Source organism: Pseudomonas sp. 478 (assembly GCF_003254125.1).
Taxonomy (GTDB): Bacteria; Pseudomonadota; Gammaproteobacteria; order Pseudomonadales; family Pseudomonadaceae; genus Aquipseudomonas.
Window position 1 is genome coordinate 1 of the sequence record NZ_QKZG01000003.1, and the last position, 115,343, is coordinate 115,343.

At 59.7% G+C, this 115,343-nt stretch carries 94 protein-coding genes and 1 pseudogene (1 of these 95 running past the window's edge); 54 read left to right on the forward strand and 41 right to left on the reverse strand.

The window, feature by feature from the left end; translation table 11 throughout:
• Positions 1 to 368: 368 nt before the first annotated feature.
• Both DFS28_RS06940 and DFS28_RS06945 read right to left on the reverse strand, forming a co-directional pair.
• The gene (locus DFS28_RS06940; protein ID WP_111449132.1) at positions 369 to 1,862 is read right to left on the reverse strand and encodes a CoA-acylating methylmalonate-semialdehyde dehydrogenase; all 1,494 of its coding nucleotides are present in this window, start codon (positions 1,860 to 1,862) and stop codon (positions 369 to 371) included.
• Between the two features lie 65 nt (positions 1,863 to 1,927).
• The gene (locus DFS28_RS06945; protein WP_111449133.1) at positions 1,928 to 3,277 is read right to left on the reverse strand and encodes an aspartate aminotransferase family protein; all 1,350 of its coding nucleotides are present in this window, start codon (positions 3,275 to 3,277) and stop codon (positions 1,928 to 1,930) included.
• Between the two features lie 139 nt (positions 3,278 to 3,416).
• Here DFS28_RS06945 and DFS28_RS06950 point away from each other — a divergent pair, with 139 nt between their 5' ends.
• From DFS28_RS06950 to DFS28_RS06975, 6 genes are all read left to right on the forward strand, one after another.
• A complete protein-coding gene (locus DFS28_RS06950; protein WP_111449134.1) occupies positions 3,417 to 4,337 on the forward strand; it encodes a LysR family transcriptional regulator in 921 nt (306 codons plus the stop codon).
• A 217-nt stretch (positions 4,338 to 4,554) separates the two neighbouring features.
• The gene (locus tag DFS28_RS06955) at positions 4,555 to 5,205 is read left to right on the forward strand and encodes a TetR/AcrR family transcriptional regulator (RefSeq protein WP_102615727.1); all 651 of its coding nucleotides are present in this window, start codon (positions 4,555 to 4,557) and stop codon (positions 5,203 to 5,205) included.
• Between the two features lie 7 nt (positions 5,206 to 5,212).
• The gene (locus tag DFS28_RS06960) at positions 5,213 to 5,794 is read left to right on the forward strand and encodes a YigZ family protein (protein WP_111449135.1); all 582 of its coding nucleotides are present in this window, start codon (positions 5,213 to 5,215) and stop codon (positions 5,792 to 5,794) included.
• A 530-nt stretch (positions 5,795 to 6,324) separates the two neighbouring features.
• Positions 6,325 to 7,890, forward strand: coding sequence for an ABC transporter ATP-binding protein (locus DFS28_RS06965; protein ID WP_111449136.1), 1,566 nt, complete (start codon positions 6,325 to 6,327; stop codon positions 7,888 to 7,890).
• A gap of 11 nt (positions 7,891 to 7,901) precedes the next feature.
• A complete protein-coding gene (locus DFS28_RS06970; RefSeq protein ID WP_111449137.1) occupies positions 7,902 to 9,008 on the forward strand; it encodes an ABC transporter permease in 1,107 nt (368 codons plus the stop codon).
• Positions 9,008 to 9,934, forward strand: coding sequence for an ABC transporter permease (locus DFS28_RS06975; protein ID WP_111449138.1), 927 nt, complete (start codon positions 9,008 to 9,010; stop codon positions 9,932 to 9,934). Before DFS28_RS06970 ends, DFS28_RS06975 begins: the two co-directional genes overlap by 1 nt.
• Positions 9,935 to 10,019: 85 nt before the next feature.
• Here the strand turns inward: DFS28_RS06975 and DFS28_RS06980 are convergent, their stop codons facing one another.
• Entirely contained in the window at positions 10,020 to 10,457 is a 438-nt protein-coding gene (locus DFS28_RS06980) for a hypothetical protein (protein ID WP_111449139.1), read from the reverse strand.
• 82 nt (positions 10,458 to 10,539) lie between these two features.
• On the opposite strand from DFS28_RS06980, the gene DFS28_RS06985 reads away from it, so the two are divergent.
• The 3 genes from DFS28_RS06985 (at position 10,540) to DFS28_RS07000 (ending at position 13,215) form a co-directional block, all read left to right on the forward strand.
• Entirely contained in the window at positions 10,540 to 10,890 is a 351-nt protein-coding gene (locus tag DFS28_RS06985) for a MerR family transcriptional regulator (RefSeq protein WP_046054540.1), read from the forward strand.
• Positions 10,891 to 10,915: 25 nt separating this feature from the next.
• The gene (locus tag DFS28_RS06990) at positions 10,916 to 11,602 is read left to right on the forward strand and encodes an SDR family oxidoreductase (protein WP_111449140.1); all 687 of its coding nucleotides are present in this window, start codon (positions 10,916 to 10,918) and stop codon (positions 11,600 to 11,602) included.
• A 254-nt stretch (positions 11,603 to 11,856) separates the two neighbouring features.
• Positions 11,857 to 13,215: an 8-oxoguanine deaminase gene (locus DFS28_RS07000; protein ID WP_111449141.1), complete on the forward strand. Its 1,359-nt coding sequence runs from the start codon at positions 11,857 to 11,859 to the stop codon at positions 13,213 to 13,215.
• A gap of 141 nt (positions 13,216 to 13,356) precedes the next feature.
• Here DFS28_RS07000 and DFS28_RS07005 read toward each other — a convergent pair whose 3' ends face one another.
• On the reverse strand, positions 13,357 to 14,445 hold the full coding sequence (locus DFS28_RS07005; protein WP_111449142.1) for a calcium:proton antiporter: 1,089 nt from the start codon (positions 14,443 to 14,445) through the stop codon (positions 13,357 to 13,359).
• Between the two features lie 297 nt (positions 14,446 to 14,742).
• On the opposite strand from DFS28_RS07005, the gene DFS28_RS07010 reads away from it, so the two are divergent.
• The 3 genes from DFS28_RS07010 (at position 14,743) to DFS28_RS07020 (ending at position 17,972) form a co-directional block, all read left to right on the forward strand.
• Entirely contained in the window at positions 14,743 to 15,825 is a 1,083-nt protein-coding gene (locus DFS28_RS07010) for a BMP family ABC transporter substrate-binding protein (protein WP_111449143.1), read from the forward strand.
• A gap of 145 nt (positions 15,826 to 15,970) precedes the next feature.
• Positions 15,971 to 16,936 (forward strand): 2-oxoglutarate and iron-dependent oxygenase domain-containing protein, encoded by a 966-nt coding sequence (locus tag DFS28_RS07015; RefSeq protein ID WP_111449144.1) that lies wholly within the window; start codon positions 15,971 to 15,973, stop codon positions 16,934 to 16,936.
• A gap of 82 nt (positions 16,937 to 17,018) precedes the next feature.
• Positions 17,019 to 17,972 (forward strand): adenosine deaminase, encoded by a 954-nt coding sequence (locus DFS28_RS07020; RefSeq protein WP_111449145.1) that lies wholly within the window; start codon positions 17,019 to 17,021, stop codon positions 17,970 to 17,972.
• 138 nt (positions 17,973 to 18,110) lie between these two features.
• On the opposite strand, the gene DFS28_RS07025 is transcribed toward DFS28_RS07020, so the two are convergent.
• From DFS28_RS07025 to DFS28_RS07035, 3 genes are all read right to left on the reverse strand, one after another.
• Positions 18,111 to 19,490 (reverse strand): MFS transporter, encoded by a 1,380-nt coding sequence (locus DFS28_RS07025; RefSeq protein ID WP_111449146.1) that lies wholly within the window; start codon positions 19,488 to 19,490, stop codon positions 18,111 to 18,113.
• Between the two features lie 127 nt (positions 19,491 to 19,617).
• The gene (locus DFS28_RS07030) at positions 19,618 to 20,352 is read right to left on the reverse strand and encodes a helix-turn-helix transcriptional regulator (RefSeq protein WP_111449147.1); all 735 of its coding nucleotides are present in this window, start codon (positions 20,350 to 20,352) and stop codon (positions 19,618 to 19,620) included.
• 315 nt (positions 20,353 to 20,667) lie between these two features.
• On the reverse strand, positions 20,668 to 21,597 hold the full coding sequence (locus DFS28_RS07035; RefSeq protein WP_111449148.1) for a LysR family transcriptional regulator: 930 nt from the start codon (positions 21,595 to 21,597) through the stop codon (positions 20,668 to 20,670).
• 119 nt (positions 21,598 to 21,716) lie between these two features.
• Here DFS28_RS07035 and DFS28_RS07040 point away from each other — a divergent pair, with 119 nt between their 5' ends.
• From DFS28_RS07040 to DFS28_RS30595, 3 genes are all read left to right on the forward strand, one after another.
• On the forward strand, positions 21,717 to 22,010 hold the full coding sequence (locus tag DFS28_RS07040) for a putative quinol monooxygenase (RefSeq protein WP_008156523.1): 294 nt from the start codon (positions 21,717 to 21,719) through the stop codon (positions 22,008 to 22,010).
• A gap of 35 nt (positions 22,011 to 22,045) precedes the next feature.
• On the forward strand, positions 22,046 to 23,059 hold the full coding sequence (locus DFS28_RS07045) for a zinc-binding alcohol dehydrogenase family protein (RefSeq protein WP_111449149.1): 1,014 nt from the start codon (positions 22,046 to 22,048) through the stop codon (positions 23,057 to 23,059).
• 149 nt (positions 23,060 to 23,208) lie between these two features.
• Positions 23,209 to 23,379 (forward strand): hypothetical protein, encoded by a 171-nt coding sequence (locus DFS28_RS30595; RefSeq protein WP_165353242.1) that lies wholly within the window; start codon positions 23,209 to 23,211, stop codon positions 23,377 to 23,379.
• A gap of 8 nt (positions 23,380 to 23,387) precedes the next feature.
• Here DFS28_RS30595 and DFS28_RS07050 read toward each other — a convergent pair whose 3' ends face one another.
• Both DFS28_RS07050 and DFS28_RS07055 read right to left on the reverse strand, forming a co-directional pair.
• Positions 23,388 to 24,584, reverse strand: coding sequence for a multidrug effflux MFS transporter (locus DFS28_RS07050; protein ID WP_111449150.1), 1,197 nt, complete (start codon positions 24,582 to 24,584; stop codon positions 23,388 to 23,390).
• Positions 24,585 to 24,816: 232 nt separating this feature from the next.
• Entirely contained in the window at positions 24,817 to 25,014 is a 198-nt protein-coding gene (locus DFS28_RS07055; protein WP_111449151.1) for a heavy-metal-associated domain-containing protein, read from the reverse strand.
• A gap of 147 nt (positions 25,015 to 25,161) precedes the next feature.
• Here DFS28_RS07055 and DFS28_RS07060 point away from each other — a divergent pair, with 147 nt between their 5' ends.
• The 3 genes from DFS28_RS07060 to cueR all read left to right on the forward strand — a co-directional run bounded on the left by DFS28_RS07060 (position 25,162) and on the right by cueR (position 28,584).
• Positions 25,162 to 25,545, forward strand: coding sequence for a hypothetical protein (locus DFS28_RS07060; protein ID WP_008156534.1), 384 nt, complete (start codon positions 25,162 to 25,164; stop codon positions 25,543 to 25,545).
• 235 nt (positions 25,546 to 25,780) lie between these two features.
• Positions 25,781 to 28,174, forward strand: a complete 2,394-nt coding sequence (locus tag DFS28_RS07065; protein WP_111449152.1) for a heavy metal translocating P-type ATPase — start codon at positions 25,781 to 25,783, stop codon at positions 28,172 to 28,174.
• Positions 28,171 to 28,584, forward strand: coding sequence for a Cu(I)-responsive transcriptional regulator (gene cueR, locus DFS28_RS07070; protein WP_111449153.1), 414 nt, complete (start codon positions 28,171 to 28,173; stop codon positions 28,582 to 28,584). The genes DFS28_RS07065 and cueR overlap by 4 nt, the downstream gene beginning before the upstream one ends.
• Here the strand turns inward: cueR and DFS28_RS07075 are convergent.
• Both DFS28_RS07075 and DFS28_RS07080 read right to left on the reverse strand, forming a co-directional pair.
• Positions 28,538 to 29,752 carry an MFS transporter gene (locus tag DFS28_RS07075; RefSeq protein WP_111449154.1) on the reverse strand — a complete coding sequence of 405 codons (1,215 nt, stop codon included), beginning with the start codon at positions 29,750 to 29,752 and terminating at the stop codon, positions 28,538 to 28,540. The two genes, cueR and DFS28_RS07075, sit on opposite strands and share 47 nt — an antisense overlap.
• Before the next feature lie 230 nt (positions 29,753 to 29,982).
• Positions 29,983 to 30,876 carry a PA4780 family RIO1-like protein kinase gene (locus DFS28_RS07080; protein ID WP_008156543.1) on the reverse strand — a complete coding sequence of 298 codons (894 nt, stop codon included), beginning with the start codon at positions 30,874 to 30,876 and terminating at the stop codon, positions 29,983 to 29,985.
• A 459-nt stretch (positions 30,877 to 31,335) separates the two neighbouring features.
• On the opposite strand from DFS28_RS07080, the pseudogene DFS28_RS31090 reads away from it, so the two are divergent.
• Positions 31,336 to 32,424: pseudogene (locus DFS28_RS31090) on the forward strand (cache domain-containing protein); the annotation flags it as partial.
• Positions 32,425 to 32,553: 129 nt separating this feature from the next.
• Positions 32,554 to 33,282, forward strand: a complete 729-nt coding sequence (locus tag DFS28_RS31095; protein WP_371917828.1) for a methyl-accepting chemotaxis protein — start codon at positions 32,554 to 32,556, stop codon at positions 33,280 to 33,282.
• Positions 33,283 to 33,408: 126 nt separating this feature from the next.
• Here DFS28_RS31095 and DFS28_RS07090 read toward each other — a convergent pair whose 3' ends face one another.
• Positions 33,409 to 34,200, reverse strand: coding sequence for a helix-turn-helix transcriptional regulator (locus DFS28_RS07090; RefSeq protein ID WP_111449156.1), 792 nt, complete (start codon positions 34,198 to 34,200; stop codon positions 33,409 to 33,411).
• Positions 34,201 to 34,284: 84 nt separating this feature from the next.
• On the opposite strand from DFS28_RS07090, the gene DFS28_RS07095 reads away from it, so the two are divergent.
• Positions 34,285 to 35,313, forward strand: coding sequence for a bile acid:sodium symporter family protein (locus DFS28_RS07095; RefSeq protein WP_111449558.1), 1,029 nt, complete (start codon positions 34,285 to 34,287; stop codon positions 35,311 to 35,313).
• Here DFS28_RS07095 and DFS28_RS07100 read toward each other — a convergent pair.
• Positions 35,300 to 36,577: an acetyl-CoA C-acetyltransferase gene (locus DFS28_RS07100; RefSeq protein ID WP_111449157.1), complete on the reverse strand. Its 1,278-nt coding sequence runs from the start codon at positions 36,575 to 36,577 to the stop codon at positions 35,300 to 35,302. The genes DFS28_RS07095 and DFS28_RS07100 overlap by 14 nt on opposite strands.
• Positions 36,578 to 36,798: 221 nt before the next feature.
• Here DFS28_RS07100 and DFS28_RS07105 point away from each other — a divergent pair, with 221 nt between their 5' ends.
• Together DFS28_RS07105 and DFS28_RS07110 are read left to right on the forward strand one after the other, a co-directional pair.
• The gene (locus DFS28_RS07105) at positions 36,799 to 38,151 is read left to right on the forward strand and encodes a 3-oxoacyl-ACP reductase (protein ID WP_111449158.1); all 1,353 of its coding nucleotides are present in this window, start codon (positions 36,799 to 36,801) and stop codon (positions 38,149 to 38,151) included.
• Between the two features lie 2 nt (positions 38,152 to 38,153).
• The gene (locus tag DFS28_RS07110; protein ID WP_111449159.1) at positions 38,154 to 39,008 is read left to right on the forward strand and encodes a MaoC family dehydratase; all 855 of its coding nucleotides are present in this window, start codon (positions 38,154 to 38,156) and stop codon (positions 39,006 to 39,008) included.
• A gap of 86 nt (positions 39,009 to 39,094) precedes the next feature.
• Here the strand turns inward: DFS28_RS07110 and DFS28_RS07115 are convergent, their stop codons facing one another.
• Positions 39,095 to 39,508 carry a response regulator gene (locus DFS28_RS07115; RefSeq protein WP_111449160.1) on the reverse strand — a complete coding sequence of 138 codons (414 nt, stop codon included), beginning with the start codon at positions 39,506 to 39,508 and terminating at the stop codon, positions 39,095 to 39,097.
• 84 nt (positions 39,509 to 39,592) lie between these two features.
• Positions 39,593 to 39,793, reverse strand: coding sequence for a Flp family type IVb pilin (locus DFS28_RS07120; protein WP_111449161.1), 201 nt, complete (start codon positions 39,791 to 39,793; stop codon positions 39,593 to 39,595).
• A 324-nt stretch (positions 39,794 to 40,117) separates the two neighbouring features.
• Here DFS28_RS07120 and cpaB point away from each other — a divergent pair, with 324 nt between their 5' ends.
• The 5 genes from cpaB to DFS28_RS07145 all read left to right on the forward strand — a co-directional run bounded on the left by cpaB (position 40,118) and on the right by DFS28_RS07145 (position 45,450).
• A complete protein-coding gene (gene cpaB / locus DFS28_RS07125; RefSeq protein WP_111449162.1) occupies positions 40,118 to 41,065 on the forward strand; it encodes a Flp pilus assembly protein CpaB in 948 nt (315 codons plus the stop codon).
• A gap of 129 nt (positions 41,066 to 41,194) precedes the next feature.
• Positions 41,195 to 42,391 (forward strand): pilus assembly protein, encoded by a 1,197-nt coding sequence (locus tag DFS28_RS07130; RefSeq protein WP_111449163.1) that lies wholly within the window; start codon positions 41,195 to 41,197, stop codon positions 42,389 to 42,391.
• Positions 42,388 to 43,668 carry a CpaF family protein gene (locus tag DFS28_RS07135; RefSeq protein ID WP_111449164.1) on the forward strand — a complete coding sequence of 427 codons (1,281 nt, stop codon included), beginning with the start codon at positions 42,388 to 42,390 and terminating at the stop codon, positions 43,666 to 43,668. The genes DFS28_RS07130 and DFS28_RS07135 overlap by 4 nt, the downstream gene beginning before the upstream one ends.
• A 10-nt stretch (positions 43,669 to 43,678) precedes the next feature.
• A complete protein-coding gene (locus tag DFS28_RS07140; protein WP_111449165.1) occupies positions 43,679 to 44,563 on the forward strand; it encodes a type II secretion system F family protein in 885 nt (294 codons plus the stop codon).
• Positions 44,560 to 45,450, forward strand: a complete 891-nt coding sequence (locus DFS28_RS07145) for a type II secretion system F family protein (protein WP_111449166.1) — start codon at positions 44,560 to 44,562, stop codon at positions 45,448 to 45,450. The genes DFS28_RS07140 and DFS28_RS07145 overlap by 4 nt, the downstream gene beginning before the upstream one ends.
• A 98-nt stretch (positions 45,451 to 45,548) precedes the next feature.
• Here the strand turns inward: DFS28_RS07145 and DFS28_RS07150 are convergent, their stop codons facing one another.
• On the reverse strand, positions 45,549 to 46,328 hold the full coding sequence (locus DFS28_RS07150) for a response regulator transcription factor (protein WP_111449167.1): 780 nt from the start codon (positions 46,326 to 46,328) through the stop codon (positions 45,549 to 45,551).
• A 113-nt stretch (positions 46,329 to 46,441) separates the two neighbouring features.
• On the reverse strand, positions 46,442 to 46,912 hold the full coding sequence (locus DFS28_RS07155) for a prepilin peptidase (RefSeq protein ID WP_111449168.1): 471 nt from the start codon (positions 46,910 to 46,912) through the stop codon (positions 46,442 to 46,444).
• Positions 46,913 to 46,987: 75 nt separating this feature from the next.
• Between DFS28_RS07155 and DFS28_RS07160 the strand changes: the two genes are divergently transcribed.
• Positions 46,988 to 47,428, forward strand: a complete 441-nt coding sequence (locus DFS28_RS07160; protein ID WP_111449169.1) for a TadE/TadG family type IV pilus assembly protein — start codon at positions 46,988 to 46,990, stop codon at positions 47,426 to 47,428.
• The gene (locus DFS28_RS07165) at positions 47,425 to 50,178 is read left to right on the forward strand and encodes a PAS domain-containing sensor histidine kinase (protein WP_111449170.1); all 2,754 of its coding nucleotides are present in this window, start codon (positions 47,425 to 47,427) and stop codon (positions 50,176 to 50,178) included. The genes DFS28_RS07160 and DFS28_RS07165 overlap by 4 nt, the downstream gene beginning before the upstream one ends.
• On the opposite strand, the gene DFS28_RS07170 is transcribed toward DFS28_RS07165, so the two are convergent.
• The 5 genes from DFS28_RS07170 to DFS28_RS07190 all read right to left on the reverse strand — a co-directional run bounded on the left by DFS28_RS07170 (position 50,148) and on the right by DFS28_RS07190 (position 54,614).
• Positions 50,148 to 52,130: a pilus assembly protein TadG-related protein gene (locus tag DFS28_RS07170; protein ID WP_111449171.1), complete on the reverse strand. Its 1,983-nt coding sequence runs from the start codon at positions 52,128 to 52,130 to the stop codon at positions 50,148 to 50,150. The genes DFS28_RS07165 and DFS28_RS07170 overlap by 31 nt on opposite strands.
• 193 nt (positions 52,131 to 52,323) lie before the next feature.
• Positions 52,324 to 52,881 (reverse strand): DUF4136 domain-containing protein, encoded by a 558-nt coding sequence (locus DFS28_RS07175; protein ID WP_111449172.1) that lies wholly within the window; start codon positions 52,879 to 52,881, stop codon positions 52,324 to 52,326.
• Positions 52,882 to 52,935: 54 nt separating this feature from the next.
• The gene (locus DFS28_RS07180) at positions 52,936 to 53,550 is read right to left on the reverse strand and encodes a DUF4136 domain-containing protein (RefSeq protein ID WP_111449173.1); all 615 of its coding nucleotides are present in this window, start codon (positions 53,548 to 53,550) and stop codon (positions 52,936 to 52,938) included.
• Between the two features lie 12 nt (positions 53,551 to 53,562).
• Positions 53,563 to 54,312 (reverse strand): methyltransferase, encoded by a 750-nt coding sequence (locus DFS28_RS07185; protein WP_008153735.1) that lies wholly within the window; start codon positions 54,310 to 54,312, stop codon positions 53,563 to 53,565.
• A complete protein-coding gene (locus DFS28_RS07190) occupies positions 54,312 to 54,614 on the reverse strand; it encodes a MazG-like family protein (RefSeq protein WP_111449174.1) in 303 nt (100 codons plus the stop codon). The genes DFS28_RS07185 and DFS28_RS07190 overlap by 1 nt, the downstream gene beginning before the upstream one ends.
• Positions 54,615 to 54,809: 195 nt before the next feature.
• Here DFS28_RS07190 and DFS28_RS07195 point away from each other — a divergent pair, with 195 nt between their 5' ends.
• Both DFS28_RS07195 and DFS28_RS07205 read left to right on the forward strand, forming a co-directional pair.
• A complete protein-coding gene (locus DFS28_RS07195; RefSeq protein ID WP_008153736.1) occupies positions 54,810 to 55,103 on the forward strand; it encodes a hypothetical protein in 294 nt (97 codons plus the stop codon).
• Between the two features lie 163 nt (positions 55,104 to 55,266).
• Entirely contained in the window at positions 55,267 to 56,616 is a 1,350-nt protein-coding gene (locus tag DFS28_RS07205; protein ID WP_111449175.1) for an MATE family efflux transporter, read from the forward strand.
• Between the two features lie 60 nt (positions 56,617 to 56,676).
• On the opposite strand, the gene DFS28_RS07210 is transcribed toward DFS28_RS07205, so the two are convergent.
• From DFS28_RS07210 to DFS28_RS07255, 10 genes are all read right to left on the reverse strand, one after another.
• A complete protein-coding gene (locus tag DFS28_RS07210) occupies positions 56,677 to 57,459 on the reverse strand; it encodes a DUF4123 domain-containing protein (protein ID WP_111449176.1) in 783 nt (260 codons plus the stop codon).
• A complete protein-coding gene (locus DFS28_RS07215; protein WP_111449177.1) occupies positions 57,456 to 58,784 on the reverse strand; it encodes a type VI secretion system Vgr family protein in 1,329 nt (442 codons plus the stop codon). Before DFS28_RS07215 ends, DFS28_RS07210 begins: the two co-directional genes overlap by 4 nt.
• Before the next feature lie 233 nt (positions 58,785 to 59,017).
• Complete coding sequence (gene speA, locus DFS28_RS07220; protein ID WP_111449178.1) at positions 59,018 to 60,931, reverse strand: arginine decarboxylase; 1,914 nt, start codon at positions 60,929 to 60,931, stop codon at positions 59,018 to 59,020.
• 214 nt (positions 60,932 to 61,145) lie between these two features.
• Positions 61,146 to 61,517 carry a translation initiation factor Sui1 gene (locus DFS28_RS07225; RefSeq protein WP_007907444.1) on the reverse strand — a complete coding sequence of 124 codons (372 nt, stop codon included), beginning with the start codon at positions 61,515 to 61,517 and terminating at the stop codon, positions 61,146 to 61,148.
• Positions 61,518 to 61,694: 177 nt separating this feature from the next.
• Positions 61,695 to 62,252 carry an NUDIX hydrolase gene (locus DFS28_RS07230; protein WP_111449179.1) on the reverse strand — a complete coding sequence of 186 codons (558 nt, stop codon included), beginning with the start codon at positions 62,250 to 62,252 and terminating at the stop codon, positions 61,695 to 61,697.
• 3 nt (positions 62,253 to 62,255) lie between these two features.
• Positions 62,256 to 63,323, reverse strand: coding sequence for a DUF2333 family protein (locus DFS28_RS07235; RefSeq protein WP_111449180.1), 1,068 nt, complete (start codon positions 63,321 to 63,323; stop codon positions 62,256 to 62,258).
• 154 nt (positions 63,324 to 63,477) lie between these two features.
• The gene (locus DFS28_RS07240) at positions 63,478 to 63,954 is read right to left on the reverse strand and encodes a hypothetical protein (protein WP_111449181.1); all 477 of its coding nucleotides are present in this window, start codon (positions 63,952 to 63,954) and stop codon (positions 63,478 to 63,480) included.
• The gene (locus DFS28_RS07245) at positions 63,951 to 64,457 is read right to left on the reverse strand and encodes an Hcp family type VI secretion system effector (protein WP_111449182.1); all 507 of its coding nucleotides are present in this window, start codon (positions 64,455 to 64,457) and stop codon (positions 63,951 to 63,953) included. Before DFS28_RS07245 ends, DFS28_RS07240 begins: the two co-directional genes overlap by 4 nt.
• 16 nt (positions 64,458 to 64,473) lie before the next feature.
• Positions 64,474 to 65,157 carry a hypothetical protein gene (locus tag DFS28_RS07250; RefSeq protein ID WP_111449183.1) on the reverse strand — a complete coding sequence of 228 codons (684 nt, stop codon included), beginning with the start codon at positions 65,155 to 65,157 and terminating at the stop codon, positions 64,474 to 64,476.
• Entirely contained in the window at positions 65,154 to 66,305 is a 1,152-nt protein-coding gene (locus tag DFS28_RS07255) for a DUF2515 family protein (protein ID WP_111449184.1), read from the reverse strand. The genes DFS28_RS07250 and DFS28_RS07255 overlap by 4 nt, the downstream gene beginning before the upstream one ends.
• A gap of 325 nt (positions 66,306 to 66,630) precedes the next feature.
• Between DFS28_RS07255 and gcbA the strand changes: the two genes are divergently transcribed.
• The 13 genes from gcbA to DFS28_RS07320 all read left to right on the forward strand — a co-directional run bounded on the left by gcbA (position 66,631) and on the right by DFS28_RS07320 (position 84,688).
• Positions 66,631 to 68,301: a diguanylate cyclase GcbA gene (gene gcbA / locus DFS28_RS07260; protein WP_111449185.1), complete on the forward strand. Its 1,671-nt coding sequence runs from the start codon at positions 66,631 to 66,633 to the stop codon at positions 68,299 to 68,301.
• A 955-nt stretch (positions 68,302 to 69,256) separates the two neighbouring features.
• Positions 69,257 to 70,300, forward strand: coding sequence for a methyl-accepting chemotaxis protein (locus DFS28_RS31100; RefSeq protein ID WP_371922127.1), 1,044 nt, complete (start codon positions 69,257 to 69,259; stop codon positions 70,298 to 70,300).
• A 191-nt stretch (positions 70,301 to 70,491) separates the two neighbouring features.
• Complete coding sequence (locus tag DFS28_RS07270) at positions 70,492 to 72,231, forward strand: protein-disulfide reductase DsbD (protein ID WP_111449187.1); 1,740 nt, start codon at positions 70,492 to 70,494, stop codon at positions 72,229 to 72,231.
• Between the two features lie 131 nt (positions 72,232 to 72,362).
• A complete protein-coding gene (gene aroQ, locus DFS28_RS07275) occupies positions 72,363 to 72,815 on the forward strand; it encodes a type II 3-dehydroquinate dehydratase (RefSeq protein ID WP_111449188.1) in 453 nt (150 codons plus the stop codon).
• Positions 72,816 to 72,863: 48 nt separating this feature from the next.
• On the forward strand, positions 72,864 to 73,325 hold the full coding sequence (gene accB / locus DFS28_RS07280) for an acetyl-CoA carboxylase biotin carboxyl carrier protein (RefSeq protein WP_008153753.1): 462 nt from the start codon (positions 72,864 to 72,866) through the stop codon (positions 73,323 to 73,325).
• A gap of 17 nt (positions 73,326 to 73,342) precedes the next feature.
• Entirely contained in the window at positions 73,343 to 74,701 is a 1,359-nt protein-coding gene (gene accC / locus DFS28_RS07285) for an acetyl-CoA carboxylase biotin carboxylase subunit (RefSeq protein ID WP_111449189.1), read from the forward strand.
• Between the two features lie 323 nt (positions 74,702 to 75,024).
• Positions 75,025 to 75,903: a 50S ribosomal protein L11 methyltransferase gene (gene prmA, locus DFS28_RS07290; RefSeq protein ID WP_111449190.1), complete on the forward strand. Its 879-nt coding sequence runs from the start codon at positions 75,025 to 75,027 to the stop codon at positions 75,901 to 75,903.
• A 30-nt stretch (positions 75,904 to 75,933) separates the two neighbouring features.
• Positions 75,934 to 77,142: a DUF3426 domain-containing protein gene (locus DFS28_RS07295; protein ID WP_111449191.1), complete on the forward strand. Its 1,209-nt coding sequence runs from the start codon at positions 75,934 to 75,936 to the stop codon at positions 77,140 to 77,142.
• A gap of 185 nt (positions 77,143 to 77,327) precedes the next feature.
• Positions 77,328 to 78,338 carry a tRNA dihydrouridine synthase DusB gene (gene dusB, locus DFS28_RS07300; protein WP_017336338.1) on the forward strand — a complete coding sequence of 337 codons (1,011 nt, stop codon included), beginning with the start codon at positions 77,328 to 77,330 and terminating at the stop codon, positions 78,336 to 78,338.
• Positions 78,335 to 78,655: a DNA-binding transcriptional regulator Fis gene (gene fis, locus DFS28_RS07305; RefSeq protein WP_030128251.1), complete on the forward strand. Its 321-nt coding sequence runs from the start codon at positions 78,335 to 78,337 to the stop codon at positions 78,653 to 78,655. The genes dusB and fis overlap by 4 nt, the downstream gene beginning before the upstream one ends.
• An 81-nt stretch (positions 78,656 to 78,736) precedes the next feature.
• A complete protein-coding gene (gene purH, locus DFS28_RS07310; RefSeq protein ID WP_111449192.1) occupies positions 78,737 to 80,344 on the forward strand; it encodes a bifunctional phosphoribosylaminoimidazolecarboxamide formyltransferase/IMP cyclohydrolase in 1,608 nt (535 codons plus the stop codon).
• A 163-nt stretch (positions 80,345 to 80,507) separates the two neighbouring features.
• Positions 80,508 to 81,803 (forward strand): phosphoribosylamine--glycine ligase, encoded by a 1,296-nt coding sequence (gene purD / locus DFS28_RS07315; protein WP_111449193.1) that lies wholly within the window; start codon positions 80,508 to 80,510, stop codon positions 81,801 to 81,803.
• 98 nt (positions 81,804 to 81,901) lie between these two features.
• Positions 81,902 to 84,688 (forward strand): hybrid sensor histidine kinase/response regulator, encoded by a 2,787-nt coding sequence (locus DFS28_RS07320; RefSeq protein WP_111449194.1) that lies wholly within the window; start codon positions 81,902 to 81,904, stop codon positions 84,686 to 84,688.
• A gap of 21 nt (positions 84,689 to 84,709) precedes the next feature.
• On the opposite strand, the gene DFS28_RS07325 is transcribed toward DFS28_RS07320, so the two are convergent.
• Together DFS28_RS07325 and DFS28_RS07330 are read right to left on the reverse strand one after the other, a co-directional pair.
• A complete protein-coding gene (locus tag DFS28_RS07325; protein WP_111449195.1) occupies positions 84,710 to 85,432 on the reverse strand; it encodes a hypothetical protein in 723 nt (240 codons plus the stop codon).
• A 56-nt stretch (positions 85,433 to 85,488) separates the two neighbouring features.
• Entirely contained in the window at positions 85,489 to 86,280 is a 792-nt protein-coding gene (locus tag DFS28_RS07330) for a hypothetical protein (protein WP_111449196.1), read from the reverse strand.
• Positions 86,281 to 86,537: 257 nt separating this feature from the next.
• On the opposite strand from DFS28_RS07330, the gene DFS28_RS07335 reads away from it, so the two are divergent.
• Positions 86,538 to 87,134, forward strand: a complete 597-nt coding sequence (locus tag DFS28_RS07335) for a MarC family protein (protein WP_007937197.1) — start codon at positions 86,538 to 86,540, stop codon at positions 87,132 to 87,134.
• Here the strand turns inward: DFS28_RS07335 and DFS28_RS07340 are convergent.
• The 7 genes from DFS28_RS07340 to DFS28_RS07370 all read right to left on the reverse strand — a co-directional run bounded on the left by DFS28_RS07340 (position 87,103) and on the right by DFS28_RS07370 (position 107,094).
• Positions 87,103 to 94,218, reverse strand: a complete 7,116-nt coding sequence (locus tag DFS28_RS07340) for a TcdA/TcdB pore-forming domain-containing protein (protein WP_146604225.1) — start codon at positions 94,216 to 94,218, stop codon at positions 87,103 to 87,105. The two genes, DFS28_RS07335 and DFS28_RS07340, sit on opposite strands and share 32 nt — an antisense overlap.
• A 42-nt stretch (positions 94,219 to 94,260) precedes the next feature.
• Positions 94,261 to 101,166 carry a TcdA/TcdB pore-forming domain-containing protein gene (locus DFS28_RS07345; protein WP_256596854.1) on the reverse strand — a complete coding sequence of 2,302 codons (6,906 nt, stop codon included), beginning with the start codon at positions 101,164 to 101,166 and terminating at the stop codon, positions 94,261 to 94,263.
• Between the two features lie 679 nt (positions 101,167 to 101,845).
• Positions 101,846 to 103,549 carry a precorrin-3B C(17)-methyltransferase gene (gene cobJ, locus DFS28_RS07350; RefSeq protein WP_111449199.1) on the reverse strand — a complete coding sequence of 568 codons (1,704 nt, stop codon included), beginning with the start codon at positions 103,547 to 103,549 and terminating at the stop codon, positions 101,846 to 101,848.
• A complete protein-coding gene (locus DFS28_RS07355) occupies positions 103,549 to 104,280 on the reverse strand; it encodes a precorrin-2 C(20)-methyltransferase (RefSeq protein ID WP_111449200.1) in 732 nt (243 codons plus the stop codon). Before DFS28_RS07355 ends, cobJ begins: the two co-directional genes overlap by 1 nt.
• Complete coding sequence (locus tag DFS28_RS07360; protein ID WP_111449201.1) at positions 104,280 to 104,906, reverse strand: precorrin-8X methylmutase; 627 nt, start codon at positions 104,904 to 104,906, stop codon at positions 104,280 to 104,282. Before DFS28_RS07360 ends, DFS28_RS07355 begins: the two co-directional genes overlap by 1 nt.
• A complete protein-coding gene (cobG, locus tag DFS28_RS07365; protein WP_111449202.1) occupies positions 104,899 to 106,200 on the reverse strand; it encodes a precorrin-3B synthase in 1,302 nt (433 codons plus the stop codon). Before cobG ends, DFS28_RS07360 begins: the two co-directional genes overlap by 8 nt.
• Before the next feature lie 246 nt (positions 106,201 to 106,446).
• Positions 106,447 to 107,094 (reverse strand): hypothetical protein, encoded by a 648-nt coding sequence (locus DFS28_RS07370; RefSeq protein ID WP_256596816.1) that lies wholly within the window; start codon positions 107,092 to 107,094, stop codon positions 106,447 to 106,449.
• A gap of 246 nt (positions 107,095 to 107,340) precedes the next feature.
• Between DFS28_RS07370 and cbiE the strand changes: the two genes are divergently transcribed.
• The 8 genes from cbiE to DFS28_RS07410 form a co-directional block, all read left to right on the forward strand.
• A complete protein-coding gene (gene cbiE / locus DFS28_RS07375) occupies positions 107,341 to 108,552 on the forward strand; it encodes a precorrin-6y C5,15-methyltransferase (decarboxylating) subunit CbiE (RefSeq protein WP_111449203.1) in 1,212 nt (403 codons plus the stop codon).
• On the forward strand, positions 108,545 to 109,642 hold the full coding sequence (locus tag DFS28_RS07380) for a cobalt-precorrin-5B (C(1))-methyltransferase (protein ID WP_111449204.1): 1,098 nt from the start codon (positions 108,545 to 108,547) through the stop codon (positions 109,640 to 109,642). Before cbiE ends, DFS28_RS07380 begins: the two co-directional genes overlap by 8 nt.
• Positions 109,639 to 110,373 carry a cobalt-precorrin-6A reductase gene (locus DFS28_RS07385; protein ID WP_111449205.1) on the forward strand — a complete coding sequence of 245 codons (735 nt, stop codon included), beginning with the start codon at positions 109,639 to 109,641 and terminating at the stop codon, positions 110,371 to 110,373. The genes DFS28_RS07380 and DFS28_RS07385 overlap by 4 nt, the downstream gene beginning before the upstream one ends.
• A gap of 328 nt (positions 110,374 to 110,701) precedes the next feature.
• A complete protein-coding gene (locus DFS28_RS07390) occupies positions 110,702 to 111,100 on the forward strand; it encodes a DUF2946 domain-containing protein (RefSeq protein WP_111449206.1) in 399 nt (132 codons plus the stop codon).
• A 48-nt stretch (positions 111,101 to 111,148) separates the two neighbouring features.
• A complete protein-coding gene (locus tag DFS28_RS07395; protein ID WP_111449207.1) occupies positions 111,149 to 111,628 on the forward strand; it encodes a copper chaperone PCu(A)C in 480 nt (159 codons plus the stop codon).
• 19 nt (positions 111,629 to 111,647) lie between these two features.
• Complete coding sequence (locus DFS28_RS07400) at positions 111,648 to 112,094, forward strand: DUF2946 domain-containing protein (protein WP_111449208.1); 447 nt, start codon at positions 111,648 to 111,650, stop codon at positions 112,092 to 112,094.
• Positions 112,095 to 112,283: 189 nt separating this feature from the next.
• The gene (locus DFS28_RS07405; RefSeq protein ID WP_111449209.1) at positions 112,284 to 114,401 is read left to right on the forward strand and encodes a TonB-dependent copper receptor; all 2,118 of its coding nucleotides are present in this window, start codon (positions 112,284 to 112,286) and stop codon (positions 114,399 to 114,401) included.
• Positions 114,402 to 114,626: 225 nt separating this feature from the next.
• Positions 114,627 to 115,343, forward strand: partial view of a PepSY domain-containing protein gene (locus DFS28_RS07410; RefSeq protein WP_111449210.1) — the 5' portion only. Its footprint extends 663 nt past the window's final position; 717 of the gene's 1,380 nt are visible here — the first part of the coding sequence; its start codon is at positions 114,627 to 114,629; the stop codon falls past the right edge of the window.

The window sequence follows — 115,343 nt, forward strand, 5'->3', positions numbered from 1 at the left end:
TGCAACTTCAACCACTTGCGCTTTCGATCTCTCGTTAGCGGGAGGCGAATTCTACAGCGTTACTCGCTGCTGTCAACACCTCTTTTACACCGCTGCCGACCGAGAAGACCGAATCGTCAATTAGGCAAAAACAGACTGCCTGATCAACTCCTTCTGGGCTTCGATGACCTGAAGCAACTCGCTGTCGAAAACTGCGTAACTCATTGTTTGCCAAGGAGTTTTCCGTTTCGACTGCGCCGGAAGTGGGGCGAATTATAGACTTCCAGAATCTGCCGTCAACACCTATCTTCACAATTCTGTCATATAGGTAAAAAAAGCCCCTTAAATGCAAAGGCCGGCCCCAAAGGGCCGGCCTTCTTCCCTTCTACTTACAAGCTAGGGAATGCGAACTGCGAAGCTTCATGGCTCGCTCGTTGTGGCCAGCGCTGGGTAATAGCCTTGCGACGGGTGTAGAAACGCACGCCATCCGGACCATACGCATGCAAGTCGCCGAACAGCGAGCGCTTCCAGCCGCCAAAGCTGTGATAAGCCACCGGTACCGGCAACGGTACGTTTACGCCGACCATACCGACTTCGATCTCGTCGCAGAACAACCGCGCCGCTTCCCCATCACGGGTAAAGATGCAGGTGCCGTTGCCATACTCGTGATCGTTGATCAGCTGCATCGCCTCTTCCAGGCTGTTAACCCGGACAACACACAGCACCGGCCCAAAGATCTCTTCTTTATAGATGCGCATTTCTGGCGTGACGTTGTCGAACAAGCAGCCACCCAGGAAGAAACCTTCCTCATGACCCGCCACGCTCAGACCACGACCATCGACCACCAAAGAAGCACCCGCCGAAACACCGTCTTCTATATAGCCACTGACTTTGTCGCGAGCCTGACCGGAAACCAGCGGCCCCATGTCCAGACCGCATGAAGTACCGGCACCGATTTTCAGCGCCTTGATTTGCGGTACCAACTTGGCCACCAGCGCATCCGCCACCTGGTCACCGACGCACACAGCCACCGAGATTGCCATGCAACGTTCACCGCAAGAACCATACGCCGCGCCCATCAATGCGCTGACCGCGTTATCCAGATCCGCATCCGGCATCAACACCGCATGGTTCTTCGCGCCACCCAGTGCCTGAACGCGTTTGCCGCGCTTGGTGCCTTCGGCGTAGATGTATTCGGCAATCGGCGTCGAACCAACGAAGCTCAACGCTTTGACTTCCGGCGCTTCGATCAGCGCGTCCACCGCAGCCTTGTCGCCGTGCACCACACTCAGCACACCTTTAGGCAGACCGGCCTCGATCAACAGTTGAGCAATCAACAGCGTCGAACTTGGGTCACGCTCGGAAGGCTTGAGGATGAAGCAGTTACCGCAGACGATCGCCAGCGGGTACATCCACAGCGGCACCATGGCAGGGAAGTTGAACGGCGTAATACCGGCCACCACACCCAACGGCTGGAAGTCCGACCAGGCATCAATGTTCGGGCCAACGTTACGGCTGTATTCGCCCTTGAGGATTTCCGGCGCTGCGCAAGCGAACTCGACGTTCTCGATTCCGCGTTTCAGTTCACCGGCAGCGTCTTCCAGGGTTTTGCCGTGTTCTTCGCTGATCAGCTGAGCGATCCGCGCTTCGTTCTGCTCCAGCAATTGCTTGAAGCGGAACATCACCTGCGCTCGCTTGGCCGGCGGAGTGTTACGCCAGGCCGGGAACGCTGCCTTGGCCGAGTCGATGGCTTTTTGAATGGTTTCGCGGCTGGCCAATGGCAGCTTGTGAATCGCCTGGCCGGTGGACGGGTTGAACACGTCGGCCGTACGACCGTCTTCGGTCACCAGTTCGCCATTGATCAAATGCGGAATAAGGCTCATGCGGGGCTCCAGAAAAGTTGTCCACAGGCGCCCGTCACCGGGCGCCTCTATGTAGAAGGGAAAAATCAGTCGATCTTGTTCAGCACTTCGCCGACCGCGTCGAACAGACGATCAACGTCTTGCGGCTTGCTGTTGAAGGTTGGGCCGAACTGCAGGGTGTCGCCGCCGAAGCGCACGTAGAACCCGGCTTTCCACAGCGCCATGCCGGCTTCGAACGGACGCACAATGGCGTCGCCGTCACGCGGTGCGATCTGGATCGCACCGGCCAGGCCGTAGTTACGAATATCGATGATGTTTTTCGAGCCCTTCAGACCGTGCAGCGCATTTTCGAAATGCGGTGCGACTTCGGCCACGCTCTGCACCAGGTTTTCCTTTTGCAGCAGATCGAGTGCTGCCAGGCCAGCAGCACAAGCCACCGGGTGCGCGGAATAGGTGTAGCCATGCGGGAATTCCACCGCGTACTCCGGCGTCGCCTGGTTCATGAAGGTCTGGTAGATCTCGGAGCTGGCAATCACCGCGCCCATCGGGATCGCGCCGTTGGTAACTTGCTTGGCGATGCACATCAGGTCCGGGGTTACGCCAAAGGTATCGGCACCGAACATTTTGCCGGTACGGCCGAAACCGGTGATCACTTCGTCGAACACCAGCAGAATATTGTGCTGATCGCAGATCTCACGCAGACGCTTGAGGTAACCCTGTGGCGGAACCAGTACGCCAGCGGAACCGGCCAATGGCTCGACGAACACGGCGGCGATGTTGGAGGCGTCATGCAGCTCGATCAACTTCAACAGTTCATCGGCCAGGGCGATACCGCCCTGCTCCGGCATGCCACGGGAATAGGCATTGCTCGCCAGCAAGGTGTGCGGCAGGTGATCGACGTCCATCATCGCCTGTCCGAACATTTTGCGGTTGCCGTTCACTCCACCGAGGCTGGTGCCGGCGATGTTCACGCCGTGATAACCACGTGCACGACCAATCATTTTGGTCTTGGTCGCCTGGCCTTTCAGACGCCAGTAAGCACGGACCATCTTCACTGCGGTGTCAGCGCACTCGGAACCCGAGTCAGTGAAGAACACGTGATTCAGATTGCCCGGGGTCAGGTCGGTGATTTTCTCAGCCAGCTGGAACGACAGAGGATGGCCGTACTGGAAGCCTGGTGAGTAATCGAGGGTGCCCAATTGCTTGGCGACCGCTTCCTGAATTTCCTTACGGGTATGCCCGGCGCCGCAAGTCCACAAACCGGAGAGCGAGTCGTAAACCTTGCGGCCCTTGTCATCGATCAGCCAACTGCCTTCAGCCGCCACGATCAGTCGCGGATCGCGCTGGAAATTACGGTTGGCGGTGTAGGGCATCCAGTGAGCATCGAGCTTGAGCTGGCTGGCCAGGGACGTCGGGTTGTTTTCAGGCAAGTTCATGGGCAAAACCTCGCAGGGCAATAAGCGGCATAGAGATCAAAAGCGTTCTTGCAGCTAAATTGCCACGGGGATAAAGTCGGTGAAATCTAACTCCTCTAACGTTCAGTCAGTCCATCACTAAACTTTGAGTATTTTGAGCATGAGCAGCCGCCGCCCCGATCCGCTGGCGCAAGTCAGTGACTTTGATATCCGCTTATTGAGGATCTTCCGCAGCGTCGTGGAGTGCGGCGGCTTCTCGGCAGCGGAATCGGTGCTGGGGATCGGCCGCTCGGCGATCAGCCAGCAAATGAGCGATCTGGAACAGCGCCTCGGTTTGCGCTTGTGCCAACGCGGTCGCGCCGGGTTTTCCCTGACCGAAGAAGGTCGCGAGGTCTATCACTCAGCCTTGCAGCTATTAAGTGCGCTGGAAAGTTTCCGCACCGAGGTCAACGGCCTGCACCAACATCTGCGCGGCGAATTGACCATCGGCCTGACCGACAACCTGGTCACCCTGCCCCACATGCGCATCACCCACGCCTTGGCGCAATTGAAGGAGCGCGGCCCCGACGTGCAGATTCAGATCCGCATGATCGCGCCCAATGAAGTCGAACAAGGCGTGCTCGATGGTCGATTGCATGTCGGCGTGGTGCCGCAGGCCAGCGCGCTGTCGGGGCTGGAATATCAACCGCTCTATAGCGAACGCTCGCTCCTGTATTGCGCGGTCGGTCATCCGTTGTTTTATGTCGACGATAAACAACTGGATGACGAGCGTCTCAATAGCCAGGATGCCATCGCGCCGACCTTCCGTTTGCCCGCGGAAATCCAGGCCCATTACCAGGCGCTCAATTGCACCGCCAGTGCCTCGGACCGCGAAGGCATGGCGTTCCTGATTCTGACCGGACGCTTCATCGGCTACCTGCCGGACCACTACGCCAGTCTCTGGGTGCAGCAAGGCCGGTTGCGTGCGCTGAAACCAAAGGTGCGGTTTTATGACCTGAGCCTCGCATCGGTCACGCGCAAGGGCCGTCGTCCGCATTTGGTGCTGGAAAGCTTCCTCGAAAGCCTGGCCGCCACACGCTAACCACCACAATCCCTGTAGGAGCAAAGCTTGCTCCGGGCGGCGTTCCGACGATGGCGGCGTAACATTCAACATTAGTGATGACTGGCCTGCCGTCATCGCGAGCAAGCTTTGCTCCTACAGAGATGGGGGTAGGTTTTATCGCATCAGGACTTGTCTGATGCCGGTGGGTGCGCTATCAACGCACTGGTAGCACCCACTCACTTGTTCGGAAGTGCCTATGACCTTTGAAGTCCCCGCTCACGGCGGCAAACCTGCCAGCCGCATTCGTCAGAAGAACGAAGAGACCATCATCAAAGCCGCCGAAGACGAGTTCGCCCGTCACGGGTTCAAAGGCACCAGCATGAACACCATCGCCCTGAATGCCGGATTGCCCAAGGCGAATCTGCATTACTACTTCACCAACAAACTCGGTTTGTACGTGGCGGTGTTGAGCAACATCCTCCAGCTGTGGGACAGCACCTTCAACACCCTCACTGCCGAAGATGACCCGGCCGAAGCGCTGACGCGTTACATCCGCGCCAAGATGGAATTCTCCCGTCGTCAGCCGCAAGCCTCGCGGATCTTCGCGATGGAAGTGATCAGCGGCGGCGAATGCCTGACCGAGTACTTCAACCAGGATTATCGCGCCTGGTTCCAGGGTCGGGCGGGCGTGTTCCAGGCCTGGATCGACGCCGGAAAAATGGACCCGGTCGACCCGGTGAACCTGATCTTCCTGTTGTGGGGCAGCACTCAGCATTACGCCGATTTCGCCACGCAGATCTGCCGTGTCACCGGTCGCACCAAGTTGACCAAGCAAGACATGGAAGACGCCGGCAACAACCTGATCCGCATCATTCTCAAGGGCTGCGGCCTGACGCCAACGATCTAAGACACTTATGCCTTTTACCCTCAGCGGTTTTTGCGAGTACCGCGAAGAGATTCGCAAAAGCCGCTTCATCACTTTCGCCGCACCGATCAGCAGCCCTGCTGAAGCCCAGGCGTTCATCGAACAGCACAGCGATTTGAATGCCTCGCACAATTGCTGGGCCTGGAAGCTTGGCGACCACTACCGCAGCACTGACGATGGCGAGCCCGGCGGCACCGCTGGCCGGCCGATTCTGGCGGCAATCGAAGCTCAGGATTGCGATCAGGTCGCGGTGCTGGTGATTCGTTGGTATGGCGGCATTCAACTCGGCACCGGGGGCCTCGCCCGGGCGTATGGCGGCGGCGCCAACAAGTGCCTGCAAGCGGCGGCAAAGGTTGAACTGATCAGTCGGGTGCCGGTGAGTTGTGCCTGTGCTTTTGCAGAGTTGCCGCTGGTGAAGCTTCGGGTGGCGGAACTGGGTGGACTGGTTGTGGAAGAAACGTTCACGGCCAACGGCGTAGACCTGCGATTGGCTATCGGCGAAAGCCAGATCGACACCCTGCAAACGCAGCTGGCAGGCTTGAGCCGTGGACGCATTTTGTTGCAGCACTAATCGCACCAACAACGTTCACCGCCCTTTCGTCGAACCGGTGCATTTGCCCACATCTGCTGTGCACCCGGCTGTGGATAACCTGAGCACACCCGGCTGTAACCCTTCTGTCACGCGGCTTTGCGGGCTTTGCTCACTTTTCGTCCAATCCGTCATCAAAAAAGATAAATCCACGTAAAAACAATCAGTTAAAGCGGTTTATCACCATTAGAAGAAAGCCACACAGTGCTTATGCCCGACCTTCGGGCTTGCGCACAAATACTGTGGAGCAATCTGTGGATAACCCGTTCATGGCTGTCGCCGCCCCATGTCCGGCATGGCTTGGCGCCGGTTGCTTGTTTTTTGACCAAATACCTTGTGCAAAACCGGAGCCTGATCAACGGCGCTGCCCTCAAGTGGTGCCGGGGTCGGATCGACATAGGGCGAGGCGCCGTCCTCAAAGCCTTTATCTGCAACGTATTTGATTTTTCCTGACTCAATGGCCAGGAAATTGCTTTGTCCACAGGCATCACTTCAATCGACCCGAGCCTGTCATGCCCAGCCCCGTGCCGATCTCCGATCCAACACCTCGCCTGCAACTGCGCAACATCAGCAAGCGCTACCCCGGTTGCCTGGCCAACGATGCCATCGACCTGAGCATTGCACCCGGCGAAATCCACGCCCTGCTCGGCGAAAACGGCGCGGGCAAAAGTACGCTGATGAAGATCATCTACGGCGTCACCCACGCGGACTCGGGCGAGATGATCTGGCAAGGGCAACGCGTGACCCTGCGCAACCCGGCTCAAGCTCGAGGGCTGGGAATCGGCATGGTGTTTCAGCATTTCTCGTTGTTCGAGACTTTGAGCGTGGCGCAGAACATTGCCTTGGCGATGGGCGCGGCGGCGGGTACACCGAAACAGCTTGAGCCCAAGATTCGTGAAGTCTCCCGGCGCTATGGCATGGCGTTGGAGCCGGAGCGACTTGTCCACAGCCTGTCGATCGGTGAACGCCAGCGGGTGGAAATCATTCGTTGCCTGATGCAGGACATCCGCCTGCTGATTCTCGATGAACCGACCTCAGTGCTGACTCCGCAGGAGGCCGACGATTTGTTCGTCACCTTGCGCCGACTCTCCGCCGAGGGCTGCAGCATTCTGTTTATCAGCCACAAACTCGGTGAAGTTCGCGCGTTGTGCCACAGCGCCACGGTGTTGCGTGGCGGTCGGGTGGCCGGGCATTGCGTGCCGGCCGAGTGTTCGGATCGGCAACTGGCGCAGTTGATGGTCGGTGACGCCGCTGCGCTGATTACGGATTATCCGAAAGTCACTGGCGCTAATGCGTTCCTGAATGTGACGGGATTGTCCTGGCACAACCCCGATCCGTTCGGCTGTTCGCTGAAGGACATCGAGCTTGAAGTACGCAGCGGCGAAATCGTCGGCATCGCCGGGGTCGCCGGCAATGGTCAGGATGAGTTGTTGGCCCTGCTCAGCGGCGAAGTACCGCTCAGCCGCAACGACGGCGCAACGATCAGTTTCGCCGGGCAACCGGTGGCGCACTTGCGGCCGGACGCACGGCGCAAACTGGGCCTGGCCTTCGTCCCCGCTGAACGTCTGGGCCATGGTGCGGTGCCGGACTTGAGCCTGGCGGACAACGCCCTGCTCACTGCCTTTCAACAAGGGCTGGTCAGTAATGGCCTGATCCAGCGCGGCAAGGTCGAAGCGCTGGCCGAAGAAATCATCCGCCGCTTCGGGGTCAAGACACCCGATAGCCAGACACCGGCCCGCAGCCTGTCTGGCGGCAACCTGCAGAAATTCATCCTCGGCCGCGAGATCCTCCAACAACCGAGACTGCTGGTGGCCGCGCACCCGACCTGGGGCGTGGACGTCGGCGCCGCCGCGACCATTCACCGGGCGCTGATTGCCTTGCGCGACGCCGGCGCGGCGATCCTGGTGATCTCCGAAGACCTCGACGAACTGTTCCAGATCAGCGACCGCCTCGGCGCGTTGTGCAGCGGTCGATTGTCGCCGCTCAAGGCCACGGTCGACACGCGCCTGATCGATGTCGGCGGCTGGATGGCCGGCCAGTTCGATGCCCCTCAATCACTCGCACCCGCAACGGTTTAACGGAGTTTCACATGCTGCTTTCTCTCGAACCCCGTGGCCAGCAATCGCGCCTGATGCTGTGGTGCTCGCCGTTGCTGGCGGCTGTCCTGACGTTGGGCTGTGGCTCACTGCTGTTTGTCGCACTGGGGCATGACCCGTTACTGACCTTGCACACGTTGCTCATCGCACCGATCAGCGACCTGTACGGCGTCTCCGAACTGCTGGTCAAAGCGCTGCCGATTTTGCTCTGCGCGTTGGGGCTGGCGGTGGCGTACCAAGCTCGAATCTGGAACATCGGCGCCGAAGGTCAGTTGCTGCTTGGCGCGCTGGCCGGCAGTGCATTGGCGGTGAACATCATCGACCTGCAAAGCCGCTGGGCACTGGTGCTGATCCTGCTCGTCGGTACCCTGGCCGGTGCCGCGTGGGCCGGGCTGACGGCGTGGTTGCGCACGCGTTTCAATGCCAATGAAATCCTCACCAGCATCATGCTCAATTACATCGCCCTGAACCTGTTGCTGTTTTGTGTGCATGGACCGTTGAAGGATCCGGCGGGGTTCAACTTTCCGGAGTCGGCGATGTTCGGTGATGCCAGTCGTTTGCCGCTGCTGATGGAGGATGGTCGGGTCCACGTGGGCGTGTATTTCGCCTTGCTCGCGTTGGTCGCGGTGTGGGTGTTGCTGCAGAAAAGCTTTATCGGGTTCCAGATCAAAGTGCTCGGGCTGGACAAGCGCGCAGCGGGGTTCGTCGGCTTTCGCGAGAAGCGGCTGATCTGGCTGGCGCTGTTGATCAGCGGAGGATTGGCGGGGCTGGCCGGTGTGTGCGAAGTCACCGGGCCGATCGGCCAATTGGTGCCGCAAGTCTCGCCCGGTTACGGCTATGCCGCGATCACTGTGGCGTTTCTCGGGCGACTCAATCCCATCGGTATTCTGTTTTCCAGCCTGCTGATGGCGTTGCTGTACATCGGCGGCGAGAGCGCGCAAATGAGCATGAATCTGCCGCAAGCGATCACGCAATTGTTCCAGGGCATGATGCTGTTTTTCCTGTTGGCCAGTGACGTGCTGATTCTCTACCGACCGCGTTTGAACCTGCGTTGGTCCCGTCGTGCACCAGCCACCGCCGTACACGCAGGAGCGCTGTGATGGATATCGATCTGCTGAGCAATATTTTCTACGCCATGGTCCGTTGCGGTACGCCGCTGCTGTTGGTGGCACTCGGTGAGTTGATCTGCGAGAAGAGCGGCGTTCTGAACCTCGGCCAGGAAGGGATGATGCTGTTTGGGGCGGTGATCGGTTTTATCGTCGCGTTGAGCAGCGGCAACCTGTGGCTCGGCGTATTGCTGGCGATGCTTGCCGGAATGCTGTTGTCGTCGTTGTTTGCGCTGGTGGCGCTGGTATTCAACGCCAATCAGGTGGCCACCGGGTTGGCGCTGACGATCTTCGGCGTGGGTCTGTCGACGTTTGTTGGCGCGGCGTGGGTCGGTAAACCGCTGGCCGGTTTTGAGCCGGTGGCGATTCCTTATTTGAGTGAAATCCCGCTGATCGGACGGATGCTGTTTGCACAGGATCAGCTGGTGTATGTGTCGTTCGCGCTGTTTGCGCTGGTGGCCTGGGTGCTGGTGAAAAGTCGCGTTGGGCTGATCATTCAGGCGGTCGGCGAAAATCCGGACGCGGCCAGTGCGATGGGTTTACCGGTGTTGGGCGTGCGCACGCTGGCGGTGCTGTTTGGCGGGGCGATGGCTGGATTGGCCGGGGCTTATTTGTCGCTGGCTTATACGCCGATGTGGGCGGAGAACATGAGCGCCGGGCGTGGCTGGATTGCCCTGGCACTGGTGGTGTTTGCCAGTTGGCGGGTGTGGCGATTGCTGCTGGGGGCGTATCTGTTCGGACTCGCCAGCATTCTGCATTTGGTGGCGCAGGGGTTGGGGCTGGCGATTCCGTCGAGTCTGCTGGCGATGCTGCCGTATGTCGCGACCATTGTGGTGTTGGTGCTGTTGTCCCGGGATGCGCTGCGTACGCGGTTGTATGCGCCGGTGTCGTTGGGGAAACCGTGGCAGGCCGGGCATTAGTAGTTGTCTGCACCGGCCTCTTCGCGAGCAAGCCCGCTCCCACACTTGGACCGAGTCGAGCCTGGTTTTTGTGATCAACCCACATCTACTGTGGGAGCGGCGGTGCGACGATTCGACTTGCTCGCGAAGGCGCCCTCACGGGCAACACCTGAACAACGCCCCACGCCAATTCAAAGATCAAGAAGATCACCAACAAAGAGCTCGCGCCATGGAGCAAGGCATAGAGCTGCCAAGCCGAAAACAGAAATCTACCGACGGCGTCATACCGCCCATACACCTGCTGCGGATCACGAATCCGCAGCACCGCCCACACGCAGACAATCGACCCCAACAGATTGGCCATCAGCAAGTGCATCGGCTCAAACGGCGGCAACTCGCCGGACAAATTGAACGCCTGACTCACACTCGACAAAACGGCATGCAACGCCGCAAAGCTCCACGGCGTGACAAACGCCGCCGTCACGATCAAGTCATACCAGGCACTACCCTTCACCAACCGGCGATATTGCGTTGAAGTCCACATCCGTTTTGCTCCATAAATTCAGGGAGCAACAAGGCTAAAGCCTGGAGTATGCTCCAGGGTCAAGCCCTCTCGAGAAGTCATGATGCGCATCGGTGAATTAGCCCAGGCCAGCGCCGTCAGCCGCGACACGCTGCGTTTCTACGAGCAGCGCGGATTGATTGCGGCGCAACGCAGCGCCAACGGTTATCGCGACTATCCGGCGGACATGGTGCAACTGGTGCTGTACATCAAGACCGCTCAGCGATTGGGCTTTACCCTCGGCGAGATCGGCAACAGCGTCGCCGCGTTATGGCAGTCGCCCGATCCGGACAGCGCCGTCACGCAATTGCTGCAAGACAAACTCAAACTGATCGAAACCCGAATCGACGAACTCGGCGCGCTGCGTCAGGAGTTGCAGCAACGGCTCGGTCAGCGTTGTCCATTGAATCCGTGATCCTCATTTTTCAAGGAAGCCACTTATGTCTACGGCAAAAACCGCACTCATCATCGGCGCCTCCCGAGGCCTGGGCCTCGGTCTGGTGAAAACCCTGCTGGCCGACGGTTGGCAGGTCACCGCCACCGTGCGCAACCCGCAGAACGCCGAAGCCTTGCAGGCCTTGGGCAAGGTGCGGATCGAAAAACTCGACATGGACGATCAGCAAGCGGTCATCGCTCTGAGCCAACAGCTCAAGGGCGAAGTGTTTGATCTGTTGTTCGTGAATGCCGGGGTTAAAGGCCCGGACGTTCAAACACCGGGCGGCGCGACGCTGGCCGAAGTCGGGCAACTGTTCTTCACCAATGCGGTGGCGCCAATCAATCTGGCTCAACGCTTTGTCGGGCAGATTCGTCCGGACAGCGGCGTGCTGGCGTTCATGAGTTCGGTGCTGGGCAGCGTGACCATGCCGGATGCGCCGGAGCTGGCGTTGTACAAGGCGAGCAAAGCGGCGCTGAACTCGATGACCAATAGCTTCGTCACTCAGTTGGGCGAGCAGAAACTCACCGTGCTGTCGCTGCATCCGGGTTGGGTGAAGACCGACATGGGCGGTGAAGGTGCCGACATTGATGTGGACACCAGCACGCGTGGGTTGGTCGATCAGGTGAATGCGTATACCGGCAAGGGCGGGCATCATTTTGTGAATTACCGGGGTGAAACCATTCCTTGGTAACCCATCGTCTACTGTGGGAGCGGGCTTGCTCGCGAAGAGGGAGTGTCAGTCGACATCAATGTTGCATGACGCACCGCATTCGCGAGCAAGCCCGCTCCCACAGGGGTTTTGCGTCGCCTGGTCGGGCCGGGCTTGCCCGCAGCGCGGTTTTGAATGAAACTCCGCACCTCGTCCCCGCGGCGACCCTGGATCAGCAGACAGGGTAATCACTGAGCTGGCTAACCTGAACCCCACTTTCAGAGGAGCCGGCCAACATGCCTGCGACCCGTACCTGGTTAAAAAATCCCCTTGCGATCTTCACTGCCAATGGCCTCGATGCCCGTGGCGGCCTGGTGCTGCAAGACGGTTTGATCGTCGAAGTGCTCGCCGCCGGCCAGCAACCTTCCGCGCCCTGTGGACAAGTCTTCGATGCCCGTGAGCATGTGATCTTGCCGGGACTGATCAACACCCATCACCACTTCTATCAAACCCTGACCCGCGCCTGGGCGCCGGTGGTCAATCAGCCGTTGTTCCCGTGGCTGAAAACTCTTTACCCGGTCTGGGCTCGCCTCACCCCTGAAAAACTCGCCCTCGCCAGCAAAGTCGCGTTGGCCGAATTGCTGCTGTCCGGCTGCACCACCGCAGCCGATCACCATTACCTGTTTCCGCAAGGCCTGGAAAATGCGATCGACGTGCAGGTCGAGAGCGTCCGCGAACTGGGCATGCGCGCCATGCTGACGCGCGGTTCCATGAGCCTTGGCGAAAAGGACGGCGGCCTGCCGCCGCAGCAGACCGTGCAGGAAGGCGAAGTGATCCTCGCCGACAGCCAACGCTTGATCGGCGAATACCACGAGCGTGGCGATGGCGCGCAAATCCAGATCGCCCTCGCCCCCTGCTCACCGTTCTCGGTGACCCCGCAAATCATGTCCGCCAGCGCCGAACTGGCGAACAAACTCGACGTGCGCCTGCACACCCATCTGGCCGAAACCCTCGACGAAGAAGATTTCTGCCTGCAGCGCTTCGGCCTGCGCACTGTGGATTACCTCGACAGCGTCGGCTGGCTTGGCCCGCGCACCTGGCTGGCTCACGGCATCCACTTCAACCCGGACGAAATCGCTCGCCTCGGCGCCGCCGGCACCGGCATTTGCCATTGCCCGAGTTCGAACATGCGTCTGGCTTCCGGCATCTGCCCGACGCTGGACCTGACCGCTGCGGGCGCCTTGCTGGGCTTGGGCGTGGACGGTTCGGCGTCCAACGATGCGTCGAACATGATGCTGGAAACCCGTCAGGCGCTGTACATTCAGCGGCTGCGTTATGGCGCCGAGAAGATCACGCCGGAATTGGTTTTGGGTTGGGCGACCAAGGGTTCGGCGAGTTTGCTCGGGCGTACTGATATCGGCGAACTGGCGGTGGGCAAGCAGGCGGACCTGGCGCTGTTCAAGCTCGATGAGCTGCGGTTTTCCGGCAGTCATGATCCGGTGTCGGCATTGCTGCTATGCGGCGCTGATCGGGCGGATCGGGTGATGGTTGGCGGCAAGTGGCGGGTGATTGATGGGCAGGTTGAAGGGCTGGACCTCAAAGGCCTGATTGCCGATCACAGCCAGGCGGCTCGGCAGTTGATTGCGGGCGTCTGATACAACCCCAACCAAAACCAGTGGGAGCGAGCCTGCTCCGGGCGGCGTTCCGACGATGACGGAGTGTCAGTCGACATCAATGGTGTCTGACACACCGCTATCGCGAGCAGGCTCGCTCCCACAATTGGTTTTGTGGTGTGTTTAGAGGCCGAGCAGCGACAACATGATGAATGTCGCAAACAGCACAAAGTGGGTCATGCCTTCGATGGCATTGGTTTCGCCATCGTTGAGGTTGATCGCGCTGACGATCAGGGTGAGGAAGACCATCACGGTCTGCACCGGGGTCATCGCCATCTGGAACGGCTGGCCGGTGTAGAGCGCCATCGCTTCCATCACCGGCACGGTCAGGATGACCGTCGACAGTGACGCGCCCATGGCGATGTTGACCACAGACTGCATGCGGTTGGCCAGTGCCGCCCGCAACGCGGTCAGAATTTCCGGCGCCGCCGAGATTGCCGCCACCAGGATCGCCGTGATCACCGGCGGTGCGCCCGTCCCTTCGAGGCCCAGATCGAGGGTCTTGGACATCACCTCGGCCAAGGCGCCGATCACCACCACGCCGAACACCAATGTCCCGATACTCAGCCCCAGATTGACCGGTTCAGGCTCCTCCTCCGGGACTTTCCTGCGACGTTTTTCCGGGTAGCTGTAGCTGAAAAAATAACTGTGCGGCCCGACCTGCATGCGCAGGAACAGGGTGTAAAGCACGACCATCGCACCAATGGTGAACGCCGAATAGAGTTTCCAGCTGCCCTCGGGGATGAACTCCGGCACCACCATGGAAACGCCCATGGCGGTGAGAATCATCACGCTGTAACTGCGGGCCGAATCGTCGTTGTAGGACTGTTCGCCGTGCTTGAGCCCGCCCATCAACGCAGCGAGGCCGAGGATGCCGTTGATGTCGAGCATCACCGCCGAATAAATCGTGTCGCGTACCAGGGTCGGCGAGGCTTCGTTGCTCATCATGATCGCCAGGATCACCACTTCTACCAGCACGGCGGCCAGGGTCAGGATCATCGTGCCGTAAGGGTCGCCGACTATTTCTGCGAGCAGTTCGGCGTGATGGGCGACGCGCATGGAGGCAACGACGATGAAGGCGATCAGTACGAGGCCGGCGGTCAACGCGATGGGTTGGCCGCTGTGCAGCATCCAGTGCTCCAGCGGGTAGGCGACGGCGGCGGCGATCACGGCCAGCAGCAGAAACTTTTCTTGCTTGAGGAGTGTGAGCATTGCGGGCCTTTTTGCCGTATGAAGCGAAACCGGGATGATGAGCTACTGACTGCGGGGCGGCGCTAACGTTTCGTTACACCTTAGCGCACCAGTGGATGGCAGCCGTGCCAGGCCATGCACTTTTATCGGCCTCAAGGGCCTCATCGCGAGCAAGCTCGGCTCCTACGGGTTTGCGGTGCACTTGTAGGAGCAAGGCTTGCCCGCGATGGCCGTTACGCGGTTTCAAGCCGTTTGTTGTCCTGTTGGTCAGCAATTTGCATTACCCCCTCCAACCTCAAAACAATAGGGAGTGGATTCATGCACAAACGTCCGTTGAAGAAGCTGCTTTGCGCCGTCGCCGCAGCCATCGGTCTGAGCGCAAGCCTGACTGCCAGTGCCGCCGACCCGCTGAAAGTCGGCTTCGTCTACATCGGTCCGATTGGCGATCACGGCTGGACGTATCAGCATGAACAAGGACGCAAGGCGCTGGCGGAAAAATTCGGCAACCAGATCACTACCAACTATGTGGAAAACGTCGCTGAAGGCGCCGATGCCGAGCGGGTGATCCGCAACATGGCCAAGGACAAGTACGACCTGATCTTCACCACGTCCTTCGGCTACATGAACCCGACCCTGAAAGTCGCCAAGCAATTTCCCACGGTGACCTTCGAACACGCCACCGGCTACAAGCAGGACAAGAACCTCGGCACCTACCTGGCGCGCACGTATGAAGGTCGCTACGTCGGCGGTTTCCTCGCGGCGAAGATGACCAAGACCAAGAAGATCGGTTACGTCGCGTCCTTCCCGATCCCGGAAGTGATCCGCGACATCAACGCCATTCAACTGGCCCTGAACAAATACAACCCGGGCACCGAGATCAAAGTGGTGTGGGTCAACTCCTGGTTCGATCCGGGCAAAGAGGCGGATGCCGCCAATGCGTTGATCGATCAGGGCGTGGACGTGGTGTTCCAGCACACCGACAGCCCGGCGCCGATCCAGGCCGCCGAGCGTCGCGGGGTGTATGCCGTCGGCTACGCTTCGGACATGGCGCACTTCGGGCCGAAAGCGGTGCTGACGTCCATCGTCAACGACTGGGGCCCGCACTACATTCAGGCGACCCAAAGCGTTCTCGACCACCTGTGGAAATCGCAGGATTACTGGGGTGGTTTGAAGGAAGGTACGGTTGAGTTGCCGATCAGCGATCTGGTGCCCGCACCGGTGAAAGCCGAGGCAGAGCAGATCATTGCCGACATCAAAAGCGGTGCTTTCCACCCATTCACCGGACCGATCAAGGATCAGGCAGGCGTCGAGAAGATTGCGGCGGGCGCGACGGCGAGCAATGCGGAGCTGGCATCGATGAACTACTACGTTGAAGGCATGAAGGCTGACATGCCTAAGTAACTTTCCGCACCCAACACAAAACCCTTGTGGGAGCGGGCTTGCTCGCTAAGGCGGTGTGTCAGCCAACATCAATGTTGAATGTTCTGCCGTCTTCGCGAGCAAGCCCGCTCCCACATTGGATTTCCAGCGTTCTATAGGACTGCGCATGAACCAGCTCCCGATCATCGACATCAGCCCGCTCTACAGCGAAGACGCAAGTGACTGGCAATCAATCGCCACGCAAATCGACCGCGCCTGCCGCGAGTGGGGCTTTTTCTACATCAAGGGCCACCCGATCAGTCGGTCGCGCATTAACGCCGTACTCGACAGTGCCCAACGTTTCTTCGCCCTGCCCTCCGCCGAAAAACTCAAGATCGACATCACCCAAACCCGTCACCACCGCGGTTATGGCGCCATCGCCACTGAACAACTCGACCCGGGCAAACCCAGCGACCTGAAAGAAACCTTCGACATGGGCCTGCACCTGCCGGCCGATCACCCTGACGTGTTGGCGGAAAAACCGCTGCGCGGCCCCAACCGTCATCCGTCGATGCCCGGCTGGGAATTGCTGATGGAGCAGCACTACGTCGACATGCAGGCCTTGGCCCTAACCCTGTTACGGGCCATAACCGTGGCGCTGGTCATCGAGCGCGACTTTTTCGACAGCCGCTTCGTTGAGCCGGTCAGCGTGCTACGGATGATTCATTACCCACCGCGCCACACCGCCAGCTCCGAAGAGCAACAAGGCGCCGGCGCCCATACCGATTACGGCTGCATCACCCTGCTGTATCAGGATGCCGCCGGCGGCCTGCAAGTGCGAAACGTTAAAGGCGAGTGGATCGATGCACCGCCGATCGACGGCACGTTCGTGGTCAACCTCGGCGACATGATGGCGCGCTGGAGCAACGACCGTTACCTGTCGACGCCGCATCGGGTGATCAGCCCGCTCGGCGTGGACCGTTACTCGATGCCGTTCTTCGCCGAGCCGCACCCCGACACGGTCATCGAATGCCTGCCCGGCTGTCAGGATGAACCGCACTCGGCAAAGTATCCGGCCACCACCTGCGCCGAATTCCTGCTCTCGCGGTTCGCCGATACCTACGCCTATCGACGGGAACAGGAAGCGCTGTGATGAACCGGCTGGTCAGGTTTTGCTAATTGTTTCCTCGGGCATCTGTAGAATGCTCGCCATCTGCACCTGATGAGAAAAGACTATGTACGACTGGCTGAACGCCCTGCCCAAGGCAGAACTGCACCTGCACCTTGAGGGTTCGCTGGAGCCTGAGTTGCTGTTCGCCCTGGCTGAACGCAACAAGATCGCCCTGCCGTGGAGCGACGTCGAAACCCTGCGCAAGGCCTACGCCTTCAACAACCTGCAAGAGTTTCTCGACCTGTATTACCAGGGCGCCGACGTGTTGCGCACCTCTCAGGATTTCTACGACCTGACCTGGGCTTACCTGTTGCGCTGCAAGGCGCAGAACGTGATTCACACCGAACCGTTCTTCGATCCGCAGACCCACACCGACCGTGGCGTGCCGTTCGAAGTGGTGCTCAATGGCATCGCCGCCGCGTTGAAGGATGGCGAGCAGCAACTGGGCATCACCAGCGGTTTGATCCTGAGCTTCCTGCGCCACTTGAGCGAAGAAGAAGCCCAGAAAACCCTCGACCAGGCACTGCCGTTCCGTGATGCGTTTGTCGCGGTTGGTCTGGACAGTTCGGAAATGGGTCACCCGCCGAGCAAGTTCCAGCGCGTGTTTGATCGTGCCCGTCACGAAGGTTTCCTGACCGTCGCCCACGCCGGTGAAGAAGGCCCGCCCGAGTACATCTGGGAAGCCCTCGATTTGCTGAAAGTCCAGCGCATCGACCATGGCGTGCGCGCCATCGAAGACGAGCGTTTGATGCAGCGGATCATCGACGAGCAAATCCCGTTGACCGTGTGCCCGTTGTCGAACACCAAGCTCTGCGTGTTCGATCACATGTCTCAGCACAACATTCTCGACATGCTGGAACGTGGCGTGAAAGTGACCGTGAACTCGGATGACCCGGCGTACTTCGGCGGTTATGTCACCGAGAACTTCCATGCGCTGTATACCCATTTGGGTATGACCCAGGATCAGGCCAAGCGGTTGGCGCAGAACAGCCTGGATGCACGGTTGGTGAAACCATAAGGTTCACCGCATAACTAATGTGGGAGCGGCGGTGCGACGATTCGACTTGCTCGCGAAGAGGGAGTGTCAGTCAACATTTGTGTAGCTGACACACCGCCTTCGCGAGCAAGTCGAATCGTCGCACCGCCGCTCCCACATTTAGATCGGGGTTGCTTCAGTCAACTCTTCCAGCGTCTTGCCCCGGGTCTCCATCCCGAACACCCATACCACCCCTGCCGCAATCGCAAAACACATCGCCCCCAGCGCAAACACCCCGCCCTGCCCGGTCATCGGGAACACCAGCCCGGTCACCATTGGCCCGAGCAACGAACCCACGCGGCCAATCGCCGAAGCAAAACCCGAGCCCGTGGCCCGCGCCGATGTCGGGTACAACTCTGGCGTGTAGGTGTAAAGCACCGCCCACATGCCGAACAGGAAGAACTGCATCAGCAGCCCCGACGCAATCAACAGGCTGACGTTGCCGCCAAACACCGCGCTCTGACCATACAGAAACGCCATCACCCCGCCGCCGAGCAACGTCACCACGCACACCGGTTTACGTCCCCAACGCTCCACCAGCCAGGCGGCCATCAAGAAACCGGGAATCCCGCCGAGGGAAATCAGCACCGTGTAATACACCGACTGAGTCACGGCAAAACCCGACTGCTGCAGCAAGGCACTGAGCCAGGACGTCAGGCCATAGAACCCCAGCAAGGCAAAGAACCAGACGCTCCAGATCATCATCGTGCGCTGGCGGTACAGCGGCGACCAGATTTGCTGCAATGCGGAAAAGAAATTGCCTGGCGTACTGGCCACTCTCGGCAGGCGGATCGGCTCAGGCAGCTCCGAACGCCCCAGAGATGTCCGGACCCGAGCTTCGATGCGCAGCAAGACCTTATCCGCCGCGTCATGATGCCCGGCCTGTTCCAGCCAGCGCGGTGATTCGGGAATGAAAAAGCGAATCGCCAGGACAAACACCGCCGGCACCGCCAACACCAGGAAGATGTCCCGCCAGCCAATCACCGGCAGCAGGAAGTACGACAGTACGCCGGCGGCGACGAAACCCAGCGGCCAGAAACCGTCCATCAACGCAATGTAGCGCCCCCGCCGTTTGGCCGGGATCAGCTCCGAGAGCATCGACTGAGCGATGGGAAACTCCATGCCCATGCCGATCCCCAACAGGATTCGAAACAACGTCAGCGTTTCGACGTTCTGCGCCGTGGAGCACAGATAACTGGCGATCCCCCACAGCACGATGCTCCACTGAAACACCGGTTTGCGCCCGAAACGGTCGGCCAGCATCCCGGACAGTGACGCCCCCACGACCATGCCGAAAAAGCTCGAACTGGCCAGCAACCCGGCCTGCGCCGTGCTCAGGCCAAACTCGGTTTTGATCGAGCCGAGCAGGAAGGTCATCATCGCCAGGTCCATGGAGTCGAAGAAAAACGCCAGGGCAATGATGATGAAAATGATCCGGTGATAACCGCTGATGGGCAGCCGTTCCAGTCGTTCTGCCGCGCTGAAGCCTCGTGTTTCCATGCCACATTCCCCCAATCCGAAAGTCCCCGGACGAGTGTGCGCGATAGCTGCTGGGGGTTACTGCTGGATACGACCTGTTCGCAGCTCTGAGCGACGCCCGACGCTTCGGACGTCGACCTCGATGCGTCTACAACGCCATTTCCAGCTCGGTCTCTTTGGCGAACCGATGGATTTCACGCTGCCCCGCGGCAGTGATCTGCAAGGCTCGAGACTCGTTGGGCAGGCTCAGCCAACCTGACTGCATGAACAATTGCAGCAACGCCGCACCCAGTGATCCGCCCATGTGCGGGCGTCTTTCGCTCCAGTCCGGACAAGCGCAGGCAACTCGGCTATTGCGATGAGCCAGCGCCTGGATGAACACACCCCGTGTCGCCAGCTGCGTGGCGCCCTTGTGGGTGATCATGACCCGCTGATCGAACTGTTCGATCCAGCCTGAATCCAGCAGACGCTGGTAAAGATCGGCGGCAAGGGTGCCGCCCAAATGGTCGTCGCAAAGCCTGGCGCGCAAGAGTGACGAAGGCGCCGCCTGAGGTTTGGCGATAGGTGTCGTGCGCTTGAAAACGTCCGGGATTTCCCGAGGCGTGCTGGCCAGGGTGGCGCTGGCCAGTGCCTCTATCGCGGCCCCCACTTCGGGTGCGGCAAGGCGGAAGAACCGCTTGCGGCCGCGGATTTCGACTTTCAACAGACCTCCGCCGGACAATCGCCCCAGATGCGCACTGGCCGAAGACGGTGACAAGCCGGCCAACAAGGCCAGCTCTTCGGTTTGCCGCGCCGAGCCGTCCATCAAGGCCCACATCATTGCGCTGCGCTTTGGGTCAGCCAGCAACGTGGCGATCTGGCTGATGCAAGGTGCATGTTCCATGTATTCACTCCCTGTTGAATCGTTTCGTCTACTGCTCAGAGACATCTTGACCAGTAATGTGTCGTCGGCCAAGGCGTTGAAACCGCCATAAACCGGGCAAAGCCGGCCAATCGCACAGGCCATGCTTGCAGGTTTCGCAAAGCCACGGCGATTGACCTTGGGGCCTGGCTGACTCGGATGTGGACTCGCCATTGCGAGATCGACGGTGCGTACATGAGGCGAGCGCTAGTATATGCGGGTTAACCGCCGGTTCCTGCCCTTGGGAAACCGTTGGTGGTGATAGTTCCTGAGTGAAATTTCGCTATTTGCCTGCGACTAATGATCGGCGTCCGATAACGTCGGAAATTGGCTACTCAAGCGGGCGCATCGGCTGGCAAGCATTTCCCGCAAAAGGTTCACCGGCTTACTCAATTGTGCGCGATGGGCGCACAGCAAATTCAGCGGTGCGCGCTCACAGAGCAGTTCCGGCATGAGCACTTTCAACCGACCGGCCAGCACATCGGCCGCGACATCGAGCCAGGATTTGTAGGCGATCCCGGCACCTGCCACGGCCCACAGCCGCACGACATCGGCATCATCGCTGAAACGATCGCCGCTGACGGTCAGGCTGACCTCGCGTTTGCCGTCGTGGAAACTCCAATGATCGTGGACCCGGCTACCGAGCATGAACAGCAGGCAGTTGTGCTGAGCCAATTGCTCCAGTTGCCGCGGCTCGCCATGCCGGGCCAGGTAACTCGGGGCGGCACAAAGGACGCGGCGGTTCTGCGGGGCGATGGGCAGCGCCACCAGGCTTGAGTCTTCCGGCTCGCCGTACCGCAGGGCAATGTCCACCGGTTGGCGGAACAGGTCGGCGATGCGGTCGCCCAACAGCAAACGCACCGTAAGCTTCGGATGCTCTCGCTGAAACTCGTCCAGCCAGGGCAGCAGCAGATTGCGGCCAAAGTCCGAAGGCGCCGACAGCTGCAAAATCCCGCTGACCTGGTCCTGACCGCTGGCCAACAAACGACGGCCCTCATCGAGATTGCTCAAGGCGGCCCGAGCGTATTCGAGAAACCCCTCGCCTTCAGCGGTCAGGCGCAGGCTACGGGTAGAACGGGCGAGCAACCGGGCGCCGAGTTGCTGTTCGATGCGTTTCAACGCCGCACTGGCCACCGCGGCCGACATGTCCATCCCGCGTGCCGCCGCTGACAGACTGCCCAGGTCCGCCGCCCGGACAAACAACTGCAAGTCATCGAAACGCAGCATCGTTCAGCCTCGATTATCAAAAAAATATTGAAAGAGACTGCTCTTTTAGCGGGTTTTATCTTGCAGAGAAATAGCCAATCATCCGTCCCATCGAATTCATCCCGTTCCCGGAGCCGAACATGTCCCAGCCTTTTACCGCTATCGCCACCCTCATCGCCAAAGCCGGGCAGCAAGACGCCCTCGAACAGCACCTGCGAGCGCTGCTGGAACCGACCCGCGCCGAGGCCGGTTGCGGTCAATACGACTTGCACCAGGACCTCGCCAATCCTCATGCCTTCTACATGATCGAAAAATGGAGCAGTGACGAAGCCCTGCAAGCCCATGACGACAGCGCGCATATCCAGAACTTCCGCGCCAAGGCTGGCGACTTTCTCGAACACTTCGACCTCAAGCGCCTGCGCTCCATCGTCTGATTGCTTCCTTCCTTATTGCTTTTTCAGGAGCCCCTATGAAAGCCATTGCCTATTACGCCTCGTTGCCAATCAGCGACTCAAACGCTCTGCAAGACATCGAACTGCCAGAACCGGTTGCCGGCCCGCGCGACTTGTTGGTGGAAGTCAAAGCCATCTCGGTCAACCCGGTGGACACCAAGGTCCGCCAGAACGTCCAGCCTGAAGCGGGCGCGCCGAAAGTGCTGGGCTGGGACGTGGCCGGTGTGGTCAAGGCCGTCGGCAGTGAAGTCACGCTGTTCAAGGCCGGCGACAAAGTGTTCTACGCCGGCTCCATCGCCCGTGCTGGCGGCAACAGCGAACTGCACGTGGTCGATGAGCGGATCGTCGGCCATATGCCGAAAACCCTTGGTTTCGCCGAAGCCGCCGCGCTGCCGCTGACCGCTCTCACCGCGTGGGAATTGCTCTTCGAACGCCTGCAAGTGCGTGAAGGCAAAACCGATGAAGGCCAGCGCCTTTTGATCGTCGGTGCCGCGGGCGGTGTGGGGTCGATCCTCACGCAACTGGCCAGCCAGCTCACCGGGCTGAAAGTCATCGGCACCGCTTCCCGCCCGCAAACCCAGAGCTGGGTTCGTGAGCTGGGTGCCGACCTGGTAATCGATCACAGCCAGCCATTGAGTGAAGAACTCAAACGCGCGGGCGTCGATCAGGTGACCCACGTCGCCAGCCTGACCCAGACCGATCATCACCTGGATCAGTTGGTCGAGGCTTTGGCGCCGCAAGGCAAACTGGCCCTGATCGATGATCCGAAGGCGCTGGACGTGACCAAACTCAAACGCAAGAGCCTGTCGCTGCACTGGGAGTTCATGTACACCCGCTCGCTGTTCGAAACCGCGGACATGATCGAGCAGCACAAATTGCTCAACCGCGTGGCTGAGCTGATCGACGCCGGGACGCTGAAGACCACGGTCGGCGAGCACTTCGGGACCATTAACGCGGCGAACCTGCGTCGCGCCCATGAGCTGCTGGAAAGCGGCAAGTCCAAGGGCAAGATTGTGCTCGAAGGGTTCTGAAACAAACTGACACAGTTGTCGCCCAGATGGGCGACACCGTCAGTCCGAGAGTTGACCCTTGTCACAATTGCGATCGTATTGAGGTCTACAATCGAGACTCTGCGGCACAGTCTTTTACGTAACATCTTTTACGAGAGGAGAGATCAGCAATGAAGATCCTGATAAAAGAATTGGCAAAATCCCAGTGGCAAGTCCGTCTGGACCAACACGCCGTGACATTCCGCAGCGAAGCCGAAGCCCGCGCCTTCACCCGCACTCTTGAAGCGCGACTACAAGCACCTCATCAAATTATTGACCGCCAGCAGCGTGCCGCTGGCTGAGTCAATCCTCAGACCTGGGCTTGCGCCAGCGCCCGGGCATTTTGCAAGCGCCGGGTGAGCATCGCCACGCTCACCACGAGAATTCCGCACAGGCTGATGACCATGGCCATCGGCATGGCGCTGCCGTCGTGTAAAACCCCCACCAGTGCGGCTGCCCCGGCGGCGACGCTGAATTGCAGGCAACCGAGCATCGCCGATGCACTGCCGGCCCGCGCGCCCTGCCCGTTCATGGCGCAGGCCGAGGCGTTGGGGAGGATGCAACCGAGGCTGGCGATGCAGACAAACAACGGAATCAGCAACGGCCATAGCTGCGCAGTGTGCAGCGAACTGACGGCCAGCAGCGCCAGACCGGCGCCAACGTAGATCCACACGGTGCGTGCCAGCAGAAACGCCGGGCCACGCTTGGCCAGCAATCGCGCGTTGAGTTGCGCGACCAGAATGAAACCCGCCGCGTTGGTACCGAACAGCCAACCGAAATGCTCGGCCGGCACGCCATACAGTTTGATGAAGACGAACGGTGAACCGGCGATGTAGGCAAACATCCCGGCGATGGCGATACCACCGGTCAGGGCGTGGCCGAGGAACACCCGGTCCGACAACAGTCGACCGTACTGACGCAACGCCCCGGACAATGGTTGACGCGGCACATGGGCCGGCAGACTTTCCGGCAATCCGAGCGCCACCGCCAACCCTGCCAGCGCACTGAAACCGGTCAGCACGAGAAAGATCGACTGCCAGCCTGTGGTGTTGACTAACAGCCCGCCCAGCATCGGCGCAAGAATCGGCGCCAGGCCCATCACCAGCATCAGCTGCGAAAAGACCTTCGCCGACCCCACTGCATCGCATTTATCGCTGACAATCGCGCGGGAGATCACCATCCCCGCACACCCGCCCAATGCCTGAACGAAACGTGCGCCCATCAACCATTCGAGGTTCGGCGCATAGGCGCAGGCCAGGGAGGCGGCGGTGAATAAGCCGACGCCGGTCAGCAAGGGAATGCGACGCCCGAAGCGATCCGCCACCGGGCCGTAAGCCAGTTGACCGATGGACAAGCCAAGGAAATACGCCGCCAGAGTCAGCTGAACGTGTTTTTCATCGGTGCCGAAGGCGAGCGCCATCGCCGGGAACGCCGGCAGATAGAAATCGATCGCCAGCGGACCGAAGGCGCTCAAGGCGCCAAGAATCAAAATGGTACGCAGGTTCATCAGGAATCCAGTTGGGCGTGAGTCGGCAGGCCGACAGTCTAGCCGCGCAGGGACGCCTTGAACATTCCGTTAGGTCGCTAACTATTAAAACCCCTCAGACAATTGATGCCTGTCAGTTAAAACACCGAACCTGTAGGAGCCGAGCTTGCTCGCGATAGCGATAGAACAGTCACAGAGATGTTGAATGCTCCACCGCTATCGCGAGCAAGCTCGGCTCCTACTAGGATGGGGCTCAGGCAACCTTTGCCTGGTAGCCTTCTTCGGTGATCACCGCGATCACCTGATCCGCCGACAAAGCGCTCTCGACGCCGACTTCTTTCGCGGCCAGATCGATCCGCACGCTGGCCGCAGGATCCTTGGCTTGCAGCGCCTGAGTGATGGCTTTGACGCAGTGACCGCAGGACATGCCTTGAACGTTGAACACTTGCATGGGATGACTCCTTTCGTGAAGTTGCGTGCAGTCTCGAGCTTGCCACCATGGCAAGGTCAAGTTCTGAAGTGCGCTGCCGGGCTGGCAATCAGCGCCGCGCTCGGCCAAGCTGCGTCCATCAATGACTCGACATCAGGAGATTCAGCCATGCGCTGGTCAGCTCTCAGCCTGTTTGGCTTTCTCAGCCTATTTGCCGCGACACCTTCGGTTCAAGCCGCCGGGGAGGACTATGGCGTACTGATCATTTCCCGCGAGCGCCTGGAAGTTGCGACCTCCTGCGAGATCGGCGTGTACATTCACGATCAGTTGTCGGCGCGGTTATTCCAGGAGCAAAGCACCTCGTTCAATCTGCCGCCGGGCAATGTGTCCTTGCGCCTGAAGCTGCTGCCGGGCCAGGCGTCGGGTTGCAACCCGGGCATGCTCGCCCCGGGTTCGCAGAACATCACGCTCAAGGCCGGTGACGTGCTGAAGTTCCGGATTGCGATGACGCAGGAAGGGATGTACTTGAAACCCACTGCCCTGGACTATTGACGTTCACATTTGTGTTCGCTGTGATGGCCTCTTCGCGAGCAAGCCCGCTCCCACATACGACCGTATTCTTCTAGGAGAACGCGGTTAAATGTGGGAGCGGGCTTGCTCGCGAAGGGCGCGACTCGCTCCCCCTGCCCGACCTGAACCCGGCCTGTGGCAATTTGTAGATTGGCGCTTGACCTTACCCGCATGGCAAGGTTGATCCTGTAGGTATCTTCTACAGGGAGCGTGACCGATGTCCGAATCCACCACTTTCAATCTGCCGATTGCCGGCATGACCTGCGCCAGTTGCGCCGGGCGTGTCGAGCGTGCCTTGAGCAAAGTCATCGGCGCCTCTGCCGTCAGTGTCAACCTGGCCACCGAACAGGCCCGGGTTCAAGCGCCCAGCGACAGCCTGCCGGCCTTGATGGACGCGGTGCAGCAGGCGGGTTACAGCGTGCCGCAGCACAGTCTGGAATTGAGCATCGACGGCATGACCTGCGCTTCCTGCGTCGGCCGGGTCGAACGAGCGCTGGCCAAGGTGCCGGGGGTCAAAAGCGTCAGCGTCAACCTGGCCAATGAACGCGCTCACCTTGAGCTGCTCGGCCAGATCGATCCGCAAACCTTGATCGCTGCCGTAACCAAGGCTGGCTACAGCGCCAGTGTCTGGGAAGTCGAACACCCGCAAACCGATGATCAACAACAACGCCTGCATCGCGAGCGTTGGGCCTTGATCATGGCGATCGTCCTCGCCACGCCGTTGGTGCTACCGATGTTGCTGCAACCATTCGGCGTGCACTGGATGCTCCCGGCCTGGGTGCAATTCGCGCTGGCCACACCAGTGCAATTCATCTTCGGTGCACGCTTTTACGTCGCAGCCTGGAAAGCCGTACGCGCCGGTGCCGGCAACATGGATTTGCTGGTCGCGTTGGGCACCAGCGCCGGTTATGGCTTGAGCCTTTATGAATGGGCCACCGCCGCCGGGCGCATGCCGCACCTGTATTTCGAAGCCTCGGCGGTGGTGATCGCCCTGGTGCTGCTGGGCAAATACCTGGAAAGCCGCGCCAAGCGCCAGACCGCCAGTGCCATTCGCGCACTCGAAGCCTTGCGCCCGGAGCGAGCGATTCAGGTGATCGATGGCCGCGAGCAGGATGTCGCGATCAGCACCTTGCGTCTGAATGATCTGGTGATGGTCAAGCCCGGCGAACGCTTCCCAGTGGACGGTGAAGTGGTCGAAGGCCAGAGCCACGCCGACGAAGCGCTGATCAGCGGCGAAAGCCTGCCGGTGCCCAAACAACCCGGCGACAAGGTCACCGGCGGCGCGATCAATGGTGAAGGCCGGTTGCTCGTTCGCACCCTGGCCTTGGGCGCGGAAACCGTGCTCGCCCGCATCATCCGCCTGGTGGAAGACGCTCAAGCGGCGAAGGCTCCGATTCAGAAACTGGTGGATAAAGTCAGCCAGGTGTTCGTGCCAACGGTTCTGCTGATTGCGCTGGCAACCTTGATCGGTTGGTGGTTGTACGGCGCGCCGATGGAAACGGCGCTGATCAATGCCGTGGCGGTATTGGTGATCGCTTGCCCGTGCGCCCTGGGGTTGGCCACACCAACGGCAATCATGGCCGGGACTGGGGTGGCGGCGCGCCACGGGATTCTGATCAAGGACGCCGAAGCATTGGAACGTGCCCATGAAGTCAGTGCGGTGGTCTTCGACAAAACTGGCACGCTGACGTCGGGTACTCCGCGAATCGCTCATTTGAGCGCAATTAACCATGACGAAGCGGCCCTGCTGCAAATGGCTGGCGCCCTGCAACGCGGCAGCGAACACCCACTGGCCAAGGCGGTTCTGGACGCTTGCGCCGAACGCGGCTTGACCGTGGCCGATGTCAGCGACAGCCAGTCCCTGACCGGCCGTGGCATCGCGGGCACTCTGGACGGTCGTCGATTGGCGCTGGGCAATCGTCGTCTCCTGGAAGAGAGCGGCTTGAGCACCGGTGAATGGGCGGACTCTGCTGCCGCGTGGGAAACCGAAGGCCGGACCCTGTCCTGGCTGATCGAGCAAAGCCCCGAACTTCGGGTGCTGGGCCTCTTCGCTTTCGGCGACACTCTCAAACCCGGCGCGCTGCAAGCCGTGCAACAACTCAACGCCCGCCACATCAGCAGCCACCTGCTGACCGGCGACAATCGCGGCAGCGCCAAAGTGGTTGCCGAGGCGCTGGGCATCACGGATGTTCACGCTGAAGTACTGCCGGCGGACAAAGCCGCCACCGTCGCCGACCTGAAAAAAACCGGCGTGGTAGCGATGGTCGGCGACGGCATCAACGACGCACCCGCCCTGGCCGCCGCCGACATCGGTATCGCCATGGGCGGCGGCACCGACGTTGCGATGCACGCGGCCGGGATCACCCTGATGCGCGGCGACCCAAGGCTGGTGCCGGCGGCGCTGGAGATCAGCCGCAAAACCTACGCGAAGATTCGTCAGAACCTGTTCTGGGCCTTCGTCTACAACCTGATCGGCATTCCGCTGGCAGCGTTCGGCTTCCTCAACCCGGTGCTGGCCGGTGCGGCCATGGCGTTGTCGAGCGTCAGTGTGGTGAGCAATGCGTTACTGTTGAAAACCTGGAAACCCAAGGATCCGGAGGACAACCGATGAACATCGGCCAAGCGGCCCGCCAAAGCGGCCTGAGCGCGAAGATGATCCGTTATTACGAATCCATCGGCTTGCTCAAGGCCGCCCATCGTACCGACAGCGGCTATCGGGTGTACGGCGACGATGACCTGCATACCCTGGCGTTCATCAAGCGCTCCCGCGACCTGGGATTCTCACTGGAAGAGGTTGGCAAACTGCTGACCCTCTGGCAGGACCGCCAAAGAGCCAGCGCCGACGTGAAGGCCCTGGCCCGTCAGCACATCGACGAACTGAACCAGAAAATCCGCGAACTCGGCCAACTGCGCGACACCCTGCAGGACCTGGTCGAACACTGCCACGGCGATCACCGTCCCGACTGCCCGATCCTCAAGAACCTGGAGTCGGGCTGTTGCGCACCACCCGCTCGCCCCTGATCGCCAGCCCCTTCACCGCTAACAAGGAGGTGAGGGGAATGCCGTGGAACAACAGCACCACGGCACCCGGCGTCCACCACGAATAAAACGGCGCGGCGATCAGCATGCCGACGCCGAACCCGGTCATTTGCAACAGCGTCAGGAAGCTGAAAATCGGCAGGCGCAGGCTGTCCTGTTCACGTTGCAGGCGCGACATCAGGCCGACTTCCGAGAAACCGTCGCCCAACCCCGCCGGCAGCGAAAACAAAAGCAGTCCGTAAAGGGTCTGCTGCTGAAACATCAGGATGAAGCCGCAGGACATCAGCAACACACCAAAGAAGAATCGCCGCTCCAGGTTCACGTTATCCGAGCCTTTCAGCCGGCTGGCGATGCGTGCACCGATGAGTTTTCCACTGGCCCAGACCGCCAGCATCAGGCCCAGCGTGGTGCTGGCCGACTCGGGCGTCAGCAGTTTGGAAATAATCGGAAAACCCACGTTGTGCGCGGCACTGCCAAGGGTGTCGGCCATCGCCACGGCGAGCATCGCCGCCACCACCGGTGTGCTGCGCAGCCCCTGGAGCAGGGCCGCCCACTCACCCCGTTCGTGAATCGGTTCGTCACCGGGCGCAGGGTGTGAAAAACGCAGCGGCAAGATGAACAGCGCGGCCAACAGATAAGTGACCACGTTCAATGCAAACACTGTTTCAAAGCCGAATGCTGCCACCAACAGCCCTGACACCAGACTTCCGCCGACCATGGCTGCCGACGACGCCGAGGTGATCCAGGCGTTGGTCTTGAGCAAATGCTCAGCCTCGATCAAGTGCGGCAACTGACTGTTGAGGCCGATGGCGAACATTGAGTTGCCGAACCCCAGACCGAAAGCGATCACCGGTAACAGCAGCATCTGCTGGGCGACCGGCAGCACCAGCAGCAGGCCCAGCAGCCCGGCGCGTAACAGGTCGAAGGCAACCAGCGGCAGGCGCCCGGCCCAGCGGCGATAAAACCTGGTGCCGATGAGACTGGCGAATATCCCGCCGGCCACACGGCTGGCGAGGAAGATGCCGACGCTCATGGCGCTGTTGCTGAGCAGGTAGACGTAGGTGGCCAGGGCGACCATGTTGAGGAAGGCGCCGAAGTCAGAGATCAGGCGGGCGGTGATGATCAGTTGGGCGTTGCGGGTGGAGTTCACATTCAGTCCTTGAGTGTGGGGAGCAGCAGGGAGAACACAAAACTCTGTTACACCAAGAATCCAATGTGGGAGCGGGCTTGCTCGCGAATGCGGTGTGTCTCCAACATCAATGTCGACTGATCTACCGCATTCGCGAGCAAGCCCGCTCCCACATTGGTTCTTCAGCGTTTGGGGATGAGTGGCAGGCATCTACAAAAAACCCGGCCGAAGCCGGGTTTTTCGTTAGCCGATCACTGCATCCAGGGCGGAGGCGGTTCTTCGGCTTTGCTCGGTGGCGCGTCGTCAGCAGCGCGGATCGCTTGCTTGCGCTCTTCATCAAGGCGTGCCGCCTCGATCTCGCGCATGATCCCGCCCACATCGGCCAACTCTTCCGGCTCATCGAACTCGCCGGTCAAGATGCTGGCCGGGTGCAAGGTGCCGGCTTCGAACAGGGCCCACATTTCCTTGGCGTACTTGGTCTTTTTCAACTCCGGCGCAAACCGCCCGAAGTAGGACGCCATGTTGCCCACATCCCGCTCCAGCATGCTGAACGCGTGGTTGTTGCCAGCCGCGTCGACCGCTTGCGGCAGGTCGATGATCACCGGGCCGGTCGGGGTCAACAGTACGTTGAACTCCGACAGGTCACCGTGCACCAGACCGGTACACAACATCAGCACGATCTGCGAAATCAGGAACGCGTGATACTCGCGAGCCTGATCCGGTTCCAGCACCACGTCGTTCAGACGCGGCGCGGCATCACCGTACTCATCGGCCACCAGTTCCATCAGCAGCACGCCTTCAAGGAAGTCGTACGGCTGAGGAACCCGGACGCCAGCACCGGCCAGACGGAACAACGCCGCCACTTCGGCATTCTGCCAGGCATCTTCGGTTTCTTTCTTGCCGAACTTGGAGCCCTTGGCCATCGCTCGAGCCTGACGGCTGTTGCGTACCTTGCGGCCTTCCTGATACTCGGCCGCCTGACGGAAACTGCGTTTATTCGCCTCCTTGTAGACCTTCGCGCAACGTAACTCGTTGCCGCAGCGCACCACATAAACAGCTGCTTCTTTACCACTCATGAGTGGGCGCAGCACCTCGTCGACCAGACCGTCCTCGATCAGGGGTTCAATGCGTTTTGGAGTCTTCATCAGCTTTTATTGGGGGTCCTTTATTACCAAACACGCGAAAGTCATTCGTTATACGGCAATCCACCCATTCGGGGGAGGGGTTGCCGACCTATGAACCTTCCAGTAACCGTCAACAAGCACACAATGTGCCGGATTAATCGGTCAACAACCGCCGGTCGTCATCGGCCGCCACAGATCATAGCTGACCCTGCGTCACTTGTTGCTGAAGGGCTAAGCGGGTATTTGCGACAGAAGCTGACATCTCGATTCATACCCTTCGTAGGATTTTTCTTAACAGGCCTCAATTTCCGCCTCTATCAGCCGAAGTCATCATAGACAAAGTGATTTGTCCGACAATCGTTTCGACTACAACAACGATGGCGCACTCACGGAACCGGGTCGATCAAGAACGTTTACGGCTGCCAATAATCCGCGAGTCATCTGCACTGCGTGGGCCTACAAGAAAAATCTGGAGCGCGGATGAACATCAAACAGAAGTTGACCTGGGCGTTTGCAATCATCGCCTGCTTGCCGGTGGTGCTGGTCGCTACCCTGGTTGTGCTGAACTTGCGCAGTGATGCCAAGGACAGTTTCGTTGACGGCAGTGGCCGCGAGATTCGTCAGGTCAGCAACGCCATGCAACTGTTCTTTGACGGCATCAGCCAGAACGTGGATTACCTGGCGACCCAACCGCTGATCAAGAACTCCGACGACAGCCTCAAGACGTACATGAGCGCCAACGCTGAGAGCATTCCTCAAGGTGAGATGGACAAAAAGGTCTTCGGCCTCCTTCAGGACCTGGGTAACAGTCACCCGTCCTACGCCTACGCCATTCTCGGCACTGCGGCGGGCGGTTATGTGTCCTGGCCGGACGATGCGAAGCTGAGCAATTACGACCCGCGCCAGCGCCCCTGGTACAAGGCTGCCCAGGCCAAACCGGGCAAACCGTTGCGCACTGAGGCCTATTACTGGGCCCAGGACGACGCGACGTACGTCAGTACCGTGCGCACCATCGACAACAAGTTGGGTACCAATGGCGGCGTGGTCAGCATCGACGTGACGCTCAAGCAGCTCACCGAAATCGTCAAGCAGATCAAGCTCGGTGAAACCGGCTACCTGATGCTGCTGGAAAACACCGGCACCGTGCTGGTCGATCCGAAGCAACCGGAACACAACTTTAAAGCGCTGAGCAGCCTCGGCGACGGCTACGCACAACTGGCCAAGGCTGGCAAGGGGCTGGTGGAAGTTGAGCTGAACGGCGAACGCTACATGGCCAACGTCTGGCCGTCGGAGCAGCTGGGCTGGACCTTTATCGGTCTGATCAAGCAGACCGACGTGATGAGTTCGGCCACCCAGTTGACCTGGTTGATCGCGATCATCGCCGCCGTGCTGGCCGTGTTCTTCGCCATCGTCGGCGCCAGTTTCGCCAGCCTCATCGTGCGGCCGATCCGCAGCGTGGCCAGCGGTCTGGAAGGCATTGCCCAAGGTGAAGGCGACCTGACCAAGAACCTGCAAATCCGTGGCAGCGACGAAACCGCGCAACTGGCCAACTGGTTCAACCAGTTTTTGGCGGCGATTCGCAACCTGATCCAGAGCATTGGCGGCGCCGCGACCAAGATCCTCGCCACCTCCAAGAGTTCGACCCAGGTCTCCAGCGACATGGCCGAAGCGGCCGGGCGTCAGCGTGAAGCGGTGGACATGGTGTCCACGGCGTTCCACGAAATGGTCGCCACCGCCAACGAAGTCGCGCGCTCTTGCAGCCAGGCGGCGGAATCGGCCGACAGCGGCCAGCGTCAGGCACGTGAAGGTCAGCAGCAAATTGATGCGGCCGTGACCAGCGTCGATCGCTTGAGCCAGGAAATCGAACAGTCGGCCCAGTCGATGCAACAGCTTGAACGCGACAGCAATGACATTCAGTCAATCCTCGGGACCATTCGCTCGATTGCCGAACAGACCAACCTGCTGGCGCTGAACGCGGCCATTGAAGCGGCGCGGGCCGGTGAACAGGGTCGTGGGTTTGCGGTGGTGGCCGATGAAGTTCGGGCGCTGGCCAAACGCACGGCGGACTCCACGGCGGAAATCGACGGTTTGCTGGGCAACCTCGCCAAACGTACCAGTCAGGTGACTCAGCAAATGCATGCGAGCCTGGAAGTGTCCCAGCAATCGGTGACGCGGATCGGTGAAGCACGCAGCAGTTTCGGGCTGATTCGTGAGTCGGTCGACGTGATCCGCGACATGAACACCCAGATCGCTACTGCGGCGGAAGAACAGCATCAGGTGGCTGAAGACATCAATCGGCACATCAGCCAGATTCATGGTGATGCGCAGTTGGTGGCGGAACTGGCGAACTCGGCGCGGCTGGATTCGCAGAGTCTGGCCGGGTTGTCGAATGAGCTGGATGGGTTGGTTCGGCGCTTCAGAACCTGATTCAGAACTCCGGTGGCCGCTGCGCGGCCAATCGCGGGCAAGCCTTGCTCCTACAAGTTCGCGTCAGTACCGAAATTGGGCACGACATAACACCTGTAGGAGCAAGGCTTGCCCGCGATGGGGCCGTTACTGCTTGAACAGTTCACCGGGGGTAAACCCGAACAGGCCTTTGAACGCCGCAATAAACGCCGACGTCGAGTCATACCCGCAAGACAGCGCGGCATTCGTCACGCTGTCCCCCTCCTCCAGCAAACTCAATGACGACAGCAACCGCATCCGCTGGCGCCACCCTCGAAAGCTCAACCCGGTTTCCCGCTGGAACAACCGCATCAAGGTCTTCTCCGACGTCCCCAATCGCTCGGCCCACGCCTGCAACGTCACATTGCGCTCAGGGCTTTCGATCAGCTCGTTGCACAGCCCCAGCAACCGCTCATGGCGCGGTAACGGTAGCGAGAAGCCGACCTCCGGCAGATGCGCCAACTGATCCAGCAGCACACTCACCAACCGCGATTCCTGGCTGTCGCCCTGTGGATATTCCACCGGCAGCAAACAAAAGCTCTTGATCAGCTCTCGGGCCAACGGCGTCACTTCCAGCACCCGGCAACGCCCGTCCGCCCATTCACAATCCTCGCGGCGCACATAGAGGCTGCGCATTTCGGCGCGCATTGAAGTCACCACCTGGTGTTCGAGATCCGCCGGAATCCAGATGCCCCACTGCGGCGGCGCAAAGAAACTGCCTTCGGCGGTGTGCACGCCGAGAACGCCGCTGATCGCGTAGGAAAACTGCACCCAATCGTGCCGATGGGGCGGCGTCCATGAACCGGCGTTGAGACTTTCCGCACGGGCATACAGCGGACGCGGCAGCGCCGTCAGCGTCGGAATCGTCCGCTCGAGGGAAAGTTGTCCGTTAGTCGGCATTGATTGGCCTTATGTCGCAAGACGGCTGATAGAGCCGACGTTAGGCTAAGTCACCAATTCTTACAAATGTATTCGGTGCCTGTTATGCATGCCTTCAAACACCTCAAACGCGTGGTCACCGACTGGTTCTTGTGCGGCATGTTGATTGCCACGCTGCTGGCGTATTTCTTCCCGACCTTTGGTGCCACCGGCGGCGGAATGCATGCTGAATACGTGATCAACATCGGCGTGTTCCTGGTGTTCTTCCTGCACGGAGTCAACCTGTCCAGCGAGCAGATCACTCACGGTCTGAAAAACTGGAAGCTGCACGTGATGGTTCAGGGTTTCACCTTCGCGGTGTTTCCGCTGATCTGGCTGCTGAGCGACACGCTGTTGGGTTCGCACATTCCGTCGCTGTTGATGCTGGGTTTCCTGTACCTCTGTGCCCTGCCCTCGACCATCTCCTCGTCCGTGGCCCTGACCGGCAGCGCGGGCGGCAACGTACCGGCGGCGATTCTCAACGCGAGCCTGTCCAGCGTGCTGGGGATTTTCCTGACGCCGTTGCTGGTGAGTTTTGTGGTCGGCAGCGGCGCGGGCGGCATCGATCTGGGCTCAACCCTGCTCGACCTTTGCGCCATGTTGCTGTTGCCACTGGTACTCGGCCAATTGGTTCGGCCATTCCTCGGCAAGTTCTTCGCCCGCCACAAGCGCTACACCAATATCGCCGACAAACTGGTGATTCTGTTGCTGGTCTACGCGGCGTTCTGCAATTCGATGGTCTCGGGGATGTGGCAAAAGCAGGGCAACAGCGTGATCCTCACGGCGCTGATCGGCAGTGCGATCCTGCTGGCGATCATCCTGTGGATGACCACCCGCACCGCTCGCGCATTGAAATTCAGCCCGGCCGATGAAATCGCCGCGGTCTTTTGCGCCAGCAAGAAATCCCTGGCCGCCGGTGCGCCGATGGCAGCGCTGATCTTCGGCGCCAACCCAGGCCTTGGGCTGATCCTTCTGCCGATCATGATCTACCACCCGTTGCAGCTGATCGTCTGCTCAGTGATGGCCGAGGGTTACGCCAACCGCAATCGGCAGTTGGCCCAACAGCAAAGCGCCCCAGCCCTCAGCGCTCGATAATCGCTGTCACACCCTGGCCACCGGCGGCGCAGATCGAGATCAACCCTCGGCCCTTGCCCGCCGCATCCAGCAACTTCGCCAGGCTCGCGACGATGCGTGCGCCAGTTGCGGCAAACGGATGCCCCACCGCCAGTGAACTGCCTTTGACGTTGAGGCGGCTGCGGTCGATCGAGCCCAGTGGCGCATCGAGACCGAGGCGGGTTTTGCAATACTCCGGATCCTCCCAGGCCTTCAGCGTGCAGAGCACCTGCGCGGCGAAGGCTTCGTGGATTTCGTAGTAATCGAAGTCCTGCAAGGTCAGGCCGTTGCGCGCCAGCAAACGCGGCACCGCGTACACCGGTGCCATCAACAATCCTTCCGCGCCGTTGACGAAATCCACCGCCGCCGTCTCGCCGTCACGCCAATAGGCGAGGATCGGCAAGCCGCGCTCCTTGGCCCATTCTTCACTGCCCAGCAGCACCACCGACGCACCATCGGTGAGTGGCGTGGAATTGCCCGCGGTCAGGGTACCTTTGGCGCTTTTCTCGAAGGCCGGTTTCAGTGAGGCCAGTTTTTCCAGGGTCAGGTCCGGGCGCAGGTTGTTGTCCCGGGTCAGGCCGAGGAACGGGGTCATCAAATCGTTGTGCCAGCCTTCGGCGTAGGACGCAGCCAGTTTCTGATGACTTTCCTGGGTCAACTGATCCTGTTCGTCACGCGGGATGCTCCAGGTCTGGGCCATCAGTTCACAGTGTTCGCCCATCGACCGGCCGGTGCGCGGCTCGCCGATACTTGGAAAGTAGGGCACCAAATGGCGGGGACGCAGTTGCAGGAAGGTTTTCAGTTTGTCGGCGGTGCTTCGGGCCCGGTTGGCCTGCAGGAGGATCTTGCGCAGGCCTTCGTTAACACCGATCGGCACGTCCGAGGCGGTGTCGACGCCACCGGCAATGCCACATTCGATCTGACCCAGGGCGATTTTGTTCGCCACCAACAATGTTGCCTCCAGCCCCGTGCCGCAGGCTTGCTGGATGTCGAAGGCCGGCGTCATCGGCGACAACCGCGAGCCCAGCACGCATTCGCGGATCAGGCCGGAATCGCGCAAATACTTGACCAGCGCACCCGCTGCCACTTCGCCCATGCGCACACCGTGAAGGTTATAGCGCTCGATCAGGCCTTCCAGCGCTGCGGTGAACATCGCCTGGTTACTGGCAGTGGCGTACGGCCCGTTGGACCGGGCAAAGGGGATACGGTTACCACCAATAATCGCAACGCGGCGCAGTTGAGTCATGAAAAGCTCCTGATATATCCAAATTGAGAACCAACCCCCCTGTAGGCGCTGAGCTCGCTCGCGATGGCGGTGGGTCAGCTACATTGATGTCAACTGACACACTGTCCATCGCTAGCAAGCTCAACTCCTACAATAGCCAAGCGTAGGCCTTATCTCGTGGATCGAACGACTGATTGCCATTCATGGTCCACACTTTGAACCCCAGCTGCTGGAGCGCGTCCATGTCTGACCGTTATATCGACTTCGCCAATTCGTCCATCGGCCATCGTGTGGTCGGTGCCCTGGGTCTGCCGTCGCCGGTTCGGCTGGAGCGCTGGCAAGCCGGCCGGCTGCGGCCTGTCGAGGGGGCGCTGTTGATAGGCGGTGGCCCGTTGACGGAGAAAATCAGCACCTTTGCCAACCGCCTCACCGACGCGATTTACAGCTACGGTACCGAGCCTTCGCTGGCCACCGCGTGGATTCCCGGCCACGGCCCCAAACTCAAAGCCGTGGTGTTCGACGCCAGCGACCTGGTGCAGACCGATCAACTCAAACAGCTGCGCGAGTTCTTCCAGCCGCTGATAAAAAATCTCGATCACAGCGCGCACCTGGTGATTCTGGGGCGCGCGCCGGAGACTTTGAGCGATCCGTTCGCCGCCAGTGCCCAGCGAGCGCTGGAAGGCTTCAGCCGTTCGCTGGCCAAGGAGCTGCGCAGCGGCGGCACCTTGCAGCTGATTTATGTCGGCGCAGGTGCAGAGGATCAACTGGAAGGCCCACTGAGGTTTTTTCTCTCGCCCAAAAGTGCGTTCGTTTCCGGGCAAGTGATTCGCTTGAATGCCTGCGACGCGCAGGTGACGGACTGGACTCGCCCATTGGCCGGCCGCAAGGCGTTGGTCACTGGCGCGGCACGCGGCATCGGCGCCTCCATCGCCGAAACCCTGGCCCGCGACGGGGCGGACGTGATCCTGCTCGACGTAGCACCGGCCAAGACTGACCTCGAAGCCCTCGCCGCACGCCTCGGCGGGCGCAGCATCACCCTGGACATTTGCGCCGACGATGCCGCCGCGCAGTTGGTCGAGCATCTGCCCGACGGCATCGACATCGTGGTCCACAACGCCGGAATCACCCGGGATAAAACCCTGGCCAACATGACCCCGGAATTCTGGGACGCGGTGCTGGCGGTCAACCTCAATGCGCCGCAAGTGCTGACCAAGGCATTGCTCGACAGCGGCACCCTGCACGACAACGGCCGGGTGATCCTGCTGGCGTCCATCAGCGGCATCGCCGGCAATCGCGGGCAAACCAATTACGCCGCGAGCAAGGCCGGGCTGATCGGTCTGGCCCAGGCCTGGGCGCCGACGCTCAATGAACGCGGCATCAGCATCAATGCGGTAGCACCCGGTTTCATCGAAACCCAGATGACCGCGCATCTTCCGTTCGGCGTGCGTGAGGCCGGGCGGCGCATGAGTTCGCTGGGCCAGGGCGGCCTGCCGCAAGACGTCGCCGAAGCGGTGGCGTGGCTGGCTCAACCGGGCACCGGCGCGTTCACCGGGCAAGCGCTGCGAGTGTGCGGACAAAGTGTTTTGGGGGCTTAGGCATGATCATCGATTGGCACACACTCAACCGCGAACCAAGCCTGTCGGGACTGTATGTGCGGGCTGCGACGCGGCGCAAAATCACCGGCACCACCCTGCCCGACTCGGGTTTGCGCTGCTGGATCAATGTCGACCCGGAGCACCTGGCGGACTATCGCAAAGTCTGCGGTTTTGCCGAGAACGGTTTGTTGCCGCCCACCTACCCACACATCCTCGCGTTCGCCTTGCAGATGCAATTGCTGACGGCCAAGGAGTTTCCGTTCCCGCTGCTGGGGTTGATTCACCTGAGCAACCGCATTCGCATCTTTCGCCCAATGGGCGGCGTGAATCGTGTGCGGGTCAGCGTTCAGGTGCAAAACCTCCAGCCCCATGAAAAAGGCGCGACGTTCGACCTGGTGACGACACTCAACGATCAGCTGGGGGCGTTGTGGGAAGCTGAAAGCCAGATGTTGTGTCGCGGGGTCAAACTCGCAGGCGAGCCCGCCGAAGAAGTGTTGGCATCGACACTGGAAATGTCGCAAGTGGCCCGCTGGAAAGCGCCGTCGGACATTGGGCGGCAGTACGCCAAGGTGTCCGGTGACTACAACCCGATTCACCTGAGTGCCATCAGCGCCAAACTCTTCGGTTTCCCGAGGGCCATCGCCCATGGCTTGTGGATCAAGGCGCGAACCCTGGCGGCGCTTGCCGATCATCTGCCGGCTGCGAATGTCGAGATTGCGGTGCAATTTCGCAAACCGGTGCGATTGCCCAGTGAGGTGACATTGCTGGCCAGTGCGGCAGGGTCGAGCGGGGATTTGCTATTGGTGGGTGCGGGGGATCTTGAGCATATGGCGGGGCATTGGCGGCCGGTTGCCTGACCAGGACGGTCCTACGCTCTGTGTTCGACTCTTGGGACGCAGAGCGTCCCTGGCTGCATTCCCACGCAGAGCGTGGGAACGATCAATTACTGACTCACTAAATCCAGGCGAGGCTGCGGGAACAAATTATTCAACGTCTCTAACAACCGCACGTGATAAATCGGCTTGCGAAACAGGTCGAGCACCTGCAACCGCAACATGTCGCTGACATCCTCCATGTCCGCATGCCCCGACGTCACAATCACCGGCAAATGCTGGCGGGACGTATGCTCGCGCAACCGCTTGATCAACGACATGCCGCTCTCCTCCGGCATCCGCAAATCAGTAATTACCAACGCAATATCAGGGTGGCGCGTCAGATGATTCAGCGCGAGCTTGACCGAGGTGGCGGTAAAGCAATTAAAGCCCTCGCCCTCCAGCAACTCCGCCAACTCCAGTAACGCATCCTCCTCATCATCGACCAGAAGTAGCTGTTGGCGTGGAAATGAGGGAGCGTTCATGGGCAACACCTGCAATGGACTAAGCGCTGACGTTAGAAGCCCTTTGGAGCATTAGCAAGTTGCCGGCAAGAACTCGCCTCGCCGTCATAATAAAGCGTTCTGGATAGTGGTAAACATGGCGGTGACAGCGTTGGAGATCGGCGTCACAAACGCCGCAAGAGCGACTGCCACCATGCCCGCAATAATGGCGTACTCAATACCCGAAGCCCCCTCGGTATCTTTGGCCAGGCCCTTGTAAAAAGCGATTTCGGATTTGATCTTCTGAGCAATCTTGGAAAAGGACATGGCAGCTCTCCTGAAAGACGACGGGTGTTGCACGGTCGCAACATGATTCCCCTATGCCAGCATCAGCATTGTCGGCATTCCCCGTACCCACAACTGTAAGAACGAATTATCACTAAAGTATTAATCGCGTCGTTGACGCCAAAAAAGTCACGTTTTCGCCCTAGCTACTTACTTTTGTTAGTTATTTTCAGTCTCGTAATGGCTTTTTGCTCTAGCTGAGCTACCGTCAAATAGCGAAATAGTTCCATGTTCATAGCTGCCTGATTGCGAAGTTTTCTCGTTGGGTGCGACGAGGTCTCAAGCAGCAGGAAAGGGAGAGCCGTCATGAACAGTCGTGTCACTCTAGGCTTGGCTGGCTTGTTTCTGGTGGGCGCTATTATTGCCGGTTACTGGGGCCTTACGCTGAGCCGCCAACCCGTTCCCGAGGCGGCCGTGCAAGCCGGCAATGTTACGCCGGCCCCCAGCGCCCAGACACCTGCCCCCGTGGACGACCCCACCCGCCAACCGGTGGTGGTGCTGCTGCATGATGTGCCACCGTTCGTACCGATCAGCGCCGCCGACGTGACCCTGGAAAAACTCCGTACCGCCCCGGCCGGCAGCCTGAGTCGCCTCGATCAAGCCATTGGCCGAACACCTTGGCGCGCCCTCAGTGCCGGCACCTGGCTCAATGATGAAAGTTTCGAAGCCGGCGGCAGACTGGCGCGGATGATTCGTCCCGATGAACGCGCCCTCGCCGTCGCGGTGGATGAAGTGATCAATGCCGGCGGGCAACTGACACCGGGGGACTACGTCGATGTGCTGCTGTTTCTGCGCATGGACAACAACAACCTTCAGTCGTCGGCGCAACTGGTGGTGCCGGCCTTGCGGGTGCTGGGGGTAGGCGAACAGATGGGGTTGACCAACGACGGTCAACCTGCAAGCCCGGCCCGCAGTAACGAAGAAAAACTCAGGCAGGAACAAACGCGCACCAGCGCCCACAGCGTCTTGCTTGCCGTCCCCGAACAACTACTGAGTCGGTTGATGCTCGCGGCCCAGGCCGGCGTGTTGCGCCTGGCCGTACGCAGCGCCGATGAAAAACGTCTGGCTCGTTACTGGGCCGGCGAAAGCTATTCATCGGCCAACCTTGCCAGTACCAACCGCGACTTGATCCAGTTCAACCAACTGGCCATGACGCCCCCACCCAAACCTGTCGTCACCCACGGCGGCACAGCACCGCGCAAGCCGAGCGTGGAAGTCATCCGCGGCAACGAAATCACCCAACAAACCCCCTGAATCGAGCAAGGACGAATCTAAATGCCCAGTCGTTGCATGGCCTTGTTTCAAGCGCAACGATGACCCGAACTGGTATCACCTGAACTTCCTCGAAAACTGCAACTTCGATAAACGCGGCGGATTATCGCAATGAGCCAGAGCCAGAACCTGAGCCAGACCTTCCTCGCGATCACGCGCAACAGCACCGACCTTGAGTGGCTGCAAGGTGCCCTCGCCCCGTTGGGCCAAGTGGTCAGCGCCGGCAGTGGCAGCCTCGACGAATTGCTGGCGCTGGTGGACGTGACCTTCGCCAGCCTGGTGTTCATCGGCCTGGACCGCGAACACGTGGTGGCCCAAAGCGCACTGATCGAAGGTGCCCTGGAAGCCAAACCGATGCTGGCGATCGTCGCGCTGGGCGATGGCATGGACAACCAACTCGTGCTCAATGCCATGCGCGCCGGTGCACGGGATTTCGTGGCCTATGGTTCGCGTTCCAGTGAAGTCGCGGGGTTGGTGCGACGGCTGGGCAAACGCTTGCCGCCCGTGGCCCCGAATACCCAACTGGGCAGCCTGACGGTGCTCTACGGTGTGCAGATCAACGCCGACGGTGCGCTGCTCGCCACGCACCTGGCGCAAGTGGTGCAAAAGAGCGGGCAGCAAACGTTGTTGCTGGACCTGGGCCTGCCACGCGGTGACAGCCTGGCCTTGCTCGGGCTGGAGAGTTCGTTCCACTTCGGCGATGCACTCAGGCACTTGCGGCGCCTCGACGCGACGCTGATCGACAGCGCGTTCACCACCTGCGCCGCCGGGTTGCGGATCCTCGCCTACGCCAGCCACGATATGGCGCTGGAACACACCAGCACCGCCGAGTTGTACATGCTGCTCAGCGCCCTGCGCCAACACTTCCAGCACATTGTGGTGAACCTGACTGGCCAGCCGGACAGCGAAGCGCTACGCACCTTCGTCACCCATTGCGACAAGTTGCTGTGGTACACCGATCAGAACGTCCTCGACTGCCGCCGCAACCTGGCGGTACTCAACCTGTGGCGTGAAAAAGGCATGAAGCTCGATCACGCCAGACTGCTGGTGGATCGCTACCTGCGCAATGTCGCTCCGGACTCCGAGACCCTGAGCAAAAGCTTCGGCATGGAGATCATCGCGACCCTCGTCTACAGTCCGGAAGTGCGGCTCAACGCCAAGAACCAAGGTGTGACGCTGTTTGAACTGGCCCCCCGCGAAGGCCTGACTCAAAGCCTGCGCGCCCTCGGCGATCAGTTGGCCAAGCGTTCCGAGGGCCTGGCCAAGCCCAAGTCTGGCTGGTTCAACCGGTTGAGGGGTGCGCAATGAGCGGTGAAAAACTCTTCGGTGCCCCTGTACGCACCACCACTGGCAACACTGACCACGAAGGTCTGAAACTGGTGCTGCACCGCTACATCATCGACGCCATCGAGGAGTCCGGCAAAAACCTGCTGGAGGGTTCGCGGCAGGTGCTCTCACAGTTCGTCATCGACAAGGTTGCCGAGTACATCGCCCGGCTGCACCTGGCGATTTCCCGCTATGAAATGGAGCGTCTGGCCGAAGAAATCGTCGACGAACTCACCGGTTTCGGCCCCTTGGAAGTGCTGCTGCGGGACCCGGCGGTGACGGAGATTCTGGTCAACGGCCCGCACCGGGTGTTCATTGAGCGCGACGGCATACTGCATCTAAGCGACCTGCGCTTCATCGATGCGCATCACGTCGAACGGGTTATGCAACGGATCCTCGCGCCCCTCGGCCGACGGCTCGACGAGTCGTCGCCAATGGTCGACGCACGACTGCCCGACGGTAGCCGGGTCAACGCGATCATTCCACCGATTGCGCTCGATGGCCCCTGCCTGTCGATACGTAAATTTCGCAAGGACATGCTCAAAAGCTCGGACTTGATGGCGATGCAAACCATCGATCAGCCGATCTTCGACTTTATTCAGGAGGCCGTGGGCAAGCGCTGCAACATCCTGATCAGCGGCGGCACCGGCACCGGCAAAACCACGCTGCTGAACATTCTCAGCCAGTTGATCAACCCTCATGAGCGACTCGTCACCATCGAAGACGTCGCCGAACTGCAACTGGGCCACCCTCACGTGGTGCGCCTGGAAACCCGACCGCCGAATGCCGAGGGCCACGGCGAAGTGAAGGCCAGTGACCTGATTCGCAACGCCCTGCGGATGCGCCCGGACCGAATCATCCTCGGCGAGATTCGTGGCGTCGAAGTGCTGGACGTACTCACCGCCATGAACACCGGCCACGACGGTTCCATGAGTACCGTGCACGCCAACAACGCCCAGGATGCGCTGTTGCGCCTGGAGACATTGGTGGGCCTGACGGGCCGTACCATCGCCGAACGGACCTTGCGGCAAATGATCTGCGCCGCACTGGACGTCGTGATCCAGCTCACGCGCCTGCCCGACGGCCGCCGCTGCGTCAGCGAAGTGGTGGAGGTGGTTGGCTTGCGTGAGGACGTGTATGTCACCAACACGTTGTTCCGGTTCGACCGGCGCAGCGGGTTCGGATTCATGCGTGAGGCGGCCAACCCCGCTGGCGACAAACTGCGCCGTGAGTTGGCGCTCTCTCCCTCTGCGTACTGAAGGCCACGGCATGCTCAAACCGGTGCTGCTCATCCTCGTTTCCCTGGTCTTGCTCGGACTGTCGATCCGCCTGTTTTATCGCGGTTTGCGCCAGACCGGCGCCGAGCGGGTACTGGGACGCCTGACCGAGGGGCAACTGCAGCCGGTGCCGACGAAAACCTCCTGGGTCGGTCTGGATCGGGCCTTTCTGCGGGCCGGCCTTGGGCGTCCCTCCAAGCGTCTGGGGGGGTGGCTGCTGCTCTGGGCCTTTGGCATCTTGCTCGGATTTGCTACCGGTGGCTGGTTCGGCTTGCTGGTTCTGTTACTGCTGCCGCCGCTGATTCTGCGTCTGTATGTCAATTGGCGTTATCAGCGCCGACTCCAGCGCATGATCGAACAACTGCCACAAATGCTCGATCACACCGTGCGCAGTCTGAAGTCCGGGCGCACTCTGGCCGATGCGGTGCTGGGCGCCATCGACACCGCTGAAGACCCGCTGAAAAACGCCATGGGGCGGATTCAGCGCAACGTGGTGTTGGGGGTCAGCCTGCCGGATGCCGCGGCGGACTTTGCCGAGCTGTATGAGAAAGACGAACTTCGCCTGTTCGCGCTCGGGTTAAAGGTCAATCACCGCTATGGCGGCAACGCCAGCGAACTGCTGGAAAACCTGATCAAGATGATCCGCGAGCGCGAGCAGGCTGCGCGCCAGCTCAGGGCCATGACCGGTGAAACCCGGGTGACCGCGTGGGTCCTGGGCTGTTTGCCGATTGGCCTGGCCGGCTATTTCCTCGCGACCAACCCTCATTACTTGCTCGCCATGTGGCACGACGGCTCGGGGCAAATCATGCTCGCGTCCGCGTTCGGCTTGCAGGTGGTCGGCAGCCTGGCGCTCTGGCATATGTTGCGCAGCGTATGAAAGTGCCCTTGCTGATCTGCGCATTGCTGTTTCTGGGGGCAACATTATTGCTGCTCAGCGGTTTGCTGGAGCACCGTCGGCGGGTTCGCCAGGTGGCGCAACGGCTCGACGGCAAACTGGCGAGCGACAACCGGGTAAATCAGTGGCTTGAGCTGCTGGGCAGTAGCCGGATCGGTCAGCGCTCGGTCAACCTGGATAACGAAACCCAGGCATTGCTTAACCGTCTCGGCTGGCGCAGTGCCCGGCGACGTTCACTGTTCGCGGCGTTCCAGGTAGGCGCTCCGGTGCTGGCGCTGGCCCTGACCTTGCTGATCCAGGCCGTGTTCTTCCCTCACACAAACAATCACTGGATGGCCCCGGCGTTCGCCACCTGCCTCGGCTATCTATTGCCCAAACGGTTGCTGGCCGCTGCCGCGCAGCGTCGGCAAAAACAACTGGCGATCGAAATTTCCACCTTCATTCCGCTGCTGCGCATCCTGTTCGAATCGGGCATGGCGGTGGAGCAGTCGTTGCGAGTGTTGAGCAATGAAGGCAAACAATTATTGCCGGCCCTGACCCATGAATTGCACTTGGTATTGGCCCGGGTCGATTCCGGCCTGGAACTGGGCGAAGAACTGCACAAAACCACCCTATTGCTGGCCGTCGACGAGTTCACCGACACCTGCGTCATCCTTGAGCAGTTGATCCATCAGGGGGGCGGCGCGATGAAATCCCTGCTGACCCTCAAGCAATTGCTCGATGACCGGCGCCTGACGCGCCTGCAGGAATACATCTCCAAGCTGTCCGCCAAAATGTCCATCGTGATGATGCTGTTTCTCTTCCCGGCGTTATTGATCGTACTGGCCGGCCCGGGCTTCACCGCCCTGTCCCGTGCCTTTGGTCATTAGAGGGATCGTGATGAAAGCAATAATTGCCGGTTTGAATCGGCTGTTGTCAGGCCGTTGCGCGAGCATTGGTGCGGGCACTTGGTAAAAAAGACAAAAACCTAATGCGCCGTCACCCCCTGACGCAATCCATGACCGGGTAACAACGCCAGCGCCAACTGCGTCCGGTTATGCATATGCGTCAACCGCAAAACCTGCGACACATAAAGCTTCACCGTGTTCTCGGTAATCCCCAGCTCACAGGCAATCTGATAATTCGTCTGCCCCTTCCCCACCAACCGCGCCACCTCCAACTGCCTAGGCGACAGGTGATTGAAAATCGCCGGAATCTCAAGCCGATCCACAGCGATGACAGCCTCATCAGTGGAAACCGATAACCGCGGCCCCCGCCGAACCTTATCCAGATCCTGATACAGATCATCGATCGACTCGGCAAGGTACTGCAGCTTCTGATCCAGATGCCCGAGCTGCAGACTCTTCTGCCGCTCCTGCAAAACCACTGCCTGACGCGCAATCCCTTCGAGCAACTCACCCGGATTAATCGGCTTCTGGTAGTAATCGGCAAACCCGGCCCGCAACGCCTTGATCACATCCTGCTTGTCCGCACGTCCAGTGAGCATGATGGCTTCAAACACTCGGTGCTTGCCGGATAACCGTTGCAGCTCCTGAACCAGTTGAATCCCGTCCAGACCGGGCATGTGCAAATCGCAAAGCACCAGGCTGATCGCTTCGTCTTCATTGAAACGTTCGACGGCCTGATGGCCTGTCTCGCAAGAAACGCAACGGTAACCGCGGCCGTCAAGAAGCTCGCAGAGCTCTGCGGCAATCAACGGCTGGGCATCGACCACAAGGATTTTTACTGCCGATGAAAGCTTGTTCACGTGCGACTCCCTGCAAGGTCAAAATTGACCGTTCCTCTACAAACAGCCACAGACAGTACAAATGCTGAGTTGAAAGTAGACGTACTTTCCGACTCTGTACATAGAACGGGCGACTAGTGAAACCAGGCGAGCGTGAGCAACAGGCCCACCAATACGAAGGGTGCAAAGGGCTGTTTCTTTGACATTCCAGGCCCCAGATATCGAAGATGATTTCTAAGCCCTTGGCCCATATGAAGCCAGACTCTTGGCGCCAGCAGCAGCCACAGCACACTGGCCAATCCGGCACCGATGAACACGCCGAGCAGGTGCATGCCGTCCGTCGCCAGACCCAGGCCAGTCATTAATTTCACATCGCCTGCGCCCAAGCGTCTCAGCGCATAACCGGGCAAGGTAAAGGCCAGCGCCAGCAAAAAAGCCCAGCCGCCCTGCACCGCCTCAGCCCCCAGCCAGGTCGTGCCCGTCCACAGGAGATACGCCAGCGCCAACGCCGCTGCGCCAAGGGTCAGGCCATTGGCGATGTGTCGTTCTCGAGCATCCTGTGCTGCGCATAGCGTCAGCCAGATCAGTAATACAAAGCTCTGCATCCGGTAAAAAACGTCCGTTTTGGCTGAATGATTCTATGCTGATATCACGTCGTGAATATCAGGGTAGATGCAGTCATGAAAACAGGCCTCCCCCGTAAGCAAAAAGGCGCTGTAGCGATTGAATTCGCGTTGGTGTTTCTCATCTTTTTCGCCGTGTTCTATGGAATCGTCACGTACAGCTTGCCGCTGTTGCTGATGCAATCGTTCACCCAGTCGACCGCCGAAGCGGTGCGCCGAAGCGTGGCGCTGGACCCGAGCACCCCCGGGTACGCCACCGCGATAAAAACCGTTGCCACGACAGAACTGAGCCGACAGTTGGCCTGGATTCCTGCCGCACTGAATTTCAATATCGCCACCGACGCCAGCGCCACCTACGTGGGCGGGGTGTTGAAGGTCAGCATCAACTACCCCACCAGCAAACTGCAGCAGGTCATCCCGTTTCTGAACGTGCCGGGAATTGGCCAAGTGCCCAATCTGCCGGCCAACCTCTCCGCCAGTTCGAGCCTGCAATTTTGAGTTCCGCAGACAAACTCTTCGGGCGCCTGCTCAATCGCCATCCGCCTCCGCCAGTGGACATGCCAGACACCCTGAGCGTGCAAAGTGTCGGTTTGCAGATACACCTGGATGCCGAAGGTCGAGTGATTCACCTGACCGGCCCGCTGCGGCATGTGCTGGCCCAGCAGACGCCCGCAGCGCAAGCACCGCACCTGCTCGATTTCCTCATGCCCCACAGCGGCCTCGCCGTTGAAGGCTCGCCCGTCGACTGGCAGGGACAGAATCTGGACCTGGACTTTTACAGCCTCAACGGACAACCCCTGCACTTGCGTGGCTGGGTCCAGCCATTGGCCGATGCCTGGTTGTTGCAGTTGCTGGACATCGGCGACTTGTTGCTCGATCGGCGGCAATCACGCAGCCGCGAGCAATGCCAATTACTCGCAGCGCAGATCGGCGAACAGTTGCGCCGGTGCAGCCTGACGCGCCTGCCCGAGGTGTTGGAGGAACAACTGCAAGGCCTGGCCCAGCGTTTTCACATGCCCTGCATTGCGGTGGCGTTACTCGATGAACAGGAAGAAGGCTGGCAGATTCACCAGCATTACACGGCCTCCGATGCCCCCCTCCTGTGGCAAAACGCTCAGCGCCTGGGCACCGGGCTCGACAGCCTGAACGGCTCTGCGCCGCAATGCCTGACGCCCGCTGAACATCCCCGTTTGCAAGGCATCTTCGGCAATGCCGAAGGGTTCGCGGTGCCCTATCACGATGCTCAGGGTGTGGTCGCCTGGTTGCTGTGTGGCCTTTATCCGGTGCAGCAACAGGCGCCCGACCTGAATGATCGCGACTGGTTACAACTGACCGCCGCGCTGGCAGGCCCGTTGCTTGAGCGCTTGCGCGAGCACCGGCACCATCTGCAACTGGAACGGCTGGAGTCGCTGCAAGCCCTGCTCGGCACCGGATGGTGGGAGGTGTTCAGCGACAGTCGCGAAGTGCAGTTGGCGCCGTCGCTGGCCAGCAACCTGAACCTTACGATCGATCGTTTGCCGCTGCCCGAGTGGCTTGATCGGGTGCACCCCGCCGACCGTGAAGAGTTGAGCAGTCGTCTGCAAGCCTTGCAAGACGACGGCACCCCGCTGCTGCTGTGCGTGCGTTTGGCACAAACGCCGAACTGGTATCGCCTGCAAGGCCAGGTCCTGGGCATCGGTAAAAACCGGCGGTTGGTGGGCTTCATGCTCGACATCAGCGACATCAAAAACCAGGAGCAAAACGCCGCGGCGGCCCATGCCCGACTGGACAATCTGATCGCCAGCTCGCCGGCGGTGATCTACGTGCAACGCTATGTCGAAGGTGCGCTGCAACCAACGTTTTTCAGTGACAGCCTACTGCCGCTACTGGGCTGGACACTGGCTGATTGCGCGACGGGGGCCTTGGTTGAGAGGGTCCACCCGGATGACCGCGATCGGTACTTCGAACGTACCCGACATTTGCTGCGTGAAGGTTCGGTGCGCGCCCGCTATCGGCTGCGCGACAGTCGCGGCGAATACCACTGGCTACTCGATGAAGCCAAGCTCCTGCGCGACGACCTTGGCTTGCCGGTGGAAGCCGTCGGCCTGTGGCTGGACGTCACCGAAGCAACCCTGGCCGCCGAACAGGTGAAACAAAGTGAAGAACGCTACCGGATCCTGGTGGAAGACTCTCCGGCGATGATCTGCCGCTACCGCCCGGACCTGACCCTGAGCTTCGGCAACCGCCCTCTGGCGACTTACCTGGAGTGCCAGCCCGAGCAACTGCCCGGGGTCAATCTGGGCAGCTGGATGTCGCAGGAGCAGCGCGAAGCGTTTCTCCTGCGGCTCAGCCGACTCAGCCCGGAATTCCCGGTCAGCACCGCGGAAATCAACCTGCAACTGCCGGGACGGGAACATGCCTGGTGGGTGTGGTCGGATCGCGGGGTGTTCGATGAGCACGGCCATTTGCTGGAGATTCAGGCCGTGGGGCGCGACAACACCGAGGTCCGCCGCGCCCAGCAGCAGCTCACCCAAAGTGCAAAAATGGCCACCCTCGGTGAAATGGCCACAGGGCTGGCCCATGAAATCAATCAGCCGTTGAATGTGATGCGCATGGCCATCGTCAACGTACTCAAGCGTCTGAGCAACGGCGATGCGCAAATCGATTACCTGACCGACAAGCTCAACCGTATCGATGCACAGGTCCAACGCGCCGCGCGGGTGGTGGATCACATGCGGGTGTTTGGCCGCCGCTCGGAGATCGAGCAGCATCCATTCAATCCGACGCAAGCCATCGAAGGCACGTTGTCGCTGCTGGCCGAAGGGATGCGCGGCAAAGGGGTCGATCTGCGGGTCAACGAAACCGGGTTTGACGTGCAAGTGCGCGGTTACGTCGATCAGCTCGAACAGGTGTTGATCAATTTGATGGTCAATGCTCGGGATGCGTTGCTCGGCAAACGCGAGGCCGACCGCGAGTTCAAACCGTGGATCTCGGTGTACGCCGAACGTGATGCGTATTCGGTGCGGCTGTGGGTCGAGGACAACGGCGGCGGTATCGATCCGCGGTTGCTGGAGCGGATCTTCGAGCCGTTCTTCACCACCAAACCCGTGGGTATCGGCACCGGGCTCGGGTTGTCGGTGAGTTACGGCATCGTCGAGAACATGGGCGGAAAACTGAGCGTTAGAAACTCGGTCGAGGGCGCACGGTTTTGTATCGAACTGCCGATTGTTGCCGACGATCAGATCACCAGCGTCGCTCGTCCTGAGTGACAACTGAGGTTGGCGCCGACATCGACCTTGTTCAGATCGATTCCCAGGCTGAGCAGCAGTGTGTTGATCAAGGTGTCGAGTAACGGGCTGAGCACGTTGTTGATCGTGTTGATCAGCAATGTGGTGACAGTGCTGAGAATCGCTCCCAGACCACCGACCAGACTGCCCGTCGGGCCGTACATGTCGACTTTGATATTGGTCGCCGTGTCAGTAAGGCTGCTGACGATATTGCTGGTGGAATAGGAATAGTAGAACGGTGGCTGGTTGATCTCCGGCAGGCTGGTGGCCGGCGGTGCGGAATAGATGTGCGGCATGTTGGCGCTGGATGCCACGGTGGTGTCGGCCATGATATCGATGCCGCCGCCGACGCCTGGAATCCGCGGGTCGCAACTGACAGGAAGGATCAGGAACCGGCGGCAGGTTTTCACCCCGATATCGATCACCTTCAACGGCTGCACCACCACGGCGGGCGGCGTGGTGTTGTTGCCAAAAGTCGTGCTCGAATCGATCTTGCCGATTTTCAGCGTCACCAGTGAAGTGCTGGTATTGGTGGTCAGGGATTTGTTGGTGGTGCTGATGCAGCTGTAGGCGGTGACGTAACTGGAGGCGCTCGCGACGTCCAGTGCGACATCGAGCCTTACGGTATCGGAAAGCGGCACGATCGAGGGTGTTTCACACGCCGCGCCGAGCGTGCAGGTCAGTGAGTTAATGACACCGACCAAATCAAGATTGAGCAAGGCGTTCAAGGTATTGGTCAACGGTCCGGCAAGATCAGCCGCCGCATCGACCAAAGGTTGAATCGCACTCAGAATGGGCAAGTCGATCGACAGCAATGTACGCACCTGAGCAGTTTTCACATAGATCCGGTTGGGCCCCAACGGCGCGAGCGCGGCGTTTTTCGGATTGCCGATGGCCGAGAGCTGTGGCGGCTCCAGTATCTGCACCCGAGCGGTGATTTGCGCGAGCCCCGCGAGGTTGATCGGCACGGTCGCCACCAGGCCGTTTTTCTTGTTGGCCAGTTGCACGAAGGCTTCGATCAGGTCGAACACTTTCAGGTTGGTCCCCAGCGCCGTCAGGGTGCTGCCAGCCTCGACGTGCAACACATTGCCGAGTACGACGGTGGTTGCGCCTGCCGCAACCTTCAGCGCTTGAAGACTGGCAATGGTTGCGGTCGCGCCGAGTGTGCCCCCGGGGTCCAGTACATTGACGGCGGTCTGAATCAGCTGGCTGACGGCAATCGTATTGCCCAATACCTGGTCATACCCGGCAGCGCTGAGGTTAAGGTCGACCTTCAATCGATCGAGGTAGCCGAGCAGGCTGATGTCGGTGTTCACCAGTCCGTTCCAGCCCGCCGCGCTGATGTTCAGATTGCCCCCGAGCAAACCACCGAACAGCGCATTGAGCGTGGCCGATTTGCTGGTGTCGACGCTCAACGTCGTGCTGCGCAGGGTCAGCGAAGCCTGCGGTGGCGGTAATGCGGCGACAGCGCTGGCCGTCAGGTTGATGGTCGCTGCGCGTGGAGCGCCACCGAACAGGGCGCCGACACCGCCGGCGAAACTCTGCTGGACCCAATGGCTGGCGATCACCCGAATGGCTTCGCTCTTGCTCGGGTCGGCGCCAAACACTCGCAGGTTATTGGCATCCAGGGTCAAGGCGCCGCAAGCGACCAACAGATTGCGATTGGGGTCAGGAAGGGTAAAGCCGTTACGGTTTGCGCTGGCGGTGGCATAGACGGTGGCTGTGTTGCCAGCGGCGCAATCCCCCCCTCGGGTGGAAGCTTCAAGTGCGGCCATGTCCGCCACGCGCTGCAGGTCACGCTTTTCCAGGTACAAACGACCGCTGTCGACCACGACCAGCAAGAACATCAGGGCCATGCCCAATGTCAGCGCCGCCATCAAACCGATCGCCCCCCGTTGCCGGGCCGGGCTGCGAAACTGCAAACGCGGAGACATCGCACACTCCTTTGCCGGTGCACAACCGAGGGCTACCTCCATGGGTGAACAGCAGTGTAGACAAGACTTGGCTGAACTGCTGGCAACATGCCAGCGCAGACAACAAAAACCCTGTAGGAGCACGGCTTGCTCGCGATGGCGATCTCAAAGACGCCATCGCCGGCAAGCCGTGCTCCTACAGGGTTTGTGGTGTTTATTTGGGTGGGTAGTTGGCGAGAATTCGCCCGACCGTTTCCTGGATGGCAGTGCTGCGATCCGACGGGTTCGGTGTGCGGCTAAGTATCTGCTCGTCACTGCCGCGCCATACCAGTTTGCCGTCCTTGCCGTCGAGCAGGTCGATCTGGATGATCGCCACGTTGTAACTGACGTTACGGGTTTCGGTGTACATCGGCCCGCCCCAGTAGCCGTTCCATGGATTACCCCAGGCGCCGCCGTAATTGGTGGTTACTTGTTGCTGGCGCTGTTCGACGATCAGATAGGTCTGCACGTTCAAATCGCCCTTTTGGCCACCGGCAGCCGGACGCAGGCCACGCTGATCGAGCTGATCGCTCACCGATTGGCGGATGCGTTGTTCAGTCAGGTCGCTCTTGATGCGTGGGTCATCGGGCCGATATTGCAGGGCGGGCTCTTTCCAGCTCCAGCTGCGATAGGCGGCGAAGTCGCGGCTGGCATCGAAGTCATGATTGACCTGGTTGCCGGCGCAGGCACTGAGCAGCCCGGCCACAGCCAGTAAAGCGAGACGGCGGAACATGATAGTTCTCCGGTTGAAGACACGAACCTGCGTACTGCTTCTTGACTACAGAAGCTAACTAGGAGGATACGCCGACATCGCCTTTTCTACAGCTTCCCGTATCGCATCGGCACGCTCCCTCTCGCTGCCGCGATTGCTGGTTTCGGCGCTGGCACTCCATACCGGTTGACCGTTCTGAGCGTCAAACAAATCAACCCGCACCACCACGACCTGTTCCTGATAAGTCCGCACGATCGGCACGGTGTTGTACATGCCGTAACCGCTGCCGTAGCGGTTGTAACCGCCATAGCCGCCGCCGTAATAACCATAGTCATCCCGAACCTGGCGCAGACGGGTTTCCAGGTGCAGTTCGGCGCTGACAAACAGGTCGGCCGGGCGGTTATCGTGCAGCGGGCGCAAGCCACGTTGATCGAGCGCATTGCTGACGGCTTCGGCGACCTGCGCCGAATCCGCCCAGGCGGTGCCCGACGGCAGCTGCCCGTTGAGCCAGGCCCAACTGCGGTAACGCCCGTAGTCGCGCGGCGGTGCCGGGTAGGCGCTATGGTCGAAGGTGTTGGCCGCCTGAGGCGGCGCGGGTGGCAAGGGGTTGGATGACGCCACATAAGGGTTGCTGCCCTGACAGGCCGCCAACCCGAGACAGATCACCAGTAACCCCGAACGACTGTTCATTTCGTGCTCCGATCAGACCGGCCGACAGATCCAGTGCAAGTAGCGCCCAAGCCCGGCAAAGCTTGGGTGACGACGGTGGGCCAGTTCCATTTCCAGCAAGTCCACCAGTTCGGCACGGGCCTGGAATTCCACTGGCATGTAGTCGTGAAAAACCCGCACCCCGCTCTGGGTTTCGACCTGCCACATTCCTTCAAGTTGCGCCGCCAGTTCCCGTGGATCAAGGGGCTGCTGCGGGGTCAGGCTTTGCTTTTCGCCGGCCATGTCGTTCTTGCGCATCTTGCGGAAGTGGCCTTTGAGCAGGTTGCGATAGATCAACGCATCGCGGTTGTAGAAGGCCAAGGACAACCAGCCATCTGGCTTGGTCAATTGATGCAGCACCGGCAGAATCGCGTGGGGTTCGGCCAGCCATTCCAGCACGGCGTGACACAGCACCAGATCGTAGGGTTCGGTGAGTTGACCGAGCAGGTCCTGCCACGGCGCCTGAATGAACGTCGCTGTTTGCCCGGCGTCGGCAAAGCGCTGACGGGCGCCTTCGAGCATCGGCTCGGCGGGCTCGGCCAGCGTGACCTCATGACCACGTTGGGCCAGCCACAATGACATGTGGCCCAGGCCGGCGCCGATGTCGAGAACGCGCAACGGTCGGTCCGGCAAGGTCTCGGCCAGGTCGGCCTGAAGCACCGCCAGACGGATCGCGCCTTTGGCACCGCCGTAGATTTTTTCGGCGAAGCGGGTCGCCAGTTGATCGAAATGACGGTCGCTCATCAGCTGAACCTCCGTTCGCTGTCGGCGAGTTTGCTGCGCACCACTTCATTCATGTCCAACCCCAACTCGCTGCACAGCAGCAGTAGATAGAGCACGATGTCGCCGATTTCCTGCCCGGCATGGGCGAGCTTGTCCGCCGGCAACTGGCGCGACTGGCCTTCGGTCAGCCACTGGAAAATCTCCACCAGCTCGGACATTTCCACGCTCGCGGCCATGGCCAGGTTTTTCGGGCTGTGAAATTGCCGCCAGTCATTGCGGTCACGGATGGCGTGCAGGCGTTCGGTCAGTTCAACAAGGTTCATCGGGCTCTCCTGAAGGCGTATAGCTTCGGGGGGATGACGGGGGAAGGCAAGCGTCTCGGTGTGACGCGGATCTTTGCACCATAATCAAAAGATCGCAGCCTGCGGCAGTTCCTACGGGAACTCGGCACCCTGCTCGATAGCCCAAGGCTCAAGTCCGGCAACCACGCCACCACTTTCATCAAGGACGCTCACGACATGCAGGTAGAAAGTTTTTTCGAATGGCTCGGCCAGGCACTTGGTTCGGTTATCCGTTTCATCGTTGACAGCCTCAGCGGCTTGTTCAATCTGCTGAGCCATGCGGGCAGCAACTTTGTCGAAGGGCTGTCCCGTGCGCTGGGCATGGACGCGTCGATCATCAGCATCATTGCGCTGATTCTGGGGTTGATGCTGTTGTGGTCGGCGATTCGGGCGTTCATGAATGCGTCGATCATCATGGGGATTATCTGGTTGCTGCTGGGGTTGTGGTTGTTGAGCTGGATAATCCACTAACACCACAAATCCATTGTGGGAGCGGGCTTGCTCGCGAAAGCGGTGTGTCAGCCAACATCAATGTTGAATGTACTGCCGCCTTCGCGAGCAAGCCCGCTCCCACAATGGATCGCTGCAGACTCCCAATGTGTCGCTACAATGCCCGCTCCCCCAAGGAGCCTGCATGTCCAACCTGATCGCCGACTGGCGCGACCGCCCTACCCATCGTCGAGTCTGGGCGCTCGCCGCGCCGATGATTCTTTCGAACATTTCCGTACCGCTGGTGGCGCTGGTCGACAGTACCGTCATCGGCCACTTGCCCCACGCCCATCAATTGGGCGCCGTGGCGGTCGGGGCCAGCCTGTATACCTTTCTCGCCTGGGCCATGGGTTTTCTGCGCATGGGCACCACCGGGTTCGCCGCACAGGCCGCCGGACGGGGGGACGGCGCGGCCTTGCGGCAGATTTTGCTGCAGGGTCTGTTGCTGGCAATGGGCCTGGCCATTGTCCTGGGAACACTGGGCGTGCCGTTGAGCGGGGTTGCGCTGCACTTCATGCAGCCATCGGCGGAGCTGGATCAGCTGACCCGCGAGTTTTTCCACACGCGCCTGTTCGGTCTGCCGGCAGCACTGGCCAGTTATGCGCTGGTCGGCTGGTTCCTCGGCACTCAGAACGCCCGGGCGCCGCTGGCCATTCTGCTGAGTACCAACCTGGTGAATATCGCGCTGAACCTGTGGTTCGTTCTCGGGCTGGAATGGGGCGTGGTCGGTGCGGCTCGCGCATCGGTGATCGCCGAATGGACTGGCGCGCTGATCGGCCTGCTAATGACCCGCAACGCCCTGCGCGCCTATCCCGGCCACATCGCCTGGGCCGTACTGGCGCTGTGGCAGAGCTGGCGGCCGCTATTGGCGGTCAACCGCGACATTTTCATCCGCAGCCTGGCGCTGCAATCGGTGTTTTTCCTGATCACCGTGCAAGGCGCGCGACTGGGTGATGCCACCGTCGCCGCCAACGCGCTGCTGCTCAACGGTTTGCTGCTGACCGCCCATGCGCTGGACGGCCTGGCCCACGCGGTGGAAGCCCTTTGTGGCCACGCCATTGGTGCCCGTGATCGAGAGGCCCTGCGCCGCTCATTGGTGGTGGCCTGCGCTTGGTCGTTGCTGGCGAGCCTGGGCTTTGCCGTGCTGTTCCTGTTCGCCGGGCATCTGTTTATCGAGATGCAGACCAACATTCAGAGCGTGCGCGACACGGCGTTCATTTACCTGCCCTACCTCGCCGCGCTGCCACTGATTGCGGTCGGGAGTTACCTGCTCGACGGGTTGTTTATCGGCGCCACCCGAGCCCGGGAAATGCGCAACGGTATGCTGCTGACAGTGATTTTGTTGCTGCCGTTCGCTTGGGCGCTGCAAGGTTTTGGCAACCATGGACTGTGGATAACCTTTCTGTTGTTCATGTTGCTGCGCAGCCTGACCCTCGGCGCATTTGCCTGGTATCTGCACAAAAACGACGGCTGGTTCGCCGGCAAAGCTCACTGAGTCGGCGTGGCGGGTGCGCGAGAACAGGTCCTGCACCGGCACGCCAGACCACCGGTGTGTTCAGGGTTGATCGCTTTGCCAGCGGTTGCGCAGGCTATCGAGCCGCTCCTGCTGGGTGAGTCCCTGCAATGCGTGCCCAGGCAAAGCGCCGGGGTACTGCAAGCGTAGCCATAACCAGTCATCGAGTATCGGGCGCTCGGTAAAATCCAGCGCCAACCCTTCCTGCACGTAGGACCACAGCGTGTTGTAGTCAGTCCCGGTGGATCGACTCCAATGCCAGGCATGTTGCTCCAGCAGGCAGGTTTGCAGTTTTTCCTGCTGACGAGGACTGAGGTTTTCTTCAACTGCCAAGGGGCTGACGGCAAGCCCCGGATTGACCAACTGCTGCCAGCCCTGACTGCCGATCGCACGGTCGGCCCACGTCCCGCCGAACCAGCGCAAATGGCTGATAGGACCCAGCCAGCGACTCAGCTCCTGCGCATCGCAGGCATCGAACAAATAACTGGCCGTTTGCGGGTTGTAGTAACTCAACAAGGCTCGGTGATGCAGGCCGAACGTGACCGTGAGCATGCGGCGCAAATGCTCCAGCAACTGCGTCGACGACACCTCGCTGGCTATCTGCAAGCCGCGCCAGAAGAGCACTTCGCTGTGGCACAACCCGGCCAGCGCGGGGCATGTCCGAAGGTCGATCAGGGCCGGGCCGTGTTCACGCAACGCATGCCACTCAGTGTCTTCGAACAACCAGAACCACCGGGCATGCGCAAATTGCTGTTGCAGCATCGCCCCCGCCTGTGGCGCACCCGGCACATCCAGCAATAGCCATTGCGGGGTCGCGACGTTCATGCCGAACCGCTCTGGCCAAACCGCTTCGCCACCCGGCAGGTGCAGAGGGCCTGCGTGCAATGGTTGAAACTGCCGCCTCCGGGCAGCAGACATAGCAACATCAAGGGTTCGCTCGATTGCAGAAGCGCCAGCAAGCCCTCGACATCATCTGTCGCGGATGTGGGCGGCGGGCCGCCCTCCTCAGCCTCTTCAACAGACGAAGGGACGTGAAGAAACCCGGTAATCAACGGCTGGTCCGGATCCCCCTCGATAAAGCTCACCACCACCTCGGCCCCCTCATTCAACTGCGTGACTGCCGCGGCGCCCAGTTCAGCGGCCACCGGCAGCCAACTGTGGCTAGGCACCGCGCCTTCGCCCTGATAGAGCCAGTCAAATTGCACGGCAACCGGTCTCGACGGATCGGGGCATGCCTCATCAATGTTGACCACCCAGGCCCGTTGCAGGCTGTGCATCCTGGGTTTCAGTGCGCAATGAGGCGCTACAAAAGGCGCCTGCCAGTGAATCGCACGGATCTGGTTGCTGTAGGTCGCCGTTAAATCCTGACTGCCCTGATGCTCCACATGAGTCAGCAGCCAGGGCTGATTGCAGTCGGCGATCGGATGACCGGACAGCGGCATCAACTGCCCGCTGCGCAGCGCCGCCAGGTCCGTCCGCCCTTCGGCCATCGGCGCGGCTAGTTGCCCAGCGCACCCCAGAAGCTTGAACTGACGCACGGCCGATTGCTCGCTCTCGACCTCGAAGACCGCGTTCTCGCCGAAACGAAAGGGCTCCTGACCATCACCGAAAACCACGCAATGCCCGCGCTCGCCGTGTTCGAAATGGTAATGAAGCCGTTCCTGGGCACACAGACGCTGGATAAATTGCAGGTCTGATTCCCGGTACTGCGTACAGAATTCACGGGCCGGGTAAACGCCACTCAGCTCAAAGCGCCGACTCTTGCCGGCAATACCGTGCTCCTTGAGCACCTGACTGAGGATTTGCGGCACCGAGCGCGCGCTGAAAATTCGCTGACTGAAGCGCAGGGAAAGGCACGCCAGCTTCGGCCCCAGACGTACGCGGCAGAGCCTGACAGCCAAGTCGTGGTCACGCTGGACGAGTTCATGCAATTGTCCGTGGAAGCCGTTTTCCGCAGGCCCGACATGCAAAAAGGCCGGACGGTACAGCAGGCTTGCAAGGTCGAGTGTCGGGTCATCGATCAGCAGATCCACGTCGAACACAAAAGGCTCGCTGATGGCTTCTCTACCGGTAAAGGCCAAGACCTCAAAGGGGTCGGACAGACCCTCTACATCCAGACGAAATGACGGCTCGTTGACTGGATCGAACATCGGCGATTCTCTACAGGAGGGGCGGTCGGGGATTCTCTCCGAGAGAGTTGGCCGAGTAGAGTGCCGAAGTACAACTTAGGAAATGACCTACGCGAAAAGAAGACCACATCGCTTGGATGGCCAGGAATGTGAGTCATTTCGCTTGAAATCAGAGAGGCATCTCACCAAGTCATCTGAAATTTCCGCTACGTGCGGTACATTTTCAGACAACCCGATGAGAACGATTCCTTACCTCAAGAAGACAGGTAAGAGGAACGGGTCAGACCCAGACGCAAAGCGTCGAGGAATTGGGTACGCTCGGCGGCGGTGATGCGGGCACTGGCGCATTTGTCGCGGTAGTGGGTCATCAACTCTTCCGGCGACAAGTGCACGTAACGCAGCATGTCTTCGATAGTGTCGTGGGTTTCGATACCCGCGTGGTACACACTGCCGTCAGCGTTCTGATAGATGTTCACCGAGTCGGTGTCACCGAACAGGTTGTGCATGTCGCCGAGAATTTCCTGGTAGGCGCCGACCAGGAAGATACCCAGCAGGTAGTCTTCACCGTCGTTCAAACCGTGAACCGGGAGGCTGGTTTCGATGCTCTGCTCGTCGACGTATTGCTTGATCTTGCCGTCGGAGTCGCAGGTCAGATCTTGCAGCACCGCACGGCGCAGCGGCTCTTCGTCGAGACGGTGCAGCGGCAGGATCGGCAGTACCTGGCCGATGGCCCAGGTGTCCGGCAGGCTCTGGAATACCGAGAAGTTGCAGATGTACTTGTCGGCCAGCTTGTCGTTGAGTTCGTCGAGCACCTGACGGTGCGAACGCTGACGAGCCTTCAACGAGTTGTGCAGGCGACGGCATACCGCGAAGTAGCATTGCTCGGCCAGGGCTTTCTCGGCCAGGGTCAGCTTGCCATCGGCGTACTGGGTCGCGATGTCGCTCATGTAGTGAGTCGCGCGCCAGTAGGTTTCGGTGACCATCTCGATGTCGGTCGGGCCCAGCAGGTCAACCAGCCACTGCACGGTTTCCGGCAGTTCGTCCTTGTTCTCGATCTGCGGCACGTCGTCGTTGTGCTTCTCGACGTCGGTCACTTGCACCACCAGCATGGCGTGGTGAGCGGTCAGGGAACGGCCGCTTTCGGAGAAGATGTTCGGGTGCGGCAGGTTCTGCGCGTCGCAGAATTCCTTGAGCATCCCGACCACGACACCGGCGTAATCGTCCATGTCGTAGTTGATCGAGCTGGCGTTACGCGAGTGCGTACCGTCGTAGTCCACGCCCAGACCGCCACCGACGTCGATGTGGTCCACTGGCAGGCCAAGGTTGCGCAGTTCGCCGTAGTAACGGATCGCTTCCTTGAAGCCGTGCTGGTAGTCCGCCAGGTTGGCGATCTGCGAACCCATGTGGAAGTGCAACAGGCGAATGCCCTGATCCAGGCCAGCCGCGCGGAAACGCTCAACCACCGACAGCAGTTGCGCCGCCGACAGACCGAACTTGGATTTCTCACCACCGGTGTCAGCCCACTTGCTCGACGCCAGGGACGACAGACGCACGCGCAGGCCAACCTGAGGCTTGACCTTGAGCGAGGCGGCTTCTTCGATCACCAGCCCGACTTCAGATTCTTTCTCGATCACGATGAACACGTTGTGGCCGAGCTTCTGGCCCATCAGCGCCAGACGAATGAATTCGCGATCCTTGTAGCCGTTGCAGACGATGGTGCCGCCCTTCGGCGCCAGGGCCAGCACGGCCAGCAGCTCAGGCTTGGAGCCGGCTTCAAGACCAATGGACACGTCTTGGGTGGCAATGATGTTCTCGATCACTGCTTCTTGCTGGTTAACCTTGATCGGGTACAGCGCGGTGTACTTGCTCTGGTATTCCAGACGCTCGATGTTGGCGTCGAACGCGCCAGTCAGCTGACGCACGCGGTCTTGCAGAATGTCAGGGAAACGCACCAGCAACGGCAAGGACAGGCCGCTTTTACGCAGCTGATCAACTTGCTCGAACAGGTCGATAGGCGAACTGGTCGGACCGTTCGGACGAACTTCGACGCGACCGGCGTCACTGATCGCGAAATACCCGGCCCCCCAATGGCGAATCCCGTAAACACTGCGGCTGTCCGCAACTGTCCATTGGCTGCCATCGTCTTTGCGTGTGCGTCGTACGGACATTGAAGTCCCCTATAAAGAAGTCATAGAGCGTCGCCTGGGTTCAGGCCGGCGCAGTCTAAAGAATGAAAATGACGGTTCGTCAACGAGGGGATAGACCTCGCTGACCGCAGTGAGTTTAGAAACCGGTCAGAACAGGCTCTGTGAAAACCATGTAGACGGCGCCAGACCTGCTGTCAGGACTGGATCAAGCCGAGGGTGGTTTTCACAGAGGCTGCTAGCCGCCGGACTTCTTCGCTTTGAAACCGTGTTTGATCAGCTCGGCCAAGAGTAGCTCGACATGATCGCCCTGGATTTCAATGATTCCGTCTTTCAACGCACCGCCGGTCCCGCAACGTTTCTTCAACGTGGTCGCCAGGTCCTTGAGTGCGTCTTCGGCCAACGGCACGCCGGTGATGGTGGTCACCGTCTTGCCGCCACGGCCCTTGCTTTCGCGACGCACGCGAGCGATGCCGTCGCCGGCCGGGATAACGGTCTGTTTGCAGATGCAGGCATCCACCGGTTGACTGCAATCCGGGCAATGACGACCTGCGTCGGTGGAAAATACCAGGCCACCAAGGGCGGCGAAGGATGCGGCTTTTTTGGCCACCGGCAATCCTCTTGGGAGGACAAAGACTGGTCGCGGCAACCTGGAGAGTTGCCATCGACCGCGAAGCCCCACTCAGGCAGGAGCAGCGCTACTGAGCCAGGCATGCTGGTTCAGCTTAAAAAGGTCGCGCAGTGTAACGGCAAAAAGCCGACTTGCTAAGAGCCAATCGGCGCCAATTTATGCCTCTTTTGCGACGCCATTCTTCCGAGAACCAAGATAGCGCTTCAATGCGGCCAGGGAGTCCGGGCAATAAGGCTTTTGCTGGATTTCCAGCAGGACTTGATCAACGGGAATAAAGCGCGCTTCAAGGACTTCTTCGGGTTGCAGGATCAATGGACCGTCCCACACCGCCGAAAATGCCGAACACCAAAGCCGATTACCGGTGTCTTCGAAGAAAAAGTGATCATGGGCGGTCAGTTCCACCCCGCTCACGCCCAGCTCTTCTTCCAGCTCGCGGGCAGCCGATTCGGCGTAGGTTTCGGTCGCTAGCACCATGCCCCCCGCCGCCACGTCCCAGAAACCTGGATAAATGGCTTTGCTCAGCGTGCGTCGATGCACGCAGAGTTCACCGGCGGAATTGAACAGCATGATGTAAGTGCCGCGCCCGATCAGCCCGCGTTCACGCAGGTCGGAGCGGACCAGGGCGCCGAGCAGGTTGTCCTGCTCGTCAACCCAGGCGATCTGTTCGGCATCCGAGGCCGCGCGGTGCGCGACCTCTCTGGCGCTATTGACCATGACTCAGCCCTGATTGAGCAATTGACGCAAATCGATCACTGCGGCGTTGGCCCGGGAGATGTAGTTGGCCATGACCAGCGAGTGGTTGGCCAGCACCCCGAAGCCGCTGCCATTAAGGATCATAGGACTCCAGACCGGTTCCTGCGAGGCTTCCAGTTCACGAATGATCTGACGCACGCTGACCGTGGCGTTCTTCTTGGCCAGCACATCGGCGAAGTCGACTTCGATGGCGCGCAGCAGGTGGGACAAGGCCCAGGCCTGACCGCGAGCTTCGTAGAACACGTTGTCGATCTGCATCCACGGGGTTTCGACGATTTCTTCGTCAACCTGCGGCACCTGACCCGGGGCGACGACTTCGGTTTTCAGCGCCGTGTTGAGCTTGACCCGGCCAACGCTGGCCGACAGCCGTTGCGACAGCGAACCCAAACGGGTACCGACATCGCCCAGCCAGTTGTTCAGGTTGTCGGCGCGGGCATAGAACAGCGCGCTTTTCTGACTCGGGTCGGACAGGCGCGCCTGATAACGGCTCAGGGAGTTGATGCCTTCCTGGTATTCGGACTCACTGGAGGGCAGCACCCAGCTCTTGTTGTCGAAGTTGAAGCGCGGCTCGGCCTTGGCCAAGTCAGCGTCTTCGGTGGACTGCGACTGGGAACGAGCGAAGTCTTTACGCAGTGCACGACTCAGATCGCGGACCTGGACCAGCACCCCATATTCCCAGCTCGGCGTGTTATCCATCCACAGGCCCGGCGGGAAACGGTCGTTGGAAATATAGCCACCCGGTTTGGTCAGCAAAGTACCGGCGACGGTCTTGAGGGTTTCGACCGTGGTGTAGCCGATGACCATTTGCTTGCCTTCTTTCTCGGCGGCCATCTGGGCATTCTGCTGAACCGGAAACAGCGCAGGTTCCTGGCTCCAGTACCAGCCCAGAGCAATAGCCACCAGCAAGTACAGGCCAATTAGAGTGGCCAGCGCCCGACTGAACAACAGGCCTCCCAGGTAACTACGGGTGGCCGACTTCGGTTCAGCGGCACGTTCAGGCGCGCTGCCCGCGCGGTTCTTCCAGTCCAGCATGGCGATATCCTTTCAATCACTTGAGTTCATCGGTTCGACCACAACCATACAACAACGTGCCTTTGGCCGGCACCCGTCGTGGGGTTATCCGGATAAATTACCGTCGGGCAGCCGTGACAACCGCGCTCCCATGAACTCAAGCGACGTCGCCTGTTTAAACGCCGATGATCACCATTGAAATCTGCTGCACCCCGGGCGATACAAAAAGATGCGCTATGCCCTCGCCGTCGGTTCTGCGCGGCGCAGTGTTCCCATCTACCGTCGCGATGTAATGCCGCTGAGTCAAAGGATCGCCTGTCACGCTGTCTACGAGGCGAAAGATCTTTGGCGACCTTGAGGGCTGCACGGGCGGATTTTGCATCAGCTCCATGACCTTTGGATCAAAGGCACGATCCGGCATTTTCCAGTCAACGTAGTCGGCTTCAGGCCTGACTAACCGCCACTCTCCCCGTTCAATCAGATCAAGCACCTCGCTGTCGATATCGATCAGCAGGCCGGCACGCAACTGGCCCAGGCCTTCAATGGGTTGTCGATCAAGCAGCGCCTGGCGCAACACTTCCAGTGCTTGCTCACTGGAGTAGGCATGTTGGCGCTCCCAATCGGACAAATCGAGTTCGTTGACCAACCTCATCCCTGCACCTCGGTGTTCCACTCATCGGACCCCATGGTTCGACTGACTTCGTGCCGCCAGTAAATCCGCCGGTAACTGAAATGGACCTTCTCCAATTGAGTGAGGTGAGCGGTGCCGGGATCCTGGCAATGCGGCATCAGAACCTCAGCGCCAATGATCAGCGCGTCTTCCAGCTCCATTGTGTAGAAATGCTCCTGGGTGCCCTGAGCCGACGTACGATACCACTCGACGCGGCACACTTTGAGCAATTCTCCCGAACACAAAGCGTTGTTGATCAGCGGTGTCGCTTTGTCGATGGTCTTGGTGATGATCAAAGGCTTGTGCATCCGACGCCCCGCACCCGAGCCTTTCGGTACGAAGATGCCATGGCTCAGGGCCTGAATCATGATTTGGTCCTCACGCCCTAATTGGTAGGTGTTGCCTACCGATGCTTCGGTAAAGGCGCCGGCACTGATCAGACCTTGCCTTTCCCCGTGAAGGGTCATGAAGGCGGGAGTTGGCATGGTGGGGCTCCTTTTTTTATTTGGGTTGCGGGGCGGGGAAGTGACTGGGCTCGTCGTACATGTCTTCGATTTCGTCGAAGGGCACCCAGGGTTTGGCGAGTGCGAGGGTGATGAGGTAGCGTTCTTCAGTCGGATTTCGGTAATCCTCGAAGCGAGCCAGTACCAGCATGACCTGATACTTATTGTCGGCTTGCCAGTAGGTTTTCCCTGCGAGAATTCCTTTGCGCAGGTAGGCCCGCCATTCAGGTGTATCGACGATTACGGGGCTGTTTCGCAGCCCTTTCGCCACCCAACCTTTTGCGCGCCATTGGTCTTGCAGGTCGAGAACGATCTTAAGCGCGTCATCAATCAGGAGCGGTTCGATCTGTGGGGACATGCGGAGGCTGTAAATGACATTGTCGTTGAATCCGACGGCAAAATAGCGCGCCGCAGGTGTGCTGAACCCGAACTGCGGGTCGACGAATCGCAATCTTGCATCGGTCATGGGAATGCCGAACCAGATGTGCCCGCGTATCCCAGGACTAAAGGGAGCTGAAGAGTTCTTGCGCAAATCTTCATACGTCCCACCTATTTCCAGGACGATTTCGGGTTCATCCCACAAAGGTTGCGTCAACTGATGTAGGGCGGCCCACGTCAAGCCCCCCAGAAGCAGGAGATATGCACCGCAGCGCCAGCCGAACAGCCTTGGTTGCAGATTCATAGCCTGCTACCACCCGATGCGATCTCGTTGATCGACTGCTCTAATGCGCTACGGTTGTGATCATTGAGCATTTGATCAAAGCGTGTCGCTGCCTGGAGCACGAATGCCATTCGCTGCTTGATGTCCGACAAGTCCGCCAGCGGGTTGTTGCCAAAACCGATGGTGCGACCGTCCTCGACTCGCTGGCATTGACTGGTAAGGGTCAATTCAATGGCTTGGGCAACGCCTGAAGGAAACCCTGTGACATAGGATGCATGGTTTCCCCGCAGCAAATTCGCTAATTGCCGGTCCTGATAAATTGTCGGCTGTAGGATGTTTTCCTGTTCATGAGAGGCCAGATACACCACGCTCTCGGCTATGTTCCCCGCCTCTATAGCCTCAAAAGCCAGCAAAATTTCTGTGTAGGCCAGCCCGAACAGTAGTTTCTTATGTCCCACCGGCCAAAGCACCGGAAACTTTGAATGCCCATAGATGCCCGCCCGCGCCCTCAGACACTTCTTCAACTCCCCCAACCCACGCTTCGCATAAAACTCATGCAGTGGATAAACATCCAGAAACAACGTGGTATTGCCCAGCGCCATCATGTCGTGCACATGCCGGAATTGCTGTTGCACCAACGACAAGTCCTCCCCCGCTGGACGAAAATCCACAGACGGCACCGAATTGCGCGAGTCCGCTTCTTTATAGTCACGCAATTCATCTGCCTGTTCGGACATCCTGTCCCGAGTCAACAACCCTGACTCGCGACGACTTTCCCGCAAACGCTGCCGTGCTTCATGTTCATCGCGAATGAGTTCGATACTGTCCGCCGCATGCAACAATCCGCAGCCGACCTGCTTGGAGGCAAATGCCGCCAGCCCCGCCCACTGAAACCGAGAATCGTGTAACCAGAGTCGAGCGTACGCAGCGTTGATAGCGCGGTTGCGCTCGATAGGGTCGGCAATCAAGACCCCATTGGGTGCGACGATTTCTTCCGCCTCGCGCTGGTATCTACGCCAAAGGCACGCGCAGGTCAGAACCGGCACATCGGTAACAAGCGTCTTGCTCCCATAAAGCAGCTCCTCTTTGCATTCACAATCAGCAACGGGCGTGCTGTTGTGGTTCAGGCGCTGATCATCAATGGGGTGTTCCTTGAAACACTGGGTCATGGTTTGCGGACAGCTTCTAAGGGAATCCCTGAACCCTAACAGCCGCAATTCCCGACCGGATCGTTTGGCCGAAAAATCAGAAATACCTGACAGACGAGGCTCGCCGAGCCTTGGGAAATAACCTTGAAATGTTCAGGAAACGTCCTGAAACACCCGGTTCCTCTGGCTCTATCGGCCAGTGACGCCCTGGCGGAGACTCATTGGTCAGAAACTGAATCAGGTCGCTTTACAGTTAATTGATGTACGACACTCATGCGATTGAAAAGAGGTGCTAGCATAGAGCCACCAGTCAATCTCAGCATGCCCCCTAACTAGTTGTCAGGATATGACCGAGCCAGAAGACCCCAGCCGTGAGCGCCTCAAGCACCACTTTGCCCAGCGGGTAATTCATCAGGCACGTCAAATTCTTGAGATATGGCAGCGCCTGCAACGCAGCGAGTGGTCCACCACCGACCTATCGGAACTGAGCGAGGCCAACCTGCGCCTGCTGCGTTTCGCCGAGCGCTTCGAACAACCTGAACACACCCAGCTGGCGCGCCACATCGGTCAGTCGCTGGAGGCTGTCGACGCCAATCGCGGACGCCTGAGCAGCGGACTGATCACCGACCTCAATCGCTTGATGCAGCGCCTGTCACGCACCGGCCTGCGCCATGGCGATCAGTTGGAGCAGACCTTTCTGCCGCCGCTGCGCAAGCCGGTTTACGTGATGCTGCAGGATCATGACCGTGGCGAGCGCCTGGCCAAACAACTGGAATTCTTCGGGCTCAGCGCGCAAGCCCTCGACAGCGTTGCGGCGTTCCGCTCTTCGATGATCGAGCGCTTGCCCGCGGCGATCGTCATGGACGTGGACTTCAGTGGCGCCGGCATCGGCCTGAAACTGGCCGCCGAAGCCCAGGAAGGCCTCGATCATCAATTGCCGCTGTTGTTCTTCAGCCTGCACGAAACCGATACCCCGACCCGCCTCGCCGCCGTGCGGGCCGGTGGCCAGGAATTCCTGACCGGCACCCTCGAAGCCTCGAGCCTGCTGGAGAAAATCGAAGTCCTGACCTGCGTCGCCCAGTACGAACCTTATAAAGTGCTGATCATCGACGATTCCCGCGCCCAGGCCTTGCACACCGAGCGCCTGCTCAACAGCGCCGGGATTGTCACGCGGACCTTGATCGAGCCGATCCAGGCCATGGCCGAGCTCGCGGACTTCCAGCCAGACCTGATCATCCTCGACATGTACATGCCGGCCTGCACCGGTACTGAGCTGGCCAAAGTGATCCGCCACAACGACCGTTACGTCAGCGTGCCGATCATTTACCTGTCGGCCGAAGACGATCTGGACAAACAGCTCGACGCCATGAGCGAGGGCGGCGACGACTTCCTGACCAAACCGATCAAGCCCCGGCACCTGATCACCACCGTGCGCAACCGCGCGGCGCGGGCACGTAATCTGAAAGCGCGGATGGTGCGCGACAGCCTCACCGGGCTGTACAACCACACGCACATTCTGCAATTGCTCGAAGACTGCAGCTTCCGCGCCCGCCGCGAAAACAAGCCGCTGAGCTTTGCGATGCTCGACATCGACCACTTCAAACGAGTCAACGACAGCCACGGTCACCCCATGGGCGATCGGGTGATCAAGAGCCTGGCGCTGTTTCTCAAGCAACGCTTGCGCAAAACCGATTTCATCGGCCGTTACGGCGGTGAAGAGTTCGCGATCGTGATGCCGGACACCGATCTCGAATCGGCCCACAAAGTGCTCGACGAAATCCGTCGACGGTTTGCCGAGATTCACTACCCGGCTCAACCGCAGGACCTCTGGTGCACGTTCAGCGCCGGCGTGGTGGAACTGTGTGAACACTCCGACAGCCTGATGATGGCCAGCCAGGCAGACGAAGCGCTGTACCGCGCGAAAGACGCCGGACGCAACCGCGTGCAGGCTGCGCGGACGTCAAAGCAAAGTGCCACTTTTTCATCAGAATCGACCGATTCGGTCATAACCCTGTAACACAAACGCAATAAATTCAGGCGCTTACCATTCTGCCGCTGGTAGACCCGCAATGCGCCTGAAGCTGCTGACCAATCTCAACACCCTCCTTTTAGTCGCCGTGTGCGTGGCCCTTGGCGCCACACTGTGGTGGTCGCAAAAAGCCCTGGAGCGCCCCTATCTTTTGATGGAGCGTTACTTGGGTTTGTCCCAGCAATTTCAAAATGAAGTCGCGCGCAACATCGACGACTACCTCGCCAGCGGCGATGCCCTGCGCCTGAGCAGTGCCAGCCAGGCCATCGACAGCCTGCAAAAGGAACTCGGCGAATTGCCGCCGGCCTTGGCCGACACCTTGCGCCCGAGCCTGTCGAACCTCGAAGAATTCAGCAAAACCGACCTCCTGGCCGCGGGCAAACTCGCGGGCGATCCGCAAGCGCTGCTGCTTCAGGCCGAACGCGAACTCGGCGCCAGCCTCGATCAGCTCAGCCAATACGCCAGCACTAACGCGGCGTATCTGACGCCGTTGCTCGCCGCCTCCCAGCACTTGGGCAAGTTGTCTTTGGCCCGGGACAAACTGGTCAGCAGCGGTCGAAGTGAGTTGGCCGCCGATGTCGAGCGTGAAGTCGCCAACATCCGCACTCAGGCTGAGTTACTGGGCGCCTTGCCGCTGCTCGGTGTAGCCAGCAGCAGCGAATCCGGCACCGATGATTTCGCCGCGATGATGGGCCTGGAAAACACCGAAAAAGCGGTTGCCGAAGATGCGGGCGTTGGCCTCAAGCGTGAACTGAACAGCCTCCTCACTCGCTACCCGGCCGAATTGGCGCGCACACGTGACCAGATTCAGAAACGCACCGACCTCAGCGCCGCCACTCACCTGAAAATCGCCGCCGTGCAGCAGGCCATTGCCGGACTGGAGCCGGTGGTTCGCGCCCAGCACGGACAGATCCAGGGCGAAGTGCGGCTGATGCAAGGCGTGATGATCGGCCTGATTCTGCTGATTGCTTTGCTGATCGACACCTTGCAACGGAAACTGGCCCGGACGCTGACCAACCTCGTCCCGGCCCTCTCGACCTGGGCCGAGGGCGACTTCAGCCGGGACATTCAACTGGGTAAAACCAATCGCGAACTGCATGACATTCAAGCGTCGCTCAATCGCTTGCGCGCCTATCTGGTGGACCTGGTCGGGACCATTCGCCTCAACGCCGAACAGGTCGCCGGCAGTAGCCGAACGCTGGCCGAGCTGAGCAATGACCTGCACAGCGGCGCCGAACATCAGGCCGGCGACACGGCGCTGATCCGTGATTCTCTCGGCGAACTGGAAGCGACCATTCAACAGGTTGCCGGCGATGCCAGCCAAGCCGCCGACGCCAGCCGCCATGCCGGGCTGGCGGTGGAGCACGGCCAGAAAGTCATCGGTTTGAGCCTCACCGGGCTGCACGCGCTGGTCGGCGAAGTGCAAGGCAACGCGCAAATGATCGAACACCTGGCCGAAGAGTCGGCAACCATTGGCGGCGTGCTGACGGTCATCCGCTCGATTGCCGACCAAACCAACCTGCTGGCCCTGAACGCCGCCATCGAAGCGGCCCGAGCCGGGGAAATGGGTCGAGGGTTTGCGGTGGTGGCCGAAGAAGTTCGCTCACTGGCGCAACGCACCGCTGGCGCCACGGCAGAGATCCAGACGTTAATCGCCGGCTTGCAAACCGCGGCGCGACAATCGGTGGAAGGCATGCGCGCCCAGGTCGAACACGCCGAAGCCACTGCCAATCAGGCCCAGGCCGCCGACGGTGCGCTGGATAAAATCGTCGGTGCGATCCAGACCATTTCCGACACCGCCGTACGCATCGCCGATGTCACCGCCCAGCAGAGTGGCGCCGTCAGCGAAATCCGCGATCACAGTGAGCGGATTCACCAATTGGGTGGGGATAACTTGCTGCGCATCGGCGAAGGGCGCGTGCAGGGGGAGAATTTATTGGTGTTGGGTGGACGGTTGCATACAGCGGTCCAGGCCTTCCGCGTCTGACAGATCGCCTTCGTCGGAACGCCGCCCGGAGCAAGCCCGCTCCCACATTCGACCGCGTACCCATGGATGAACTCGGTCGATGTGGGAGCGGGCTTGCTCGCGAAGGCGTCAGAACAATCACCACAGGACTCGCCCTGCACACCCGACCGCCGTCCGCTATCATGCCCTCACTTTCGATACGCGAGATTGTCATGCGCCGTTTGCTCTGCCTGTTGTTTTTAGTGCTCGCCCTGCCGGCCACCGCCGCCGGTTTGCTGGACAGTCGGCCCAGTTCGACGCTGGGCTCGATCAACAACAGCGCCGATTTTCTGCCGGTGCGTGAAGCCTTTCAGCTGAGCCTGGTAGAAAGCACACCGCAATCGATCAAACTGCGCTTCGTCGCCACCGAGGGCTACTACCTCTACCGGCACCGCTTTCAGTTTCGCGCCGACCCGCCCGATGTAGGCCTAGGCGCCGCGCAACTGCCCAAGGGCGAACAGAAGCACGATGAGTATTTCGGCGATGTCGAGGTCTACCACGGGGTTCTCGACGTAGAGCTGCCGCGCACCGATCAACGCGCCTTCACCTTGGTGGTTACGTATCAGGGTTGCGCCGACAAAGGCTTGTGCTATCCACCCGAAACCGAGCGCCTGAGTATTGATGGCAGCGCAGGCGCGACTCCGGCCTGGAGCTGGCGCGAACTGGCGCTGTTCTTCCTCGCCGGCATAGGCCTGACGTTCACACCGTGCGTGCTGCCGATGCTGCCGATCCTGTCCGGCGTGGTGTTGCGCGGTCAGGTGGGTGGTTTGCGCGGCTTCAATCTGTCCCTCGCTTATGTGCTGCCAATGGCCGCCTGCTTCGCCCTGCTCGGGGCCTTGATGGGGATGTTCGGCGCACAGCTCAATCTTCAGGCGCGGTTGCAATCGGCGTGGGTGCTGGTGCCGTTTGCGACGTTTTTTGCGTTGTTTGCCTTGGCGATGTTTGGCGTCTTCGAACTCAAGCTGCCTTACGCTATCAGCAGTCGGCTGGATCGGATCGCCGGTCGCACCGAGGGCGGTTCGTTGTGGGGCGCTGCCGTACTGGGCGTGGTTTCCAGCCTGTTGGTGTCACCTTGCGTCTCGGCACCGCTGGCCGGCGCGCTGCTGTACATCAGCGCCAGCGGCGATGCAGTGGGCGGTGGTCTGAAATTGTTCATGCTTGGTCTGGGCATGGGCGCCCCGCTATTGCTGGTCGCCACCGGTGGCGCCGCCTGGCTACCGAAAAGCGGCCCCTGGCTGATCTATGTGAAAAACGCGATTGGCGTTTTGTTGCTGGGGCTGGCGATCGGTCTGCTCAGTCGAGTACTGCCGGATCAGATCACGTTGCTACTGATCGGCTTGCTGGCCGGTGGCGTTGGGTTGTTCATGGGTGCGCTGGAGTTCGTCTACAAACCACCGAGAAAACGCCTGGGCCAGTTGCTGGGGATGTTCCTGCTGTTTTATGCGCTGGCGTGTTGGTACGGAGCGTTCAGCGGCCAGACCGACCCATTCAATCCGATTGGCAAGCCGCGCACGGTTGCCGGCAATGAACAGCCGCAAAACACCAGCACCTGGCAAACCGTCAGCACTCCGGCCGACCTGGACCGTGTCCTCGCCGAAGCCAAATCGTCAGGCACCCCGCTGCTGCTCGACTGGTACGCCGACTGGTGCATCAGTTGCAAAGTCATCGAACATGAAGTGCTCAACGACGCCAGGGTGGTCGAACGCCTCAAAGGCTATCGACTGATCCGCTTCGACATCACCGCCAGCAACGCCGAGCAACGCGCCCTGCTCGACCGCTACAAACTGTTTGGCCCGCCAGCGCTGATGTTTTTCGGCAAGGACGGCGTCGAACACGCCGATGTGCGAGTGATCGGCGAGATCAACGCCACCGACTTCGCCGAACGTGTTGCGAAAGCAAATGACCGGATTTAATAACCCGGTCACATATTTCGCGCAAACATCGGCCATCGTGCTGGCTATTGCATAGAACTGGACAGTCACAAAGGCTTTGCGGCATAGTCGCCGGGTTCTGACAATTGCACACAGATCACAAGGAACAGCAGATGGCGACGCTACTGGTTCTGCACGGACCCAACCTGAACATGCTCGGCACCCGTGAACCGGGCACCTATGGCGCTACGACACTGGCGCAGATCAACCAGGACCTGGAACGCCGTGCCCGTGAAGCCGGCCACCATTTGCTGCACCTGCAAAGCAACGCCGAGTATGAATTGATCGACCGCATCCACGCTGCCCGCAGCGAAGGTGTGGACTTCATTCTGATCAACCCAGCAGCTTTTACGCACACAAGTGTCGCATTACGTGACGCGCTGCTGGCGGTGAGCATCCCATTCATCGAAGTGCATTTGTCTAACGTGCACAAACGCGAACCTTTCCGCCATCACTCTTACTTCTCCGACGTAGCGGTGGGAGTGATCTGCGGCCTTGGCGCCAGCGGTTACCGACTGGCCCTGGAGGCTGCGCTAGAACAGCTTGAAACACAGGCAACGACTTGAACTACAAGCGTTAAACGCCCCTGACCGACCCTTGGGAGTTGATGATTCATGGATATCCGTAAAGTTAAGAAACTGATCGAACTGCTGGAAGAGTCCGGCATCGACGAGCTCGAGATCAAGGAAGGCGAAGAGTCCGTACGCATCAGCCGTCACAGCAAGACCCCGGCTCAGCAGTACTACGCACCGGCTCCAATGCATGCTCCGGCGCCTGCGCCTGTTGCTGCTGCCCCGGTTGCCGCCGCCGCACCTGCTGCTCCGGCCGCGCCAGTTCTGAACGGCAACGTTGCCCGTTCGCCTATGGTCGGTACCTTCTATCGCAAGTCTTCGCCATCCTCGCCGTCCTTCGTTGAAGTCGGCCAGACCGTGAAGAAAGGCGACACCCTGTGCATCGTCGAAGCCATGAAGATGATGAACCACATCGAAGCTGAATCCAGCGGTGTGATCGAATCTATCCTCGTCGAAGACGGCCAGCCGGTTGAGTACGACCAACCGCTGTTCACCATCGTTTGAACCGCGGAGAGACTTTGATGACTGCGAAGTTGGAAAAAGTTCTGATCGCCAACCGCGGTGAGATCGCCCTGCGGATTCTGCGTGCCTGCAAAGAGATGGGCATCAAGACTGTCGCCGTTTACTCCAAGGCCGACAAAGAACTGATGCACCTGGGCCTGGCAGACGAATCCGTCTGCATCGGCCCGGCCTCGGCCGCGCACTCTTACCTGCACATCCCGGCAATCATCGCCGCGGCTGAAGTGACTGGCGCTACCGCCATTCACCCAGGCTACGGTTTCCTTGCGGAAAACGCTGATTTCGCTGAACAGGTCGAGAACTCCGGCTTCGCCTTCATTGGCCCGAAAGCCGACACCATTCGCCTGATGGGCGACAAGGTATCGGCCAAGCACGCCATGATCGCCGCTGGTGTTCCAACCGTTCCGGGCTCCGACGGCCCGTTGCCGGAAGACGAAGAAACGGCTCTGCGCATCGGTCGCGAAGTCGGTTATCCGGTGATCATCAAAGCCGCTGGCGGCGGCGGTGGTCGCGGCATGCGCGTTGTGCATAAAGAAGAAGACCTGATCTCCTCGGCGAAACTGACCCGCTCCGAAGCTGGCGCGGCGTTCGGCAACCCGATGGTCTATCTGGAAAAATTCCTGACCAACCCACGTCACGTGGAAGTCCAGGTACTTTCCGACGGCCAGGGCCACGCCATCCATCTGGGCGACCGCGATTGCTCGCTGCAACGTCGTCACCAGAAGGTTCTCGAAGAAGCGCCGGCACCGGGCATCGACGAGAAGGCACGGGCTGAAGTCCTCGCACGCTGCGTCAAGGCCTGCATCGACATCAACTACCGTGGCGCGGGTACTTTCGAGTTCCTGTACGAAAACGGCGCGTTCTATTTCATCGAAATGAACACCCGCGTTCAGGTTGAGCACCCGGTTTCGGAAATGGTCACCGGCATCGACATCGTCAAGGAGATGCTCAGCATCGCCGCTGGTAACAAGCTGTCGTACACCCAGGAAGACGTGGTTATCCGCGGTCATGCACTGGAATGCCGAATCAACGCCGAAGACCCGAAAACCTTCATGCCGAGCCCTGGCACGGTCAAGCATTTCCACGCACCAGGCGGCAACGGCGTTCGCGTCGATTCGCACCTGTACAGTGGCTATGCCGTTCCGCCGAACTACGATTCGTTGATCGGCAAGCTGATCACCTACGGCGCAACCCGTGACGAAGCCCTGGCGCGCATGCGCAATGCGCTGGACGAAATCGTTGTCGACGGGATCAAGACCAACATCCCGCTGCACCGCGACCTCGTCCGCGATGAAGGCTTCTGCAAAGGTGGAATCAACATCCACTACCTGGAACACAAGCTGGCTGGCGAAAAGCATTAAGCTGTGATCCATATCAACAAGGCCGCTTTCGAGCGGCTTTGTTGTTTCTGGAGCTGCACGCAAAGCCCTTGTGGCGAGGGAGCTTGCTCCCGCTCGGTTGCGCAGCGACCGCAAGACCATTCAACTGCACGGTATCAGACAGATCCGGTTCGGCCATTTTGGGACCGCTTCGCGCTCCAGCGGGAGCAAGCTCCCTCGCCACAGGTTATTCGTTCAACTCCGAACTCAGCCTACCCGGTCGTCTTCTGCCTCGCGCTCGCGTAAACTTGCGCGCTTCTCGCAGCCCGCTAGGCTGCAATCAATATTTTTCAAAGGTGCCCGCCATGCCTTGGCTGCAAGTCCGTCTCGCCATCAGCCCAGAACAAGCCGAAACCTACGAAGACGCTTTCCTTGAAGTGGGCGCCGTCTCGGTGACCTTCATGGACGCTGAAGATCAGCCGATCTTCGAACCGGAACTCAACACCACGCCGCTGTGGTCGCATACGCACCTGCTGGCCCTGTTCGAAGGTGGCACCGAAGCCGCCACCGTACTGGCCCACCTTGAGCTGCTGACCGGCAGCCCGCTGCCCGAGCATCACAGCGAAGTCATCGAAGACCAGGACTGGGAACGTAGCTGGATGGACGGTTTCCAGCCGATGCGTTTCGGCCAGCGCCTGTGGATCGTCCCGAGCTGGCACGCTGCTCCCGAACCAGACGCGGTGAACCTGCTGCTGGATCCGGGCCTGGCGTTCGGCACCGGCACGCACCCGACCACCGCGCTGTGCCTGGAATGGCTCGATGGCCAGGACCTGAAAGACTGCAACGTCCTGGACTTCGGCTGCGGCTCGGGGATTCTGGCGATTGCTGCCCTGCTGCTGGGCGCCAAGGAAGCCGTCGGTACCGATATCGACGTGCAAGCCCTGGAAGCGTCCCGCGACAACGCCGGGCGCAACAACATCGCCGAAGCACTGTTCCCGCTGTATCTGCCGCAAGATTTGCCGCAGGTTCAGGCCGACGTATTGGTCGCCAACATTCTTGCCGGCCCGCTGGTTTCACTGGCGCCACAATTGTCCAGCCTGGTCAAAACCGGTGGTCGTCTGGCGCTGTCGGGCATCCTCGCCGAGCAAGGTGAAGAAGTCGCCAAGGCTTATGCCCAGGACTTCGATCTGGACCCGATTGCCAATCGCGATGGCTGGGTGCGCATCACTGGCCGTCGGCGCTAGAATGAACGCCTGCATAAACCGGATTGCCGCATGACCGACAGCTTCGTCACCCAGTGCCCGCATTGCCAAACCAGCTTCCGCGTCAGCCATGCTCAATTGAGCGTAGCCCGCGGAGTGGTTCGTTGCGGCTCGTGCTTGCAGGTGTTCAACGCCGCCAAGCAGCTGCTTGAACAACAGGCCGGCAAAGACACGATCACCCCGGTTGCACCGGCCATCGTCGAACCGCCGGAGCCGCGAGCCATCAGCCAAAAGCAATGGTCCGCGGCCGAGCTGGATCTGGACAGTCTGGACCTGGACGAAGAGCTCGCCCGCCTCGAACAGCGGGAAATCCAACCGACCACGGAATTCGGCCGACAGCGCGAAGACAACCTGAGTGCCAGCCGGGATACCGTCGAGCACGAAGAAGCGCCGTGGCCCGACAGCCTGTTCAGCGAATCGGCCGCCGATCGTGCGCAGACCACAGAAGCCGACTTGCCAGAGCTGGAACTCGATCCGAGCAAATACTCGCGCACCGAACCTTCGCTGTCCCTGGAACCGGTGGAGCTGGACGACGAACATCTGCCGCCACAGCTGCGCCTGCACGACCCACTCGACGCACCGATGCATCATGAACGCCTGTCGGCGACCGATGACATCGACGACGATCGGCCCTCGATCGAACCTGTGCGCAAAAAGCGTGAGCCGGCTGTCCGCGCTGAAGCCCTGCAAGACCTGACCGATGACCCGCTGCAACTGGACTGGCAAAAGCGCCGCTCTCCCTGGGGCCGACGCTTTTTCTGGCTGCTACTGATCCTGCTCGGCCTCGCCGGCCTCGCCGGTCAATACATTGCCTACCACTTTGACGAGCTGGCACGCCAGGACCAATACCGTCCGTGGTTCCAGCAACTGTGCCCGCAAATCGGCTGCACCGTGCCATCCAAAGTCGACATCGCCAAAATCAAAAGCAGCAATCTGGTGGTCCGCAGTCACCCGGACTTCAACGGAGCACTGGTGGTCGACGCGATCATCTACAACCGCGCGCCCTTCTCCCAGCCTTTCCCGCTGCTGGAGTTGCGTTTTGCCGACCTCAACGGCCACCTGATCGCCAGCCGGCGTTTCAAGCCCGGCGAGTACCTCAACGGCGATCTCGAAGGGATGGCGGAAATGCCTCCGCAAACGCCGATCCACATCGCACTGGACATCCTCGATCCAGGCTCAAAAGCGGTGAATTACAGTCTGAGCTTCCATTCGCCCGAGTGAAACGGCTCAGTATTACGGCTTTGACGGCATATTTCTGACTTTGACCGCTCACACCAAACCGCTGGCGATAACAGAATAACTGTTCAGATTTTGTTCAATTCAGCCTTTATCCAGTCATCGAGAGCGGGTATCATGCCAACCCTTTTTCGAACTCTCATGATCCGACCCCACAACAGGGAAGTCCTATGTCGGCGGTACGCATCGGTCCTTACACATTGCACAACGGCTTGATTCTCGCCCCGATGGCGGGGGTCACAGACCAACCCTTTCGTCAGCTGTGCAAGCGACTGGGCGCAGGACTTGTAGTCTCGGAAATGGTCACCAGCGACATGAGCTTGTGGAACACCCGCAAATCGCGGATGCGTATGATCCACGAAGGTGATCCCGAGCCCCGCTCGGTACAGATCGCCGGTGGCGATGCACAGATGCTGGCGGATGCAGCCCGGGCCAACGTTGAACTGGGCGCACAGATTATTGATATCAACATGGGCTGTCCGGCGAAAAAGGTCTGCAACAAGGCCGCCGGGTCCGCGCTGTTGAAGGATGAAGCACTGGTGACCGAGATCCTGCAGGCCGTAGTGGCTGCGGTTGATGTGCCGGTCACCCTGAAGATCCGCACCGGCTGGGACCGGGACAACAAGAACGGCCTGACCGTGGCGAAGATCGCCGAGCAGGCAGGCATTACGGCGTTGGCGGTCCATGGGCGCACCCGTGCCGATCTGTACACCGGCGAAGCCGAGTACGACACCATCGCCGCGATCAAGCAGGCCGTGTCGATTCCGGTGTTTGCCAATGGCGATATCGATTCGCCAGAGAAAGCCCGGTACGTGCTCGATGCGACCGGTGCCGATGGCCTGCTGGTAGGCCGGGCCGCTCAGGGGCGGCCATGGATTTTTCGTGAGATCGATCATTTTCTGCGTACCGGCGAAAAACTCCCGGCACTGGAACTGATCGAGGTGGAACGCATTCTGCTAGAGCATCTGGCTGCGCTGCACGTCTTCTATGGAGACGTCATGGGCGTACGCATTGCTCGAAAGCATGTGGGCTGGTATCTCGCAACCTTGCCGGGCGCCAGGGAGTTTCGCGCCCACTTCAATCGTTTGGAAGATACGGAAGCACAATGCGCCAACGTTCAGGGCTTCTTCGCCGAACGTTACAAGAGCCTGACAGGGGACGGAGAAGAGGTGGCCGCATGACGATGATGACCGAGACTTTAGTGAGTGGAACAACACCCGTGAGCGACAATGTGAATTTGAAACAGCACCTCAATACGCCGAGCGAAGAAGGTCAGACCCTTCGCGGGAATGTCGAGAAGGCGCTGCACAATTATTTCGCCCACCTTGAGGGCGCTGCCGTCACGGATGTGTACAACCTGGTGCTCTCCGAAGTCGAGGCTCCCCTGCTCGAGTGCGTGATGAACTACGTCAAGGGCAACCAGACCAAGGCCAGTGAGCTGCTCGGACTGAACCGAGGCACGCTGCGCAAGAAACTCAAGCAGTACGATTTGCTGTAAGCATTCAATCAAACCAGAAAGGCGCCCGCGTAGAAACGGTCGCCTTTTTTGCTGACTCCTTTGCTTTTGATGGAAATTGAAATGACCGACCAGACTACCCGCCTGCCGATCCGCCGCGCCTTGATCAGCGTTTCCGACAAGACCGGGATCCTCGAATTCGCCAAAGAGCTTGAAGCCCTGGGCGTCGAGATCCTCTCCACCGGTGGAACGTTCAAGCTGCTGCGCGACAACGGTGTTGCCGCAGTGGAAGTCGCGGACTACACCGGTTTCGCAGAAATGATGGACGGCCGGGTAAAAACCCTGCACCCGAAAATCCACGGCGGGATCCTCGGTCGTCGCGGTATCGACGACGCCATCATGAACGAGCACGGCATCAAGCCGATCGACCTGGTAGCGGTCAACCTGTACCCGTTCGAAGCCACCATCAACAAGCCAGGCTGCGACCTGCCGACCGCCATCGAGAACATCGACATCGGCGGCCCGACCATGGTCCGTTCGGCGGCAAAAAACCACAAAGACGTGGCCATCGTGGTGAATGCCGGCGATTACGCCAGCGTCCTTGAAGGCCTCAAGGCCGGCGGCCTGACCTACGCTCAGCGTTTCGACCTGATGCTCAAGGCCTTCGAACACACCGCAGCCTATGACGGCATGATCGCCAACTACATGGGCACCGTGAACCAGGCGGCTGACACCCTCAGCACCGAAGGCCGCAGCGAGTTCCCGCGCACTTTCAACAGCCAGTTCGTCAAGGCGCAGGAAATGCGCTACGGCGAGAACCCGCACCAAAGCGCGGCGTTCTACGTTGAAGCCAAGCCTGCCGAAGTCGGTATCGCCACCGCCACCCAGCTGCAAGGCAAAGAGTTGTCGTACAACAACGTGGCCGACACCGACGCCGCGCTGGAATGCGTGAAGAGCTTCGTCAAGCCAGCCTGCGTGATCGTCAAGCACGCCAACCCGTGCGGCGTGGCCGTCAGCCCGGACGCCGAAGGCGGTATCCGCCAGGCTTACGAACTGGCCTATGCCACCGACACCGAGTCAGCGTTCGGCGGCATCATCGCGTTCAACCGCGAGCTGGATGCTGAAACCGCCAAAGCCATCGTCGAGCGTCAGTTCGTCGAAGTGATCATCGCCCCGTCCGTCAGCGCAGAAGCTCGCGCCATCGTGGCTGCCAAAGCCAACGTGCGCCTGTTGGCCTGCGGCGAGTGGTCGGCTGATCGCGCTGCTGCGTGGGACTACAAACGCGTCAACGGTGGCCTGCTGGTGCAGAGCCGCGACATCGGCATGATCGGTGCCGACGACCTGAAAGTCGTGACCAAGCGCGCCCCGACCGAGCAAGAGATCCACGACCTGATCTTCGCCTGGAAAGTCGCCAAATACGTTAAATCCAACGCCATCGTCTACGCCAAGAACCGTCAGACCATCGGTGTCGGCGCTGGCCAGATGAGCCGAGTGAACTCCGCACGCATTGCTGCGATCAAGGCTGAACACGCTGGTTTGCAAGTGGCAGGCTCGGTGATGGCCTCCGACGCGTTCTTCCCATTCCGCGACGGCTTGGACAACGCAGCCAAGGTCGGCATCACTGCGGTGATCCAGCCGGGTGGCTCGATGCGTGATGCGGAAGTGATTGCAGCGGCCGACGAGGCCGGCATCGCCATGGTCTTCACCGGCATGCGCCACTTCCGTCACTGATTCAACTTGATCGAAATGTGGGAGCGGGCTTGCTCGCGAATGCAATCTGTCAGCAACGACTCTGTTGGATGACACACCGCTTTCGCGAGCAAGTCGAATCGTCGCACCGCCGCTCCCACATAAAGCGCTACTGCAGCGACTTACAGAATTTGAGGTTTTTGAAATGAATGTTTTGATCATTGGCAGCGGTGGCCGTGAACACGCCCTGGCCTGGAAAGTGGCCCAGGATCCGCGCGTGCAGAAAGTTTTCGTGGCCCCGGGCAACGCCGGCACCGCCATTGAAGCCAAGTGCGAGAACGTCGCTATCGACGTGCTGGCCCTTGAACAGCTTGCAGACTTCGCCGAGAAGAATGTTTCCCTGACCATCGTCGGCCCGGAAGTGCCGCTGGTCGCGGGCGTCGTCGATCTGTTCCGCGCCCGTGGCCTGGATTGCTTCGGTCCAACCGCTGGCGCTGCTCAGCTGGAAGGTTCGAAAGCCTTCACCAAGGATTTCCTGGCGCGCCACAAGATCCCGACCGCCGACTACCAGACCTTCACCGAGATCGAGCCTGCCCTGGCTTATCTGCGTGAAAAAGGCGCACCGATCGTGATCAAGGCCGATGGCCTGGCCGCCGGTAAAGGCGTGATCGTTGCCATGACGTTGACCGAAGCCGAAGACGCCGTGCGCGACATGCTCGCGGGCAACGCATTCGGCGACGCCGGCTCGCGCGTCGTGATCGAAGAGTTCCTGGACGGCGAAGAAGCCAGCTTCATCGTCATGGTCGACGGCAAGAACGTATTGCCGATGGCCACCAGCCAGGACCACAAACGCGTCGGTGACGGCGACACCGGTCCGAACACGGGCGGCATGGGTGCCTACTCCCCTGCCCCGGTCGTGACCGCGCAAGTGCACCAGCGCGTCATGGACCTGGTGATCTGGCCGACCGTGCGCGGCATGGCCGAGGAAGGCAATGTTTACACGGGTTTCCTGTACGCCGGTCTGATGATCGACAAGGCTGGTAACCCAAAAGTCATCGAATTCAACTGCCGTTTCGGCGACCCTGAGACCCAACCGGTGATGCTGCGTTTGCAGTCGAGCCTGGTGTTGCTGGTCGAAGCGGCGCTGGCGCAAGCCCTGGACAAGGTCGAAGCACAATGGGATCCACGTCCGAGCGTCGGCATCGTGCTGGCGGCTGGCGGCTATCCTGGCGACTACGCTAAAGGTGTTGCCATCAACGGTCTCGATGCCGCTGCCGCACTGGAAGGCAAAGTCTTCCACGCCGGTACTGCACTGAAGGACGGTCAAGTGGTGACGGCCGGTGGTCGGGTACTCTGCGCCACGGCAATGGGTGCCAGCGTCGATGCCGCTCAGCAGCAGGCTTACAAGCTGGCGGCCAAAATTGACTGGGAAGGCTGTTTCTATCGCAAGGACATTGGCTACCGTGCCATTGCCCGCGAGCGTGGCGAAAATCAGGAATAAAACGCCATTCGGCCAGGCAAGGGCTTCGGGCCCTTGCCGGACTATTCCGGCGCCGCGCATAGTTATAATCTGGCATTAACCTACGAAGGGATTTCGCCGTGCGCTGGCTCAGGATTGCCATAGGATTCACCGTCACGCTGCTGACCTTGCTCTGCATGCTCCCGGCCCAGGCCGCGCAAGGCAGTGGCTGGGCGGTATTGCTCGACGAACAGGGCGACCTGCAACTCAGCGACATCCGTTCCGCTCGCTACACCAATCAATTCAGCCCCATTGAGCTGGACCGCCTCACCGCCGCCGAACCCGATGGTGCGTTATGGCTACGTTTCAGACTCGCTCCCGGCAACCATGAACAGTTGCTGCGGGTATTCGCGCCCGACCTGTCACACCTCAATCTGTATGTGCTGGACGGCGACACGCTGATCGAGCAACTGAACACCGGCACCGGCCAGCCCCAGGCTGAACGGCCGCTGCCCAGCAGCGACTTCATGTTGCCGCTGCCGCAAAACGAAAAACCTCTCGATGTTTACCTGCGACTGGTCTCCGACCATCAGCTGAGGCCTTACATCACCCTGCAGTCGGCGGTCATGACCGCAGCCAATCAGAATCAGACGCTGATCTACGGACTGTTGTTCGGTTGCCTCGGGATGTTGATCCTGTACAGCCTCGTCCGCTACGCCTATAGCCGCTCACGCAGCAGTTTCTGGCTAGCCGGATGTGAAACATTGTTGATGCTCAGCCTGTTGCTGTTGCTGAATCTGGCAGGGCCCTGGCTGCCGAACTGGCATGCGGTGCAAACACCCGGCGCCTATTTCGCCTTGCTGCTGACGGCGCCGTGCGGCCTGATGTTCGCCTATCGCTTCTTCACCCCACTCGGCCCGCACCCACTGAACAAACTGCTGATGGGGGACATTCTGTTCATCGTGGTTTGCAGCTTGCTGCTGTTGTTCGTCAACACGCTGCCCCTGAACATCATGACCTATGCCCTGGTCGCGCTGGCAGGCCTGAGCATGTTGTTCGTCAGCGCCTATCACTGGCAAAAAGGTTATCGCCCGGCGCGCCTGTTCGTCGCGGCGATGGTGGTGTTCAACATTGGCACTCTGATCATGTTGCCGGCCCTGCTGGGATTGACCCTGGTCGCACCGCAGGGCTTGATCATGACGCTGCTGGGGTTAATCTGCATCAGCGGCGTGTTGATGAGCATTGCCTTGAGTGAACGTCAGCGCAGCATCACCGAAGACCGTTTCAGCGTCAGCCGCGACCTGGCCGCCAGCAACGCCGAGATCAACGCCAAGGCCGAATTCCTGGCAAAGATCAGCCACGAAATCCGCACCCCGATGAATGGCGTGCTGGGCATGACCGAGTTGCTGCTGGGCACGCCGCTCTCGGTCAAGCAGCGCGACTATGTACAGACCATCCACAGTGCCGGCAACGAACTGCTGACACTGATCAACGAGATTCTCGACATCTCCAAGCTCGAGTCCGGGCAGATCGAACTGGACGATGTGCAGTTCGACCTCAATGCACTGATCGAAGACTGCCTGAGCATCTTCCGCGCCAAAGCCGAACAACAGAACGTCGAGCTGATCAGCTTTATCCAGCCGCAAGTGCCGCGCGTCATCAGCGGTGACCCGACGCGCCTGCGCCAGACCCTGCTGAGCCTGCTGGAAAACGCTCTGAAGAAAACCGACGAAGGCGAAATCCTGATCGTCGTCGCGCTCGATGAGCGCAGTGTCAAACCGCGCTTGCGCATTGCCGTACAGGACAGCGGTGAGCCGATGGACACCGAAGAGCGCGATGCATTGATGCACGCTGAACTGCACAGCAAGCACTTCCTCTCGGCCACCCGTTTGGGAGGCAACCTGGGGCTGGTGATCGCCCGTCAGCTGATTCGCTTGATGCACGGGGAGTTCGGGATCAAGAGCGGCGCCAATCAGGGCAGCACCTTGTGGCTGACCCTGCCGCTGGACCCTGACCGCCTCGAACACCCGACATCTGACCTTGATGGCCCCCTGCAGGGTGCACGGGTATTGGTGGTGGACGATAACGACACGTGTCGCAAAGTGCTGGTGCAACAGTGCAGCGCTTGGGGTCTGAATGTCAGTGCCGTAGCGTCCGGCAAGGAAGCGCTGGCGCTGCTGCGCACCAAGGCTCACTTGCGCGATTACTTCGATGTGGTCCTGCTGGACCAGAACATGCCCGGCATGACCGGCATGCAACTGGCGGCCAAGATCAAGGAAGACCCGAGCCTGAACCATGACATCCTGCTGATCATGCTCACCGGCATCAGCAATGCGCCCAGCAAGATCATCGCGCGCAACTCGGGGATCAAACGCATCCTCGCCAAACCGGTGGCCGGTTATACCCTCAAGACGACGTTGGCCGACGAGCTGAACCAGCGAAACAAGGGCCTCTCCCTCTCGCAGCACCTGACCACCGGCCCGACCTTACCAGTGAAGGTACCCAGCGATTTCCGCATCCTGGTGGCGGAAGACAACAGCATCTCGACCAAGGTGATTCGCGGCATGCTAGGCAAACTCAACCTGCAACCGGATACCGCCAGCAATGGTGAAGAAGCCTTGCAGGCGATGAAAGCCCAGCGTTATGACCTGGTGCTGATGGACTGCGAAATGCCGATCCTCGACGGCTTCTCCGCGACTCAGCAATTGCGCGCCTGGGAAGTCGGCAATCAGCGGATTCGCACGCCGGTGGTGGCTTTGACTGCGCACATTCTTGCCGAACACAAAGAGCGCGCGCGCCAGGCCGGCATGGATGGGCATATGGCCAAACCGGTGGAGTTGTCGCAGTTGCGGGAACTGATCGAGCACTGGGTAGCTGAGCGTGATCATCAGAATCGCACGGTATCAACGTTCCAGGCAGGCGTGTAGGGCAATCAAACCAGGCATGACTCAATCTGCCGCACAGATCTCCATGGCCGAAGCATCATCGCTCAATGTCAACATCGCTACGTTGTCCTGATACTTGTCCCTGACCTTCAAGGCAATGGCGTCGCGCACGGGGCTGTAGAGAGTTTCGGACAAGTTAGCAGCGGCGTAGCGCATGCAAACGCTGCCTTGTACATCCTCAGCCAGATGTCGCTGGGCCAGCGGATTGGCACTGATGATCTGGCGGGTCTTAAGCTCGACATACACGCTTGCGACCGATCTCGGCGTCTGCGCGATAACTACCAGCAAACGCACAGCCTTTGCGGGCGCAAGTACATCACCCGACTCGTCAGTGGATATTTTCTGCATGTGACCGCGCAGCAAACCCATTGCAGGCTCGTTGCCGGACAACCTTGCCAGCCGCTGCAATGTTGCCGCCGTAGTGCTTCCTTTATCCACAGCATCTTGTGAAATCGTTGCAATGACCCAGTCGCTGACAGACTCGACACTGTCTTGGGCGATAGACCAATCCTGTCGCCCTCTTGTACGTCGCAGCCAGTAATCATCCAGAAATTCTACATAAGTGTTGTACCAGTCAATTTCCGGAGCTTTTTCGATCTTCTTATTGGCAATCAGTTGCGCCAGCAACACGGAATTGACCAGATCCGTATATTGGGCCGCCCCATCCGCGGCCGGAATAATCACGACACAAGCCCCAACGATCAATACAGAATATTCGTAACTCATATCAACGCCCTCGACAAAAAAAAGGCAGCCGATAACCGACTGCCTATTTAGATCAATTAGATATCAATTTCTGCGATCTGGTCTTTATGAGGGACAAGTTTGCTCTTGATGGACTCACGAACTGCATCAGCGACCAATGTATTTTTGGCAAATACCGTTTCACCGCGATACAGGCTCACATTTCGGATATCCACATCCACGAACATTACTTGGGTGGAGGTGCTCTTGCGATTAAAACGCACTGCACCCACGGCCATGATTGCCTCACCGTCGACTTCGACACACGCACCGGCCGAGATTCCGCCGACGCCGTCTTTCAGCAGATTTTGCTCATAAACAGTCAGGGCAGCCGTGTCACGCTTTTGCAGGGCCGCGATCGCATCACCCGCGACCTTGAGCATCAACGCAGTCGACGGACCAGGCAATGCAACGCCGGCAACCACCGAACCGAGAATCTCCAGCACCAGCTTGTCCATACGGACGCTGGTGCCGCCGACTTCCAGATCACTGTAGTACTTGCTGACAGGCGTCCAACCTGCGATGGTCATGACTTCCCGGAACCTCAAATACCACTCTTTGCCCTGATGTTCTGCTGGGTAGAGTTTGTTCGCTGCACGGCTTGCAAAGAGAAAGGCGTTTTGAGCATCCGACCTGTTTTCGGCACTGAGTTTGCCAGAAAAGCCCAACGTGCCTTCACCCACAATAGAGCCTTTCGACGGTGCTTCGATCTCGTCGCCCACACCCATCAGGCCACGAGGACGAATAATTACCTGCTCGTCGATCTCACACTCTTCAATCGCCTCAATACAGGCAGCAACATAACTTTCACGAATAGCTTTATTATACACAATGAATTCCTTATAAAAATACCAGACAAGTTCCTCATGAACTTGCGATAAAACAATAACCAAACAAATTAACAACCACAAACCTAAACCTGTAACATTATATCCACCGCCCCAAAACAAGTTACAACAACACCCAACTAGCTATAAAAACACCCTGCCGGAAAATTAACTGACGCGTCTCTCATAACTCACATCCACAAGCAACTAACAGACTGATAGACTCCTCGTCATCCTCTCTCCTGATGCGAGCCTAAACCATGCTCCACGTGTTGTTCAGCGTTTACCTGAAGATGCTGGTGCTCTACAGCCCGTTCTTCGTTTTGTCCTGCTTTATCAGTCTGACCCGCGGTTATTCGCGCAAGGAACAACGTCGACTGGCCTGGAAAGTGGCGACTGCCACCCTGGTCTCCAGCGTCTTGCTGTACCTGTTCGGGCGGGTGATTTTCAGTGTCTTTGGCATCACCGTGGACGCCTTTCGCATCGGTGCCGGCAGTGTGCTGTTCATCTCGGCACTGGGCATGGCTCAGGGCAAGTCGGCGGTGCAGACCGACAATGTGCAGCAGGACGTCACCATCGTCCCGCTGACCATTCCCCTGACAGTCGGCCCCGGCACCATCGGCGCCTTGCTGGTGATGGGCGTGAGTCAGCCTCATTGGGACGACAAACTCACAGCCATTCTCAGTATTGCCCTGGCCAGTTTTACGGTTGGCGTGGTGCTTTACCTGTCCAACCGCATCGAGCGCATTCTCGGCGACCAGGGGTTGCAGATCGTCAGCCGGTTGATGGGGTTGTTCGTCTGCGCATTGGCGGCGCAGATCATCTTTACCGGGGTGAAGGGCTACCTGGTTCCGTGACGCCCTCCTTCGTCATTAGTGCGGCAAGCTGCCTGTCCTTGCCATCGATGGCCAGTGCCTGCACGAACTCATCAAGGGTTACGGTCATTGTGGTGCCATGAACCTGAAGACTCAGGCTCATCGCACGGCGCTCAGTCAAACCGTCGGAGTGGTTGAGCAGGATCAGGCTGTGTCCGGTATTCGGGTCAGTGAACAGCAACTGATTTTCAACCAGACTGACCCGCCACGCATCCTGCGCCCCGGTATCCAGAATCAACGTGCCAGGCATCAGTGACTCAGCGCTCAACGAACGACGACAATCAACCATAATGCATTCAAGCCGCTGCCAGACAGTGCTCGATAGGCTGCAGCTGATCGCTCTTGGCCCATAACTCAAGATCAACTGTGTTATGTCGTCAGGTATCAACGGCATAACGTCACTGAGCTCGCCCTGAAATTCCAGCATTAGTACCTCGTCTTCACGACGAGCAATGCTGTTCTCCAGCCACACATCCTTCGAAGCGCTGTATGTCAGTTGGCTGGGCGTTTCATGTAACAAGGCAACCGTTTTGTTTCGAACACCCAGCAGTCGGGTTTCCAGTCTCGTATCGACCTCACCCACCACACGATCGATACCCTCGACATACCATTGGTAGCCCGAGTAACCGCCAACCGATACAAATGCTTCGTGGGGATGTTTGCTCACCAGCGCCTTCAACGCTTGCCTCAACCTCGCATCGTATGGGTCTTTCGTCCCCTGTTGCGCCAGCACCCAGCCTCCCGTGACGCCGAAAATACGTGCCGGTTCACCGAACATCATCTCGAGTTCAACCCCTTCAAGCGTCCGCCCTCGCAGACCGGAGCCATGTGTCCATACCTGTGCAAAAGACCATTCGGGCCAGACCTTTTGTGGCACAGGCAACAGGTCCTGCCGCAGAAGCTGCAGACCATTGTCAAAGAGGGTCGGTAGTTTTTCAGGCTCAAGGAACGCTTGGCGGTAAAGTTGCCCAACGGAAACATCCAGCAGCCAGCCCGTCTCCTCATTTGGCGTCGTTGCCACCAACTGCATGACCTTGCCGGGGCCCATATCCGCCATCAGCCATCGATGGTCGACGTACCAGGCACACAGCTTTTCATCCCGTACGCCGCTACCCAGACCAAGAATCGAAAAGCTCGATGCTTGATGCGCCTTCGCAAGCGCCTCAACGTCGGTCCAGAACTCAAAGCCTATGCCCAACGGCCCTCTGGCATCCTCCAGCCAGTCTTCGGAGACTCCGGCCAGCTGCGACTGCCCTTGCTCGTTGATATCGAAATACAGCCCTTCTCTGGTCAACGCAACGTAGCGTTTTTCATTAGCGATGACTTCAATCACATTCCAGGGCTCGGTACGCTCAGCCTGGGCATCCGCACCGCTGACGGTCGTCCCGATCTTCTGGCGATAGAGGGTCCGATTGAGCTTGTCAAAGAACAGGACGGTATCCCCCTTCCTGGTCGCGGGAGTCAGCAACATCGGGCTGACCGGGCCGCGCGGTCCCTCAATCTGCGGCACAGCGGGACGAATCAGCAGGCCATCGGCAGAACGGACCCACGTGCTGAGCGATTCCTTTCTGCCCTGTGTCAAAGGTGTTATCGAGACAAACGCCGCTGGCTGATAATCCACGACTTTCACTTGGGTCAAAGGCCAAAGTTTGGAGTCCTTGACCAACAATTCGTAATCCCACAGGAAGTTCGACCACCCCCGCATCACGCCCTTGAGCAGCAGGTCTTGCTGGCGCTCGGTCAAATGACCTGCAATCGCCAGCAGCAAGACTTCGTCCTCACCCAACAGGTAGACCACCTCAGCTTCACGCCCAGTGCGCTGGGTCACTTGCTGGACAATCCGAATGACCCCCTGCCCCAGGACCTGGAACACCGAAATGCTCGAACCGGGCACCGGGTCCATCAGCCTATAGAATCGATTGACTTGCCCGGTGACCACGTCAGAGCGCCAGATGAGTGCTTCCCGGGAGCAATAGAAATACGCCTGCCCACCAATAACCGCGCCCAGCCTGGCTTGGTTCGCCAGGGCTGGTGGGAGGTCGCGAGCGTAGATGAAACGATCACGGGCCTGCTCATAAAAAGCCGCAGTGAATTGTGGTTCTTGTGGGTCTGCGAACGGAACCGGGAAATTCTGTACCGCGGTGAATGGGCTGGCTAAACGATTGGCGCGGGCCAGGTTCCTGACTCGGGCCTGGATCATCGCGGTGTCGGCAGTCGGATCGTTCTCCAGCTCTTCGAGCAGCAGTTGCCGATTCGCCCAGTTAACTCGAAACGAGTTATGCGAAGTCTGGATAACCAATTCGGGTGTGCCCATGACATGAACGTCGATAGCCCCCACCTTCAAAAGGCCCTCGCTGACAACGATGTCCTCTTCGCTCAACCAGATCGCATGCAGCGTCCAGGCCATGGAGCGAGCCTTTGCCTGTGACAGATTGATCGAGCGCACGCCCGGGGCGAGTGTCAGCGCGCAATGACCACCCACCCCTTCAACACTGTAGGTCAGCTTGCCGTGCAACATCTTGGGCAGCTCGGGCACCAGCAACAAACGCGGTTCCTCATCCAGTAAGACTCTGATCGTCGTCTCGACCTCTATCGGATACAAGTTGTGCAGGATGTACTCGGAGGGGAACTTGTAAAAGGTAAACCAGAACTGGCGATTGCCTGCTGTGTCGTACTCCAGCTTCAGCGCGGTTTCAAAATGCTCGGAACGCGTGGTCGAAAACGGCAGGGCCGAGTAATCGAAACCGAACCAGGTCTTGGCCACACACGGCAGGACAATGGCCTGAAAGGTCGTCAAATCGCCAATCGCCGCATGCTCCGGCAACCCGAGGTGTTGACGAATGTTGATGGCTTTCGAACGATCAGGATTCTGATCTGGCGGGTTCAGCGTATAGGTGTTGGCCGACAAAATTTCCTGACTGTCAAACGTCAGCCGCTGGTTGCGCAAATCAATCTCGCGGATGGCCGCGTAAGGATTCGGATAAAACACACCCTCCCTGATCGAGTGACCGCCCGAGCGATACGCCTTATCGACGCGGTTCAGGTACTGACCGATCCGCCGTCCTCGTTCCAACGTGCCATTGAACCCTTCAACCAGCGCACTGATGCCAATGGCGAACCCACCCAGGATCACACCGGCTCCGCCAAGAAACGCAGCCACCGTACTGGCACCTGCCAGGCCGGCGCCTATGCCGGCCGCGGACAGTGCCAACCCCGCGGAATCGAACGCCAACTGAGTACCGTATTGCGCCTGTTGCAGATCGTCCTTGGCATTGGCCAGCAGATAGATATCGAAACCCAGAGTAGCCAGTTGCATCACCGTGGCCAAACCATCCCTGGCAATATGTCCCAGCGCATTGACCACTACCGAGGAGGTGGTTCGGGCCACCAGCGGTGCGTCGTTCAACGCCACCCTGACCAGTTTGACCAGTTCCACGATGTCGAGCAGATTGCCATGGGCCAGTTGCGCGTAACTGAGGTAACCGTGCATTCGCACTGCTGTCGTCAGGCTGCGGTCTTCATTGATGGCGCTGATTTGCTCATGAGACTGGAGCGCTACCAACAGCGCCTGAACCGTAAAAGCTGCATTCAAGGTATGCACGGCGCTGACATCGCTCGGGTCAACCCTGCCCGGCACTGACGGCTTGACCGACAGTGTCTGGAAAGTCTCCGTCAGGTAGGAGCGGATCCGCGGAAGAACACCGTCAGTGCTTGGTACCCTGACGGTGCGCGCAGGATCCTTGAGATTGACCAGGCTGATTTCATAGTGTCCACCAGACACCTCTCGCACACTGTCGAACACCGGAACAAAGTCTCGCCCAAGGCTACTTTCCGCGTGGAGGCGATCAGCGCTGTGCTGAATCTGCTGCGCCCAGTGACGGGCGTCCAGTTCGTTCAGCCCTCGCCCCAGTCGGGCATTTTCCACCAATGAACGGGCCCGTAACTCAGCATGGTGTTCCCATGGCGCCACCGTTACCCCGATGCTGATCGGATCATGACTCAGCAAACCTGACACATTGATCTGCGATGGAAGCGTCAGATCGGCAACACGTGGACCATTGAGGTCGACGACGTTGAACGTCGCTTCCATCACGTGATTGATCTCATAGAGTTTGGCCAGCTCAGGGCTGCTGAGGAACCGCTCAAGACCACGGTGCAGGTCCTGCGCCTGTTCAAATCCGAAGACACCGAAATTCGGATCGTAGAAGTGGTAGGCACTCGACTCGCCAGCGACGACTTTTGCCACCAACAGGGAATGGCTTTCGGTGTTAAGCATCAAGGTACGGGTGGAAGTACTGGCTTGCAGGGTCCGCATGACCTGATCCAGCCCGAACGCTCCTGATAAAACGCCCGACCGCGCCATTGGCACAGTTCGCAGCTCATCGAGGGTTCGCAGAAAAGCATGGGTTTCATTGGCGTCGGGCGCAAGGTTGGCATTGGCCAACCTGCCGCTCAAAGCGTCCACAGCCGAGGGGCCTTTTTCGATGGCCGCCGCCATGGCCAATACCAGCGGATAACAACGCCTTCCAGGATCGCCTTCACCCCTGACCAATAAACCCTGAGGCATCAACCTCCCCGTCGAAGCACCTTGCTCGATGAAGGTTTCCAGCACCGTGGCGCTGCGCTGGAAGATGTGTTGACGCAGCTCATGTTGGGCCTGAAACCTGATCTGGGCCATGTGCTCGCCCCATTGGCGCAAGGTCAGCGGTTTCTCGAACGCGAGGGCCTTGAGCACTTGAGCGCTGCTCTTCGATGGCTCAACCCTTGCCTGGGCAGCTGCAAACCCGGCTTCGAATGCAGGATGCCTGCGTGTGAGCAAGGCCTGCTCGATGGCCAGATAACGCTGGGCGAAACCCAGGTCGGTGGTGCTCTGCGCAAGGGCTCGGGTGTGCTGCCAGGCATCGTCGAAGCCGGCATTATCCAGCGTTTGCGCGCCGAACAGCCCGCCGAGTAGTACTCGATGCACCGGGCTCAACTGATCAAGCGGCAGAGAGTCGTGGCCAATGCGAACGATCATTTCATTCAGATTGCCGATCGGCTCAAAACCGTGCGAGACCGGAAGTTCGACAGGGGCTTGCGCCAGGATCCGCTGACGCTCATCGAAGCTCAGGGACCAAGGCTTATCGAAGCTCAGGTCGCCGCTAAGCTTTTCGTTCATGGCCCGGATGAAGGGGGCTCCCAGGTCATCCACCAACTGCTGCAAGATGTCGGTCTGTAAAACCGGGCGGCCTTCAATCACAGGCCAACCCTTTTCAAACGTCATGAGCTGACCTTTAAGCAGCTCCGTGATGTTCCCTTTGAAATGGGCCTTATAGCCGCCCTGGCTCGCTTTTGTTGTCTCAAGCTCGAACCAGGCCGCCTCAGTTTTGGCATTGTCTTTCCAGCTGTGATGGGTTTCTTCTTCGGTGGCGAGGTTAAAGCCGTCGAACAGGTCAACCTTGTCACTGATCTGTTGGCGGCTTTCAAGCACCGCATGGTCGTCGACAAAGTCACTCAACCCGCTGGACACCGCCGTCGGCCCGCTCATCGCAATGGCCGACTGGGCACCGAATCTGATCCCGTCGGCATCATAGTCATTGATCGCCTGCAAAAAACTGTTGAGGCTTTGCAGATTCGAGTTCCAGCTTGAAATCGGACCGTGTTGTTTCTCCAGCTCCCGGATAATCAGATCGGGAAATGCCTGGCGATCCTGAAGCGATACATGGCTGCTCAAGGCCTGCGCAACTACCCGGTCCAGGAATTGATAGTTGCTGCGAATTTTTTCCATAACGGCGGCGAGTTGTGCAGAACCCGCATGACCACTCAACAGGGCATTGGATAATCCGTTGAATGGCGTCTTGATTTGATTCGCCATCGAATCAGGCGTGTTTTTATTACCGACACGCAGACCGTTCGACGCAACCATGACGTCATTGAACGGGGCAAAAATATCGCTGAGGGACGGCGCGCTTTTGGCAAATGCGGTTATCGCCTCTCGGTGTTGTTCGGGCACCTTGGGGCGAAAATCCGCATAGGCCTGTCCCCGATTCGGAAGTAGTGTCGGGTTGTAATCAAACAATACCTGCATCACACCTATACGTTCTTCGGCACTGAAGGCGGCGAGGTCCACACCACCGAGCACTTTATGCAGAGACGGCAGCAAATCAGCATCAAGATAGGTTCCACCCTCGCTATTCAGAACTTGTAAACGTGTGATATCGGATGCAGCCGCCAAGTTGGTGCGAAACGATATTTCGCGCTCATAAATATCGAACAACGGTTGATCGATAAGCTCTACGTGTATGTCTCGATGAGCCATTTCCAGGCGTTGCAGAGATTGAAGATTGCGGGCTTTGAGCGCCTTGAGCGCACTTTCATCCTGGCCATAGGCACTGACTAAAAGATCGATTCGCGCCTGATCGGCGCTACCGCCCGCCTGTGTGACCGTCTGGATATGCTCGAACATTTGCTGTCGCAACACTCGCGTTCGCTCGATGTAACGGCGACCCAGCGCAGCAGACGTATCGACTGCGCCTTGTGGCGCAGAAATCGCCCCCAGCGCTTTGGCTGACTCGACGATAATGCGATTGGTCTCATGGGCCAGCAACGCATCGCTGTCATACCACAGGTTGAGGCTGTAACCCTGCGGGGCAAGCATTTGCCTCCAGACATTGATGTAGTCTCCCTGAATAGCACCAATGCCCCCGCCCACCCAGACAAAGTGCAACTTTTTAGGCACGGGTTTGGCGGTATTCAGGAGTTCGACCGTTGTACTCAAACGCAGGAAATAGTCCGTCAATTTATCCCGGACTTTTGGCAGTGTGGCCGCCGAACCTTTCGGGTTTGTAGATTCAAGCGTTTCCTTCAATAGACTTATCGCCGTCAGTTGAGCGTCAAGCGTCGACGCTTCGCTAGCACCGTCGAAGTAACGCAAGGCCGCTGCGTGCGCCGGCATATCTTTGAAACCGCTCAACGCAAACTCCAATTCGCTGCGATCAAACGGCGTGGGGAAAGTGTCAGTCTGATTTAGTGTTTCGCCAGTTGTACTTTTCATTTTCATATCCATATGTAAAAAGCTGACAGCCACTCACCCATCGAACAGGCTCAATGTGTCAGTGGCTGTCAGAACTCAACCTTCTATCGTTTCAACTATTGCGGTGGGCAAAATGTCTTTGAGTAACACACTGCTCGTGCTGCCATTCCTGGCCAGGGCACTCACCAGTGTTGACACCGCGAAGGACTGATAGCCGCTCATCGTCAGAAATACGTTCCGTTGCAAAACGACATCCGTCGAGAACACGTCGCGAAAGATCAAACTGTGTCCGCTGTCGGCATCCACAATCACCAAGTGCTCATCGACCCGGCTTGCCCACAACTGATCCGCAACCACGATATCCCAGATCAGTTTTCCCGGAACCGAGGGCGAGTGGTCGAGCGAAGGGCGGCAATCGACAATGACCGATTGAAGTTTCAACCACGCCGCCCTGGTAAGCCGACAGGTCGTTGAACCCTCACCCATTTTGAGCACCAGGATGCTGACATCATCGGCAATCAGCGGCAGCAGGTCGCTGCCCGTCTTTGGCCCTTCGACCACCAATACTTCGGCGTTGCGCTGGACATAGTCGAGCGGCCCGACCCTGTTGTTTTGCGGATAGGTGTGCAAAAAACCATCCCTGGAGTCATGCAGTATCACGTTGGTTTGATGCTGGGTGCCGACGAGTGTGAATTGCGCAGCGACAGCGGTCTTCGGAATGCGGATCAACCGCCCGGTCCGGACCACGTACCATTGTTGGTAGTCAGGGTCTTCGACGGACAGAAAATCGGCGCATCGATGTTCATTCGCCAGCGCCGCCAACCCCTCGCTCAACTCACCTTCCAGCGCCGCGACCCAATGGCTGTCAACGCCCGTAATCCGTGCCGGTGCGTTGTACTGTAAATCCACCTCCACACCTTCAAGCGTCGTGGCCCTCAGACCAGCGCCTTCTACTGTTACATCGCTAAACGTCCAGCTCGCCCATTCCTGCGTCGCGGCTGGCAATGCCGCAGGCGTTAACAGTTTCGTTCCCTGGGCAAATGCTGTGCTCAAGTGCTCTGGATCGATAAAACCCTGGCGGACAATCTTCCCGGTAGATAGATCAAACAGCCAGGTGGCCTGATTGTCTGGAGTAATACTCAGCAACCGTACTTCTTTGCCGTGCCCCATTTCAGCGAGCAGCAGCCGACCATCCAGGTACCAGGCGCACAAGGCATCGCCCTTGAAACCGGTCAAACCCAGGATGGCAAAACTCGGCACTGGGTGTTGCAACGCAACCGCTTCCAGCGCCAACCACCATTGGGTTTTATCCTTGAGCCAATGCTCGGTCAGCCCGCCAAATCTCAGGTTCCCGTGCGGCGTAATGTCAAAGAACAGACCCGCGTCGGTCAGGACGAGATAGTCCCGCTCAACGGCGACAACATTTTTCAGCCCAAGGGGGGAGATGTTGCTGGTCGACCATTGTGCACGACCATCCACCATCAACCTTTGCTGGCACATGAGGCGTTGGTGAAGTTTGTCGTAGGTAACGAACACTTCGCCCTCGGCACCGGCGGGAGCGATAAGCACAAGATCACTCAAGACTTTGATCGAGTCTGCCCATCCTCGTGCACGGTGACGCCTGGCAGGTGCACGAATAATCAACCCATCACCGCTGCGCACCCAGACCAGATCCCGCAACTCGGCATTGATCTGCCAACAAATCGAAACCAGTGCAGCGGGACGCCAGTTCACCGTATTGGTGGACTCCAGCGGCAGGTGATAGTCGCCCAGTACGTGCTTCCAGTCCGTCAGCGTGTCGGCCTCTAAAAGAGACTGAAGTGCAGGATCCTGACCGCGGGTGATCGAACTGAGCAACACGCTCCGGTCATGGATCACATAGGTCAGTTCATCGCGCTGGCCGTCCTTTCCAGTGAGCCGCTGCACGATCTGAATGCCGCCATTGGCCACGGCCTCAAAGCGGACAATCGCCACGCCAGTTCTGTAAAGCAATCGATAGCGCTGAACCAGCGTCCCGGTGGTCGCATTGACCTGCCAGACATAGAAATCATCGGGATGATAGAAGTAAGCCGAACCCTCCAACACTGCGCCCAATACCACCTCGTCGGACAACAGCACCTGCGGGTCGCGGATGTACAGAAAACGATCCTGAGCCGAGTCGTAATACGCGACGACTGTCCTGGGTTCGTCCGGCTTTTCATAGGGCACCACAAAGTTGTGAACCGGGGTATAAGGCATGGCCAGGCGATGTTCACTGGCCAATGACTTGAAGTGATCCAGCAACGCTTGCTCCCCAAGCGCCGGATCGGCCACTTCTTCGACCACCTCCATGCGCAGGGCGGCAAGATCCACGCGCAGGATTTTGTTATCCGCAAGCTTGAGCAATACATGGTGAACACCACTGCCACTGAAGGTCACATCCAATGCCCCCGAGACTAGGCGCCCCCCGGCCTCTATCCGGATATCTGCCTCCACCAGCCATGGCGTCAGCAGCACCCACTGCATCGCAATCTGACCGGGTGCGGCGAGTTCAAGGCTCACCCCGGGATTGAGCAGCACGGAACATTGGGCCCCTGCGCCTTCTACTCGGTAGGACACCAGCCCGTGCCACATTTTCGGCAGCGCAGGTACTGCCAGTGAACGCTCGACATTATCGAGACGAACATTGAAGACCGTTGGCTTGTAGACCGGATTCAACCGGTTGACCACGTACTCTCCGGGAAACGAATAGAACGAAAACAGAAACTGCCATTGCCCCTGTTCGTTCTTTTTTTCCAGTCGACGTGCCGTGTCGTAACCGTCGGCATGACGAAACGTGACAAAAGGCAGCAATTTGTATTCGTAGGCGTACCAGGTCTTGGGGGTGCAGGGCAGAACGATTGTCTGTCCTGCCTGTGGGAAGAAACGCGCCGAGTCCGGCAACCCAAGCCCCTGGCGAATATCGGTGGCGCGCTCGTAATCCTCATCGAAATCCGGAACCCCGAAATGGTCCCGAAGCGGGAACAGTTTCGGGCTGTCGAAATGGACGGTGGATGCGCGTAAATCCAGATCGGCAAATACCAGCAAGGGATGCGCTATCCAGGCATTCGAGGCCTTGTCCAGGTGATAGCCGCCTTGCAAGTACGCCTTTTCCAGCCCATCAAAAAACAGCGCGACCTCCTTGGCTTCCTCGGCAATGGTGGCAAAACCTTCGGCCAGCGCCGTAATGCCTACCGCCAGCCCGCCAAGAATCACCCCGCCCCCTCCCAGCACCGCAGCCACCGTACCCGCGCCAGCCAGTGCCGCACCCAGACCGGCTACGCCGACCACCGCGCTCACGGAATCAAAGGCCAACTGCGTGCCGAACTGCGCCCTCTCAATGTCATTGGTGGCGTGGCTTAACTGATAAATATCAAACCCGACATTCACCAGCCCCAGCACAGTACCGACGCCTTCATTGGCGATATGCCCCAAGGCCTTTTGCACCAACGGTGCGCTAGTGCGGGCGATCAGCTTTTCATCGTTCAGGGCCTGACGCACCAGGTTCACTACGCCGATCACATCCACGATGTTGCCGTGGGCCAGTTGGGCATAGTTCACGTAGGCATGCAGGCGAATGGCGGTGGTCAGGGCCTTGTCACTACCGCTGGCCGCGCCCTCGTGGTGTCGTAGCGCATTCATCAGGGCTTGTACGGTGAACCCGGCATTGAGCGTATGAACGCTGCTGGCCTCCGTCGGATCAAGCGGACTGACCGATGCACGCGGGCGAGCGGCCAATGAATTGAAGGTTTCGGAGAGGAATTTTTTAATTCTCAGAAACCGGTGATCGCTGGTGGTGACACGCACGGTCTTCTCGGAAACGGGGTTAAGCACACTGATTTCGAATCCCCCTGTCGGGGTTATCTCCAGCGTCTCGAACAGCGCAACAGAATCCGACGCCAGCCCGTGTTGCTCCTGCAACTGCCGTGTCGCCTGCGCGATCTGCCCACCCCACCAGTGCGCGTCCAGTTCCAGCAATGAACTGCCCAGCGCCGCATTGTTGACCAGCGACCGTCCCCGGGCACTGGCCAGCCGTTGTCTTACACGGGGCACCGTTTGCTCAGGCAGCGCGCCTGACTCCGACAGGCTTGAAACCTCAATACCGGAGGCAAGTACCCTCTTGTTCAGTTTTGCACCATCGAGCTCGATCAGATCAAAGGTCGGCCGTTGCGCATCGCCAAAGGCTGCGTAATGCATGGCCATTTTTTTGCGCAGGAAAAAGTCCGTCAATGCGCCCCTGAACGCCAACGACGTACCAATCTCGTAGGTCCCTAAATTCGGGTCGTAGAACAGGTAATTGCTGCGTTCGCCTTCAAAGATTTTCGCCACTAGCATCGAGTGGTTGTCCGAATTGAGCATCAGGGTCGTGCTGGCCGTTTTTTCTTCCAGTATCGCTACGACCTGAGCGAGATCTGAGCGCATCAGTGGTTTGCCTATGTCATTGACAGGCGCGTCACGCAACTCCTCGATCATGCTCACAAATGCCTTTGAATCCGCGTCCTCAGAATTGATGACGGTCAGAAAAAAGCGCGCCCTCAAGGTATGTGCCGCCGTGTTGCTTTTGTGGAGCGCCGCCGCCATAGCCAGAGCCAGTGGGTAACAGCGCCCGGCAACCCGGTCGCCTGCACCTTTGAGCAACAAATCCTGTGGCGCAATTTTAAAGGTGTTGTCCTTGAAGCTCCCCAGCACTTCACCGGTTCGTTCGATGACCCGGTCGCGGTACTCGAGTTTCGCCACATGCTGAATTCTGGCCACCGAGCGTCCCCATTCCAGCAGGGTCAGTGGGCGTGCGAGCGCCTGCTTCTTGAGATCGACACTGGTTTCAGACAGGGCCACGGACGGATTGGAAGCCCCCTTCAATCCGGCAAGGAAAGCCGGATGACTTTGCTTGAACAGCTCCTGTTCAATGGCTCCGTAACGGTGGATGACCCCCATGTCCGACATCGAGTTGGCAAGGTTTTCAAGCGTTGCACTGGCGGCATCAAAATGCTTTTTATCCAGTGTATTGACCCCCAACAGCCCCCCCAGCAACAGATATTGCAGCGGGTTTAATTTCATACTGATAAGCGGGTCTTTAGCGGTCTGACTCAGCAGTTCATCCACCGACAGGTTTTGTGTCGCTGCCTCCGCAGGGGGAGTCAGGGGATGGCTTCTGACATCCTGAGCAATGATTGCTTGCCGGTCATCGAAGCTCAGGGACCATGGTTTTTCAAACGTCACGCTGCCGTTGCGGCGCTGACTCATTGCCTTGCGAAATGGCTCACCGAGATCATCGGCCAGTTGCTGCAACAGATCAGTGATCAACACATGACGACCTTCGATCACCGGCCAGCCTTCATCGAAATCAATGCTCTGGTACTTGAGCAGTTGTGCGACATCGCCGACATAGCGGGTTTTGAACTGCCCGGCCTCCCAATGCTGCTGTTCTCTATTCAGCCATTGAGCCATGTCACTCTCGTTCTCCTTCCAGGAGTGATCCTGCTCTTCCTCGGTCGCCCGGTTGACGGTGGCGATGGCGGGGATGAGGACTTCAGCTCTCGAAGCTTCAGCGCCCCGTGGGGTGAAATGCATCTTCTCGTAATCCGTCAGACCATTGCGCATCGCTGCAGGCCCGGTCAGTTGAATCGTCACTTCACTCAGTGGACGGATACCGTCGCTGTAGTAATCAGAGGCAGCTCTGATCAAACCCCTGCCCGCTGATTGCTCCTCCGGTGACAATTCAAACAAGGGCCCGAACCTTTTCTCGACCACTTCATTGGCAACGTCATGGATAGCCTGAAAGTCGTTAAGCGCAATCTTTCTTTCAGTGACTAACCGAGTGGTGGCATCCACCACCTCATAGTTCAGCCTGAAACGGTCAAGTATGGCCTTGAGCATTGCTGACCCGGAATGAGCCATCATGAACGCGTTACTCAACGCGCCTTGGTCGACGACGGCACGCAGTCCATCCGGTCGCACCTGACGTTCAACCGGGCGCCGGAAAACACTGGCGAGATCGGGCTTGCTCTTGGCAAAACGCTCCAGCGCCTCATAGTGCTCCAGGGGAATTCGCTCGAAATAGTTTTTGTACTTGCTGCGTATAACCTGCCGCCCCGGCATCCACTCAGGACTGTGGTCAAGTATCAACTGCAAAACACCCAGGCGTGCATTCAGCTCAAACCGACTGATGTCCACCCCGCCCAACGATTCCAACAGAGGAGGCAGGTTGTCGACATCGGCATAACTGCCACCGTCGGCGAACAGCGCCTCGACGCGGACAATGTCGGAGGCGGCAGCAAAGTTGCCACGCAAGCGTATTTCTCTCGCGTAGATGTCCTGCAAGTACAACGGTGTCGCCTCGGTGGCGAGATCGCGAAGGACAATACCGCCCTCTTTCAACGACAACAGACTCTGGCGATTTGTTTCCCTGAGTGCTTTCAACCGTCCTTCATCTTGGCTATAGGCTCTCACTAACAGATCGATCCTGGCGTTGTCGGCGCTCTCACCGCTCTCTACCGCTTTATTAATGTGCGCAAACATTTGTTGCTTGAGAGCGATGACCCGCTCTTCATACCTGTCGCCTAATTCAAAAGCGTTACTACTGGCCTGCCCGCCATTAAGCATGGCGTCAGCCTTGGCCGCCTCGACAATGATCCGATTGGTTTCGTACGCCAGCAATGCATCGCTGTCATACCAGAGTTTGAGGGTGTAACCCTGCCCAGCCAGGGTCTGTTTCCAGATATTGATGTAGTCGCGCTGGATATCGCCCAAACCGCCGCCGAGCCAGACAAAGTGCAGAGTGTCAGGAACATTGGTTTTGGACATTTGTAACTGCTGCGCACCGTTCGACAAACGAGCCTCGAAACCTTCGAGCCGTTCGTAGATGTCTACCACATCGGGGGCAGGGCTTTGGGGAGGAAGCGATTCAGTCGTTCGTCGTTGTCGACCCTCAGGCCCGACCAGAGATGCCAAAGCCTGCTTCAACAGGCCCAGCGGCTCCAGCATCCTGGGCGAATCGAGTAAATCGATGCAGCCAGAGTAATACCTGAGGATGGCGTCATACTCCTCGGTACCTTTGTGCGAAATCAACGCCTGTTGAAGATCTTCAAGATTAAAAAGTTTTGCAAACCTTACATACTCTCCGACATACGACACATCCAAATAATTATTAGACAAGACACTCTCCAGCTTCAATACATGCAATTAAGTTCCGAAAGCCAGCCGCGCAAATACCGCTCAACGACAATGGCAGCTCTTTTGTATTTTTGAACGAGACCAGATCAATACGCGAAGCAATTGCTTCACATGAGACAAAACTAAATCGTAAAAACAGCCACTTCAAACCCGAAGAAATTCAATTAATTTCAATACAATCAAATTTGAAAAAAATAAAACCTTATATTGCGGACCTAAATAAGCGCACTTAGACAAACAACATCGCGCGAACCATCAGCAAACAGCCGGCATTGTGACTCATGCGCAACGCCGAAGTGTTCGACTGCAAAGAAAGCATTGGATAACGGAAGAAAGCAGCGACAGAAAACAGTATTAATTCTTCGTGGCGAGAGTCATGAATCCCACAACGACTGGTGAAATAAATGACGCATCAACGCCAAAGTGAAAGTGCCGACGAGCAGACGGGAATGTATCAATTGAAAAGCGGCCCACGCGGGGCCGCTGTGGTTCAGGAGGCAGGCTTGATGCCGTACCAACGCGGCGTATACACCCATTCGCCACCCTCGGCACGAGGGAACACGCAGGTGGTGGATGAACCGATCAGCACCATGGTGCGCATATCGACCTGGTCGGGGGTCAGTTCGCCGAGGGTGGTAACCCGCAACGTCTGGCCAGGACGGCCAATGTCTCGCCCCAGCACCACCACCGTTTCCGGTGTGCGATGCCGGCCGACGATTTCCAGCGCCTGGCCCAGTTGCCACGGCCGCGCACGGGAGATCGGGTTGTAGAACGCCAGCGCCAGATCAGCTTCGGCGGCCAAGTCCAGGCGCTTCTCGATGATTGCCCAAGGCTTGAGGTTGTCCGACAGCGACATCACGCAGAAGTCATGCCCCAACGGCGCACCGGCCTGTGCAGCGGTCGCCAGCGAAGCGGAGACACCCGGCAGGATTTCCAGGTCGACGCTGTGCCAGCTCGGCTCACTCGACTCATGCAACGCTTCAAGCACCGCCGCCGCCATGGCGAACACACCGGGGTCACCGGATGAAACCACAATCACCGAACGGCCTTGCGCCGCCAGCTCGAAGGCGTGGCGGGCACGTTGCATCTCTTCGCGGTTGTCAGTGCAATGCAGCACCTGGTCTTCGCGGAACGGTCCGGCCATGCGCACGTAGGTTTCGTATCCGAGTACGTCGGTGGCCCTGGCCAGCTCAGCCTTGACCGCTGGCACCATCAGTTCGGCGGCGCCAGGGCCCAGACCGATGACCGCCAAACGACCGCGTGCCCGGCCGATCTGCGCAGCGTCCAGCGGCTCAGTGGCCACCGCGATGGCAATGCCGGTATCCGCTGACACGATGGTCGCGTTCGGCACGGTGTGGCGGGACAACTCGCTAACGCCGCCGCTGACCGACGCAAAACGCAGCGGCACGCCCAGCTCTAGTGCCGCTTCGCGCAGCGCCGAATTGGCCATGTGCAGGTCGCTGGCCAACAGGCACGCCACCGATTGCACGGCGATGTTGGCTTGATGCAGGGTCGCGCGAATGACGCCTGACAGATCCGCGACCTCACCGCTCACCGCCACCAACACATTGCGCGGGTAGATCATCAATTCATTGGCCGCAGGCGCACGTTCGGCATGGCCAACATGGATCGACAACTGCGCATGAGGATCTTGCGGCAGCTGCGCCTGCGCCAGCCACGGCGCAGCCCCTTCGACGCGTACGCTTCGGCCGGCGAGCAAATCCGAGACGAAGCGCTTGCCCAGTTCCAGATCGCCGAGGGCGTAGCCGCTGGGTGGATTGAGCAGGCAGGTGCCGAAGCGCAATTCACCGCTGGTGGTGATCGCCGCAGCCACCTCGAGACCGGCAGCAATCTCGCGCGCCATGACGTTCACGCCACCAAGGCCGCCGAGCAGCGGCACCACGGCGCTGCCGTCTTCAGCCACGGCCAGCACGGGCGGCTCGGCGCCTTTTTCCAGCAGTAACGGCGCCAGGGTGCGGATCACGATGCCGGCCGCACACAAGGCGATAATCGGCGTGTCCTGCTGATAGAGCTCACGCAAGGTGGCGCCGAATTCGTGATAGACGCGGTCCGCGCCGTCCACCCGTTCGGCCAGGCCATGGATCAATGCGCCAGGGTACAGCTGCGCAATCTTGCGCGCAGTCGCGAGGCTGCCATTGCCCAGAATGACAATCGCCGGTACTGGACGGGCCATCAGCCTTGCCACCGTTCGCCGGGCACAATGATCAGCGAGAAGTACGGAGAGGACATCGGCTCGACCTGGTCCAGCGGGACGATTTTCTGGTTGGCCATGGTCGCGCGTTCGACGTACAGCGCACGCCCCGCCAGCCCGAGCTCTTCGAGCACCTGACGAACCTTGGGAAAGTTGCGCCCCAGCTTCATGATCACGGCGGCATCGGCATCGGCCAGACGACGCTTGAGATCGTCGGCAGGCAATACGCCCGACAACACCGACAAACTCTGATTGCGATACACCAGCGGCGCGCCCAGTACCGAGGCACCGCCAAGCATTGAGCAAACACCCGGCACGACTTCGGCTTCATAGCGCTCGGCCAGTCGATCGTGCAGGTACATGTAGGAGCCGTAAAAGAACGGATCGCCTTCACAGATCACCGCCACGTCACGGCCAGCGTCCAGGTGCGCGGCCAGTTCTTCGCCGGCCGCATCGTAGAAATCGCTGATCACTTGTTCATACGACAGCGGCGCCGGAAGCGCCTCGGTGGTCACCGGATACACCAGCGGCAGCAGCGTTTGCGCGTCCTGCAAATGCGCCTCGATGATGCCGAAAGCATTGCCCTTTTTGCCCTTGGCGACGAAGTACGCCACCACCGGCGATTCGCGCAGCAGGCGCAGGGCTTTGACGGTAATCAGTTCCGGATCACCGGGGCCGACGCCCAGGCCGATCAGACGTCCAGGTTGCTGCATCATTCGATCTCCGTGGCGAGGGCATTGACGGCGGCGGCGGCCATGGCGCTACCGCCCAGCCGGCCTTGCATGATGACGAAAGGCACGCCACGGCTGTCCGCCGCGAGCGCTGCCTTGGATTCGGCGGCGCCAACGAAACCCACCGGGAAGCCGAGGATCAGCGCCGGTTTCGGTGCGCCGGCGTCGAGCATTTCCAGCAGATAAAACAGTGCGGTGGGCGCGTTGCCGATCACCACCACGCTGCCTTCAAGGTGCGGGCGCCATAGCTCCAGGGCGGCGGCGGAACGGGTGTTGCCCAGCTCACGGGCAAGCTCCGGAACACTGTCATCGCGCAGGGTGCAGATGACTTGGTTGTTCGCAGGCAAACGCGTGCGGGTCACGCCTTCGCTGACCATCCGCGCATCGCACAGGATCGGTGCACCAGCGGCCAGCGCATCACGCCCGGCCTTGCCCGCGCCTTCGGAAAATTGCAGGCCGTCGATGGCGTCGACCATGCCGCAGGCGTGGATCACACGGACCGCGAGTTTCTCCAGATCGGGCGGAATACGCGCAAGGTTGGCCTCGGCACGAATGATCGCGAAGGAGTTGCGATAGATCTCCTGACCGTCGCGGATGTAATCAAGCATCAAGGGGGCTCCGTGAGCGGTCGTCGAGCAAGGCTGCGACCGCTTCAATAGTAAGGTTGCGTGCGTGCAGCGCGCCGAAACCCGGCAGCGCTGCATCGCGAAAATAGAGGTCGTAGTGACCGGGGGCGACGGCCAGTAACGTGACCGGCACCCGATGGGCGGCGGCGCAGGAACGCGGGCAGCCAGACAAATGCACCGTTTGATCGTGACGTCGCAACAGCGCCGCCAATTGCAAGGCGTCGCTCTTGGTATCGGTCAGGCCTTTGCCGCAGCCAGCGGAGCCCGTGCAGGCGATCAACCGTGACAAGGGCTGACCGGCCTTGCACAGCAGGCCCAGTTGCTCCAGACGCCCAATGACTTCGGGCGCCCGTTCTTTTCGAACATTGGGCAGCAACAGACTTTGCCATGGGGTGAAACGCAGGCTCGCGTCGCCGAACTCGCGCGCCAGTTGTGCCGCGCCTCTGAGCATGACGGGATCGAGCCGCCCCAAAGGAGGTACGGCACCGATATAGACATATTCGGTTCCAGCCTGCGGATGAACGCCAATGTGCAGAGCATCCTGGCTCAATGAACGGCGCCAATCGGTGATCGACTTCAAGGACACTCGTTCGGCCAAACGAGCAAGAAACGCTGCAAACGGGTATTCGGCCAGCAAATGACGCATCCGCGTTTGATCAGGACGCGCCAGTTCAAGAAACAACTCCAGCACCGCAACGACCAGCGCATGCCCCTGCTCAAGTGGCACCGCGCCTGCGGGCCTGTCCGTGGGGCAACCCGCGAAACCGAACACCAGCAACCACTCGCCACCTCGCTCAACCGCAGACAACCACAGATCATGCGGGTGTTCGAGCATCGCCAACGCCTCGCCGCCATCGAGTTGCACCGCAAACTTGGCACTGAGTTCGTGGAAACGTTCGTGGCTTTGCAGGGTGACAAGGATCTGTTCCGCCAGCTCACGCGTATCAAAGAGCATGCACCGATCAATCCCGGCGCTCGGGCTGAGCATCAGATTGCGTACATCGTCGCCCGTCGCGGTACGCGGACCCAATCCAGCGGCGAGCAGGCTGTCGATCAGTGCCGTCTGTTCGCTGCCGATCCCGCGAATCTGCAGGTTGGCCCGATTGGTCGCCTCGATCACGCCCCCCGCAAACTGTTCAGCCGCGCTGGCCACCGCTTCAGCCTGGGCTGCGCTGATCGAGCCGCCGTTCAATTTGATCCGACAGATGCCGCCATCCAGCGCCGGGACGATACGCAGCAACCCCGGGCAAGCCGAGGGACGCAAAGCGGTGGACATCGGGCGTTCGTTCAAGGAATGGACCGGCTGGCTGGCAGCGCTGTGGTGGGCGAAAGGTCGCCATTATGCCTGCTTTGCCCGAGCGCATGAAAATGCCTGCCGGTCGGATTCCGCCTTTCAGGTCATCCGAAAGCGTAACGAACGCCCCGCCCCTTGGGTAACGCTGTTCACTTAAGCGCGGCGTCCACAGGCTCTAGCTCGACTGAAGAATGTCTTAAGTGAACAGCATCACGCCCCTTGGACGCGTTACAGCTCATAGTTCTCGAAATTGAATTTAATGCCTTCCAGCGCCTTTTCCACGCTGGATCGACGAGCGTCCATGACCCGCCGTGAGATCACCACCTTTCGCGCCAGAACATCCAGCTGATTCATGACTTGCGACACCTCCCAAAAAAGGTATCCGGTATTCATGCTTGACTTGATGAACCTGATATTACTGACCACCAACTCCATATCTCCATTTACGTTGTAGCTGATCGGCATAATCTTGAAGTCGAATATCTTTCCACTTACGCCCTTGGCTTTCTTTAATAGCTCAACGTCTTTTTCCAGCGTAGCAAGCCCCAGACTAACCCCATTGACCTGCTCGCGACTTAGAAGAGGAGACGCCAGCTTCGACCATATTTGCCGCACACTTCCGTCGAATTGCGTTTGAACGTGTTCAATCGGCGGATGATCACGATTCCAGCCATGCGACCACAATACATCGGTGTAATAATCGGTCCAGCGCCCAGGCTCGGTGGCGCTGTTGTAAGTAATGTCCGCTTGTCTTTGTGCCAAATAAGTACAATTCAATGCGAACTGATAATCCTCGTGTGATTGCCCTTGAACACCGGTCAGCAAAATATCGCCCACCAAAGTTGCATCATGTTTAATATCACCGGTCATATCCATATCCCTTAACTCCATCATGGCGAATATCCATTAATTTGAAAGTTGTGACTGGAAAAGAATGCCTTACAGCAAACTTCAAAATTGATCCAAAAAACAAAATAGCAAAACCCGCCAATAACCCAATACGTTTTCAGCCACATAAGTTTTCAATACAGCCCCCTCTCTCCCGACAATAGAGCAGCGCCAATTAACAGAAGTCGCGTTATCATGCGGCCCTTGAACATGAACCCTGGATTAAGGAACGGCATGACACCCTGGCTAACGGTTGTGGGAATCGGTGAAGACGGCTTCAAGGGCCTGGGCAAGAATGCCCGTCGTGCCCTGTTGGGCGCCTCGCGGATCTTCGGCAGCCAGCGGCAACTGGATTTGTTGCCCGTGTGCATTCGCGGCGAACGCCAGTTCTGGCCCAGCCCGTTTTCCCTTGAACCAGTGCTGGCGCTGCGTGGCGAGCCGGTGTGTGTATTGGCCAGCGGCGACCCGATGTTCTTTGGCGTCGGTGCCAGCCTGGCGCGTCAACTGCCCGGCGCAGAAATGCTGATCCTGCCCGCCCCGTCTTCCGTGTCACTGGCGGCCGCTCGCCTGGGCTGGCCGTTGCAGGACGTGGTGACCCTTTCAGTGGTCGCCCGCCCCGTCGCCGCGCTCAACGCTCACCTGTTCAGTGGCGTGCGCTTGCTGGTGTTGAGCAACGACGGCCAGAGCCCGGCGGCCATCGCGGCGCTGCTGCGTGAGCGTGGTTTCGGGCCGAGTCGCCTCACCGTGCTGGAACATCTGGGCGGCGAAGCCGAGCGACGTATCGAGGGTGTTGCCAACGACTGGAATGAACCGGTGATCGCCGATTTGAACCTGATCGCCATCGAATGCATCGCCGAACCGAACACGCCGCGCCTGTCCCGACTGGCCGGCCTGCCGGATTCCGCTTTCAAGCACGACGGCCAACTGACCAAGCGCGATGTGCGCGCCATCACCCTCGCGCGCCTCGCTCCGGTTCCCGGCGAACTGCTGTGGGACGTCGGCGCTGGCAGCGGTTCGATCGGCATCGAGTGGATGCGCGCTCATCCGAGCTGCCGGGCGCTGGCCGTCGAAGCGGATGAAGGTCGGCAGTTGTTGATCGAACACAACCGCGAGGCCTTGGGCGTGCCCGGCCTGCAATTGATTCGCGGCAGTGCGCCACAAGCCTTGACCGGGCTGGAACGCCCGGACGCAATTTTCATCGGCGGCGGCGTCACCCGCGAAGGCGTGCTCGAAACCTGCTGGGCACAACTCAAACCCGGCGGCCGGTTGATCGCTAACGCCGTCACCCTGCAAAGCGAAGTGACCCTGATGGCCTGGCGCGAACGGCATGGCGGTGAACTGACCCGCATCCACGTCGCTCAGGCGCAACCCTTGGGCGAGTTCGACACCTGGCGTCAGGCGCTACCGATTACCTTGCTGGACGTGACGAAACCCCTCGATGCGTGACGAAACCGCCGAACAACCCGCCCCGCTACGCAGCGGCCTGACCACCGGCAGCTGCGCCACGGCCACCAGCCTCGCGGCGGCACGCCTGCTGCTCAGTGGCGTCGAAGCGGACGCCGTCGAAATCATTCTGCCCAAAGGCAAACGGGTGCAGATGCGCCTGGAATTCTGTCGGCTGATGAATGACGGCGCCGAAGCCGGAACGATCAAGGACGCCGGCGACGACCCCGACGTGACTCACGGCGCCCTGCTGTTTTCCCAGGTGCGCCTGCACAGCGAGCCGGGCATTCGCTTCAGCGCCGGCCGTGGCGTGGGCACCGTCACCCGGCCGGGGCTGGTGCTGGGCGTCGGCGAACCCGCGATCAACCCGGTGCCGCGCAAGATGATTACCGACCACCTGACGCTGTTGGCCGAAGAGCTTGATTACCCGGGCGGTTTCGAGGTCACGGTGAATGTCGAGGACGGCGAAGCCCTGGCGCTGAAAACCATGAATCCGCGGCTGGGCATTCTCGGCGGTTTGTCGATCCTCGGCACCAGCGGCATCGTCCGGCCGTTTTCCTGCGCCGCGTACATCGCCTCGATCCATCAGGGCATCGACGTCGCCAAAACCAACGGCTACCTGCACATCGCCGCGTGCACCGGCAACGCCAGCGAAGACACCATGCGCCGGGTCTACGACTTGCCGGAAATCGCCCTGATCGAAATGGGCGACTTCGTCGGTGCGGTGCTCAAACATCTGCGCAAAGTGCCTGTGGATAAACTCAGCCTCTGCGGCGGCTTCGGCAAGATCAGCAAACTGGCCGCCGGGCACATGGATTTGCACAGTCGGCATTCGAGCATCGACCTGCCGCAATTGGCTGAGTGGGCGGCGGCGATTGGCGCCGATGAGGCGTTGCAGCAAGGGATTCGCGAGGCCAACACCAGCCAGCAAGCCTTGGCAATGGCCAGCGCTGCCGGGATCGCCCTGGGTGATGCGGTGTGTCAGCACGCGCTGGACTTTGCCCGCAGCGTGGTGCCGACGCAGGTTCAGGTCGAAGTGTTCGCCATCGATCGCCAGGGCGGGATTGTTGGCCATGCGGGAGCTTTTCAATGAAGCGCGTGTTGTTGCTGGGTGGCGTGACGGAAGCCTTGGCCATCGCCCGGACCCTCGGGCCGGAACACATCTATAGCCTGGCCGGCGTGGGGCGTGTGCCGACCGATCTTGACTGTCAGGTTCGCGTTGGCGGCTACGGCGGCGCCGAAGGGCTGGCGCAGTTCATTCGAGGTGAAGGGATCGACCTACTGCTGGATGCCACCCATCCCTACGCCGCACAAATCAGCCAGAACGCCGCTACCGCTGCGCGGTTGAGCGGTATTGCCTGCTGGGCCCTGCGGCGCCCGGCCTGGCAACCACAGGCCGGCGATGACTGGCGAGATGTCAGCGACTGGGCCGGGTTGATCAAGGCCCTCAAACCTTTCCGCAGACCGTTGTTCACCCTCGGTCGCGAACCCTTGCAGCATCTGCATGAAATCCCGCCAGAGCAATTCTGGACCTTGCGCGCACTGGACGTTTACCCGAGCAATGAACGCTGCGAAGTGATCGGCGCGCGTGGGCCGTTTCTGATCGAGGATGAACGTGCGCTGTTTGAACGTCGGCAGATTGATGTACTGATCAGCAAGAACAGCGGCAGCACCGCGACCGAGCCGAAGCTGGAAGTGGCACGGGAGCGTGGGGTACCGGTGATTGTTTTGCAGCGGCCAGTGTTGCCGGGGGTTGATCGGGAGTTTGGGGCGGTGGATGACGTGTTGGCAGCCCTGGCGAAGCGCAATCTAACGGACGAATAAATCATTGTGGAGAGGGGGCTTGTCGGAATGCCGCATCACCCCGTTGGGCTGCGCAGCAGCCCCAAAACCTGCAACCTGATTTTATCAGCCTGAACCGTGTCTACTGTTTGCGACTGCTTCGCAGCCGAGCGGGGTGATGCGGCATTCCGACAAGCCCCCTCGCCACAGGGTTGTAGGCTAGCCTCAATTCATCCGGCATTTCCAATCGATACCGCTACACTCGCTTGAAAGTCTGCTGCGACACCACACCGCACGCCGCTTTTTTACTTATCGGCCCTGATCAGGCTAAATAGCCGCGCCTGATCCCCCACCCAACCGGATTTGTCCCATGTCCCGACAACGGCTCGCATTTGCCTGGATCGCCTGCTTCGCAGTGCTGTTCAACATGCTCGCCATGCCGATGACGGGAGCGATGGCGCAGACGGCGAAATCGCCTGCCGAGCAGGTGTTGTGGGGCAGTTTCTGTTCGTCCAGCGGCACCAGGATGGTGGCGATTTCCCTGGGCGATATCGAACAGAAAGCCCCGCAGAGTGACGATCACTCCAACATGCAACATTGCTGGTGCTGTTCAGGTTCCGCGCCACTGGTGGCGCTGCCGGGGCATGAGCCCCAACTGTACTTTGCGCAGTTCGAGGCCAATCGAAGCCTGCCTGACGCCTCTCTCGATACACCGACACCGCGCCAGCAATGGCCGAGTCTCAACCCCCGCGCTTCCCCTCTGGTGTGATTCCTTCTCGCAATTGACCTGCGTTTTGAATCGTTCTGGAGAACTGCCATGTTGAACAAACTCATCGTCCTGGCTGTGTTGCTGCTGCCTGCCTGTTTTGCCAATGCTCACGAATACAAGGCCGGGGAGCTGGAGATCGCTCATCCGTGGTCGCAGGAGTTGCCGCCCAACGCACCGACCGTTGCTGCGTATTTCGTGATTCACAATGGTGGCAAAACCGCTGACCGCTTACTCAGTGTCGATTCGCCCATTGCAGGCGAAGCTCAGTTGCACGAGCACGTCATGCAAAACGATCTGATGAAAATGCAGCAGGTGCCGAGCGTCGACATTCCTGCCGGTGGCAACGTCACCTTTGCGCCGATGGCCTACCACGTGATGCTGGTCAACCTGAAAGACCGCAGCCTGCTGAGCGATGGCAAACGCTTCCCGCTGACGATGCATTTCGAGAAGTCCGGCGACGTGACGGTCGAAGTCTCGGTGCAGAAGAAGCCGCCGGAAGACATGCAGACGCACGCCCACGCCCAGTAAACGACTGAGCAAAACGCCCATGCGCTCGCTTAGCGCCAGGTCATCCGCACACCGTCGTCAGCCGTTAAGCCTGACGCGCGGCAGCTGGATCAGCCTGTTCGCCATGTTGATGATCTTTATCGGCCCGCTGATTTCTCAGTCGATGCCGATGGATCAACGTGCCTCGATGTCCATGACTATGTCGATGGACATGAGCATGGACATGTCGGCGATGGAGCACGCCGACCACGGCGCGCAACCCGCTGCCGAGCACTGCCCGCCCAAGGCCGAACACCACGCGCTCTGGGAAAAATGTGGCTATTGCAGCCTGCTGTTCAATTGCCCGGCGCTGACCGGCGGCCAGTCCTTCGTCGCATTCGGCACGCCAAAAGCCACTACCTTCACCTCACCTTCCCCTCGCCTGGGCCACGCCCGGCAAACCTTCTTCCCCGGCGCCCGCACCCGCGCCCCGCCCATCGCCGCGTAAACCCTCACCCCGATCTCACACGGTTCGAAGACAGCCACAGTTACCTGTGGGAGCGGGCTTGCTCGCGAAGAGGGAGTGTCAGTCAACATTCATGTCGTCTGACACACCGCTTTCGCGAGCAGACTCGCCCCCACAAGGAATGCGCAGGCTGCCGGCCGTGTCGTTTACGACTGTTCGATGGAAATTGTCATGTCCAGGTTTTCTGCTGACACACGCTTGAGCGCTGCCCAAGCTTCTTTTGCCCCGAACGAATCCAGCATTCGTTTCAGGCACGCCACCGCCTTCCTTTGCGGTGCACTGCTGACCCCCATGGTGCTGGCCGATGAACACGCCGGCCACAGTGAAGAATTGAGCCCAACGGTGATCACCGCCATCGCGCCGAGTTCGCCACTGACCATCGTCACCAATCCCAAGGATCCGCGCCAACCGGTGCCGGCCAGTGACGGTGGCGACTATCTGAAAACCATCCCCGGCTTCGCCCTGGTGCGCAATGGCGGCACCAACGGCGACCCGGTGCTGCGCGGCATGTTCGGCTCGCGGCTGAACATCCTTACTAACGGCGGCCAGTTGCTTGGCGCCTGCCCCGGCCGAATGGATGCACCGACCTCATACATCTCGCCGGAAACCTACGACAAACTCACCGTGATCAAAGGCCCGCAAACTGTGCTCTGGGGACCAGGCGCGTCGGCCGGGACCATCCTCTTCGACCGTGAGCCGGAAAGCTTCGGCGAACTCGGCACGCGGGTGAACGCCAGCGTGCTGGCGGGCTCCAACGGCCGTTTCGACAAAGTGGTGGACGCTGCTGCCGGCGGGCCATTGGGTTACGTGCGAGTGATCGGCAACACCGCGCAGGCCGACGACTACCGGGACGGTAACAACGACACCGTGCCGTCGCGCTATGACAAATGGAACGGCGACGTCGCGGTGGGCTGGACCCCGGACGCCGACACCCTGCTGGAACTCACCGCTGGCAAGGGCGATGGCGAAGCGCGTTACGCCGGACGCGGCATGGACGGCTCGCAGTTCAAGCGCGAAAGCCTGGGCCTGCGTTTCGAGCAGTCGAACATCGGCGACGTGCTGGACAAGGTCGAGGCGCAGGTTTACTACAACTACGCCGACCACGTGATGGACAACTACACCCTGCGCACGCCGTCCGGCACCGGCATGATGGCCGGTCCCATGGCCTCCAACGTCGACCGTCGAACCCTCGGCGCACGGATCAAAGCCACGTGGCGCTGGGCCGACGTGCAATTGATCAGCGGCATCGATGCGCAGACCAGCGAACATCGCCAGCGCAGCGCCATGGGCATTGACGTCTACAAGGACTTGCCGCGCAACAAGGATGCCGACTTCCACAACTACGGCGTGTTCAGCGAATTGACCTGGTACGCCGCCGACCGTGACCGGCTGATTACCGGCGCGCGCCTGGACCGTGCCTCGGCCAAGGATTTCCGGCAGACCACTGGCTCCGGAATGATGGCGCGCCCCAACCCAACCGCCGACGACACCCGTGCCGACACACTGCCAAGCGGCTTCGTCCGTTACGAGCATGACCTGGCCGACAGCCCGACCACGCTGTATGCCGGCCTCGGTCACACCCAGCGTTTCCCGGATTACTGGGAGCTGTTTTCACCCAAGTCCGGCCCCGCCGGCTCGGTGAATGCCTTCGATTCGATCAAGCCTGAAAAAACCACCCAGCTCGACTTCGGCCTGCAATACAAGACCGAAGACCTCGAAGCCTGGGCCTCGGGTTACGTCGGGCAGGTGCGCGACTACATCCTGTTCAACTACACGCCAACAATGATGGGCACGACCTCGCAAGCACAGAACATCGACGCACGAATCATGGGCGGCGAATTGGGTGCGGCCTACAAGCTGACCAGCCACTGGAAAGCCGATGCAACCCTGGCCTACGCCTGGGGCAAGAACAGCAGCGACGGCAACGCACTGCCGCAAATGCCGCCGCTGGACGCACGTTTCGGCCTGACCTACAGCGAAGACAACTGGAGCGCCGGGGCCTTGTGGCGGGTGGTTGCGGCGCAAAACCGCATCGACCAGAACAAGGGCAACGTGGTCGGCAAGGACTTCGACAAGACCTCGGGGTTTGGCGTGTTCTCGCTCAATGGCGCGTACCGGATCAACCAAAACTGGAAGGTCAGCACGGGCGTCGACAACCTGTTCGGCAAGGCGTACGCCGAGCACTTGAACCTGGCCGGCAACGCCGGTTTCGGCTACCCGGCCAATGACCCGCAAGCCATTAAAGAACCGGGGCGCACGCTCTGGACCAAGGTGGACATGAGCTTCTAAACGCATCGTCGGAGCGCCGTCCGGAACAACCTCGCTCCCACAGGTTAAACACCGGCCATGTGGGAGCGGGCTTGCTCGCGAAAGCGATGTATCAGGCGACATTGATGTCGGCTATGCCGCCGTCTTCGCGAGCAAGCCCGCTCCCACAGGGGGCCGGTGTTCAACCCTTGTTTGCGATCAATTACCCAACAACTAAAAGACCCATGCCAAAGCGGAGCACACGTGATGAAACAGCCCAAACCAAATTTCTACAACCTGGCCTGGCGCTGGCATTTCTATGCCGGTCTGTTCGTCGCGCCTTTCATGGTGATGCTGGCCCTGACCGGCATCATTTACCTGTTCAAGCCGCAACTTGACCCGTTGATGTACGCCAGCTTGCTGAACGTCCCGGCCGGGAATCACAGCGTCCCGGCCGATGACCTGCTCAAGCGGGTGAAAGAGGCTTACCCTCAAGCCACGATCAAGCAGTATTTGCCGCCGGTCAACGCCGAACGCAGCGCGCAATTTGTCGTGCTCGATGGCGGTAACGAGCTCAACGTTTTCGTCGATCCCTACCACGGCGATGTCCTCGGCGAGCAAGACGCGAAAAAGAATCTGCAAGCCGTTGCGCGAGCGATTCATGGCGAATTGATGATCGGCACCGTCGGTGATCGACTGATCGAACTGGCCGCCGGTTGGGGCGTGGTGTTGGTGGTCTCCGGCGTCTTTCTGTGGTGGCCGCGCGGCCAGGCGGCCGGCATCCTGTGGCCACGCTTGAGCAGTCGCGGTCGAGTGCTCTGGCGTGACCTGCACGCGGTGACCGGATTCTGGGGCGCCTCGTTGCTGCTGGTGATGCTGCTCAGCGGCATGACCTGGACCGGGTTCTGGGGCAAGCAATACGCGCAAGTGTGGAACGTCTTTCCGGCCGCGATGTGGGACAACGTGCCCACGTCCGATGTCGAG

What these genes read in the sequence shown, in the direction of transcription:
- DFS28_RS07160 (WP_111449169.1), top strand. Translation starts at nt 46,988, where the DNA reads ATGAAAACAGGCCTCCCCCGTAAGCAAAAAGGCGCTGTAGCGATTGAA.
- DFS28_RS31095 (WP_371917828.1), top strand. Translation starts at nt 32,554, where the DNA reads ATGGTGTCCACGGCGTTCCACGAAATGGTCGCCACCGCCAACGAAGTC.
- DFS28_RS07325 (WP_111449195.1), bottom strand. Translation starts at nt 85,432, where the DNA reads ATGAGTTACGAATATTCTGTATTGATCGTTGGGGCTTGTGTCGTGATT.
- DFS28_RS07255 (WP_111449184.1), bottom strand. Translation starts at nt 66,305, where the DNA reads ATGACCCAGTGTTTCAAGGAACACCCCATTGATGATCAGCGCCTGAAC.
- DFS28_RS07230 (WP_111449179.1), bottom strand. Translation starts at nt 62,252, where the DNA reads ATGGTCAATAGCGCCAGAGAGGTCGCGCACCGCGCGGCCTCGGATGCC.
- DFS28_RS07395 (WP_111449207.1), top strand. Translation starts at nt 111,149, where the DNA reads ATGTTGAACAAACTCATCGTCCTGGCTGTGTTGCTGCTGCCTGCCTGT.
- DFS28_RS31100 (WP_371922127.1), top strand. Translation starts at nt 69,257, where the DNA reads ATGATCGGCCTGATTCTGCTGATTGCTTTGCTGATCGACACCTTGCAA.
- accC (WP_111449189.1), top strand. Translation starts at nt 73,343, where the DNA reads ATGACTGCGAAGTTGGAAAAAGTTCTGATCGCCAACCGCGGTGAGATC.
- DFS28_RS07210 (WP_111449176.1), bottom strand. Translation starts at nt 57,459, where the DNA reads ATGAACGTCGCGACCCCGCAATGGCTATTGCTGGATGTGCCGGGTGCG.
- DFS28_RS07175 (WP_111449172.1), bottom strand. Translation starts at nt 52,881, where the DNA reads ATGTTCCGCCGTCTCGCTTTACTGGCTGTGGCCGGGCTGCTCAGTGCC.
- DFS28_RS07370 (WP_256596816.1), bottom strand. Translation starts at nt 107,094, where the DNA reads ATGGATATGACCGGTGATATTAAACATGATGCAACTTTGGTGGGCGAT.
- DFS28_RS07400 (WP_111449208.1), top strand. Translation starts at nt 111,648, where the DNA reads ATGCGCTCGCTTAGCGCCAGGTCATCCGCACACCGTCGTCAGCCGTTA.
- DFS28_RS07060 (WP_008156534.1), top strand. Translation starts at nt 25,162, where the DNA reads ATGCGCTGGTCAGCTCTCAGCCTGTTTGGCTTTCTCAGCCTATTTGCC.
- aroQ (WP_111449188.1), top strand. Translation starts at nt 72,363, where the DNA reads ATGGCGACGCTACTGGTTCTGCACGGACCCAACCTGAACATGCTCGGC.
- DFS28_RS07015 (WP_111449144.1), top strand. Translation starts at nt 15,971, where the DNA reads ATGAACCAGCTCCCGATCATCGACATCAGCCCGCTCTACAGCGAAGAC.
- cbiE (WP_111449203.1), top strand. Translation starts at nt 107,341, where the DNA reads ATGACACCCTGGCTAACGGTTGTGGGAATCGGTGAAGACGGCTTCAAG.
- DFS28_RS07245 (WP_111449182.1), bottom strand. Translation starts at nt 64,457, where the DNA reads ATGCCAACTCCCGCCTTCATGACCCTTCACGGGGAAAGGCAAGGTCTG.
- gcbA (WP_111449185.1), top strand. Translation starts at nt 66,631, where the DNA reads ATGACCGAGCCAGAAGACCCCAGCCGTGAGCGCCTCAAGCACCACTTT.
- DFS28_RS07390 (WP_111449206.1), top strand. Translation starts at nt 110,702, where the DNA reads ATGTCCCGACAACGGCTCGCATTTGCCTGGATCGCCTGCTTCGCAGTG.
- purH (WP_111449192.1), top strand. Translation starts at nt 78,737, where the DNA reads ATGACCGACCAGACTACCCGCCTGCCGATCCGCCGCGCCTTGATCAGC.
- DFS28_RS07295 (WP_111449191.1), top strand. Translation starts at nt 75,934, where the DNA reads ATGACCGACAGCTTCGTCACCCAGTGCCCGCATTGCCAAACCAGCTTC.
- DFS28_RS06990 (WP_111449140.1), top strand. Translation starts at nt 10,916, where the DNA reads ATGTCTACGGCAAAAACCGCACTCATCATCGGCGCCTCCCGAGGCCTG.
- DFS28_RS07360 (WP_111449201.1), bottom strand. Translation starts at nt 104,906, where the DNA reads ATGCTTGATTACATCCGCGACGGTCAGGAGATCTATCGCAACTCCTTC.
- DFS28_RS07055 (WP_111449151.1), bottom strand. Translation starts at nt 25,014, where the DNA reads ATGCAAGTGTTCAACGTTCAAGGCATGTCCTGCGGTCACTGCGTCAAA.
- DFS28_RS07145 (WP_111449166.1), top strand. Translation starts at nt 44,560, where the DNA reads ATGAAAGTGCCCTTGCTGATCTGCGCATTGCTGTTTCTGGGGGCAACA.
- DFS28_RS06985 (WP_046054540.1), top strand. Translation starts at nt 10,540, where the DNA reads ATGCGCATCGGTGAATTAGCCCAGGCCAGCGCCGTCAGCCGCGACACG.
- DFS28_RS07050 (WP_111449150.1), bottom strand. Translation starts at nt 24,584, where the DNA reads ATGAACCTGCGTACCATTTTGATTCTTGGCGCCTTGAGCGCCTTCGGT.
- cobJ (WP_111449199.1), bottom strand. Translation starts at nt 103,549, where the DNA reads ATGGCCCGTCCAGTACCGGCGATTGTCATTCTGGGCAATGGCAGCCTC.
- DFS28_RS07140 (WP_111449165.1), top strand. Translation starts at nt 43,679, where the DNA reads ATGCTCAAACCGGTGCTGCTCATCCTCGTTTCCCTGGTCTTGCTCGGA.
- DFS28_RS07235 (WP_111449180.1), bottom strand. Translation starts at nt 63,323, where the DNA reads ATGCTGGACTGGAAGAACCGCGCGGGCAGCGCGCCTGAACGTGCCGCT.
- DFS28_RS07240 (WP_111449181.1), bottom strand. Translation starts at nt 63,954, where the DNA reads ATGAGGTTGGTCAACGAACTCGATTTGTCCGATTGGGAGCGCCAACAT.
- DFS28_RS07405 (WP_111449209.1), top strand. Translation starts at nt 112,284, where the DNA reads ATGTCCAGGTTTTCTGCTGACACACGCTTGAGCGCTGCCCAAGCTTCT.
- DFS28_RS07130 (WP_111449163.1), top strand. Translation starts at nt 41,195, where the DNA reads ATGAGCCAGAGCCAGAACCTGAGCCAGACCTTCCTCGCGATCACGCGC.
- DFS28_RS06945 (WP_111449133.1), bottom strand. Translation starts at nt 3,277, where the DNA reads ATGAACTTGCCTGAAAACAACCCGACGTCCCTGGCCAGCCAGCTCAAG.
- DFS28_RS07000 (WP_111449141.1), top strand. Translation starts at nt 11,857, where the DNA reads ATGCCTGCGACCCGTACCTGGTTAAAAAATCCCCTTGCGATCTTCACT.
- cueR (WP_111449153.1), top strand. Translation starts at nt 28,171, where the DNA reads ATGAACATCGGCCAAGCGGCCCGCCAAAGCGGCCTGAGCGCGAAGATG.
- DFS28_RS06955 (WP_102615727.1), top strand. Translation starts at nt 4,555, where the DNA reads ATGACCTTTGAAGTCCCCGCTCACGGCGGCAAACCTGCCAGCCGCATT.
- DFS28_RS07190 (WP_111449174.1), bottom strand. Translation starts at nt 54,614, where the DNA reads ATGAACCTTGTTGAACTGACCGAACGCCTGCACGCCATCCGTGACCGC.
- DFS28_RS07035 (WP_111449148.1), bottom strand. Translation starts at nt 21,597, where the DNA reads ATGCTGCGTTTCGATGACTTGCAGTTGTTTGTCCGGGCGGCGGACCTG.
- DFS28_RS07380 (WP_111449204.1), top strand. Translation starts at nt 108,545, where the DNA reads ATGCGTGACGAAACCGCCGAACAACCCGCCCCGCTACGCAGCGGCCTG.
- DFS28_RS07205 (WP_111449175.1), top strand. Translation starts at nt 55,267, where the DNA reads ATGTCCAACCTGATCGCCGACTGGCGCGACCGCCCTACCCATCGTCGA.
- DFS28_RS07270 (WP_111449187.1), top strand. Translation starts at nt 70,492, where the DNA reads ATGCGCCGTTTGCTCTGCCTGTTGTTTTTAGTGCTCGCCCTGCCGGCC.
- DFS28_RS06975 (WP_111449138.1), top strand. Translation starts at nt 9,008, where the DNA reads ATGGATATCGATCTGCTGAGCAATATTTTCTACGCCATGGTCCGTTGC.
- DFS28_RS07045 (WP_111449149.1), top strand. Translation starts at nt 22,046, where the DNA reads ATGAAAGCCATTGCCTATTACGCCTCGTTGCCAATCAGCGACTCAAAC.
- DFS28_RS07385 (WP_111449205.1), top strand. Translation starts at nt 109,639, where the DNA reads ATGAAGCGCGTGTTGTTGCTGGGTGGCGTGACGGAAGCCTTGGCCATC.
- DFS28_RS07040 (WP_008156523.1), top strand. Translation starts at nt 21,717, where the DNA reads ATGTCCCAGCCTTTTACCGCTATCGCCACCCTCATCGCCAAAGCCGGG.
- speA (WP_111449178.1), bottom strand. Translation starts at nt 60,931, where the DNA reads ATGTCCGTACGACGCACACGCAAAGACGATGGCAGCCAATGGACAGTT.
- DFS28_RS07065 (WP_111449152.1), top strand. Translation starts at nt 25,781, where the DNA reads ATGTCCGAATCCACCACTTTCAATCTGCCGATTGCCGGCATGACCTGC.
- prmA (WP_111449190.1), top strand. Translation starts at nt 75,025, where the DNA reads ATGCCTTGGCTGCAAGTCCGTCTCGCCATCAGCCCAGAACAAGCCGAA.
- DFS28_RS07355 (WP_111449200.1), bottom strand. Translation starts at nt 104,280, where the DNA reads ATGCAGCAACCTGGACGTCTGATCGGCCTGGGCGTCGGCCCCGGTGAT.
- DFS28_RS07030 (WP_111449147.1), bottom strand. Translation starts at nt 20,352, where the DNA reads ATGGAACATGCACCTTGCATCAGCCAGATCGCCACGTTGCTGGCTGAC.
- DFS28_RS07170 (WP_111449171.1), bottom strand. Translation starts at nt 52,130, where the DNA reads ATGTCTCCGCGTTTGCAGTTTCGCAGCCCGGCCCGGCAACGGGGGGCG.
- DFS28_RS07250 (WP_111449183.1), bottom strand. Translation starts at nt 65,157, where the DNA reads ATGAATCTGCAACCAAGGCTGTTCGGCTGGCGCTGCGGTGCATATCTC.
- DFS28_RS06960 (WP_111449135.1), top strand. Translation starts at nt 5,213, where the DNA reads ATGCCTTTTACCCTCAGCGGTTTTTGCGAGTACCGCGAAGAGATTCGC.
- DFS28_RS07100 (WP_111449157.1), bottom strand. Translation starts at nt 36,577, where the DNA reads ATGACTCAACTGCGCCGCGTTGCGATTATTGGTGGTAACCGTATCCCC.
- accB (WP_008153753.1), top strand. Translation starts at nt 72,864, where the DNA reads ATGGATATCCGTAAAGTTAAGAAACTGATCGAACTGCTGGAAGAGTCC.
- DFS28_RS07115 (WP_111449160.1), bottom strand. Translation starts at nt 39,508, where the DNA reads ATGAACGCTCCCTCATTTCCACGCCAACAGCTACTTCTGGTCGATGAT.
- DFS28_RS07105 (WP_111449158.1), top strand. Translation starts at nt 36,799, where the DNA reads ATGTCTGACCGTTATATCGACTTCGCCAATTCGTCCATCGGCCATCGT.
- DFS28_RS07345 (WP_256596854.1), bottom strand. Translation starts at nt 101,166, where the DNA reads ATGCTGGAGCCGCTGGGCCTGTTGAAGCAGGCTTTGGCATCTCTGGTC.
- DFS28_RS07185 (WP_008153735.1), bottom strand. Translation starts at nt 54,312, where the DNA reads ATGAGCGACCGTCATTTCGATCAACTGGCGACCCGCTTCGCCGAAAAA.
- DFS28_RS06980 (WP_111449139.1), bottom strand. Translation starts at nt 10,457, where the DNA reads ATGTGGACTTCAACGCAATATCGCCGGTTGGTGAAGGGTAGTGCCTGG.
- dusB (WP_017336338.1), top strand. Translation starts at nt 77,328, where the DNA reads ATGTCGGCGGTACGCATCGGTCCTTACACATTGCACAACGGCTTGATT.
- DFS28_RS07025 (WP_111449146.1), bottom strand. Translation starts at nt 19,490, where the DNA reads ATGGAAACACGAGGCTTCAGCGCGGCAGAACGACTGGAACGGCTGCCC.
- DFS28_RS06940 (WP_111449132.1), bottom strand. Translation starts at nt 1,862, where the DNA reads ATGAGCCTTATTCCGCATTTGATCAATGGCGAACTGGTGACCGAAGAC.
- DFS28_RS07080 (WP_008156543.1), bottom strand. Translation starts at nt 30,876, where the DNA reads ATGAAGACTCCAAAACGCATTGAACCCCTGATCGAGGACGGTCTGGTC.
- DFS28_RS06970 (WP_111449137.1), top strand. Translation starts at nt 7,902, where the DNA reads ATGCTGCTTTCTCTCGAACCCCGTGGCCAGCAATCGCGCCTGATGCTG.
- DFS28_RS07020 (WP_111449145.1), top strand. Translation starts at nt 17,019, where the DNA reads ATGTACGACTGGCTGAACGCCCTGCCCAAGGCAGAACTGCACCTGCAC.
- DFS28_RS07095 (WP_111449558.1), top strand. Translation starts at nt 34,285, where the DNA reads ATGCATGCCTTCAAACACCTCAAACGCGTGGTCACCGACTGGTTCTTG.
- DFS28_RS07090 (WP_111449156.1), bottom strand. Translation starts at nt 34,200, where the DNA reads ATGCCGACTAACGGACAACTTTCCCTCGAGCGGACGATTCCGACGCTG.
- purD (WP_111449193.1), top strand. Translation starts at nt 80,508, where the DNA reads ATGAATGTTTTGATCATTGGCAGCGGTGGCCGTGAACACGCCCTGGCC.
- DFS28_RS07180 (WP_111449173.1), bottom strand. Translation starts at nt 53,550, where the DNA reads ATGAACAGTCGTTCGGGGTTACTGGTGATCTGTCTCGGGTTGGCGGCC.
- DFS28_RS06950 (WP_111449134.1), top strand. Translation starts at nt 3,417, where the DNA reads ATGAGCAGCCGCCGCCCCGATCCGCTGGCGCAAGTCAGTGACTTTGAT.
- cobG (WP_111449202.1), bottom strand. Translation starts at nt 106,200, where the DNA reads ATGTCCACCGCTTTGCGTCCCTCGGCTTGCCCGGGGTTGCTGCGTATC.
- DFS28_RS07195 (WP_008153736.1), top strand. Translation starts at nt 54,810, where the DNA reads ATGCAGGTAGAAAGTTTTTTCGAATGGCTCGGCCAGGCACTTGGTTCG.
- DFS28_RS07120 (WP_111449161.1), bottom strand. Translation starts at nt 39,793, where the DNA reads ATGTCCTTTTCCAAGATTGCTCAGAAGATCAAATCCGAAATCGCTTTT.
- DFS28_RS07215 (WP_111449177.1), bottom strand. Translation starts at nt 58,784, where the DNA reads ATGTTCGATCCAGTCAACGAGCCGTCATTTCGTCTGGATGTAGAGGGT.
- DFS28_RS07155 (WP_111449168.1), bottom strand. Translation starts at nt 46,912, where the DNA reads ATGCAGAGCTTTGTATTACTGATCTGGCTGACGCTATGCGCAGCACAG.
- DFS28_RS07135 (WP_111449164.1), top strand. Translation starts at nt 42,388, where the DNA reads ATGAGCGGTGAAAAACTCTTCGGTGCCCCTGTACGCACCACCACTGGC.
- fis (WP_030128251.1), top strand. Translation starts at nt 78,335, where the DNA reads ATGACGATGATGACCGAGACTTTAGTGAGTGGAACAACACCCGTGAGC.
- cpaB (WP_111449162.1), top strand. Translation starts at nt 40,118, where the DNA reads ATGAACAGTCGTGTCACTCTAGGCTTGGCTGGCTTGTTTCTGGTGGGC.
- DFS28_RS30595 (WP_165353242.1), top strand. Translation starts at nt 23,209, where the DNA reads ATGAAGATCCTGATAAAAGAATTGGCAAAATCCCAGTGGCAAGTCCGT.
- DFS28_RS07005 (WP_111449142.1), bottom strand. Translation starts at nt 14,445, where the DNA reads ATGCTCACACTCCTCAAGCAAGAAAAGTTTCTGCTGCTGGCCGTGATC.
- DFS28_RS07010 (WP_111449143.1), top strand. Translation starts at nt 14,743, where the DNA reads ATGCACAAACGTCCGTTGAAGAAGCTGCTTTGCGCCGTCGCCGCAGCC.
- DFS28_RS06965 (WP_111449136.1), top strand. Translation starts at nt 6,325, where the DNA reads ATGCCCAGCCCCGTGCCGATCTCCGATCCAACACCTCGCCTGCAACTG.
- DFS28_RS07335 (WP_007937197.1), top strand. Translation starts at nt 86,538, where the DNA reads ATGCTCCACGTGTTGTTCAGCGTTTACCTGAAGATGCTGGTGCTCTAC.
- DFS28_RS07110 (WP_111449159.1), top strand. Translation starts at nt 38,154, where the DNA reads ATGATCATCGATTGGCACACACTCAACCGCGAACCAAGCCTGTCGGGA.